Origin of the sequence: Rossellomorea sp. NPDC077527, assembly GCF_044542955.1 — a bacterium.
In the GTDB taxonomy this organism is placed as follows: domain Bacteria; phylum Bacillota; class Bacilli; order Bacillales; family Bacillaceae_B; genus Rossellomorea; species Rossellomorea aquimaris_E.
Window position 1 is genome coordinate 1 of record NZ_JBITVL010000008.1, and the last position, 91,563, is coordinate 91,563.

The window sequence follows — 91,563 nt, forward strand, 5'->3', positions numbered from 1 at the left end:
AATCAAGGTTAAAACGAAAAAGTCCGGTAGCTTATCGGGTTAACACCGAATTAGCTGCATAGAAAATAAGTGTCCAACTTTATGGGTCCAGTGCATTTTTTGCTGAGGAGGCTCGGCCGAACGTCCGTGGAAAGCGGGACTGTTCCCTTCACCCTCCTGTACTACAACCTAAATAACAGAGCATCGTAAATTTTAGTTTGTATGCGTATAGCAACAATCTTTGCGAAAACAGCCTTATTAAAAGACGAAAAGCTGGTAAAAAGGGAAGCTACCCCTTTTCCAGCTTTTTTATTTTCTTATTTCGCTGTATGTATAAGACAATTCCTTTAGTTTTTTAATGATCTCATCTTCAAAATCACCAGTGAGAGGAATCTGTTCATCGGCAATGTCAGAAAGTCCATCATGGTATCCTATCATGACAGAATGCTTCGCATTGCTGAACATACTCATATCATTTGCATCATTGCCGAATGCTATATAGTTCTCTGCCTTGACTCCAAATGTCGAGAGCGCACTCCATTTATGTATATTGGCTGGACTGATATCCACTACATTTTCATTCCCATGGATGTTCAGAACAATATCCATTTGTTCCAATTGTTTTGTTAGATCTTGAAAATGAGTGGATGTTAACAACAGAATCTTCACGATTGAATTCAACGATGCAACTGGCAGGGATTGGGCCAGATTCGCTGGGTCCAGAAAATCAAGGATGGGATGATTGTTTGGACCAGTGTAAGCATAATCCCATTCACTATCGATTAAATAAGTGGCTTCATATCGATGGATTAATTCAAGTATCTTCCCAAGGTCCTCATCCTGAAAGGAAGTTGAGTGCACGATTTCTCCTTCATGATAAAGAAGAGATCCATTCCCTCCGATTAATGGAAAAGAATGCAATCTCACATCCAGGACGGGAAGCATATCCCTGATCGGTCTGGCTGATGCAAAATATAGTTCGTGTCCACATGACTTCAATTCGAGCAAGCATTGGACAATTCTTTCTGATACTGGCTCCCCCTTAAAGCAAATCGTTCCATCTAAGTCGAATACAAATTTCATATGTACCATCCTTTCTTCATATTACGGAATCTTATTTTATACATTTGATTCACATTATCTAAATATCAAATCACTCGACACAGGCTTTATTCCAATCTCCCTTGCCCATACAGATAATTGGCCCATATGATGGATCTCGTGTGTCACAATATGCTGAAGTACCTTTTTGTATGTAAAAGTGTATGAGTTACCTGACTTGGATGTCATCGTGAATTCCTTTTTTTCATAGGCAGGTGTCCATAATGAGAGAATGTTTTCTGTCTGTTGACGAGTCTCTCTGGAAAATCCAATGACTTCATCAAGTGTCGAAATGCTGTGAAGATCCTTTCTTATAACAGGTGTCCCCTGCAGCTGGTTCATCCAAATTTGTTCACAATCCGCTACATGAAAGAGGTTCTTTAAAATGCTCCCCATCCCTCCTGTACGCTCTTTCAATAACTCTTCAGGATCAATGTCCCTGCACCATTCAAACCAATCATCCCTTACTTGCCAATTGTAAGTAAAAATTTCCAACATATTTACACGTCCTTTTATCTAGTAATTTGAAACCGTCATACAGTGAATAATCCAGTTTCTCTACGTATACGCCATCCAAAAAGAAATCCCCCAACTCAAAACAAAAAACAGCAGACTGGCAACGAAATAGGGACTCTTATTAGAAGAACTCACAGATTCATATTCATATTTAAACTGATTATTGGTTATGAACTTAGCGGCTGTTGAAGCCTGATTAATTCCTGCGCGCTTAGAGATATTGGTGAACCATCCCAGTGCGAAGAAACAGAGACTTAATATGAACGCAGTATCCATCAGACCCCATCCTCCCATAGAGCTGGCCATTATCGTAGCAGCCGCCATTAGCGTAAATAGGATGAAGACAATTGTAATGGAGAGGAATTTTGCAGGAATAACTCTTTCTAACATTCTGCTGAATTGGTCAATGAAGAAAGCAATTCCAGTTCCTATGATAAGGATGATAATAGTTAGTAAAATGTTGAAGTAGTAATACATGTGGGTTTACCTCCGTTCATCATTAAATTTAGAGGGTAAGGTAAAATAAGATACCATCAATTATTCCGAGACATAAAAGGGATATTAATATCGGTTTTCTTCCCCCTCCTCTTTTAAAATGAAAATATACTAACCCAAAATAAATGAATCCCACTGTGATGAGGCATAGAAAGAATTCTCCTACCATGTTCCTATCTACATGGATGACTTGAACCCATTCAAAATCCTCGTTGAGATCCAGCGGGACTGTGAAGAACATGACTCCCCATCCAACGAAAATAAAAATTCCTATTAGTCGAAAGAAAGAATACATACTCATCTGCTTCTTAGGTGGATGCTCTTTACTCCTCTCAAGTTCATTACTGATTTTCTCCACTCGTAATTCCATAAAAAAACCTTTCTGCCTACACTTCCCTACTAATACGAAAGAACAAACAGAAAGGTTTCAAATTATTCTAAATTTATCAATTTTTGGCATTTTCGTTCCCTAAATACTTTCCTAAATATATGCCGCTAGCCGCTGCCTGAGATAAGGAATGTGTTTCTCCAGAGCAATCCCCTATCAAGTACAGATTCGACACTTCTGTCTCAAAGTTCTCTTTTGTCGGCAATTTAGGCTCATAGAATTTCGCGTCCAAACCGTATAAAAGCGTATCAGGGTGTACCCTCTCACCGATGAGATCTTCCACACAAGCAAGAAACTCCTCAAGTGCCATCCCGTACAATTCCGGAACCTCCTCCCTTACACTCCCGCATTCCCCATTGAGGGACGGACCTACACTATTTTCTTGAAGTGATGTTGTCTTTCTATTGAATTGAAAATCTTCCAGCCTTTGAACAACAATCCGCTCTCGTCCTTGATTGATGCCTCCGATGATGTTTACTGCATAGTCCATCGCCTGATCATGTGAAGGAAAATAGCTTGGAACAAATAAGCTGAAATTTAGATTTGCGCTCGGTGTATCTTCTTCACGGGCATTTTGTCCATCCGGCATCACTACACCATGCTGGTGTTTACGAATGATCCTCCCACGGGGATTCATGCAATAGGTGGTAGCACTGAACGTTTCTCTTTCAATCTTCAGCTTCGTTTCAAACGTATCCTGCAGGATCGAATGAAGCTGATTGCCTTTCATTTCTACGCGAATGCCTAAATCCAAACGAGTTTCACCGGGATGCAGCCCCAAAGACTCAGTTTGTTTTTTCAACCAGGCGCTACCGCTCATTCCAGTTCCAATCACTACTTTTCCAGTGGTAAACTTCTCATTATCTGATTGAATGTGAAAGCCGTCTTCATGTTTTGAGATGGTATCAATGGTGGTTTCAAAACTGAAAGAGACCTGCTTCTTAAGGACCTCATACATTTTTTGAAAAACTTCATTCGCCAAACGTGTCCCCAAATGACGAACCTCTGTTGATAGCATCTTTAATCCCACCTTCGCAGCCCTGTCTGAAAGGATCTCATTCCTGGTACTGTAGGAAGGGATGACATTACCGCCAAACTCGCAAAGGATTTCGTCCACTTCTCTCATCAATTCAAGGGTGGACTGCTTTCCGATCTTCCTGCCAAGCTCTCCACCGAAGTCATTCGTATAATTGAATTTCCCCTCTGATTTCCCAAGACCGGCAAAACCGATATATTTGCAGCACTGCCCTTTGCATGTACACTCTTTACCTTGATCCAATCCACACACACGCTCACTCAGTTCTTTCCCTATATCAACCATGTGAATGGATACATGCTCATTTTGTTTCATCAACGTATACGCAAGGAACACACTGCTCACACCTGCGCCTATGATGGTTATGTCGTAATGCTTCGGTTGCATCGTCTGCCCCTCCTCTTAGCTGTAATCGTGCCTGTGCCACTTCTTCAGTACAGCATCAATATGATCCATTGATTTGCTTCCTTCAGCTTTCCATTTAAGTCGGAAATAACTTGTTTTATAGAATTGTTCGATTGTCATTTTCTTTCTAAAGAAAGGGATGGAATAACCTTCTTCCTCATATAGCCTGTTCACTGTACTGGACAATCCAGTGAGCCATAAATATAGATCTTCTTCAGCCATTCCCTTATCAAGAAGGGATTCTATGGCATAAAATAATCGTCCTTCCTCTTCATCTATATAAGTAACATCCTTGAATAAACAGGTTTCTATTACGCGTAGACTTCTTTTGTAAAACTCCTTAGGAAAGGCAGGATGTTTGATCACTTCCACTAAATAATCCGCTCCGTGTGCAATGCTGTGCGCCCAACCTTTCCCTTCTACATATCCGCGAGTGTCTGCTTCCCTCTCTAAATAGTCGAAACACGCCTCAAATGCTGAAGTGACCTTTTCAACGGGCATAAAGGATGTTGTCCGGTCCTTATCAAGAAGCAACGCCAGGACCAATGATGAGAATGCCCTTGTGAAAACCGAGTCATCTTCCTTCATTCCAATCCCGCAAAACAAATGGTGTTCGTCCATACACGTATCAAACAGAAATAGCATTTGTTCAGGTGACAGGTGATTTCCTTCCATCATTCTGTAAAAGCTTGTATAAATCAATTTATCCCTTAGTTCCCCGTCGGTGGATCCAATATTGTGGATCATTTCTTTCAATAATGCATCCAAATTCAATTCTTTTATGTATTCTGGCTGTGTAAAATCAATACCCGTTAATGATTCTTTCAATTGTGCTTCCGTTATCATATTTCAATTCTCCCCGCTATAAGTCTATTTTTATCGTACCATAAAATAATATGATAGGTCCGTCCCTCTATTTATCTTTTAAGCTACGATGTAAGTAGGGGATAGAGGCGAGAGTCGAGATGGCCCCGGCAAGCGTGATAGTCTGGTTTGTTCCTATGGCTTCTGCTGACACGCCTGCCAAAAAGGCTGCAAGTGGCATAAAGATCCACGTCATGAGACGGCAAGTTGCCTGAACCCTTCCCAACAAGTGATCTGGTGTCAACGTTTGCCGGATAGTAAGGATGCACGGACTCATCATTGATGCACAAAACGTGCCGACCGCATTCATGAAGACAAGCCACAAAAAGGATTCCATCAATCCGAAACAGAGAATCGAAAGCCCTCCGACTACAGATGCAGTAAATAAAATACTGCGATAAGAAAAATGCTTACGAAAGAGGCTAGAAGAAACTGCTCCGAGAATGGCTCCTGCACCACCCATTGATAATAACCATCCTATCTTGACCGTGTTTAGATGGATGGAATCTTTCAGGTGAAACACTAGTAATGTAAGAAACAAAGTCGTTCCAAAAACGGATGTTACCATAGCCAGATTGGTATAAAAAATGGGTTTGGTCTTAACGACAAATTCAAATCCCTCTCGGATTCCACCCCATATGGATGTACCGGTTGAGACTCTTTCCTTCTCTTTCATGCGAAGACTCGCAACTGCAAAGAAAGAAACCAGGAAACTGACACTGTTGATCAGTAAGGCATACCCTGGATTATAGAAGGAAAGAATCAATCCGCCCAAACCAGGTGCTAAAAAAACCGCCAAATTGAATATCCCTGAATTCAGTGAATTGACAGCCTGAAGATCTTCTTTTCTAACCAGGACCGGAATCGAGGCAAATTGTGATGTATTGTAGAGTTGGCTCAGTAATCCAATCCCGAATACCACTGGATACACCATCCAGATCTCCAGAGCACCTACTATAAATAAAACCCCGATCGCGCCAACAAGTATACATCGTCCCAAATCACATGCCAGGAGCAGGTGTTTTCGGTTAAATCGATCAGACAAGATTCCGGCAAATGGCTGCAGTAGAATTGGCAACCGTTCAAGAGCTGCCACTACCCCCATACTCACTGGTGAACCAGTGATCGATAATACCATCAAAGGAATTGCGATTAAATAAATTTGATCTCCGAAAAAGGATATCAGATTCCCGCCCATAAACCTGAAAACAGAATAGTTTTTCTTTAAGGGCGGGAAGCCATCCTGTTGATTGTGCCTGACTGCAGGCTCTCCCATCTCCGTTCCCCCTACTATTTCGTTAAATAGTGCATCAATTCATTCGATAATGATTGAACAGCATTCTCTTTCAAATGATACTTTCCTTCGTGGGTATCAACGAGCCTTGCAGACCTGAGGATTTTCAAATGGTGATGGACCGTGGATTTCCCCATATTCAGTTCATTGGTGATTTCTTGCAAGGTTCGCTCCGACCTTTTCAACAATTTCACCATCCGAAGGCGCGCCTCATCTCCTAAAGCTTTATGTTTTTGAACGAGGAAATAATTTGGCATATCCTGCTCATCCGGATAGATACTCTCATTGGCTACCGGGTAATAAAACACCTTTACGCCTTCAATATCCCCTTCCACATTCCAAGGTCGATAAATCGCCTGGGGGATGAGGAGTACTGTATGGACAGCCGGTTCAGCTAAATAGGTGATACCGCCAGTTGCCCATTCCACTAAAGCCTCAGAATTGAGCTTTTCACTCATCTCTTTCTTAGACTGTCTATCCCTTGTCAATATGGCAGCTAGTGTCTCTTGTTCAGGTAAAATCACCTCTTCATACCAACGGGTCATTACACTCATTAAATGCTTCTTGAGGTTGTTCACATTTGTAGTGCAAATGAATTCAATATAGCCTGGATAATACGGGTTATCTTCCGTCTGTTCTTTCAATCTGTCCCGTGATGCCATATCCCCTTTTGAAGCGAGCATTCGAAATTCCTGAAATTTTAGCCCTATGTAGGGAATACAAAGGAAAATGATTTCTTCCTCTTCCAAAGCATCCACATATGTGATGAACTCATGCAGGGTTTGAAATTCTTTTTGATGCAATAACAGAAGAAGGGATTTCCATGTATTATTCTTTTCTACATAATCCAAATCCTGAATCAGGGAACGGGATAGGGACTTTTTTAACTTGTCCCATGATGCTTTGGGTCTTTCTAACGTATCAATGAGCCTGGTATTGGTGATGGCAGCAATCCCTAGTGCACATTCCCATAGCAAGGAAGCTTCTATTTTCACGTCGTATGTTTCTCTTTTCCGACTGGTCATATGGAGCACATCCACATTGAAACACCTCTCATCCAAAAATTTCTTTCTATGTACATTCTATAATTACTGAATATATAATTCAATATAATTCGAATTGTATTTCCATTTCATTTAAATACGGTGTTCATCATACGTTTTTTGAAGATTCGGTAGTAAACTGGGATATTTTCTTGCTTCTATAGGAAAATAGCCTAAGTAGATGCCTATTGAAACGAGGAACTAGTTAGTTGATCACCGTAATTGCGTCATTTTTTCTCTTGATTGCGTCATTACTTATTTTATTGCGTCATAATTCCTGGAATTGCGTCAAAACCTATGTGAATAGCGTCTTTTTACAAATAAAGGAAAATTCACATTAAAAAAGCACATGAATCTCCTTGAGAGTTTCATGTGCTCCATAAAAATCTTTTACGATTTTACTTTATCTTTCTTAATCTGCTTACTTCTCAACTGACCGCAGGCAGCATCGATATCCGTACCCTGCTCTACGCGCACTCCACAGTTAATCCCGTGTTCGAGTAAAGTACCGTAAAATTCTACGATCGCTTCTTTTGTACTTCGTTGATATTGGTTATGTTCGTCAACCGGATTATAAGGAATCAGGTTCACGTATGAAAGGTGACGCTTATTTTTCAGCAATTTTGCCAGCTGTAGGGCTTCTTCTTTATGATCGTTCACATCACTTAATAGAATATACTCAAATGTGATCCGGCGATTGGTCTTTTCTAGATAATAATCGATGGCCGGCATGAGTTTTTCCAACGGATACGCACGATTGATTTTCATGATTCTTGTACGCAATTCATTGTTAGGTGCATGAAGTGAGACAGCCAGGTTGATTTGAATATTTTCATCGGCAAATTTATAAATTTTATCTGCCAGTCCGCTAGTGGAAACGGTAATATGACGCGCACCGATGGAAAGACCTTTCTGGTCATTCACTACACGGAAGAAGTCCATCATATTATCATAGTTATCGAATGGCTCACCGATTCCCATCACCACGATATGGCTGACACGTTCTCCGTTACCTGCTTCATCGAGGTGGTGCTGCACGTTCATGATCTGTTCAACAATTTCTCCGCTTGATAAATCTCGATTCTTCTTCAACAGTCCACTTGCACAGAATGTACAACCAATATTACATCCTACCTGTGTCGTGACACACACACTCAAGCCATAGTTGAATCGCATCAATACGGTTTCAATCAGGTTTCCATCGTCAAGCTTGAATAAGAATTTGATCGTACCATCCTTTGATTCCTGCTTGATTTCCTGAGTGAGCGTGTGAAGATAGAAGTTCTCCTCCAGAAGCTGAACGCAGTCTGAATTCAGGTTCTTCATATCCGCAAAGTTTGTCACTCTTTTTTTATATAACCAGTCCCACACTTGAGATGCGCGGAATTTTTTTTGTCCGTTTTCAACGAGCCAAGACGTCAGTTGATCTAATGTTAATCCATATATGGATTTCTTTTCCATTTAAAACCCTCATTTCAAAACTCTACAATTTTCTACTTATCTATACTACTTAAAGTATAGGAATGTTTCAAGGGATTTATAAGTGTTGTGAAGAATTGGAATTCCGTAATAAGGTAACCTTGAATTCATGTTAAAGGTTGATTCTCTCGATGAAATCTTCCAGTTTTTCTTTGTCTTTCAGCTTTTCATTGCATTCATCACTGTCCTGACAAATATAATTTCCCTTTTTCACATAGGTTCCATGAGCAGATTTTTTAGATTCAGACATATAGAACCCGATGCTTCCGAAAGAATGACAGATCGTGCATATCCCTTTCTTACTGCTATTTTTAAACGTACCTTTAAACCCTTTCAGTTTCCCATTGCTTTCTGCTACAATGTATTTTCTCTCTTGAGCATGATCATTCCATCCTAAGTAGGAGACACTCTTTACGTCAACTTGATTCCAGTCTGGTGTCTTCAGTTTTTTCACCTTGGGGAATAGTTTTTTGACCGACGCGTCACTAAGGGTTTGAAACGGGATTACGTACGCTTTTAACCCCATCAGATAATCCTCGGCTTGGTCCTGATCCCTGATTTCAATGATGTGTTCAAGAACCCGCTGTTGTGAAGGGGACAATTCCCCGAACAAATTCAGCACTTTGTCCTTCGCCAGACCTTTCAATGCTTGTAATACACCAAGGTCATTCACGGCTCTATACCCATTGATCAACACCTGTGTTTGATACGTAATAAAATTATATTGATCATTCCGAATAAATGGTTCCATCATAATCGCTCCTAAAACATTTGTCATTATGTTGAGTACCTTTTAATGCTGGCAACAAAGATACACTTATACTATAAACTTTGAATGAAACGTTGGATATGTATCGTTTCATTTCTAATTAATTTATCCATAACAAAAAGCACTGAAATATTCAGCGCTTCTGATATACGATTTTTTTGATTGTTTCAATGGAAAGATAATATTCTTCAGCTAATTCAGGAATGGTCGTTCCATTCGAAAAAGCAGCTTTGATAGCCTTATTTCGTTGATCGATCACCCTTCTACTGCCGGAAAGGCTTCCCCATTTTTGGTGCTTCTCTTTTTCTTTTGGGATATAAAGGGTTTCTCCTTGAACGTATTTCTGTATCTCGCTCAACAACGATTGAGGTAACACACTTTCAGCTTTTACATATTTCATTTCGGTCAGCTCCTTATTTTCTCATGTATACAGTCAATAAGGTGCAAAGCCGACTTACTAGAAATGACTTTTTCGGGCGATTATATGAGATTCCGCCCCATGCAAAGTATCGCCATTCTAATATCAGGCTTTGCATGAGACGCACGGGACTCTGGTAAGAAGCTTTTCATTACCATGTCACCACCTCCTTTGAATCGTTTTCTTCTATTATAATTTAGATTTCTTTACTTCACAGTATATTTCAACCTATCCCTTTAAATACAGTTAATATGGTATAATCTTCTAAATATCAAAAAGGAGATGTTTTCCATGTTTTCATTCACCGTTGATCAAGATATATCTATCGAATTATTTCAACAGCAACATAAAGAGGAGCTTTACGAACTGATTGATTCCAACCGGGAACATCTTCGCCAGTGGCTTCTATGGGTCGATAAACGTCAATCTCCAAAGGATTTGGAACCCATCATTCCTATCTGGATAAGGAATTATGCAGATAACAACGGATTCGATGCAGGGATACGTTATAGAGGTGACCTAGTCGGCATGATCGGGCTTCATTACATTGATTGGAAAACAAAAAGCACTAGTATCGGATACCTCCTTTCCGAAGACGCACAGGGCAAAGGGATCATCACTCGTGCCGTTTCCTCCCTATTAAACTATCTATTTGAGGAGATGGAACTAAACAGGGTAGAAATACAGTGTGCTGTCAACAATAGTAAAAGCATCGGAATCCCGGAACGACTGGGATTCACTAAAGAAGGAATCACCCGTGATGGTCAATGGCTGTATGATCATTACGAAGACATTGTAACCTACAGTCTATTGAAAAAAGACTGGATGGGTTAGTCCGTTGGGTGATATGTCACAGCCAGCTTAGGGTGTCGAAGCTGGCTATTTTTTAGCGATTAGGACTGCGAATCTCTTCTACATACTCCATTACCACTTCGCCAATCCTGTTCATCACTTTTTCCAGTGAGGTCCATTGAACAGTAGGATCCTTGGATTGAAGTAGACCGATTACTACGATACGCCTGCTATCTACCTCTATGAAGCCCACGTCATTGCATACTCCTTCTAACCCACCCGTCATATGGTACCATTGATCGTTAAATCGGAAACCGTCGGGATCATCCTGGTCTTTCATCCCCTGTAATACACTTTCTATATCATCCGGATTTAACCTCTCATGAAATAACGGTTCCATCATTTTATATATTCCTGACGGAGTGCCGATATTGCTCACAATATCACGATTGTGGGATGAAACCTTACAATCAATATCCAGCTCCTGTAATAATTCATTCAGGTGCTGATCAGGAAGTTTTTGAAGCAGGTTTGAATATGCCGTATTGCTGTGTTCACGAATAGCAAAATAGACATCTTCCTTAACTTCAGAACAATCATGCCCCGAAACAAGTATGGCCGTTATCCATTTTGCGATGCTTGCAAGCGGGAACCATTCATCCTCGTTGATTGTAACGGAAAAATCCGTCCCCATGTCATGCATATAAAAACCGAATGTCATATCAGGTGGAATCAGGTTGATGATATTCCAGCGAAATGCCCCAAACTCTTCACGTCTCAAACAATACCCCCTCCAACGCCTTCACATATCGATCTGCAGACATTTGAACTCTTTCATGGGCATTTTCCTTCACAACCCGATGGAAGGCATTGTATAGACGGGCAAAAGTCAATTTACCTACCACCTCAGCCATCTCTTTTACTTTCATCGCAGGAAGGGGGATGAGATTTGGGTAGCTGTACATGAAGCTGACCCACTCCGTATCAGCCACAACCTGGATGATATCCCCTGTCAATAGGATTCCATTGTTGTTGAAACCTTCTTTCCATTCGAGGACCGCTCCGCCCTTGAAATGCCCGCCAAGACGGTGAATGGTAATTCCATTATGTAATTCCAGGGACTCTCCCGACCAATAAACAATCCTTTCACTTTCCCTCATTACCCATTTCCGGTCATCCTCATGGATATATATGGGCACATCGAAAACCTCCGCCCACTCTACCTGTGTGGAATAATAATGGGGATGTGATAATGCAATGGCATCCAAGCCACCAAATCTCGTAATCTCACTGATCGTCTCTTCATCCAGATAGGAGATGCAGTCCCACAGAAGGTTGAATCCTTCTTGCTGAACGAGATATGCTGTCTGACCAATCGCGAATTCAGGCATTGTTTTCACACTATATAAGCCTGACTCCTCAAGGATGATCTTATTTCTGAACGACTCCCCCTTCATATTCTCCAAAGTGGTCCAGCTTTGACCGGCTGGGCTTACATATTGTCTTTCTTCCTCACAAATCTTGCAATGCTCGGGGACCTCCATTGATTCTTCATATTGAACTCCACATGTTTCACATAAGTAATGTTGCATACTAAAACCTCCTTTAAATGGTAAAAATAATAACATTATCATTCTATCGAACTATTGATAATTTGCAAAATTTTCCTTATCATACCACTTTATTGTATCTATACTTCCTTCCTATTTCTCAGCAATTTTCCCGTATACACAGGTGTCCGTTAAACGTTTTCCGTCAACGGAGAGGTCTTCATTTCGAAGAATTCCCTCCAATTTATATCCAAGCCTTTCAGGAATCGCCCTGCTTTTATGATTCGTGGATTCACATCGTATTTCCACCCTTTTTCCACCCAGCTCAGTCAAAGCAAATTCTGTTAATTCGCGGACCGCTTCTACCATATACCCATAGCCGCTCATCCTGGTGTCGATCCAATATCCGATTTCCAACTTCGGGACACTCCAGTCGATATTATGAAACCCGGTTGAACCGACAAACTCATCGGTATTTTTCAAAAATACCAGGTATCTCAGACTTTCTCTTGTTAGAAATTTCGCATGTGCTTGACGGGTGTTTGACTCCGTCTCTTCCACTTCAGGATTACTTAGGGCAAAACCGAGCCACTGCTGTAATTCAGATAAGGAAGCTTTAATCGCAGCATTCACCTTAATGCCATCTCCGGGCCGGGGCATCCTTAATGTTAATCTTTCAGTTTCAATCACCATTGGTATATCCAATAATACTGGGTTCATTTCTAAACACTCCTCTAAATCAAAAGTAAAAAACCCCCGCCCTCAAGAAATGAATCTTGAGGACGAGAGTCTCGTGGTACCACCTCAGTTTACCGGCATGTCACCATACCGACCTTAACGGATACAGAATATCCGGACTCTGTAACGGGAGTTCCCGATGTTTTCACTGCGTGGGGCAGCTTTGAACATAGCTCCGAGCCTTTCGTCATTACTACCATGATGGCCCTTTTCCAGCGACAGGGCTCTCTGTTCATCACTTAAATACCAATGACCTTCTCATCAATACCAAATTGGAAATATTTTAAATTATTGAAATTATAAGGGAATAAACTTCATCCTGTCAATACTATCTTTAGAATCTTTTATTCTCTATGATCAAGTGGATTTTCTCGAAGTAACAATCAGAAAGGATGGTCGTCTTTCTTCATTTTTCAGACTAGGAATCTTAGTCAAACCTTCCGGAGTAGGCATGGGTTCAAGCACCCTTTCCAACATAAAGCCATTTTGGATCAGCCCATTAATCAACGTTGGTATCGTGCGGTGATATTTAATGACACCGTCCACGTACCAATGCTGCTCCCGTTTCCCTTCAAGACGGTAATGATCAAGTGCCCAGTGAAGCCGTTCTCCATCAGCATCCCTCCACCAGTTATTCATGTCTTTACGGGCGGTCACGATTGGGTGTTCAATCGAATAAATAAATATCCCGTCTCTCTTTAAAACGGTGTGAAGCTTCCGAACGAGTGAATCGTAGTCTTTTATATAATGAAGGGAAAGTGAACTAACGATAACATCAAATGCCTCTCCATCCCAATTCATCTCTTCAATTGGACAGCAGATATATTGTATCTTTCCGTTTGGATTGACCTTCTGTGCGCGATTGATCATCTTGCTGGAAATATCCACTCCAATAACCGATGAAGCACCCATTTCAATACAATATCTCGATAATTCGCCTGTACCGCATCCGAGATCCATTACTCGTTTCCCCATAAGGTCCGGCAGCTCTTCTTTCATGGCCGGCTGTTCAAGAAAGTCGTTATAAGTTATTCCCGATTCTCGCAAATTCATATACCCTTCGAAAAATACGGGATCGTCATAAATATTTTGTTTCATTTGTCTCCCTCTTTCTGCACTAATCGTTTCTTACATGTTCGGAACCTTATTAAGAAAATGAGAAAAACTCTTTCGGCTCAACTCTTTTCTTCATCTTGTCCACATCAAAGACATAAGCAGGTTCTGTACCCATAATTTCCATTCTCCCATTCTTCACTTGTAAGCCTGTCTCTTCATTAAGGGCTATGACCGGCTTAGAATATGTATCGATGAATCGGTGAATCAGATCGTCATTATAAGTATCATAATGGCACCATATAGAATAATCCCCCAAGTAAGATAATCCGCTCCTGTCCCTTAATTGAACATCATTATTGTCCATATGCTCACACGTGGCAAGATGGCTTCCCATCACTATGGCCCCGGCACTTCCCCCATAGATCAGCCCACCTTCATCTATGAAAGTGGTCAATTGAGAACTGAATCCAGATTGTAAGATATCGTGCATCAAACTGAACGTGTTCCCACCACCTATATAAACAGCTCCGAACTTCATAAGATCCTTGGAAGTCTTCCCCCTCAAGTCCGTCCACATCGTAATATCGGTTATTCCAAATGGATCCATTACACTATATATCCACTTATAACAATCCTCGTATGAAATATGTGCTGTATTCATCGCTATAGGAACATATAATAATGGCTTTCCACTGCCCAACTCACCCGCAAACACCCTGTCAATCTCATATGTCTGCTCCTTATCCCCACCGCCCGAAAGATACAAAGTACTCAATTCATCTCCCCCTTTACTGGAGGGACGGACCTCCAATATTTGATCCCTAATAATGTTAATTATAGCAATAAATAGGGTTCAGTCGAATATTTGATGTGAAATTGGAGGTCCGTCCCTCTCTCATTATCACAAATTTCTTAATTTTGGAAAATGCCGTGTTATCATGAAAATTTTCCAGATTTGACCTTATTAACAGGCGGTTTTGACCTGAAAATAGTCCCGGATTTTCTCAATACCGCCTTTGACTATCCTGTGATATTCTTAATTTGTTTGAATTATTAGAAAAAAGAGGAGGAATTGGAATGAAAAAGAAAAAGATCTTGAGTATGGGGCTATCGGTGGGAATACTTTCCGGAATGATGGCGACAAGCAGTCTTGCTGCACCTGCTGGCAATGCACATTTCCAAATGAATAAGAAAGCGGGTACACCTGAATTTGTATCGGGTCTCTTATCCGCTCCTTCTGGAAAAGATGCTGAGTCCATTGTCCTTTCTTTTGTAAATCAGAACAAATCTACATTCAAACTTGCTAATCAAAAAGCAGACGAGCAGTTCAAGGTGATTTCTGAAGAAAAGGACAGCCTTGGAAACACAGTCGTCCGCATTCAGCAAACGTATCAAGGTATTCCTGTCTGGGGTTCCACACAATCAGCAGTCGTGAAGGAAAATGGCGTTCTCCAGGCGTTTTCCGGCTCAGTGGTGGCAGAACTGGATGAAAAAATGTCATCCTCAAAAAAGAAAATAAGTGCGAAGAAAGCCACAAAGCTTGCTAAGGCTGATCTGGGCATCAATCCAAAATTACAAAAAGATATAAAGCCGGAACTAGTCGTATATACAGATGGAGATCAGACTGCATTCGCTTATTTTATAAACATAAATTACTTGGAACCATCTCCTGGTAACTGGAATTACTTTATAGACGCGGGGACAGGGGAGATCCTGAATAAATACAATGACATGCATGAAGTCAGCGGAACGAATCAAGTTGGGACCGGTAAAGGTGTATTGGGAGAAACAAAACCACTAAACACGACTCTTTCTAGCGGTAAGTACTATTTACAGGATAATACAAGGGGAAGTGGTATATTTACATACAACATGAATAACCGTACATTCTTCCCGCAATTTTTCTTACCTGGGACCTTATGGTCAGATAGTGATAACGTGTTGAATGCTTCATACGACGCTCCAGCCGTGGACGCACATTATTTCGCAGGAGTCACGTATGATTATTATAAAGATCATTTCAATCGAAATTCCTATGACAATCAAGGTGCTAAGTTAGTCTCCTCCGTTCATTACAGCAGCGGGTATAACAACGCATTCTGGAACGGTTCACAGATGGTATATGGTGACGGTGATGGCACTACATTCGCCCCTCTATCAGGCGGTATAGACGTCGTTGCACACGAACTCACCCATGCGGTTACAGACTCTTCTTCTGACCTTGTTTATCAGAATGAATCAGGTGCTTTGAATGAAGCCATATCTGATATTTTTGGAACGTTGGTCGAGTATGAGAATGGATCTAATCCTGACTTTGAAATTGGTGAAGATATATACACGCCGGGCACTTCCGGAGATGCCCTTCGTTCTATGAGCAATCCCGCGAAATATGGGGATCCCGACCATTATTCTAAACGATATACGGGAACGGCTGACAACGGCGGGGTTCATACAAATAGCGGAATCATCAACAAGCAAGCCTACTTATTAAGTGAAGGTGGTACGCATTATGGTGTAACAGTCCCAGGAATCGGACGTGATAAGCTAGGAGATATTTACTACCGCATGAATACTGTTTACCTTACAGCCTCTTCCACATTCAGCCAGGCAAGAGCAGCAGCAGTTCAATCAGCTACAGATTTATATGGAAGCACGTCAGCTGAAGTCAATGCTGTGAAACTTTCCTTCAACGCTGTCGGAATCAATTAATACAGAACCATGAGCAGAGATATTTTCTCTGCTCATGTGTTATTTACATTGATGATGTCACATTATCACAAAAAATAAGAAAAGTCCTTGATCCACAGATCAAGGACTTTTCGTTCGTTCTTAGTGATTTGCCGCTTTATCTAAACCACCTGGCTTATTGTGAACAGCCAGATTATTAATTAACTTATTACTTTCCGTGTTCAATCCGGTCAAATTGACTTTTACACCATTTTGATGGTACTTGATTACGACTTTATCAATTGCTCCAACTGCAGAATCATCCCACAGGTGAGCGTGAGTCAGATCGAGAGTCACTTCGCTGATATCTTCATTGAAATCAAAGCTGTCTACAAACTCAGTGACAGAAGCAAAGAATAACTGTCCCGACACTCTGTATACCTTCTTGTGAGTTTCTCCCGAAGCCATAGACGTGATTTTGACCTTCGAAATTTTAGAAGCGAAGAATACCGCACTTAGAATAATACCTACCAGTACACCTTTAGATAAGTCATGGGTCATTAATACAGTCCCCACCGTTGCAAACATCACAAGTGAATCAGTGAAAGGTGTTTTATGCAGGTTCCTTAGAGATGACCAATCAAACGTACCGATTGATACCATAAACATTACACCAACCAGTGCAGCCATCGGGATTTGAACAAGGAAATCGTTTAATACTAGAATCAAAATCATTAAGAATACTCCGGCTACAAGGGCTGAAAGTCTGCCTCTGCCTCCCGATTTCACGTTGATGACGGATTGTCCGATCATTGCACAACCTGCCATTCCTCCAAAGAAACCGGAAACGATATTGGCCATACCCTGGCCTCTCGCCTCTTTGTTCTTGTCACTTGATGTATCTGTCATATCATCTACGATCGAAGCTGTCAGAAGTGACTCTACCAATCCAACCACCGCAATCGATAGGGAATATGGAAAGATAATCTGCAATGTTTCGAATGTAAAAGGAATATCCGGAATCAAAAATATAGGAAGTGTCTGTGTTAACTCACCCATATCTCCGACTGTACGGACACCACTTCCAGTCAACACCGCAAACACCGTCACAGCAATGATCGCTACTAACGCAGATGGAACTGCCTTAGTGAAACGAGGCAAAATGTAGATGATGGCAAGTGCCCCTGCTACCATGGCGTACATCATCCATGACTCTCCAACAAAATGAGGTAATTGCGCCGAGAAAATCAGAATAGCTAATGCATTCACGAATCCAACCATAACAGAGCGTGGCACAAACTTCATTAGACGTCCTAACTTCAGGACCCCCATGATAATTTGGATCACCCCTGTTAAGATGGTTGCTGCCAGTAAGTATTGTAACCCGTGATCAGCCACAAGCGTCGTCATTAAAAGGGCCGTTGCACCTGTTGCAGCGGAAATCATACCTGGTCGACCACCTACGAATGCTATAACCACTGCAATACAGAAGGAAGCATAAAGCCCAATCATCGGATCGACTCCGGCAATAATGGAAAATGCAATCGCCTCAGGAATCAATGCCATGGCCACTACGATCCCTGACAGTACATCCCCTTTCACATTTCCAAACCATTCATATTTTACTTTTTCACTCAAAATCATCATGCACCTCTTCCTATTAAATTGTGACTTTCAACTCTCATGAAAGTCGGGGCCGTTTGACACAAGGCACATTATATAATGGATGAATACATTTGTGAAATCTCAATGAAAGCGCAATCAATTATTTTTACCTCTTATTTACTTCCGTTTTCACCCTCATTCTACTCACCTTCAATAACTTGTAAAAAAAACATAGATTTCTTTAAAGGATTATGAAAAATTTAATAGAACTACATAGTAAACACTTTCATGGGATGGAGGACAAATTATGTTCAGGAAGATACTACTTGCTACAGACGGTTCGGAACATGCCTTACGGGCAGGAGAAAAAGCAATTGCTCTCGCAAATTGCCAGGATGGTTCAAAAATCGATATTGTATATGTGATAGATGGAAAACACTCTAAAGAAGATGTTCTGCATCATTGGGGTATGGATGCGAGCGACAAACGCAGGCAAAAGCTTCAAATGATCGAGCAAAAAGCGAAACATGATGGAATTCAGTATGAAATCATCTTTTTACATGGAGAACCTGGACCCACTATAGTGGAGTACGCGAATAAACATGAATTTGATGCACTTGTCATCGGAAGTCGCGGGTTAAACGCTTTTCAGGAAATGGTTCTTGGAAGTGTAAGCCATAAAGTAGCAAAGCGGGCAAAATGTCCCGTCATGATTGTGAAATAAAGAAAGACTCCCAATATGGAAGTCTTTCCTCAAATCTTAAACAAATAATCAAAGATCTTCGGTACCCTTTCTCTCCATGCCATTTCGTTATGCTCAGCACCTTCAACAATCTCAAACCGACAATCCTGCACGCTGTCTTTGAGTAAGCGATAGACCTTCCTGCTTGAATCGATATAGGTGAGATCATTGATCGATTCGGTATTTTCCTTGGTTCCGATATCCATATAAAAACGCTCCACTGCTGATAAATCGCTGTCTTCTATATACTTCTCAATTTCATCCTGGTTAAACCAGTAGGCAGATGATATCGAAGCCACCCTTTTAAAGATATGTGGATACTTACACGCTGCATAAGTAGAGATCAATCCACCCATGGAGCTTCCGGCCATGCTCGTCTCTCCTGGAATGGTCCGATACTTGCGATCGATCATGGGTTTTAATTCATTCACGATGAACTCGATATAAGCTTTTCCCTCCCCACCGATCGACTTTCGATCAGCTGAAAACACATCCGACATCGCTCTGCTTTCCCATGGCCCATATTCGTCGAGCCTGTTCAATCCCTCATTGCAGTCAATTCCCACCACAATAAGCTCCATCTTTTCTTTTTCTATGTATTCCCCGATTCTCCATGCCATTCCATATCCAGCATCTTCATCACGGTAAAGGTTTTGTCCGTCATGCATATAAAGTACTCTGTAGCTTTTCGGTGCTGCATCATGGTAATCTTCCGGTAGATACACACGGACAGTCCTTTTTCGATTTAAAGGAGTCATGGTTACTTCAAAATGCTCATACATCCGTTAGGCACCTCCATTCCTATTTTATTTCAAGTGTAGCATGAAAAGAGTTGTAAAGGTTTTATTATGTAATAAGATTTTGAACCTGTCCTATTATAAAAGAGGTGCACATCCTTCTACAGGATGTGCACCTTCATTCACTTCTTACCTTATTCAGTCTCACTTCTATTATAGGAGCTCTCGGGTAGAGTATCCCAGAATGATGTATCCGCTTCCTCAATGGAACCATCTGCAATCGCCTTTGCGGTTGCTTCCAAACTGATGACCGCTTGTTTTATAAGATATCCATTGCTCTTTTGTCCAAGAACATAATCTTCTCTATAATGATCGGCCATGCCTCTCATCTCAAAAAGAAGCGTCGCAATCCCATATTCAACCGCAAGGCCATTTCGGCTTATCGTTGGAGCTGAGCCACCGATGTATTTTGACAATGTACCGAATCCGCGGCTTTCTACTGTGTTGTATAAGACTGCCCCCAGCTGCTTTGATTTTTCTACCACTTCAGGATCTACATCTTCATTGGTTGGATATAAAATCGAACCAGATACCAGCTCATCAGTATCCCCAAGAGTGGTTTCTGCACCTTGATGATGAAGGTCGATCATATAATCAGGACGATATTTCTGAAGTACATTTTCATGAAGTGCCTTCGTTTCAGGCTGGTTACGGTCAACATGATCACGATTCAGGTCCACTTCATTCGCATTGTATCTTGTGTGAGTTCCCGCTACATAGTCATCCAGAGAAAAATCCACATCCCCCTCAGCACCATCGACATTCAATCGGGGAGCGACCAGTATATTTACGTTTTCAAGCATCTCTTTCACTTCTTGTGAGTTGGAAGTAAGATGCTTGATGAATTGAAGGGCGCCTTCTGTTGTCAACGCTTCATTCCCGTGCTGCTGTGTTAAATAAAGAACTGTAGGATTTTCATCGTTATTCCCGAATTTCGCGAGGTAAAGATCTCTTCCTTTTACAGATTGACCATATACTTCTAATGAAAGAGCGTCAGACTTCTGATCTAAATGTTGAAGCATTTTCACCATTTCTTCGTAGCTATGAAGACGCTCGTTCTTAATCGTCTCATTCCCATTGTAATCCGGTCCACCTGCCAGAACATTGACACCAGGTGTCGACAAACTGATTCCAGATGCTACCAGAGCACCTGTAAGGGCTCCAATCACTAATTTCTTCTTCATTATGTATTCCTCCTTTATTTCGTCTCTCTAATATACTTAGAGTTGTCATCAATAAAACCCTTTCAAATACAATAAAATGAAACAATAGGACTGAATTACGGAATAATGTGTGGATAGTAGTTCCTATTTCAATTAGAAGTATCCAGCATTTTGCCTGACTATTGAATCGAGACTTTGTATTCAGTTCATTCCCATGAAAAAAAGAAGCCCCTCACCATAGGCTTCTCCTATACTATCTGTTATTCTCCATACACCTTTCCATTTGCATCCACATAAACGGTTTTAATCAATGTCCGATTAAATCTATTTTTGCCTTTTGATCCGTTCAAATCTATCGTTACATTATAGACGCCTTCTCCCAATTTCGGTAATTTGAATGTACCGTTCTGCTTTGGTTTCAACTTCCCTTTTTTTAACATCCCATTTTTATAAAATTCAATCGACATGTCCTGCTGTAGGCTTACCTTGCTATCCTTTTTCTTCAAACTGATTTCATCTTGATTCACATCTACCATTACAGCATCATTCAAGCTGCTTTCAAAGGAAACGTTCAATAGATATTGCTCTTGATTTGAAGAAGTTGATTCAAGTGTCCATTCACCAGCAATCGGAGTTTGAAGTGTCAGAGTGTGGTGATAGGCTCCTTTAAAATAATCACTTCCGTCTTTTTTCACAGTAAAAGAAGAATAGCCTTTCTGCCCTGGGTCTTTCAGGATTATTCGAGAAGAAGGGCTGCTGCTCATCCAGTCAAAGGTGATCGAGGTTGCCCCCTCTTCCACTTGTATTTTTTCTTGAGTTTTCCCCTGATATTCCCCTCCTCTTATAAGCGAGGATGCATCATGATAGGAGGCTGAGTTGCGTTCTGTGGTTTGATTCAAAGTTCCTGAAGATTGGATCGCCGTTTCATTCAAATAATCCTTGAACAAATTAAACGTAGATGAACCTTCCTTGATAGAGTAATGATTCCAATCCCCTACCTTCAATTCAGTAGCATAAGGAAGCCTTGAACTTTTGACCGTAACGGCCCCGTCATTACTTCCATATCCAGAGAGATATAATCCTCCCCAATACAGTGAACCTCCAAAACTCCCCCATTTCGTGCCACCAAACGTATAGATGGGAATTTTACTCACATTTGCATGTTGATCTGTTACATCACGGAAGTAACTCATGTATCCTGTTTGCAATGAGTAAGTGGCATCATTCTTGTTGCCAAGTATGCCTGCCAGCCAACCCGCCCAACTGCTGTAAGCAAGATCTGCCAATTGAGAACCATGATGCGGAGTGGAAAGCGTGATCACCCTTGAAACATACGGAAAAGCACCGAAGTGAACAAGAGCAGACTGGGTATCGATACCACCCTTACTATGAGCGACAATTACCACCTTTTCTCCGTAATAGTTGTATATATCACGTATCTTCTGTGCAAGGAGTGCGCCGTTGTCCCACATATTCTTTGTGGGATATAAATCGATAAAAGCGGTTTCATATCCGTTCTGATAGGCGGTATCGTACATATTATTGTCATCCCACCAAGTGTTAGAAGAGCTGTTTAAACCGTGAACAAAAAGGATCGGTTGCTTTGAAGGAGCTACATAAGAAGGAGTCGTACCAACATACCACTGTCCAGGAACCCCAGAAGGATCTTCTTTCCAAGAACCAGCCTGACTCCATGACGGCAATAATAGGAACAATGCCAAAACAATCATACTAATCTTTTTGATCATACACTCTCTCCTTTTTTCAAATGTCATAAACATGTAAAGTATATCGGCAGGAATAAGAAGATATGACAGGACTTATGTAACACATGAAGAAAGTCCTAACAAAGACAAAGCATCATCATTTTTAAAACGACTATACAAATACGACAGTTTTCGTAAACATTGTTGCTTTCGGATGTAGTGAGTAGTAGTTGCAGTGACCAATTATAGTTAATAGTACTAATTCTCTTTCTACTTTAGAGGAAATAGAGAACTGCGGAGACTCCTACGGAAAACCGGAGCATTCTCTTCACCCTCTTCCACACTAAGAATAACAACAACCATTGCATAAAGAGCGTTTAAAAAATGCTTTTCCCAGATCATTTATTCTTTTAAAAATCGATTTTCACATGCTATAGTTACAGTATAAAAAACCGATATCGGATATCGATATTGAATTTCGATATTAAATAAAGAAGGTGTTTATTGTGGAAGATAAAGTCTTAAGAAAACTATTCCTTGGATTCATTCAAATACATATCCTGCATCACGCTAAACAAGAACCCATTTATGGGAAGTGGATGCTTGAAGAATTGAAAGAACATGGATATAACATCAGCTCTGGTACACTGTATCCCATTCTTCACTCCATGGAAACAGACGGGCTGCTACTAAAAGAAGATAAAAACGTGGACGGGAAAATCAGAAAATATTATTCAGCAACCAATAAAGGAAATGAGGTTTTGGGTGAAGCCCAAAACAAAGCATTTGAGCTTTTTAAAGAAATAAGAGACTGATAAGTAGGTGAATACATATTGAACACATCAAGAAAAATTAAAACACTGATTGAGCTCCTTTTCATATCTACTAGACTGGGATTTACATCCTTTGGAGGACCTGCTGCCCACCTCGGTTATTTTCATGAAGAGTATGTCCGTAAAAGAAAATGGATGGATGAAAAAAGCTACGGGGATCTCGTAGCTCTCTGTCAATTCCTTCCCGGGCCTGCCAGCAGTCAAGTGGGGATTGGCATAGGCATTATGCGTGCCGGTGTGCTTGGCGGAATTGTATCTTTTTTGGGTTTCACCCTTCCGTCTGTAATGGTTTTAATTCTATTTGCCATTCTTCTTCAAGGAGCCGATATGTCCAATGCAGGATGGTTACATGGGTTGAAGCTCGTAGCGGTAGCAGTGGTGGCGCATGCGATTTTAGGTATGGCCAAGAAATTGACTCCAGATTTAAAGCGTAAAGCCATTGCCCTCTTCACTTTGGTGATCATTTTACTTTGGCAGACTGCCCTCTCACAAGTCGGGGTGATCCTTCTATCTGCTCTTATCGGATTCCTACTTTATCGGCATCATGAAGCAGGTGATGAAACAGTGTTAACGTTTCCCGTTTCGAGAAGATTCGCGTTGATTTGTTTATCGATTTTCTTTGGGCTACTGTTTCTACTTCCTATTTTCAGAGAATGGAGCACATGGGAATGGCTCGCTCTCTTTGACAGTTACTATCGATCTGGATCATTGGTATTCGGTGGCGGTCATGTTGTTTTGCCGCTCCTTGAGAGGGAATTTGTTCCGACAGGCTGGTTGACGGAAGAACAATTTCTGGCAGGATATGCTGCAGCCCAAGCGGTCCCTGGCCCGCTCTTCACCTTCGCAGCTTATATTGGAGCAGTGATTAACGGTTGGAAGGGTGGAATCCTTGCGACGATTGCCATTTTCCTCCCTGCTTTTCTACTCATTCTGGGGACATTGCCATTCTGGGATACACTAAGACAAAACCCCAAGATAAAGGGAGCACTAATGGGGGTAAATGCTGCAGTGGTCGGCATTTTGGTTGCGGCTTTTTATCATCCAATATGGACCTCTTCCATTCTGGCACCAGTCGATTTTGCTTTCGGTGCGATTTTATTCAGTATGCTGGTCTTCTGGAAGCTGCCTCCTTGGATTGTCGTCATTACTGGGTCCATTGGTGGCTTCCTGATAGGAATGATTTAAAATATCAAGTATAGACTTCAAACGTTGTGGAAAACTATGAAAAACCAAAACGTTTGGAGTTTTTCTGTATGACAGCCAAAGTGATGCTTTTCATTGCCTTCTTTCTTCCCTGGTTCAGTTTATTCTTCGCTTCTTCAAAGACTATAAAGCGATTTATGCCTGTCACCATTCTCACTTGCTTACTTATGACCATCATCTTTCAAATTGCCTATACATACAAATGGTGGATCATCCATCAATATATCGTTCCCTGGGGGTACATGATAGATGTGAGCTTTGCATACGGAATTTTTGCAGTAGGGACCTTTTGGATATTCCGATTTACATCACATAAATTCATTCTTTATACGACGGTGAACTTCCTTATGGATGCCTTTATGTGCTTTGCAGCTCTGCCGTTGCTGGCTCTACTCGGAATAGCCGAATACGATAAGATTTCTCCTTGGCAATATCTCCTGGTCATTTATGGTCTCTCTTTCATCATTTACGCTTATCAAAAATGGCAGGAAACCATTTTCAAACATGCAGAATAAAGAAAGGAGCCGGGCACTGCCCGGCTCCTTTCTTTAGTGCGACTGAAGAGAATTACCTTTTGATAAAACGATACGCAAGATACGCTATATACAGTGGGGTGGCAATGTAAATGAGGTACGGAAACTCCTCATAGGTCCCTTTATAGATCACATAAAGCAAAGCACCGATAAAGAGGGTCACAATGGTTCCATATTTAGGTAATGGAACTTCCTTCAAGCTCGGAATTCTAATCCTGCTCACCATGAGAAAGCACATCGCCGTAAAAATGACGGTAGTCACGATATTCGGGATCCAGTTACCGAATAAAGTAAGGATGGCCAGAATTCCACCCGCTGCCGTAATGGGTACCCCTACAAAGTAGTGCAGCGACGATTTCGGTGGACTTGTATTGAAGCGTGCAAGGCGGTACGCACCGAACAAAGGGAATAAACCTGCTACGATGAACCCTAATAAACCGAATTGAAAAAAGTATGTATAATAAACAAGAAACGATGGTGCCACACCAAATGTCACAATATCCGCCAAAGAATCTAATTCTTTACCAAGATTACTGTCTGCATTGAGCATTCTTGCAAGTCTTCCATCCATACTATCAAGCATCATGCCTATAATGATCAAGACCGCAGCATTCTTAAACTGTCCACTTGCTGCAAATCCGATGGATAAGAATCCACAATATAAATTCCCCAACGTCACCATATTGGGGATCTTTTTGGTTAGTTTCATTTTCATGTCCTCACTCTGCCAAATATTCTACTATTACTAGAATACCATTTTATTTACACTCATAAAGAAAATCATGAAAAAAATCCAATGAATCCCTTAAAAAAATACAATTTCAATTTACAATCGCCAAAATAAGACATACTATAAACTAGGATGACAAAAAACAGACTTGAATAGAATCAAAAACTCGAATGATTTGGTGATTATAACATGATAAGAAAAAAATTAAGACAATTCAAATGCCTCACTTTAAAACTACTACGTCTTAAAGATAATGCCCATAGTATCGCATTAGGCTTCACGGTCGGTCTATTGATTAACTTTGTTCCTTCCTTTGGGATCGGACCCATTATTTCAACGGCATGTGCAAAGATATTCAAGGGTAATTCTTTCGCAGGACTAGTTGGAGGGGTCTCTCTAATCTGGGCATTCCCTTTTTTCTTTTACCTGAACATTGCTGTGGGTCATCTCTTCTTCCCATTGGATTCAACAAACGATGCCGTTGGAGTGGGATTACAAATCGGGAAAGCCTTCTTTACCGGTATGCTGATCAATATACCCATATTCGGCGTCTTGATCTACATCATCATGAATTCCGCAGTGAGAAAATATAGAGGAACCATGCTTACTTTTGTACAAAGGAAGTGGAATGTGTAAGTTCCTCCCTCATGAGAGATGTTTGGCATGATTGAATACTTTCTATAATATCTTTGTATTTCCATGTCATTTTGATCTCTTACTGTATAAAATAATGAAAAAATCTAAATAAATGGTTTTGCGTACCCCAAATCAAGGTATTATTCACATGTCAGCGGTTATATAAACAGGAGACGGATTCCGAATTGCGTCGTTTTTATGATGAATTGCGTCATTTTTTTAATTATTGCGTCGTTTTCACTCCTAATTGCGTCATAATTCTTTTAATTGCGCATTTTAACATATAATGGTAAAATCACGTTCTCTCCAAGTGAAATCGAACCACACCTAAATGTTTGAAACCAATCCCCCCTCTTCTCCGTATATTCAAGTATAGAAATTCATTCTTCAAATGACCATTTTTTTACTTTTTATCTCGCACTTTGATATAATTAAACTATTACAAGTCGAGAATATAAGAGAAAGAGGAGGATTGAAATGACCGGTACAATCGCTGTAATCATGATTTTTTCTATACCCATTCTCGGCATCATTACAGACCATTTTCAAAAACAATCCAAGCTTAAACAGAAAATGTTAGAAGATGAACTACAGCTTGAAAAATTGAAACATGAAAATTTCGTCATTGAAACTCAAAAAATGAGGCTTGAATTAGAAAAAATGAACCTCGAAGATCCAAAGGAAAAGACACATACATTATAAAAACGCCTTTAATGGCGTTTTTATTTGTATTAGATTCAATTTTGCCATTCTTTCCGGTTGAAGGACATATACGAACTTGAAAATTTTTCTTGACTTTAACGCTTAAAAGCGTTTAAGATATAAAGCATCTTGAACATATATAACAAAGCTACGATGGATTTGCAGTAGTGAACTCCTCCCTGTTACCAGAGAGCCGGTATCGCTGAAAGCCGGCACAAAGGAAGTTTCATGAATTACGTTTCCGGAGCTTCCTGTCCTTCAATAGATCAGGACGGTCATTGACCGTTATCAATTTGAGTGGTAAGTTGTCATAAACTTACAATGAGGGTGGTACCGCGAATTCAATCGTCCCTGCTGATTTGTTTCAGCAGGGACTTTTTGTATGTTCATACTTTCGTGCACAAAAGCGTTTAAGTACTAAAACACCATACTAAGGAGAATGTTTTATGAAACAATCGATTCCAAATCATTTACGTCAATTTGTAGCAAAGCAGTATTATGATGCCTATACACCCATTGATCATGCAGTTTGGCGGTATGTCATGCGACAGAACCATCATTTTCTGGAAGGAACCGCTCATGAAGCCTTTACTGAAGGATTAAAATCTTCCGGAATCAACATCGAGGAAATCCCCAGAGTTAGTGACATGAACAAACATCTGTCTGAAATCGGCTGGGGAGCTGCGATAGTTGATGGTTTAATTCCTGGTACTGCATTCTTTGATTTCCAGTCCCATGGTATTCTACCGATTGCCACAGATATCCGACAAAAATCTAATATTGAATATACACCTGCTCCCGATATCCTTCATGAAGCGGCCGGTCACGCCCCCATACTATTTGACGAAACGTACTCAAAGTTTGTTAAACTTATTGGAAATATCGGCGCCAATGCATTTGCTACTGAAGAGGAGCATGAAGTATTCGAAGCAACCAGAAGACTATCCATTGTGATGGAAAAACCGAATTCGACCGAAGAAGAAATCCTGAGGGCAAAAAAGATCTTAGCAGAAAAGCAGGAAACGGTATCCGGGCTCTCGGAAGCTGAGCAGGTATCGCGAATCTTCTGGTGGACCGTCGAATTTGGATTGATCGGAGAATTTCATCAACCAAAGATTTTCGGTGCCGGACTGCTTTCGTCGGTTGGTGAGAGCAAGCACAGTTTATCCAATGAGGTGAATAAGCGGCCATTCTCTATACATGATGCTATTCAAACAAGCTATGATGTCACATCCATGCAAACTCAATTATTTGTATGCGAAAGCTTTGACCAATTGATTGATGAGGTAGAAAAATTTGGTGAAACAATGGCATTCCGAAAAGGAGGTACAAATTCAATCGAGAAAGCGATTCACTCCAATCAAGTGGCTCATATTGAATACAATTCCGGCCTACAGATTACAGGGGTCTTTAAAGAAATAATCAAAGACGCTGATGGTGAGGCAATCTATGTAAAGACGACAGGGCCGACTGCTCTATCCGTGCAAAATGAGCAACTGAGTCATCATGGAACGGAACGTCATGCCGATGGATTCGGTGCCCCAATCGGTTACCTTCAAGATGGGACCTGTTTAGAAAGTAAAACAGAAGCTGAATTGAAGAAGATGGGCATAGAATTGAATAAGATGATGCAAATCACCTTTGAAAGCGGCATAGAAGTTTCGGGACATGTAACGGACATTGTCTTTCACCATCAACACCCCATCCTCTTGACCATAGATGAATGCCTGGTCACTCATGGAGAACAGATTCTATTCCATCCCACATGGGGAACATATGACTTAGCCGTCGGTTCTGCTATCGTTTCTGCACGCCCCCATGCTGCTGACTTCGATGCTTACTTTGGCAATGTGGTTTCCATTCATGAAGAAATGGACGGTGAATCTGAGCCGCTTACACCTTTGGAAAATCTTTTTGCAGAAGTGCGTGATTTGCGTGAAGTCAATTTCTCTATCGATTTAGTTCACAGCATAGTAGGGAAATTAAAAGAAGATTTTCCTGAAGAATGGCTTCTTAGACTAGAGATAGTCGAACTCTTGGAAATTCATGATCCGGAAGCATGTATAAAGAAAGAACTTCTTAGAGATTTGCTTCATTTAAGTGAACAGGATCGATTTCAGCGCTTGATTGAAAATGGTCTTGATGTGATCTATGACAGGAAAGGTGTCATCGTATGAAGAAGTTGAATGAGGCGACCATTTCCCAAAAGTTGAGGTCCATTGAGAAATGGGAGTTGAAAGATGGTAAATGGATTGAAAGGCGCTATCGGTTCAAAGATTATCTTGAAGGGATCCGTTTTGTTAACAAATTGGCCGAACGATCAGAAGAAGTAAATCATCATCCCTTCATAACGATTCAATACAAGCTGATTATTGTAGAATTGACTTCTTGGCATGAGAAAGGTCTTACAGACGTTGATTTTGACCTGGCTGATGAGTTTGATTGTATCTTTGAAGGTACGGATGGATCAGAAGGCAGTCACTGATGTGACTGCCCTTTTTTTATTCCAGATATTCCTCCGTCAATGTTGGATTAAGGTACCTTGCCATACCGGTCTTCAGGTTTTTCATGCCATGTTTTCTATAGAAAGCTTCATTTCCTGAAGTCGATACCAGTAAGATACAAGATACGTCTTTCAATTGTTCCAACAGATCCCTCATAATTTGACTCGCGATTCCCCTTCGTTGATAATCCTGGTGGACGACTACATCATATATCGTCGCGTTGAAGACCCCATCCGTCAAAGCTCTGCCAACCCCCACAATACGCCCTTCAAAAACAGCAAGGGAAACGATATCACTCCTCAAGAATATTTTGGATATAATTTCATCTGTATGTTTAAGCCACCCTACTGAATGATACACATCTTTTATTTCTTTCATTTTATCCGGTTCAAATTGGTTCAGAATCTTAACGCTCACCGTTCAAACACTCCTACTTCTTCTATAGATGGTATTCCATTTTAAGAAATTCATGGCTACCACCATTGGTCTTTTGAATGAATGTTCCAAGAGCGGTAAAACCTGACTTCTTATACACTTTGATCGCACGTTGATTGAACGTGGCCACAGATAGACTGAAAGCACTTGGAGAATATTTGCTTCGCGCGAATTCCAATCCGGCTTCCGTGAATTCTTGTCCTTTGCCTTTTCCAGTCATACCAGGCTTCATTCCCAATCCGATTTCAATCGTTCCATCATTCAAGTCATTGAATGAAAAGAAACCAATCAGCTTCCCTTCATTGAGAACCGAAAAAGTCGCATTTCCACGTCTCCCTTCATCCAGAAATTCTGCTAAATCTTCTTCATCTGCCGATATATCATAAAAAGCATATTCTCCTTCATACTTCCATGTATTTGCTATACATTCTGCCTGTTCCTGAGTCATCATTTGAAAAGTAAAACTCATATGCGTCTCCTTTTAATAGAAAAAAGTCAAGGAATTGTCCTATTATGGAAACTCCTGTTTCAACTGCCGTCATCCGCTTACAATTTAGTCTCACCATGATTAATCAAAGTGCCCCATTTCTGTCCGGAGCATATTTTCTCCATAATTCCCACCTGATTAAAGTTAAAGATATGCACCGGGAGCTTATAATCCCTTGCTAATAGGAGCGCTGACTGATCCATGACTTTAATATTGTTCTTAACCACGTCATCATAATTTAGATTATGGTACATCTTTGCCTCTTTATCCTGTTTAGGGTCGGAAGTGAATACACCATCCACTCCTTGTTTCGCTACCAGAATGGCATCACTATTTGTTTCGATCGCTCGTTGGACACTCGGATAATCCGTCGTGACGAAAGGCTGGCCATTTCCCCCTCCGAAAATGACAATGTATCCTTTATCCAAATGATGGACAGCTCTTAAACGGATATAAGGTTCAGCCACTGCCGAGACAGGGATGGACGTCATGACCCTTACTTCTCTTTCCGTTTTACTTTTGAGCACTCCTCTCAGCATCAAGCTGTTTACGATCGTTCCAAGTGTACCGATACTATCCGCTTCCACACGATCAATTCCCCAATTATCAGCTAAATTACCCCTGAATATATTTCCTCCTCCAACTACCAATGACACTTCAATTCCCATGTTTACAATGGACAGGATTTCGTTGGCAATATGCTCAAGCTCTGCTGTACCAAAATTATTCCCTTCTTTATCTGCCAAAGCTCCCCCGCTCAACTTTATTAGAACTCTTTTGTAACTCAAATGGCTTCCCCCCTTGACATAAAAAAAGCTAAAAAGTAAAATGATTTACTTTTTAGCTCTTAAATAGGAAGAAGAAATGGTATGGTCATTTAGATAAAAAGTGCTCATTTCTCCTCCCCCTTTCATTGTATTCAGAATTTTCCTTCTGTTAGTGTATTAAATATACAGGAATTGGTCAAGAGAATTTTTCCACAATTAACCTCATTTCAACAAGGCACCAATCAATCACCTACTTATATCAACTCGTCTTTAAGTTTCATGATCACTTCTTTCATTGTAACTACCCCAAGGTTACCTTCCTTCCTTTTTCGGAGAGACACCGATTGCTGCTGAAGTTCTTTATCCCCTATCACCATCATATATGGAACTTTCTGCATCTCTGCCTCTCTGATCTTCAATCCGACTTTCTCAGCTCGATCGTCTAACTCCACCCTTAAACCTTCATTTTCCAACTGAAACTTTACTTCTTCGGCAAAGGCGTTATGAGCTTCAGAAATAGGAAGGATCTTCACCTGATGAGGAGCTAACCAAAGAGGGAAGTCACCTCCAAAATGTTCTATGATGATAGCAAGGAAACGCTCAATGGAACCATAAATAGCACGATGGATCATAATCGGCATCTGGGCTTGATTGTCTTCACCGATATATTGACACTGAAATTTTTCAGGCATTTGAAAATCGAGTTGAACCGTCCCACACTGCCAGCTTCTTCCGAGAATATCAAGAATATGAAAGTCGATTTTCGGTCCGTAGAAGGCTCCGTCTCCTTCGTTGATATGATAATCAACTTCTCTATCCTTCAATACTCCTTCTAGATCATCTTCTGCTTGATTCCAAAGGTCTACAGATCCCATAAAGTCTTCCGGGCGAGTAGAAAGCTCGACTTTGTAGTCAAAACCGAATTTCCCATAGAAACGATCAATGAGATCGAGGACTTTATGAAGTTCTTCACGAATCTGATCTTCCCTGACAAATAAATGGGCATCATCTTGAGTGAAGGAACGGACCCTCAATAATCCGCTCAATGATCCGGAAAGCTCATGGCGGTGAACCAACCCGAGCTCTCCAAAGCGGAGGGGTAATTCACGATAACTTCTTTTCTTACTTTTATAAATGAGTACGGCACCTGGACAACTCATAGGCTTGATGGCATATTTCTGATCGTCCACTTCTGAGAAGTACATGTTTTCATGGTAATGATCCCAATGACCCGACTTCTCCCAAAGCTCTTGTTTCATCATGATCGGTGTCCGGATTTCCTGGTAGCCTGCCTTTCTGTGTTCCCTCTTCCAGAAATCCTCCAGTTCATTCCGTAACAGCATGCCTTTCGGTAAATAAAAGGGCATCCCCGGGGCCTCTTCCATGGAAATGAACAATTCAAGCTCCTGACCCAATTTTCGATGATTTCTCTTTTCAACTTCTGATTGGATAGACATCATTTTATTTCCTCCTTAAGATTTTTTTATATAAAAAACCGCATTCATCCCTAACCAAGGGACGAATGCGGTCGTGGTACCACCCTAATTCCGAAGTGCTCAACAACATGAACACTTCGCTCAAGTAAGATAACGGTTTTCCCGATTATGGATACTTTGATTTCCCCATAATAGCTCCGAGGTGGTAAATCAATTCCCTTTCTTCAGGGCTTGCAGCCTCATGACCCTGTTCTCTGGTAAGAAGGTAAAAATGATTTGTGTCCTCTTCTTAGCGATTTGCTTATTCAAAAATAAAAAACCGCACTCATCCCTAACCAAGGGACGAGTGCGGTCGTGGTTCCACCCTAATTTCAAAGAGTATAAAGAAACTCTTCGCTTAAGTAAGATAACGGTTTTCCCGATCATGGATACTGCACCTTCTCCATGATAGCTCCAAGGCGGTAAAACATCCATTTCTCTTCAAGGCTCTCAGCCGGTGACCCTGATCTCTGATTAAGAGAAGATTGAATGAATCATGTCCTCTTCTTTGCTTTCATATAGTATATTCCAATTCGTATAAAAGTGTTATTGAAATTATATGGGAGTATTTACTAACTGTCAAGCGTCATTTTATACAAAAATAACCAAGATCATACCGACAAGTACCAGCCCACAATACCATTCACAAATCAATGTATATCTTTCTTCTTGAACCTTCCTCCCCTTACCTCTGCAATATCCGCAATGGCGAGAAAGGCGGATGGATCATGTTCTGCCACAATGTCTTTCAACTTTGCCTCTTCCAGACGGGTGATAACACAGAATATCACTTTTTTATCATCTCCTGAAAAGGCTCCTTCCCCCCTTAAATAGGTAACCCCTCTACCTAACCGGTGCAGGAGGGCATCTCCGATTTCTTCATAATTTTCACTAATGATCCAGACGGATTTTGATTCATCCAGCCCTTTTATCGTAATATCTATGATTTTAAAGGCCACATAATAGGCAAGTAATGAATACATGGCTCTATCCCAGCTGAACACAAAGCCTGCACTTGCTAATATGAAAAGATTTACAAACATGATGATTTCACCGACTGAGAAGGGAAGCCTTTTACTGGATAAGATTGCGAGGATTTCTGTCCCGTCAAGTGAACCTCCATAACGGATGACCATACCTACTCCTATCCCGAGGACAATGCCTCCGAATAAGGATGCCAGTAGAATATCTTGAGTGAAAGCTGCGACTGGGTGCAGAAAAGTAGTAGACACAGATAATATGACAATGCCATAAAGGGTAGAGAATGCGAAGGTTTTTCCGATTTGTTTATAACCGATGAAGAAAAAAGGGATATTTAAGATGAAGATAAAAAGTCCGAGCTTTACGCCGGTTATGTGCGAGAGCATGATGGAGACACCGACGATCCCTCCATCAATGACTTGGTTGGGGACGAGGAAAATCTCTAGGCCGACAGCCATAATCACAGCACCTGCCGTAATCAGTATGGCCCGCTTCACCACTTCTTTCAGGGGAATCTTCTTATGCATGATCTTTACCTGCTGTGGTTCATGTATGATCTGACCTTCCATCTTCATTCCTCCTCGTATAAGATATTCTCACGATACAGGCGCTGAAATCCGATAAACCTAAAGACCACCATTACTCACCGAATATGTACCTTCTCCTGATCCATCCCACCAAAAGGGCTTGTATAATCTATATATTCTATTCGCCCAGCTAAAATACCTTCAAATCATGAGGGACGGACCTTGAAATGAAGGAACTCAGACAAGGCAAAAGAAAAAGAAAAACGCTTGAAACATGCTTTAACACTACTTTTTCTGTAAATGCGCAAGAGAAATAACTGTTCTATTTGGAGGTCCGTCCCTCATAAGATAGTAAGATTTGACTAATACGGGAAAATGAAGTATTTTTATTATTTGTATGTTCATGTTTGTATGAGCTCTGGGGAGGTTTTTTATCCCTTAGTTTAGTAGTTTTTTTGGAGGCTTTGCTTTTGATTACATTAATCAAATCACTATTGGTCAATATTACGATTTTATTTTCCTTTGCTTATAATGCCAATGTATTGTTTCCTTTTAAAGAGAAACAGGAATCCGCGTTTAAACACAAAATCACATACGGGCTGGTTGCATCATTCGGCGCATTATTATGTATGCTGTACCCGATTGAAACTCTTGGGGAAACCCACTTTGATTTACGGATGATCGCGATATTGATTGTGACCATTTATGCAGGCTTCCTTTCTGGTTCCATCGTTCTTTGCTGCGTGATCTTTTTCCGGTATCTGATCGGAGGTCCCTATGTTGCCGTAGGCATTGCTGTATCAGTGCTTCCGTTTATAATCGGTATTCTCTTTCGAAAGATGCTATTGAAGACACAGTACAAATTATTGGTAAGTACCGTCATTTTTATCATTCACGCACTTTTTTACATCGCCATCATTAAAGCATTCATTCCAATTCTGCACTTGCCATTTTATTTTACGTACTTTACGGTGTTCTATTTTACATTTCTAGCTTTGGTATACATCATCGAACATTTAGTCCGCACCAATAAACAAATAGAAGAAATGGTATATCTGGACAAGTTGAATATGGTCGGACAAATGGCGGCTTCCATCGCACATGAGATCCGCAATCCCCTTGCAACTGTAAGAGGATTCATACAACATCTAAGTGAGGACTCACAGGACGCTAGATTGAAGAAGTACTCACCACTTATCCTGAATGAATTGGATCGAACGAACAAAATCATTACCGACTACCTGAACGTAGCAAAACCGAGCGGATTTCAATTGTCCAATCTCAACCTTGAAAACGTCATAGGTGATTGCGTGGACCTATTAAGTCCCTTCGCAGCCTATTCCAACACAACCATTCTCTTTGACGGGACAGGCTCCCATCATATTAAAGGGGATGAGGACCATTTGAAACAAGCCATTATGAACGTCATAAAGAACGGAATAGAATCCATTGAAGGTCAAGGCGAAATGTCGATTTGTCTAAAAGAAGACCCATTCTCTAAATCTATCATCATCACGATCTCGGACAACGGAAAAGGGATGACCGGAGAGGAATTAAAGAAAATCGGCTTACCCTTTTATACGACGAAAACAAAAGGAACCGGACTCGGTAGTATGGTGACCAATAAGCTCGTTCGCGAAATGGGGGGAATGATTGAATACGAAAGTGAATTGAACAAAGGAACCGTCGTTCGGATCAAACTTCCTCTTATAACAAATCAATAACACCATTAAAGAGCTTAGTCATTCTAAGCTCTTTTCTTATGAGGATTCCATCACCCTTCCCTCTCTAACTGTGATACACTTATTCTATCAGGATTTTCCAATACATACTTTTTGGAAGGAAGGAATGTAATCATGAATAAAAGACGCACCTTTCTTTTTTTTATTGTTGTCGTCATAACACTCAGTATTATCTCGATACTCAACAAACCAACTGAAAATGATTATGAAAAGTGGCTAAAAAAGGAGTATGGGATTGACTGTAAAGAAGACTGTTCCATTATCGAAATGACAAGTATCAATGGGGATATAACGGAAAGAATCAAGTATGCTGACGTAAAGGGGACCAATTCTTCCGGTCTATTCACCCTCCGCATCAATCGACAATACCAAAGTCTTAATGACCCTGAGAACATGATGAATATTGATGTCATCGGGTTCAATGGAAGGTTCTATACACTGACTTCAAGGAATGAACCGAAATGAGTTTACATAACTATATTATGATTCACTTAATAACCCCTAGCTTAACTCAAAGCCGGGGGTTATACATCCTTTTACTCTAAAAATCTCAATAAATCTCCATACACAATATCATCTGACTGCCTTAATTCCTCCCTTACCTTTTCCTTGTATGGCTCGCAACGTGAGTCACTGACTGGTTTTTCACCTATATTGCTGTAGCAAGCATTGTCTTGAAAAATATACTTCTCCGTAATGAAATCCCCATCCCGAAAGATAACAGGATGATTTCCATCTCTAGTAAACAGACTGTGCCCAAATGAAAGGGTGTCCTTCGATTCGATGCCCAATAAATGTAGGATGGTCGCGCGGATATCGATCTCCCCTCCAATGGTTTCAATCGTTTTCGCTTTTTCACCAGGTACATGAATGATAAGGGGTACCTGTTGGAGCTTGGCATGATTTACAGGAGTATCCTCTTGACCCAGAAGTTCAAACACTCCCTGTTCATATTTTTCAGAAATCCCGTAATGATCCCCATAAAGGACGACTACTGTATTCTGATACATTCCATTTGATTTTAGTTTCTCAAATAACGCCTTAATGGCTTCATCTTCATATCTCACCGTTGTAACATAACGATTTACAACATCTTCACTGGTAGAAGCCTCTTCAATGAACTGATCATGTTCTTCCAATAGGAATGGAAAGTGATTCGTCAATGTAATCAGACGTGTATAGAATGGCTGTGGAATTTCCTCTAGATAGGTAAATGTCTGATCAAAAAATGGAATGTCCTTAATCCCGTAATTCACCGAATTTTCTTCGGTCACGGTGTAATCCCTCTTGGAAAAATAGCGATCATACCCAAGCGACTCATACATGGATTCACGGTTCCAGAATGTACGGTCATTACCGTGAAATACAGCTGCATAATAATCTTTCTGTGCTTTCAGGAGATGAGGAAGACTTCTGTATGTATTGTCAGGTTTCCTCACAAATGCTGATCCGCTTGATAAAGGGTATAATCCCGTGTCGATCATAAACTCTGCATCCGATGTTTTTCCCTGTGCGGTCTGATCATAAATATTCGTAAAGTAAAAACTATCCTTTATCAATTCATTCAGGAACGGTGTAATTTCTTCTCCATTGATTTTTTGATTGATTGCAAAATTCTGTGTAGATTCCATACTGACTAAAATCAAGTTTTTCCCTTCAGCAACCCCAAATAAGTCCGACGGTTCTTGTTTGGACGACTTTGTATACCTTAAGGACGCCTCTGTGTCTGATTTGCCTGCAAGCAGGTGCGAGATCGGGTTCGTAGCTGCAATCGCGATATCGTATAAATGATAATTGAATGGTCCGATTGATTTAACCAGTTGCTCCCTGTCGTAGGACTCTGCAAATAAATAAGGAGATCTCACCAAACCAATCACAAGTGTACTCATTAGTAAAGTCACACTTAATCCTATGTAGCTGAACTTCCATTTCCGTGATAACACGGTGGCTCCCCTTGGTTTTCCCTTTAGTATCCATCCAGCCAAGAGGATATCTACCAATAACAGAATATCCCAGGGGCTCATCAGTTCAAATGTGCTTGGCCCGATCCCTCCCACGTTTTTAAACTGAAAAAGAATAGGGACCGTTACGAAATCTGAATAAAACCGAAAGTAAAGAAGGTCACCGTATAGGAGACAGGTTACAATCCCCATCAGAATGATAACCAGGATCGGTTTCAATTTCCTAAAGAAGAAAAAGCTGAATCCAATCAATATCAATAACGATCCAACCGGATTAAATAGAATAAGTAAGATGTCAAGAAATGATTCCACGTGCAGGTTGAACCCTAAGAGCGATACCAAAACGGTTTTGACCCATAGGGACAGAATCGCGAACCCTGCCAATTGTTCGTTGCTAAATGCCAAAAGAAATTTTTTCACTTCACTCATTGGATTACCTTTGGATCCCTCATGCTTTGAAATTCTCTTGTGAGAACAGACATTGCGTTCAATACCTTCCATTCATTTTGCGATCCCATGAGTGCCACTTGAACCCAATTCCTGTTAATCAAGTATTTACTTTCGTAGCTTAATAAGATGCCAGCCCCTTTGCAGACATCTCCAAATTGTCTACTACATAGTTCCCTGTTTAGAGCGAGTGTAATCACCCAGGGAGCATACGATTCACCCTCAAGCAGATGTAAACCTTCTTGTTTTAATAAGCGCCTTACTTTTTGGGAAATTATAAGATTTTTTTCATAGTCGACCACCTGTAAGGCTTCTTTTAACGCACCCAGAAGGTTGGATGAATGAGTAAACGGGACGCTTCCACCGTTTGTAGCATACATTTCCACATCCAGATATCTTGGGATGGAATCACTTGGATTGATTTTATCACGATGAAATATCAGAGCCAGACCGGGATAAGACCCCAGTGCCTTTCCGCTTACAGAGCTTGCGAGATAAACATTTTTTAAATCAATCGGAATCGCACCTACCGAACTGCAGGCATCCACACAAAGCTCTACATCGTATTTTTGACATAGCGAAAGAAGCTTCCCGATATTGTATAAGTACCCCGTTGATGTCTCACAATGAACAGTCCAAAGCCATTTTATACCTGGATCACATTGGAGTACGGTCTCAATTTCATCCAATGTAATCCGGTCATTCCATTCCTTTTCAATGGTATGAAAAGATAAATCGAATCGATTTCCATGATCCATCAACCTATAACCAAATTCTCCATTTGCAAGAATGAGCCCCCTTCCGGATAGCTTTGTCAGTTGAGCAGCTACCATATCATTGGCAAGAGTACCGGTTCCCACTGCCACCTGAACATGATTCGCACTTGTCATTTTCCTTAAGTTCTTTCGCACCTCTTCCATTTCTTGAAGAAATAAACTGCTCCTATGTGAAATAGCTTCCTTTTTAAAAGCATCTTCCACCCTTTTATGACGGGGAACGGGTCCAGGAAGAAATACATGAGGAAGGGTTTCTTCAGACTTTCGTACCATCAAGCGCCGAAACGCCTTGGTAGAATTCTCAAAACTTTCACGAGTCAGATACATGGGCTGAAATCTCGCAGCATCTTTACCGACGAGTTCTGCAAACGGACGAAAGCCCATACGCTTATATAGTTTAAGCTGCCGAACAGTACCTGAGATCAAGGCCATGGTATATCCCTTTTCTAAACAATGTGATAGAAGCACCTTACATAATTGATAGAATACCCTCGTACTCCTATATGCTTCCTTAACAGATAAAAGCCTGATTTCACACAGTACGGAATGTGGGGGCAAATACTCATCCAAGTTGCCCAACTTTTGATCCAACGAAAAAGGTCTGTCAGATCTTACGGCAATCATTCCCACAACTTCATCTCCAGCCTTTGCGATGACATAAGTATTTTCATCGTGAAACCGATCCTTAAGCATGCGACTATCATTTATTTCATGCTGAGGGATTTCCTCTACGAACGTTTGATAATTTAAAGAGTATATTTGTTGATATTCATCCGGATCTCTTGCAATCTTATATTGCAATATTTGACTATTCATACTTGTACCTCCTATGTTTGAACTGAATGGTGAAATGATCGGTTATGGGATAACAGAATAATCACAAATAAAATTCCCAAGCCAGCAGATTTAATGAATGAATCCTCAATCATAATGGCTGTTATGGGAATGGAAGCCATTGAAAGAAAACCGGCTAATGTGTACTTCCTGATTACGATGTAAACACCACCCATCATGATGGCAAAGACAACGATACTTAACGGACAAAGAAATAAAGCAGAAGCCAAATAGGCGACAATCCCCTTACCGCCATGAAATCCGAGTTGGAAGGGAAATAGATGTCCTATCACTACCATTAAAGAGCTTAGGATTAAATAGCCTTCTCCCTTGGTCAGGACAGATGTGATGAATAATGAGAGAATCACTTTTCCTGCATCAATGAAAATCGTCAACAAGAATCCTTTCTTGCCTGCCATCCGTCCTGCATTCGTAGCCCCTACATTCCCGCTTCCGACCTTCCGGATATCCTTTCCAGTGAGAGATTTTACAATATAATAAGCTCCTGTTATACTTCCCAGAGCGTAAGAAAGCATCATGATTAGACTTATTGTCAAACTGTGACTCATGTTACCTGCTCCCTGCTATTCTTATATGTTAATAGACGGTAGAACCATGTAAAAAGTTTCATATATTTACCTTTTCTTCTTTCCTTCTCTTCTTAACGATGATAAAAGGGGCATATAAAATAATAAAAAGAAAAAAACTGACCCCTTCCAAGGAAATCAGATACCAAGGATATTCTCCCAAATAATCAATGGGACTTGCATTATAAGGTTTATGCATGAGAAACATATAATTCGCTCCAACCATTTTGTTGACTAAATAAGCGAATAAGGCAAACCCATTTAATGCAAAAAATGCCCTGATCAAGGAACCGAATGTCAGTCTGAACCCTTCGATCCACACCATGTACAAACAAGCTACTACAATCGTTAAATGGGCAAGAAAGAATTGAAAATACCGGAAGTGAGGAAATCCGAAAAAAAGCTCCGGTGTGATGATGGCTATAAACGCACCTGACATACTGACAAAGAAACCGATTTCAAAGATCCGATAGCTTCTGGTCAACAACATGATGATACAAAGATACAATGATAATGAACATAGTTGAAATGGCAGGTTGACGGCTACATCCCAATGATCATTGATGATATACCACACTTGAAAAGACGCCTCACTCAATACAAGTAAAACAACCAGGGTCCATTTGAATAATCTTTTCATATTCCCTTGAATACGATGTCTTCCTACATATAACCCCACCATGCAGCCAACCGAAACGAGAATGGCTGCCAAATGAGAAACAGAAAACAACTCAAAAGGATACTCGTCATACCTGAAATTCAATACATCCCAAAACAAACCCACAATCCCCCCAAACCGACTCCATCTATACTATATTCTACCAATACCCCCTCATTTCCTTTATAGGGACGGACCTCAATTTCCTCATCCACTTTCTTTATTTAGAGCCCTTTTCCATCATTTCTGCAGGGACGGACCTCTTCATTTATCTATATTATTCTCGACATTCCATTGCCCCCACACTTGACTCTTTCACAAATAAAAAATCCCACTTCATCATTGAAATGGGATTTTCAAGCTATTGAACCTTTCGCAGCGGAAGATTCTGATTGTTATAAATGAAATCGAGGGCAAGCCGGTTAAACTCAGATGGCTTTTCTACATTGCAAACGTGTCCGCAATCCTCTAGAAATACTTTCACAGCAGAAGGATCCCCTTTTGTGTCTTCATCAAGTGAATCAACAAAAAGATGATCTTCTTTTCCTGATATATACAGCTTCGGGATATGTGCTGCCCTTTCCTGTACGCAGATGTAAGTTGCTTTAATATAGGGTGTAAGTCGATACCACGCCAGAAAATCCTGTCGTTTCATTCTCTTCGCTTCCCGAATAAACAACTTTCTTGAAATACTATGATTGCTTTTTGGCATCATGACATATGCGAATAACTTATATAACCACATGAATGGAATCAGTTTTTTGACCGCATGACCAATATGCAACAGGGTGTTTGAGAATAACGTAAAACGCGTGATGCATCCTCCCAAAACCGCTGATTTCACACGCTCGGGTGCTTGTTGCATTAAATGGTGAATGACCACTGAACCGAGGGATATCCCAATAAAATGGGCCCGCTCAATCTTGATCTCATCCAGCACTTCCACGACTTCACGTACAATTAAATCAATCGTAAAAGGTTCATCATACGATTCCACTCCTGGCGATTTGCCATGACCAGGCAAGTGAATCGTCACTACATTGTAGTACTTTTTAAAGGTTTCCAATTGCTTGCAAAAAATCTTTGACGTCCCTCCAATTCCATGAAGGAAAACCACATACTCTTTGCCGACTCCCTGATGTACGGTGTATTCTAGCATCTATTTCTCCTTAAAAACAGCACAACCTACCAAAAGTGTGGAATGGATCACGCGGTTGAACCAGACGGATCATCAATAAGATCATCGGTTTGGATCTACCTGACATGAAGCACTCTACTCTCTTGAAGCCTTACCTTAATGTATCTTTATTCTATCTTACCTTAAGGTTCTTTGTCATATAGATTCTGAAGAAATTCCGAACTTTTTGTGTTATCAGATTGTAATTTCACCATTATTTTTATTCGTTTCGTCCCTTACATGTAGTCAAATATCTACCTTAAAGTATAAAACGTTGATAAAACCATTGAACATTTATACCTGACAAAATGTTTGCATCTACTCTTTATACTATCCATGTTAAGCATGGTAAGGATTCCTACTAAACATATAAATACGATTTTTGAATACATATTACTCCCCCATATCTTTATTCACATATGCTGCCTCGATCTTCCTGTTGCGGAGGCTGCTCCATCCAACCTCTTTCCACTAAGAGTTTGAGGCCATCAGATCCATATTTCATAATTTCCGTCACAAACAGTGTGTAATGAACAGCCAGGTCCTTTCTTGTTGACATCGTTATAGCATGACAAAGCGTCGTCAGACCGACTGAGTTCGAAGAAGATATAAAAAACAACATCAACTTCTCTGAAAACGGTGGCTTTGTAGAGGCAGTGATCTCCATGGAAACTGGATACGTCGGAAATGCATCGTCTTTCACAAGTACATGATTAAACGTCGTAATCTGCTTTTCACTCAGTTTTTTCCCTTTCCTTAAATAATCCTTTACTTCTTTGTCTTTAGACGTTTGTATGAATCCTTTCAATAAAATGATGCCTATGCAATTCCGCTCAATCACAAAGAATAATTCACTCAGTTCGAGGGCGTTCAGTGGCCTCTTATCCCCTAACCAGCTTTCCATCAAGGAGGGCTGATGAGAAATATACTGTATGGATTGAGGGTAATTCATTTTAGGTGGCCGGTCATAAATTCCTTTTTCCAACATCAATTGCAAGGATTGTTTATACAATGTTAGAGCTTTCGTCAGGCACTGTTCGAAAAGGTCATACACATCTGAACGGGCAACAGCCCCCACAATTGTCGTGTAGTGACTACTTGTGACCTGACCCCCTCTATAGACAAAGCTCAGAGCAAATAAATCCGAGTAAAGAGGTGGTGCCTTTGTATCTACATCCTTTTCTGTGAAGCCATTCGGAATCGGAAAGCCTTCAGAAATATAAAGGTTTCTGATTTTATTCATCGTTTCAATATTCGTCATCAAACTTTCCTCAACAACGGATTTGATCCTTTCGTCTTTCAGGTATGTAAGAAAATGTGTGTAAAAGCAATTAAGCGCCGAGCACTTAATATAAGTCGTCCATAATGCGGAGATTTCTGCAGTAGTCAATTTGATGTCTTGGTCCTCCATCTTACGACTCCTTTTCTTTTTACTATAGTGTTTTCCTAATGTTGTAAATTATTCTCCATTCATTGGTCATGTATCTATAGTCTCAGCTGTCATATTCCATTAATCCAATGTTCACACAAGCTTTTCAAACATGATGATTTTCTTTCAAATTCATATTATATCCTTATTTTGAGTTTACTTCAGAAGGGAGAATGTAAAATGAATACACTAGTAAAGAAAGTTTGTTTATCTGCGGCAATGATTGGGCTAGGCGCCTCTTCCGTTCAGCCTGCACTTGCGGAAACTGGTCATCCAGCAATGAATGACAACCAAATCTTGAACATTGCGCACAGAGGAGGATCTGGATATGCTCCAGAGCATACTCTTCCATCTTATGAACTGGGAGACGAAATGGGAGGGGACTACATAGAGCTTGATCTGCAGATGACAAAAGACGGTGAATTGATTGCCATGCATGATGAAACGCTTGATCGAACAACTGATGGAACTGGACTGGTAAAAGATTATACACTGGCAGAAATCAAGGGTTTGGATGCTGGTTCATGGTTTAATGATATGCACCCTGATATGGCCAAGCCTGAATACAATGGCTTGAAGGTTCAAACGCTTGAAGAAATCATCCAACACTTTGGAAAAGACAAGCACTACTACATTGAAACAAAATCTCCTGAAGTATATCCAGGTATGGAGAAAAAATTACTTCAAATTCTGAATGAGTACAATCTGATAAGGAAAAATGGACCTTCAAGTAAAGTGATCATACAGTCCTTTAGTGAAGAAAGTCTTCAAAAAGTACATGATATGAACGAAGATATCCCACTTGTTCAATTAATTGATTATAAGACGGATGCCACTATTACGGAAGATGAGCTTGACCACTACGAGGAATATGCAGTTGGTCTTGGAATGAGCTATAAAAAGATCGATGAAGAATATGTAGAGAAAGTACGAGATCATGACCTTTTGGTCCACCCTTACACCGTCTTGGAAAAAGAAGATATGAAAAAATTGATCGAGTGGGGCGTGACAGGAATGTTCACCAACTACCCTGATCGTTTAGAAGAAGTATTAAAAGAAATGAAGAAGAAGTGATCATGTGGAAATAGAAAGAGCTGCCCCGGTCGGCAGCTCTTTTTATGATCCCTTCTTATATTCATATTTGACGAATAACGGTAGGAAAATTGAAATGACAAACGCCATTAACACAATCAGGAAAAAAGTTACCGGTTTTGACAATCCTTGTTCAGGAGCAATCAATAAACCGAATACAACTGCAGGCACTAAAATGAGAAAGGAAACAATAAATTTGGAAACTGAACTAATTGTATGCCTTTTTCCACAATGACTACATTCTATTGGTGAATAAGATTTCCATATGGAAAACAAAAGCTCTTTCCATCTAAATTGATTCTTACATCCATTACACTTCTGCAAAGCACTTCCCCCTATATAGCACAACTTTTTTATTTTATTTTATCATTTTTCTACTGCTAGTTATAGCCGATATTCGAGGTCCGTCCCACTTTCTTTCATGAAAAAATATAATCCATGCAGGATTTTTCCCATTTCATTCGAATATTGTACTATAACACTAATTCTCAAGGAGTAACTGAATTGATACAATCATTTAAATTAGACGTTCAAACATTTGGTCAAAAAATGCCCGTTTATTTTTTTCAAGTTGATGATGTTCTAATAGATACCGGGCCATATAGTATGAAAAATGAAGTTCGTTCGATTGTGAAAGATCTACCTATCAAAAGGGTCATTCATACTCATCACCATGAGGACCACACGGGCAATAGTGCTTGGATTGAAAGATTTTATTCCATTCCTCAATGGATTCATCCCTTGGGAGTAAACGCATGCAAACAGAGGACCAAGCTTCCATTCTACCGAGCCTTGTTCTGGCACAATCGTGCACCATTTCATCCTAGAGCTCTTCAGGAAGATGTGTTCGTGACCGAGCATCATTCATTCCAAATTGTCCATACTCCTGGCCATGCCGAGGATCACATTGTTCTTATTGATGAAGAGAAGGGGATTTGCTTCTCAGGGGATTTATATTTATTTCATTCGCCCACTTCCAATTTCTCATTTGAATCCGTTCCCGAATTGATCCGCTCCATTAATAAGACACTGTCATACTCTTTTCAAGAAGTCTATTGCTCTCATCAAGGTCATTTGAAGCATGGTAGAAAGTTATTAGAGAAGAAAAGAGATTACCTTCTTAATCTTCAAGATAACGTAAAGAAGGCTCATCTCGAAGGAAAATCAACCAAAGAAATACGCAAACACCTTTTGCCCAAAAACAAACTCTTTCAATACATCTCACTGTTTGAAAACTCGCCCACACACACCGTCAAATCGATCATTAAAGAAATATCCTAAATAAAAGGTCCGTCCCTCATCAAAGAGGGACGGACCTTTTATTCAATAGTTTCCCAGTCTTGGAATCCTGCCTTTGATATCGAAGTTGTTGATGAAATCAAGAGTCCTTGTCCCGATATACTGACAAACAATGGCATATATAATAAGGCTGAAATCGACGACGATACCTGTTAGGAGCAATACACTTCCATTAATAAAGAATAGAGTCCTCCCAGGAGAATACCCTTTCAGTTTTGATATAATGAGTGCTAAAATGTCCATTCCACCTGAAGAAGCTCCCATCCTGAAGAGAATCCCGACCCCGATACCAAAAAGGATGCTTCCAATGAAGAGATCCACGTACACAAATGAAACAGTGCCCGCTACAACTTGATCTGAGATATCTACAACCACTGATGAAACGGATACACAATACATGGTCCAAAGGGCATTTTCCTTACCCAGCCATTTCGCAGCTGCCCCCAATAAACATACATTCATCACCCAAAGGGTAACGGCAAAAGGAATATGCAGCAGGTAATGAAACAGAACACTCACACTTGCTGCTCCACCCGAAGGAATGAGGTGTGGAAACAAAAATACAGCCATAGCCAAACCTTGTATACTTGCGCCTAATGCTAACATTACAGCTTTTATCAAAATCCTCATATCACTGCTCCCGATTCTGTAAATAAACTCTATCTCATAGTCTAGTAGCTATTCATAGATTCTGCAACATCCATTTCGCCCGTGATCCTCTAGTTTTCCTTAAGTCCGATCCTTCTTATTTGCCATCCTCTTTTCATGCTCGATTAACCATTTCTTTCGGGTAACACCGCCTGCATAACCCGCAAGATCACCATTTGCTCTGATCACTCTGTGACAGGGTATGATGATGGCGAGCTGGTTACATCCATTTGCCCTGGCAACTGCACGAACGGCCGATGGATGATCAATGCTTTCCGCCATGTCGGTATAAGATCTTGTTTCTCCAATTGGAATTTTTTTTAGTTCGTGCCAAACACTCTGTTGAAATGGCGAGCCAATCATAGTGATAGTAGTGTGAAACTCTGACAAATTGCCATTGAAATAGTCGGTCAGTTCCTTTTCGATTGAACGAAGAGGTTCAGAGGACCCAGGTATGATTGCTGCCTTTGTTTTCTCCCTTAACCTTTCCACCTCACGCTCAAGCCCCCGTCTGTCTACAAACTCTAATAAATACAATGACTTGTCATCTGAAATAGCGATCATCGGTCCCAGTTTTGTATCGATCCAAGCCGCTTTTAACACGGTACTGTGCTGTGAAGATGATGGGGGTGCCCCCATGATCCTCGAAAAAGCATCTCTAAACCCGCTGCCTGACTCATAACCTGATGCATGCTGGGCATCGATGACCTGCAATCCCGACCTGATTTCCTTCATGGCCAACCCCATTCTGCGTGCTCTTGCATATTCAACAAATGTCATACCGAATCTTTTCTTAAATTGTCGCCTTGCAGTGGACGCATCTATAGCTAGCTCCTCCAGATCCTTATTCTTCCATCGTTTCTCAGGGTCACCTTCTACCGCATCCACTAGCATCTTTACCACTTCTGAGACACTATTCGGATGAGATAAAGGTTTACACCTCTTACATGGGCGAAAGGACGCCAGAAGTGCTTGCTCTGCCGTCTCGAAGAATTCGCAGTTCTCGAATTTCGGCTTTCTGGCGGGACATGCCGGCCGGCAAAAGACACCCGTTGTTTTTACTCCAACATAGAATATCCCCTCATAATCCGTTCTTTTTTCTAACAAAGCCTGATAGTATTCCTTTTGTAAATCCAGCGATATCATCCACAATCCCTCCACGTCCTATTCTTTCTTTCATTATAATACAAAGCCAAAACAACGCCGCCGAAAATCAGGCATCAATATTTCATGAGGGAGGACCTCTGAAAAATCTCTCTAAAAAGCAGGAATTTCACTTATCAATAGATAATGTATAACGAATACAAAGAAAGGAAGGAGTTTTCCACATGTATCTTTCCATCGATCAATGGAAGAAAGCAAAAGATTACATTCAACAGCATGCAAGACCACTTGAACAGAAGTTATTCAGCTATTACTTCGAGGAGGGAAGGAAAGAGGAAGTCATAAATGAATTATCCCTCTATCAAAATGAGGATGGAGGATTCGGTCGATCCATCGAACCTGACTTTCGCCTGGACAGTTCCTCCCCACTCGCAACCACTATTGGATTACAGAACGCAAAGAATATAGGACTAGCTTCCGACCATCCCATCGTCCAAAAGGCACTCGAATACCTCCATCACACATATGATGAAGAAATCCAAGGATGGAATGCTGTATCAGAGAGGGTCAATTCCGTGCCACATGCTCCTTGGTGGCACTTTGACCCTAAAAAGGGCCATTGCGGCGTACAAACCACCTGGGCAAATCCCAATGCTGAAATTGTAGGTTACTTTCATCGGTACTCTCCTCAGCATTCCCGACTTTCGGAATGGACGGATAAAGCCCTCCATGAGCTTAAACAATTGCCCCATCCTATAGACATGCATGATTTTCTCTGTTATGCGCGAATGTTGCAAGAGGTTCATGGAGAGACGAAATCGACCTTGTACACCATTCTCATAAGCCATGTCAGGGATACAGTATGTACAGATCCTTCAAAGTGGAATGAGTACGTGGCCAAACCACTTCAGGTAGCGAATGAGCCTGCCTCTCCATTTTTTGAAGCTCTTAAAGAGGAGGTACACATTCAATTGAATCAGGAGGCAATAAATCAGTATCCACAAGGGTATTGGCAGCCCAATTGGTCCTGGTTCGGACAATTTGAGAATACTTGGCCCATTGCTGAAACGGAGTGGCGGGGGATTCTGACCCTGGAAATGTTACGAGTATTTAAGGCGTATGATGGGATAGGTCTTAAATAGAAGGTGCATATTATTGGGCCATAAATAAACACCAGAGACAAATGTCTCCGGTGTTCTTTCCATTATTGAAAGTTATTGACAAACCAACTCTTCGCTTCTTCTACTTCTTCCCTGCGAAGCTCATGTCCGCCATCTGTCCAAAACTCCGTAACAGGAGAATGAGCATCCTTTAGATTTTTTACAAGTTCCCTGGTTTCTTCTGTAGGGATAAGAGGATCTCGTTTCCCTGCTCCTATAAATACGTGAACCCTATTCAAATCAGGGAGATCCACTCCACGCCTTGGTACCATGGCATGAAATAACATGGCTCCTTTTAACGATCCAGGAATGTGATATATCAGGCTTGCTGCGATATTGGCACCATTGGAATACCCCAAGGCTACTACATTATCCCGATCAAAACCGTAAGTTTCAGCACTTGAATCAATAAATTCATTTAATTCCCCTGTACGGAAAACCAAATCTTCCTCATCGAAGACTCCTTCTCGTAAGCGTGCAAAAAACCGTGCCATCCCATTTTCATCCACGTTCCCTTTCACACTTAAAACCGAAGCTTCCGGTGCAATCATCCCGGCAAGGGGGAGTAAATCGCGTTCATCCCCTCCTGTTCCATGAAGTAATAAGAGTGTAGGCGAATTTTTGTTTCCCTGTTTGAAAATATGTTTCACATTATCTCCCTCCTTTCTCTTTCGTATCCAAAGGCTTTAACTTCGCTTCAATGGATTCTCTTTGGGCTTCAAAATATGGAGGGAGAGATAAATTCTCGCCTAATGTATCGAAATCCTCATCCGTTTCGAATCCAGGACCATCTGTTGCAAGTTCAAAGAGAATTCCATTCGGTTCACGGAAGTAGAGGGAACGGAAATAGTATCGCTCAACAAAACCTGAGTTCGGCAAGCGATTTTCATTGAGCCACTCGACCCACTTATGAAGTTCCTGTTCGTCTTCTACACGGAACGCAACATGGTGGACACTTCCTCTACCAGGCCTTTCCCGGGGGATGTCGCTTCTTTCTTGGAGATACACCTCTCCTCCGGTTCCTCCTTCACCTGTTTCAAATACACGTATATCAGGCTGCCCTTCTATGTCGGAAGGAAACTTTCTCGTTTCTCTAAAGCCCAAAACCTTCGTCAGGACCACTGCTGTGTCATCCCCGCGGGCAACGGTCAACGTGATGGGACCTAAACCGACCACCCCGTGTTCTACAGGAACAGGACTCTTATCCCACGGTTTCCCACCTGCAACCCCTTCATTCAATTCATCTGAAACAAGCATGAGCCGCTGACCTTCGAAATCACGAAATCTTAAGCTTGCACGCCCTGTATGATGGGAAATATCTTCATGATCGATACCCAACTCTTCAAAACGTCGTTTCCAGTAAAACAGAGATTCATCGGTGTTCACTCTCAGTGCGGTTAATGAGATACTGTTCGTACCCTCATAGGTGTTCCCTGCATGTGGAATCTCAAAGAATGTCAGGTCCGTTCCCGGGTTCCCTCTCTCATCTGCATAGAATAGGTGATAAACCGACGTATCGTCCTGATTGATGGATTTCTTCACTAATCGAAGTCCGAGTGTCTCGGTATAAAATTCAAAGTTTTTCTTGGCATTAGCCGTAATGGCAGAAACGTGATGCTGCCCTTTTAATGGTTTCAATTTCATCTGATCTTCACTCCTTAAGGAATAGTATTTACCTTATAGTTGTATCATACACGATAATTATCTTTAATTCAAGATATTTAATTTCAAGGTATTGACCATACCATTTTCGAGTAGTTGTAATTTTCCTTGCAATCAAACTCGCAAAAAAACATCCATACATATAGATGCTCAATTTTTTCATTTTCCTGAAGTTTAGATGAAACTCTATCCCTATCTCCCCTCATAGTTCGTTCTTAAACACACTCACCGATTATTCTAACCCCATGATCGGCTACATTCCGCCTTTTTCCCACCTCGATGCATTCTCTCTTTGATAATATCTCATTAGAAATCAGAATAATGAGCATTTTCTAAAAACACTACACTATTTTGTAATTACACTCTACAATTCACAATATAAAGTGTATAATGATGGTATATAGTGAGAAAAAGGCAGCAAGGATTGTCTCGATATACTATTTTGATGTATAGGGATCTCCTGATAGATACCAACCTCGAGTCTTCATTTGATATCGTAAAGGTGCTACTGAGTCATACGTCAAAATTGTTGGGAGCTGATTTGAGTATGAAGAACAATCTGACTCGCAAGTGTATTGAAACACTTGCTATCCAAAGTGCCTATCATTTCTGTGTTTCAATCGGAATTAAACCTAGTTTGCTGAATCTATCAATGGTCACAGGATTCTCAGAAGAAAAAATACTGGAAATACTTGAAACAACGTTTAGTAATGAAAGTGTTAAAGCAGAAAATCACTCTCTATAACTTCTGTGTTTCCCCTTTATTACTCTACAAGTCGACTATCCTTCATCCTCTAACCTTAAACTTTAAGTTCTCTCATTATCACCTATCCATTTTTATTTTGACAAAGTCGATCTCTATAAGAATAGATTAGAACTTATCGCCATAAGTGTAAAAGGCAACTCCATTTTTTTGAAGTTGCCTTTTTAATATGAGTATTATAATACATTAAAATATCTTGCTTCCGGATGAGCGAAAACCATCGCTGTTACGGATGCTTCAGGTTCCATCATGCAACCGTCTGTTAGTTGGATCCCTATCTTTTCGGGTTGAATGAGCTTAAACAGCTTCTTTTGATCTTCCAGTTCGGGACAGGCAGGATACCCAAATGAAAAACGCTGCCCTTGATAATGAGTACGGAATCGGTCCTGCATAGTAAAATCAACAGGGTCAGGGAACCCCCATCTGCTTCTCATCATTTCATGCACCCTTTCAGCGAGCCCTTCTGCTGTTTCTAAAGCAAGTGCCTGTAATGCATGACTTTCAAGGAATCTGCCTTCATTCTTCAATTCGTTTGCCCATTGCCTGATTTTCACACCTGCTGTTACAGCAAAGAATCCGACATAATCCATATCTCCGCTATCTACAGGTCGCAGGTAATCGGCTAAACATAAATGTTGATTCCCAACCTGCCTCGGAAAATGAAATCTCTCTATTTCAATAGAAAGGTCTTCCGGATGATAAATCACAACATCATCACCATCTGACTGAGCAGGAAAGAATTGATATCGTGCAGATGCCTGAATCATCCCTTTCTTTTTTGCTTTATGGAACAGGTCATCCGTCATCTCTTTCAGTCCGATGGTTCTCTCGTCCTCTTCTTCCAGTAATCTTGATATTTTCCCTTTAATCCCCAGGTGATGGCCGAGAAGCATTTGCTGATTCACGTAGGGCTGTATTTGATCCAGTGAAAATTCTCTTATGGTATGGGGAATCAGGTCTGATGGGACATGGACCAACACATCTTTAGATACGGCTGATCGTACTTTGACTGCAACCGTTGAAGGAGACTGTGTTGAAGTTTCTTCGTTGAGAGACAGCCTTTTCTTCTTTTCACGGCTCTCTTCTTCCAGCTCAATCCTTGTTTCTTCATGTTGAATTCCATTCATGATACTCAACCCATCCATTGCATCCTTCGCGTAAAGGACCATACCATCGTATTCCCGCCCAATCTTGTTCGTAGTGAATTTCCTTGTAAGCGCCGCTCCACCTACCACAAGAGGTACTGATATATTTGACTGCTTCAAATCCTGGGCCGTAATGACCATTTGTTGGGCTGACTTCACAAGGAGCCCAGACAAGCCTACAATATCAGGCTCTTCTTTCCTGATGACTTCGATCAGTTCCTGCGGTGTGACTTTAATACCTAAATCAATGACTTCATACCCATTATTACTAAGAATGATATCCACCAGGTTTTTACCGATATCATGGACATCTCCCTTTACCGTAGCCAAAATCACTTTCCCTTTCGAAGAAGAACTTTCCGTTTGTTCCATATGTGGTTCCAAATGAGCAACGGAAGCCTTCATCACTTCAGCACTCTGCAAGACTTCTGCAACTATCAGCTGATTATCATTGAAGAGTTTCCCGACTTCACTCATCCCGGCCATAAGCGGACCATTGATGATATCAAGGGGAGCATCATATTGCTGAAGGGCAAGGTTCAAGTCATCAATCAACCCTTCTTTTGTCCCTTCTACAACATAATGTGCCAATCTCTCTTCCAACGTCATTGTATTGACAGGGACCTTGACTTCTTTCTTTTTCCCTCTATAAAATGCTGTGAAGTCAGCCAATACCTCATCAGTCGTCTCAAATAGCAGTTTCTCAGCCATTTTCACTTCTTCTTCGGGTATCGAGGCAAATCGCTCCAATTTTTCCGTATTGACAATGGCATAATCAAGTCCTGCTTTCGTGCAATGGTAAAGGTACACAGCATTCAGGACTTCTCTTCCGACAGGCGGCAGGCCAAATGAAACATTGCTTACCCCTAAGATATGAGGACATTCCGGCAGGATTTCTTTGATCTGTCTTATTCCCTCGACAGTTGCCCTTGCTGATCCGATGTATTGCTGATCCCCTGTCCCAACGGGGAATACAAGAGGATCAAAGATGATATCTTCTGAAGCGATGCCGTATTTCTCTGTTAATAATGTATGGGAACGAAGGGCAATTTCCACCTTACGATCTGTTGTTACTCCCATTCCTTTCTCATCGATCGTTCCGACTACAACCGCGGCTCCGTATTCCTTCATCAACTTGGTTACTTTCTCAAACCGCTCTTCACCGTCTTCAAGATTGATCGAGTTGATGATCACCTTTCCTTGAGAATATTTCAATGCAGCCTCAAGTACTTTCTCATCGGTTGAGTCTATAACAAGGGGAACTTTTACTTTTTTCACGACCTCCTGGATAAATACATTCATATCCTCCACTTCTTCACGATCGGGGTCCGCGAGGCAGATATCGATCACCTGGGCACCATTTTTCACCTGCGCCCTCGCAATTTCTGACGCTTCTTCTATCTTATTTTCAGCAATCAACCGTTTAAATTTACGAGAGCCGATGACATTCGTCCGTTCTCCGACGAGGATCGGTCTTCTATCTTCATCCTCATAGATAAAAGGCTCAATTCCCGATACAGCATGAGGATGAGAAGCGATGGGTTTACGAGGTGGAAGTCCCTTCACTGCTTCTGAAAGAGCGCGAATATGATCCGGCGTCGTGCCGCAACATCCTCCAACAAGATTCAACCAGCCTTTCTCTGCAAAGCCCTTCATTTTTACACTGAGTGAATCCGCCGTCTCATTGTAATTCCCTTCTTCATCCGGCAAGCCTGCATTCGGATAACAGCTTATATAGGTAGTAGCCAGACCCGATAAGGAACGAATATGGTCGCGCATAAACTCAGGTCCCGTTGCACAGTTCAAGCCGACTACCAGGGGATTTAAGTGTTCAAGGGATAAATAAAAAGCCTCGATATTCTGTCCTGCAAGAGTCGTGCCCATCGGCTCGATCGTACCAGATAATAAGATAGGGATTTCTTTCTCCCTGGATTCAAAGGCTTTACGAATTCCGAGATTTGCAGCTTTCACATTCAATGCATCTTGACTCGTTTCAAGAAGCATTACATCTACTCCTCCATCGAGAAGACCTTCTGCCTGTATCCGGTAGTTATCCACTAACTCATCGAAGCTTATTCCTCCAGTAACGGATAAAGTTTTGGTTGTTGGACCGAGAGAACCGGCCACAAATCTTGGCCACTCCTTTGTAGAAATTTCCTGTACCGCCTTTTTGGCGATTTCGGCTGCAACTTTATTGATTTCATATGCTTTGGCTCCCAGATCATATTCGTCGAGTACGATGGGGGTTGCACCGAATGTATTCGTTTCGATCACATCAGCCCCAGCAGCTAAATATTCCAGATGAATCTGATGGATGACTCCCGGTCTCGTCAATACTAGATTTTCATTACATCCTTCAAGCTCTTCCCCCCCAAAGTCCTCTGGAGATAAGTTTGCCTGCTGCAGCATCGTTCCCATTGCTCCATCGAGAACGATGATCTTTTTCCTAAGCTGTTCTTCAAACAAGGTGATGGTCATAGGGAACCTCTCTTTCTGTATTGGTTTTCTCTTGTATATAGTGGACAAGTTCAATGCTCATATCATAACGTACAAAAGGTGTGATGAGATAAATTCCGTTAAACAGCTCCACTGCAGTATCCAATAAGCCTTTAGCAATTTCCATACCTACCGTCCTAGCAATGACAGGATCAGTTCCTGCTTCCTTCATTCTGCGTCTTGTTTCTTCAGGGACATTGATACCTGGAACTTCATGATGGAGAAATTCTGCATTCCTTGAACTGATTAAAGGCATGATCCCAATAAAGATGGGAACATCGAGATGCTTGGTGGCTTCATGCACTTGTATAAGCTGCTCTTTCCCGAAGATCGGTTGGGAAATAAAATAGTCTGCTCCTGCTTTCTTTTTCCTTTCTAATCTTTTCACAGAAGCGTCCAAGTGACGGAAATTCGGATTAAATGCTGCACCTACTGAGAATTGAGTGCGTTCCCGAAGTGATTTACCTGAAAAGGAAATTCCCTCATTGTTCTGTTTAATGAGTTCAATCAGTTCAAGTGATGACAAATCATATACGGACGCTGCACCTGGAAAATCACCAATCTTCGCAGGATCCCCTGTAATGGCTAATATATTGTGAATCCCTAACGTGTGCAGGCCCATTAAATGGGACTGCAAGCCTATCAGGTTGCGATCCCGGCACGTAATATGGACCAGTGGTGTCAAATCGAGTTGAGACTGGACAAGGCTACCGATCGCATCATTACTGATACGGGGAGATGCTAAAGGGTTGTCAGCAAGAGTCAGCGCATCGATTCCAGCTTCCTTTAATGCCTTGGCTCCTTGAAAGAATCGTTTTGTGTCAAGATGCTTTGGTGGATCAAGTTCGACAATGATCGTTTTCTTCTTTCTTACCTGCTCATGCAGCAAGTTGCCCTTGACGGGAGCTGCAGACAATGGAACGGCTTTTTTCTTTTTCACCACTTTCTCTCTAACTGGCTCACGGCTTTTTAACCTCTCGGCCACTGAACGAATGTGGTCAGGTGTCGTCCCGCAGCAGCCCCCAATGATTCTGGCACCCTGTTGCCGTAGTTCATTACTGATATCCCCAAAGTAATCAGGTTCAGCTGAATAATAAAACCTGCCTTCTTCATAGTTTGGAAGGCTGGCGTTGGGATAGACGGAAAGGAAGGCCCGTTTAGGCAATGGAACTTCTTCCAAGGAGTTGACCATGTGGAATGGTCCCATACGGCAATTGATACCGACAACATCGGCCCCATGCAATTCTAAATGGTGAAGCGCGTCTTTTAATTCCATTCCATTCTGAAGGACTCCCGTCTCATGCAGTGAAACTTGAGCAATGACCGGAATGTCCGCCTCGCGTTTGGCAATGTCGAGCACAGTGGTTAATTCTTCAAAGTCATAATAGGTTTCAAGGAGAATACCGTCTACACCTTCTAATAATAAACAGTACAGCTGTTCCCGGAAGCTCCGTTTGATTTCTTCCAGTGGCACATTTTGTTTAATGGCTCTTATGCCCCCGATGGTCCCTAAAATATACGTCTTGTTTCCAGCTGCTTTTTTTGCAAGTCTCACGGCTGCTGTATTGATTTCCTTAACCGAATCTTCCAAACCGTATCTGGAAAGCTTTTGATAATTGGCTCCGTACGTATTGGTCTGAATGATATCTGCTCCTGCATCAATATACTCTTTATGGACTTTCAATACTTCATTTGGGTGAGAAAGATTCAATTCTTCAAAACATCTGTCCACTCCATATGAATACAATAATGTCCCTATAGCGCCATCTGCGATCAAGATTCTCTCTTTCAGTGCATCAAGGAACGGTTTCACGCCATCCCCTCCTTTATTATAAATTTATGACATTGTTTCGTTTGATCTTATGGATACTGTCTAGACCTTTTTCAAGGTCCTTTATCAATTCTTCTGCGTTTTCAAGTCCTACGGATAACCTCAGTAAGCCATCTGTAATGCCTCTTCTTTCCCGTTCGGCTTTTGGCATGGAAGCATGGGACATTCTCGATGGATAGGAAAGGATTGATTCAACAGCTCCTAAACTTACAGCAAACACCGGAATATTCACATGTTGTATCAGTTGCTTTACTTCCTCCTCTCCTCTCAATCGAAAGGAAAGCACCGCTCCTGGACCCTCTGCCTGACGGACCTGGATTTCACGCCCAGGATGATAGCTCAGACCAGGATAATATACTTCCTCAACTTCTTTCCTGCTTTCTAAGAAGCTCGCAATCTTATAAGCAGATTCTGAGGATTCCTTTAATCGTACGTGCAGGGTTTTCATCCCTCTTAAGAGCAGCCAGCAATCCTGGACTCCGAGGACCGCTCCAAATGAGTTTTGCAGGAAAGCTAGTTTTCCGGCAATCTCCTCGTTTCCCGTTACGGCAAGCCCTGCTAAAACATCACTGTGCCCTGCAAGGAATTTCGTCGCACTGTGTAGGACAACATCTACTCCCAGACTGATTGGTCTTTGCAACAGGGGTGTCATAAATGTATTATCCAGGAACGTCAAGCAGTTATTTGCCTTCGCAAGCTTCACAACCCCTTCAATATCAGTGATGTTTAAAAGTGGATTTGAAGGCGTCTCCATATAAATAACCTTTGTATTGTGCCTAATTGAACAAGCTACTTCGTGCAGGTCCTTCATGTTCACAAAGGAGTATTCGATACCAAACTTTGTAAGGACTTCAGTGATCATCCTGTATGTCCCACCGTATACTTCTTCGGATACGAGGACGTGATCGCCGCTTGATAACAATAAGAAGCTTGTTGAGATTGCCGCCATACCGGATGAAAAGGCAAAGCCTTTTATCCCTCCTTCCAACTCTGCTATCGTTTCTTCAACCGTTTCCCTGGTCGGATTGCCAGAACGGCTGTAATCGTAGGTCCCGTATTGGTCGAAATCCTGTTGATGGAAAGTAGTGGCGTGCTGAATAGGCGTAGAGACCGCTCCTGTTTCTTTATCAAATCCGTGAGAATGAATGAGTGACGTCTGAAGTGAAAATGGTTTTTTACTCATACGCTGGCACCTCTTTCTCCAATTGATGAAAAACATTCTCCAAGTCTGCTATCAGGTCATCGATAAACTCAATTCCTACAGAAAACCTCAGGAGTCTATTGCAGATCCCCAACATCATCCGTTCCTCTTCAGGAATATCTGCATGCGTCTGTGTAGCTGGGTAAGTGATAAAGCTTTCCACGCCTCCTAAACTTTCAGCAAACGTAATCACGTTTAAATGCTTGAGAAAAGGAGCAATCCATTCTTCTTTTTCGATACGGAAGGAAAGCATCCCGCCTCTTCCGGGATAAAGTACGTCTGTTACACCATCATGCTCTTCAAGGTATTCGGCTATTTGTCTTGCATTTTTTTCGTGCTGTGCCATTCTGAGGCTAAGGGTCTTCATCCCTCTTAATAAGAGCCAGCAATCAAAGGGGGCAAGAACCGCTCCGATTGAATTCTGAATGGTATAAATATCTTCCGCCAACTTCTCTGTGTTTACGATCACGGCTCCTGCCAGCACATCATTATGGCCACCAAGGTATTTCGTTGCACTATGAATTACAATGTCTGCTCCCTGAGTAAGTGGCTTTTGAAGTACAGGGGTATAAAATGTATTATCGACTATTAATAGCAACCCGTTTTCTTTTGCTAAACCAGCTACTTCATCAATAGTTGCTTCGTTCATCAATGGATTGGTTGGGGTTTCAAGAAAAATGGCCTTGGTTCTGTTTGAAATATGTCTTTTTATCAATTCATTGTCACTTGTTTCGACAAAGTGAAACTTGATATTATACTGGGCTTCGTACTGTATGAATAAACGATAGCTTCCCCCATAAAGGTCCTTCGAAACAATCAATTCATCCCCGCTTGAGAATAAACCAAGTATCGCCTGGATGGCCGCCATTCCAGAACTGAATGCAAATCCTCTATGTCCATCCTCCAGTTGGGCAAGTGTTTCTTCCAAGGTCTTCCTGGTAGGATTTCCTGTCCTCGTATAATCATAGCCGGTGGATTGACCGATCCCTTTATGTTCAAATGCTGTAGATAAGTGAAGTGGCATGCTGACAGCTCCGGTTCCAGGATCACTCCGGTTGCCTGCCTGGACTAATAAAGTATCAATATGTTTTCTCAACATTCTTCTCTCCTTTTCTTTCCTTGAAAATGAAAAGGGGAAAAACAAAAAAACCTTCTTATTGAAAATAAGAAGGTTTTATACATTCGTTCTCCCTCTTATCGTCCAAGTTGACATCAACTTGCTGGAATTAGCACCATGCCTCTTTGGCTGGTTGCTGAGGTGTCTTCGGGCCAGTCCCTCTACCTCTCTTGATAAGAAACTATATGAATTTGTGGAAAATAACTTTCCCATAACTTATAACAATGACGATGAAATGTCAATAACAATTAAGAATTATCTGAAAAAATAACGCACCCAATCCTATTTCTCAGTGGAGATTCAATGATAAATTCCCATTTTCTTCTTAATTTCCCTCAGGAACGGAATCGTGGTTTCACGGGCCTTTTTCGCGCCTGCATTTAGTATGGTATCCAGCACGTGTGGATTGGCCATCAGTTCTTCATATTTTGAGCGGGGTTTTTCAATAAATGAATTCATGACTTGAAAGAGCTCTTTCTTCGCTTCTCCCCATCCGATCCCTTCTTTGAACCTCACTTTCATCTTCTCAACTTGATCAACTGTTGCAAATTCTTGATAAAGTGAGAATATGACAGATGTTTCGGGATCCTTAGGCTCCTCAGGGAGAGAAGAATCTGTCTTGATCTTATTGATCAGTTTTTGAAGTTTTTTCGGTTCTTCAAACAATGGGATTGTATTGTTATAGCTTTTACTCATCTTGCGTCCATCAAATCCCGGAAGAACGGATGTTTCTTCCTGTATGACATACTCGGGAAGGACAAAGGTCTCCCTGTATATTTTATTAAAGGTTTCAGCTATGTCCCTTGCTATTTCCACATGTTGAATTTGATCCTTCCCAACCGGAACCAGTTCCGTCCGGAATAGGAGAATGTCCGCGGCCATCAATATTGGATAGGTGAACATACCCATATTGACTCCATTGTCTATTTCTCTTCCACCCTTTTGATTATCATCGACCATCGATTTATATGCATGGGCACGGTTCATTAAGCCCTTAGGAGCAAAGCAAGCGAGGATCCAGCTTAATTCGAAGATTTCAGGTACATCAGATTGGCGATAAAAGACCGCTCGATCAGGATCCAAACCTAATGCAAGCCACGTTGCCGCCACTCCATATGAGAGTTCTTTCATTTCAGCTTGATTATGAATTTTCGTTAGACCATGGTAATCCGCAACAAAATAAGCTACGTTGTAGGATTCAATTTCTGCTAATCTCAATGCCGGTTTAATCGCACCAACATAATTTCCTAAATGAATGTGACCTGTTGGTTTAATCCCTGTCAAAACTTGTTTACTCACCACTGATCCCCCCGCTAAAGTTAATAAATGAACACAAAAAGGGCTCCCCATACCCTGTAAAAGGACGGGAAACCCGTGGTGCCACCTTCATTCGCTTACAATGTGTAAACGCACTTATCTGTACCAGAGCTTCCTCCGATACATCGCCTCTTTTACCGGTGAGACACTCCGCCATTACCTACTTTATTTCAGCATGGATGCTCATAAGCCCATTCAACGACGTCAGCATACTGATTCTCACCAACCATCAGTTCTCTAAAATGTTTCGATCGCCTACTCTTCTTCATCATCGCATTACAATATATTTTCCATCATTTTAATACATAGGTAAATAATGGTCAATAGGCTGTAAACATATGTTAGAATTCTTTTGACGAAAAAGGAAGGAACAGCTTGATGCCTTTCTTATTAAAGGGAAGGAATTTCATATCAGCAATAAGATGACTGATATATCCTATGATACACGCTTCGAAGACGCCTTCAATCATCAATGACTCTTCCAGATATTGTGCAATCACCCCATAGAATACGATTCCCAGAATCGAGTGGGTATAACTCCGATGTGGAACAAATGAGGCAATGAAAATATAAGTCCCCAAAAACCATAACCATGTTTCATTCAATTGCCAACCGCAGGCTATTACACCGATTCCTGTAATCATGAGCATCCTTCTCTGAGTAATGAAGCTCGAGAGGACCATCAAACCTGCTCCATACCCGATCCCTAACCATCTTTCATTTCCTATTCCTTCAAGGTAGCTGTATACCATCATTAGAAATCCAATGATCTGAGCGACCGCTCTGATCATTTTAGGTGAAAAAGTAACCTTATTACTGAGCTTTCCGTCGATATCCATGTCAGGCATGAGTCCGGACACCCCGCCTATTGCTACTAGTGTTGTGGTTATCGCTGGACCTGACTCAAATGAGTTGGCCACAATAAATCCTGTTGCTGCTCCAATTGCCATATGTGACGTACCGTTCAATTGTGTCCCCCTACTCTAATAATTGTCTATGTATGTTCCAACTTATAATGATAGCTTTTGTTATGCAAAATGACTATGGGAAGGATGCATTACTTTCTTATACATGTGTTGATATGCGTTCAATGATATCAAGGAGATAGGACCTTTCGTGAGGAACAAAATGCCTGTATTCCGCCTTTTTCTGAATACATTCTCTATCACCTGAAGAATGAACGATGAAGCCCTCTATATCCATCTCTTTTTTCTCATGCGTTACGAGCGCCTTAAAATCTGCAAGGGTTGAACGAAAAATACCTGAAACTTCATCTGGATCCAGCTCAAATTCATCATAAGCTACTTGTTCTGAATAGAGAAAAACATGTGTAAACTCCCTGTCAATCATAGCCTCCTGAACCAGTTCCCCCTTTACGATTCCCAGTGGCTGTAACTCTTCAAACGTAACGGTAATCCCCAGCTCTTCATGAACTTCCCTCACCCCGTCTTCAATCTTCTCATCATACAAAATATGTCCGGCGGCCGTTATATCCAATAAACTTGGAAAATCTTTTTTATCATCACTTCTTAATTGAAAATAGATATAGATCTCCTGACTGTTTTCGACACGATGTGCCAGCCAGCAGTGAAAGGTTTCATGCCAATACCCCATTTCATGTACCTCTGAACGGCTTGCAACTCCAAGCCTGTCTCCAAATTCATTCAATACGGCCAGTTTTTCGCCCTCCATTGAACTCCCCCTTTTTCCACCGAATTCATTTAACTTCTTCCAAATAGTCTCTAATCTCCAACAAATCCCTGATCACTATATCGGCTTCAAGTAACTCTTCTTCCTGGGAAAAATCAAAAGCACAGCCGATCGAAAGGAAGTGATTCACTGCAGCACCCTTAAAATCCGACGCTCTATCCCCTATCACGACACCGTGAGTGAGTTGATGATCCTCTTTCACTTTTTTTATCAAATCGCCTTTATCATCAGACTCAATTTCCTGTATGCTGTAAATAGATGTGACCCATCGATCCAATGAGTAATACTCCACAATCGCATGTAAATAATGAGGATAGCCGTTACTTGCCACAAAGATTGGATATCCCCTTTCTTTCAAATAGGAAAGCAGAGCCTCTGTATGGGGATATAGGGCTCCCTTACCACCCTGGATGTTATGAATCAGTTTATCTTGAAATACTTTATTCACGTTTCCAAGAACGTCATTGGGATGGTCAGGTAAAAGGGTTTCCCACACAACCGAAAGGGGTACCCCCATAATTTCCCGATATGCCTCAATCGGAGTTTCATCCTTCCACTTTCCCTCTTCTCTAAGTATTTCGAAGGTATCATGAAGGGAAGCTTCCAGTATACGATTTGTTTGAAATATCGTCCCATCCATATCAAATATCATTGCAGCTTTCATCTGTATTCTCCTTTATTGCCAATAGCACGATCAGTCTCGTTTCTTTGCTGATTCCGTTTATATCTTCCAATTGGTTGGAATAAATCCAGCTCTTATCATATCAAATTCACACCCATTTTGATGCAACTAATTTATAGAGGATGTCTTCATTTGTACATATTAGCTTTTATTCATAAAAAAAAGACACTTGAGACCCCCTCTCTTGTGTCTTTCGCTTTCAATGTTATCCTGTGGACTTCAAGATGCGTTGGGCAGGTAAAAAAGGACCGTCAACATCATGCCGATTACAGAGAAGATCACAATCGTGACTGCTACCGACCTGTGATACTTTGAAACACGTTTCTTCTTCGATACATTAAAAAACGTAAAGGACATTACCGAAAGAACAAACAAAGCTATAAACAAGAGCTCGCTCATGGACAATCCCTTTCCTCAGTAAAATGTTTATATATCCACTATATGAGAACACTTTACCATATTTTCTTATTCAACAGAAATTTTATCATCCGTGACCCACTACTCAACAGGTTATTAAAAATAATAATAAAGCCATTTTGGAGTTCTTTGCAATGCTTTCTCCCATACTGGTATTTCCTCAAACGCTTTTTCCGTAAGCTTTTCACTATCTTTCATATCCTTCTCGATAAAGGATTCCAACTTCCTGGCAGCCGCTTCATCCCGAATAATACAATTGCTCTCATCATTCAAGTAGAAGCTGCGGGGGTCCCAGTTGGCTGTACCTACGTCTGCCCATGCATGATCAACAACAATGATCTTCCCATGGAAAAAACCTTTCTGATACAAGTAAAGATTCACGCCTTTTTCTAAAAGGTCTTTTTCTATCTGGTAGCTGGGAGGCTTTGTGAACCAGGCATCCGTATCATCAGGTACAAGGATATTCACCTCGACACCTCTCTTCACAGCTCTTTTCAATGCAGTAACAAGATTTTTGTTCGGGATAAAATATGGGGTAGTGATCGTCACGCTCTCTTTTGCTTCATTGATCCAATCGATGGTTTTATTAACAAGAGTTTCACCAGTAGAGAAAATGAAATGAACATTCCCTTCATTGTTTTCTTCTGAAGAATAGTGCAGCTGAATACTTTTTATGCTGCTACCACCGTCCTCTAACCAATCCCTTTTAAACTGCTGATATACTTCACTTCCTGCATTTCCACTCAACCGGATATGGTAATCCCTCCAGTACCCAAACTTTGGATCTTTTCCTAGATACTCATCACCCATATTGAAGCCTCCAATATAAGCTATATCCTCGTCTATAGAGATAAGCCTGCGATGGTTCCGATGGTGAAGGGAATAAAACGCATTCTTCATGGAGATGGACCTGCTTTTCACGATTTCAACTCCACCCTTCTCCATTTTATGGATAGTATCTTTTTCTATATCTGACCCTAAAAAATCGACCGATAGACGCACGTCAACTCCTTTTCTAGCCTTTTCAATCAATAGATCAAAAAACTCATTGGATACCTTATCATCTCGGATGATAAAAAAATGGATCCAGATGTGTCCTTTTGCGTTCTCAATGTCTTTAAAGAGATCTTCATAAAAGCTTTTGCCTGTATTATAAATATCAATCGTAGCGTTGTGTGAAAGGGTCTCTGTCATAGGATGAGTTCTCGTATAGCTTTTCGCACCATGTTTCACATCCCAATGCATCACAAGAAATAATACGGTGAAGAATCCCGCAAAGATCATCATCCATTTCAACCATTTTAGTAACACGTGAACTCCCCCTTCCTAATTTTTGTTAGCTTTTGTTTAAGGGAAAGGACTATACATACACAATGAAAGTTTGAGGTGAAATGAAGAATGAATTCAAAGAAAGCGTCGACATAAATTCGACGCTTTCACCGGATTATTTTATTGATTTTTAATAAGGTATAGATCGTTCGAGCGAAGGCAAAAACTACACCACCGATAAAGGCTCCCAGCGTATTCATGATCCAATCATCAATATCCGTCGCTCTCCCCAAAGGCAGATAATATTGGGCCAGTTCTATACCGAACGATAATAGTCCGCCTAAAAATGTGACCATGATGATCAGTTGTTTTGAATGCCTCATCCACCATGACAGAAAAAAAGAGAAGGGGATAAACAACAATATATTGGCGAGGAGATTCCTGATTGGGACATCCAGATGCTTTCGATAAATTAAATTTATTTTCAGATTGGAGAAAGGATCGAAGTTCACAGCCCCTTCACTCACATGTTCTCCAGTCACTGGAGTCAGGGTAATCAAACAGATGCCCCCGATTGAAATGCACGTAAATAAGATCGGGAGCAGGTTCATCCATCTGCCTTTCCCTTTTCTTTTCTTCCAAAAGGAGACCGCAAAGATAAGGGAAACCGTCACAATGAAAATGATTGGGAGAACCCATCCAAATGCGCTCCATAATTCATTCATAAACAAGAGCCTACTTTCCTATTTGTTACAAAACACTTAGCAGCCATTTTTCATTTTAATTCCTTTTCAATAAAATTACGATGTTTCAATGTTTTTCCCGACCTCTTAAACCTCAGTGCGAACCCATTTACGTTTATCTTCTATACGAATCGTCAATCCTTCTTTATCAAGCTTCTCCAAAAAAGGTATCATATACTTTCTGGATAAGTCCAACACTTCTTTGGCTTCACTTATGTGAAAGGTATCTTTGGTGTGTCTTTTTAATCGTACTACAGCATCGGTAAATACTCGGATTGAATAAGCTTTCCGATCATCCAGTGGGACGATTTTCTTCTCCTGCACGAAAAAATGATAAAAGTCCGAACGCCATTTTTCCGGTATCCCCATCTGTTTGAAATACTCTTCCATGTCTTTCACCTTGGTTCCGTCATTTTCCATCATTGAAAGGAGCTGACTGCATCGTTTCTCCCATTCAATGGGTAATTGAGGAGAAAAACCTTCTAAATGAAGACGTCCACCTTCTTGTTTCCACTTTCCTTTTTCCAATGCATGATCAATCAGTGCACCTGGATATTCTTTTAAATGTTGCTTTAATTCCCCGATATTGAGTCCCTTTAATAACGGGGAATCTTTATGGAACTTCAAGAGGACCGATTCAATCTCATGACGGCACTCGTTCACAATCGTTCTATGAGTGACTGTGGAATCAGAAAGGACGACCCAATCCTGTTCTTGGAGAAATTCTCTCATACTACTTTCTGACAGGGATGCTTCTTTCATTAGAGAATCCCTCTCTGCAGATTTATGTCGGTTCAGAACATTTAATACCCGATCTCTTGGATTCCCATCCATTTCGGATTGAAGAAGGGCTATCGTCTCTTCTCCAAAACGATATTTACCACCCTTTGGCTGAAGAACCCATCCTCCACCGATGGTTTCAACCGGGGAAGGCCTCCTAATGATAAATCGGTCTCCCCTTTTAACCATAATGTATTCATCCAGGCGAATCTGACAAAGGATGCTTCCAGGGTTTGTGTTGACATTTACACTATTTCGATCAAAGAAAACAAGCTTGCCCATAACCTCTGAAGTACCAGCATGAACCATAATGGGCATTCTCTGCTTTATTTGCCTGACATGATTTAATATGTTCAGGCATACATCAATGGTGTCCGTCACATAAAGATGAGGGGTGGCCACAAGTACATTTCCCCGTTTGAGCTCTTTATAGTCCACACCAGAAAGATTGACGGCGGCACGTTGACCAGCATATCCCTTTTCAGCCCTATGATGGTGGACCTGGATTTGTTTAGCTTTTGTATGTATACCCATTGGTAAGATCACCAATTCCTGACCCGTTACCAAACTGCCTTCATAAATAGTTCCCCTTACCACTGTTCCCTGCCCTTTTATTGTAAAGGCCTGATCGACAGGTAATCGAAATTCACCGGAAATATTCCTTGAAGGCAGTCCCCTTATAACAGAAATGATGGTTTCTCTAAGCTCACCCACTCCTTCTCCCGTCAAACTGTCCACCAAAAGAACGGGTGAACCTTCAAAAACGGTTCCTTTCAATTCTTCCATTATCTCTTCAAGTGCCAACTCTCTTATTTCTTCATCAATTTTAGAAATCTTCGACAACACTATAATTCCCTGCTTAACACCCAGTAGAGACAGTATATCGAGATGCTCCTTCGTTTGAGGCATCACACCCTCATCTGCAGCGACAACCAGCACGACCAGATCAATCCCCGCCACACCCGCAATCATTTGTCTAATAAAACGCTCATGACCAGGAACATCAACTACGGAGACTTCAAGATGATCATCCATATAGAAGGGGGCATATCCGGGTTCGATAGAGATACTTCGCTCTTTTTCTTCTTTAAGACGGTCGGTATCAACAGACGTAAGAGCTTTTGTAAGGGTTGTCTTTCCATGATCGATATGTCCAGCCATCCCAATCGTATAATATCTCTTAGCCATCCCCACACCTCTTTTCTATCCTTTCTTTATAAACCTTTTGATCAGAACTCCTGCCATTACCACAAAGCAAGCCCCAAATAGCAATCCTCTCCACACATCACCATCAGAGAAGGATTTCACCACCCATATGAGAATGAAAAGAGTGATGAATACATCAAATATCAGCATTCCTTTTGAATTTCGAATAAGGTTTCACCTTCTATCCTATCAGTTAGTTTGAGATTCTTTCATTTTATCATTTTCCTTCTCAATCGACCCCCCCGGGCGAAACCTTGCCATGCAATATTCCCCGGCTAAGCGCCCGTTTTGAACAATGGAGCCACACTTAAACCCTTCATTCTTGAAACCTAATCTCTCATATAACGTTTTCGCCTTTGTGTTGACATCGATGACGGTCAATTCAATCCGCTCGATTCTTAACCAATTATCCGCCAAGTCAATTGCGTTTTGGATGAGTCCCGTACCGATCCCTCTCCCATGATAATGTTCATCGATAAAGACGAATAAACTTCCAGTATGTGCACGCCTTCCGCTCCCTTGGTTTAACCCGCAAAGACCCACTACTAGGCCATCCACTTCTGCTACAAAGTCATGCTGATTAGGAGATGGGTTCTTTAATCGCTCCTCAAATTTATCTGTTCGTAAACTCGGCAAAGCAATAATATTAGGCAGAACCGCTTTTTGGCGCATGATTTCCACTACTCTTTCAGCATCTTTCACTTCTATTGGACGTATCTTCATCATTATAACAATCCCCCTATCCTTTTTATTATTATAGTCGTTATCATCCTAATATTGGAATGGGGAATCATTTAAAAAAGAGAATCACTTGTTTATAAGTGATTCTCCTGAGCAATTTACTTGGATCCCTCTTTAATTAATGTTTTCATATCTAGAGCAATTTCATCATAAGGAACATCACTATTACCACTATACGTTTTCACCACGGTGCCTTCCTGGTTTACTAGATAAAAGCTGGTGCCATGAATCATCTGATCGGAATTGGGATCGTCCGCTACAATGGACCGGAAGGAGTGTTCTGCTAAGTCTTTTACTTCTTCGAACTTGTAGCCTGTAAGGAGGTCCCATTTACTGGTGTCTGCTTCAAAGTTGGATATGTACTCACGCAATGCGTCCGGTGTGTCTGTTTCAGGATCAACACTGAAGGAAACAATCTTATAATCCTTTACACCTTCTTCTTTAAGCTTTGTCTGTAACTTTGTTAAGTTGTATGTCATTGGAGGGCATACCGTTTCGCAGCTTGTAAATATGAAATCCGCAATCCATACCTGACCTTTTAAATCATTTAAACTGACTTGTTTATCATTCTGGTTCGTATAGGAAAAATCTTTCACTTTATAATTTGTCTCCGCTTGAAAGTCACTATTGCTGCAACCTGCAAGGAGAATCCCGATGATGGTCATCACCACAATGAATGTTTTGGTTTTGGACATCTATTATCTCCTCCGATATTATCTATCTACCACTCTATGTTAGTAAAAAGGAGCTGAAAAAACAATTGCCACAGGCAAGATTCATTGTCTATTTTGTGAATCCTGTCCCTCCATTCCTATCTGATAAGCCCCCAGGCTACCTGCGTATGAGCCCATATCGGGAAATACAGCGGTATAGGAAAGCATATCTTGAAATTGTGTTAGGTCCTCTTTAAAAGCTGTGTTTGCTTCCAATGCGCTCCCAACAAAAACGAAAGTATTCATTTGGTACTGTTTTGCCGCATGTGATGCCAGAAGGATGATGGTTTCCGCTATCATATTCGTCAAGGCTCTCATTAAGTCTGCTTTTTCTAGAGACATCGTTCCTTTACCGAAATTAGATGCGGTCAGATGATCAGGAATGGGGGAATCTCCTTTTTCATAAATGTCACCAACCAGAAGATCGACCTTTTCTCTTTTACCCTTTGTAGATAACGAAACAAGATTGAAATAGTCAGATAATCCCGTCAGGATGGATCCCAGCCCTAAAATAGTACCTCCGCCTAAACCACTGCCAAGCAGCCTCTCACATCCTTTCTCATCAACCCTAAAGAAGGATGTGCCTGTTCCGATATTGATGAGAATATATTGTTTCAGCTCTTGTCTTTCCTTTTTCAGGAGCATCTCGGTCCCTTTATATACCGCCTGAAACTCGTCCACGATATGTGCACGAGGGAACGATTTCCTCCAGTTCTCCGCCTTCCCCCCAGTCAGGTAAAGGAAATGATTCGGGGCGAGGAACTTGAGGCATTTCTGTATTTCAATATGGTCATCACTGTAGAATGTTTTAAAATGGCGTCTTCCTTTTTCTTCATATACGATTTTGGTTAATGTCCCTCCCGCATCGATACCTATGACATTCATTCTTCCCGCTCCTGCATCTTTTTCTTAGAAAACAAATAGTGAAGGGTAAACCCATGAACAACCATGATCGTAAGGAATGCAAGAAAATAATAGAATACACCCATCACCCCGTCAGAAGTATCCTCTGTAATGAGCCACCAGACAGATGCAAAGAGCAAGAAAACGAACTGAACCGCCACTCCTTCTAAGAAGGGTTTTTTATATGTATTAAAGTCAAGAAGTCTTTTCCAGCTCCAACCGATTGCCACTACTGCTGAAATTGCCAATAACAATAAATAAATGCTTATTTTCATAGTGTGCGCCCCCTCCCTTTTTCTTTACTAACTTTATGTTATGCAATATCACTTAAAAATGAAAGATATATTAGAAAAAACATCCATTACTGGTGTTTCCTCCATCTTACTTTCTGATTATCAATACTGCTTTTTATTATAACGATATGCATTAAAATGTATGATTTTCACCTTTACCTTTAGTTGCTCTAATGAATTTTCGGTTAGATAAAACGCGTTTTTCTTTTCCAGCTCATTGAATTCTTTTGGGTGGAGTCTAAACCACTTCTCACCGACATTCAGTAAATCCATCTGCTCCTGAAGGCCTTTGTTGTATACTTTCTCTATTTTATCTTCTAGTGATTGTTGGAGAGTCGATTGTAATTCCTTATATGGAACATCCCTAATCTTCTCTAACAATTCTGCCTCTACCCCAATTTCTACTGTGAATTTCGGAAAACCGAATTCTTCTTTATTATATTTCACCTTAGGCTTTGATGCAGATAATTTAAAGGTTGACAGAAGTTCGTCCCCTTTATAGAGAGGGTAATTATATGCGTTTTTCTTATTTAGTAACCAATCTACAATCATTGAATCTTTCTCTGAGATTTTCCCTTTTAAAGTAGCATTTTGAAAAACACTATATCCATCTAAATAGAGGGCAGGAATCTTTTCTTTCGCAGTCCAGGAATGGTCATCAATTCGAACGTTCGGAATCAATGCTGTTCCCATCGGTTCATAATAGGTTCTTAAAAAATGCATCAAGCTTGTTGATTCAACATCGTTTTGTATATATTCTGAATGTTCTTCAGTTAGAAGAACAGTATATACGGGTGGGTAATCAAATAATCCTTTGACACTAAAAACCTCTTCCATGTTCATATCTGTCGTAAACAATTCTAAACTTGGCCGTAAAGAACGGTTCCTTCCCACGTCTTCTAATACTTCTTTGAATTTATATTGTATGAGGTTCCTTGACAATACAAGTGTTTCCGTATGACCAAAAAATAATGGAGGTCTTGATAATTTATACAATTTACTCACAGCCATATTTAACGTCTTACCTTTAGCAGATCCTATATATGTTGGGATTGGTTCTGTTGGCCTTGCCCCTTCCTGTTTCGCAACATTGGCAAAATTCAATCCCTGAACATATGCTGTATACTCATCCTTCTCTTCATCATAATCTAATCCAATCGAGACAATATAGGTTAAATCCTGTATGTTTTTTGATCCAGTACAACCAGTCAAAACCATGACAAACAGTATGATGGTTATCTTACTCATCTTTTTGTTCATGCTGGGTTTGTCCTTTCCTTGTTTTATCATTAGGGTTAGTCGTATTGGTGCGTTGATTGTAGAATTGGATTGGTAATCTGAATAGAGATCGCATCGTTTCTTTAAAGCTCATAACACCCATATTCGAGTATGGTATGCCGAAAGAAGTTATGGTAGCCATATACACCTGGACTAATATGAATATCATGATAACTCCAAACAGCCCAAAAAATGTGCTTACAAGTAATACGACGAACCTTACAATGGTCGTGGCATTTTTTAAAGATTGATTGACGAGAGTGAAGGAAGAAATATAGGTTATGGCACCGATGACAAGCATCGTTGGAGATGTCAATCCTGCACGAATTGCTGCATCTCCTACGATAAGTCCCCCCAGGACAGAGACGGTTTGACCAATAGCCCGTGGAAGGCGAATACCTGCTTCATTGAAGAATTCGAATAAGAATAAAACGATGAACATTTCAACAGGAGCAGATAGAGGCAAACCAAATCTGGAAACTGAAATAGTAGCAACGAGGAGAAAAGGAATTTGTTCAATATTGTACGATGAGAGAGCGACCCATAAACCGGGTAAGAACGCTGAAATTAATAGCCCGGTCAACCTGATGATCCGTTCCAGGGTAACATACACATAATTAATGCTTGCGTCTTCTGGAGATTTCGTTTGTAATAATAAATTGACCGGAGCTATTGAAACAGTAGGAAATCCATCGACAATCAGAGCAAACCTCCCTTGAGTTAATGAGTCGACGATGAAATCTGGTCTTCCCGTATAATCAAAGCTAGTAAAGACCGAATATGGGTTATCATCTAATAGGGACTCCACTTGATGATTTCCCGTTACCACATCAATATCAATTTTTTCCAATCTGGCATATAGTTCTGTTAAAATTGATTGGTCTATGACATCATCCAGATACATAATGGCAATATCTGTATTGGCTCTTGAGCCTATTTTATATTTCTCCACACAGAGAGAAGGAGTAAACAGCCGCCTTCTAACGAGTGAAATATTCGTATTTAAATCTTCAACAAAACCATCTTTTGGTCCACGTATGGATGTTTCCAGGGAAGACTCTTCTGGCCCGCGTTTTGGAAGATCGCCAGCATGAATCGATAATATTTTATCGTCTATAAAAAAAAGAACATAACCTAAAAATAATGAAGAGGAAATTTTGTCCATAGGAGACTCTGTGATTTCGTCCGTTTGGAATGCACTTAAGAATCTGTTGACATAGGATTCTTCTGGAGCATTTTCAAGTTTAGAAAGGATATACTGATCCAGATAGTGCCGATCCACCATGCTATCAAAGTAAACGAGTGTCACTTCCTTATCCTTAAAAAGATGTGGTTTTATAACTAAATCTTGACTACGTGAAAAAAGCTTTTTTAATTCGGATAAGGTATCCACTCTTTCTTCCGGACATTTTTTTTCTTTTGAGAGCTTCATCATAGTGAACATCCTTTACTTAATGAATCGAAGAATGATGGCAGATATAATAATTTGTCCCGAGAAAAGCAATACGGATAACGGGAAAAAAATGTCATATAAAAATTTATAAAAATTGTAGGTTTCTACCTCAATTAATATCATTCCAAATAAAAGAATGAATAAAGGGATTAAAACTTTTAACGAAATTCTATATTGTCCGTTACTTTTTGTGAAAAATGCGGCTAAAAAGAACATAAATAGGCTAATTCTGATAAGCGCACCACATAACCATTGATAAAGGGCAAAGAAGTCTAAATGGGTAATGAATTCCCCGATGGCAAGGATCCTCCATTGTTCATAAGCTGGGTACCTTAAATAAGCAGCCTCTACATGTCCGAATTCCATAATGGAGGCCGTTAATGGGCCAAAAATAAGTCCCATAAAGATCAACCCTAAAACAATTAAATGATGAAATTTGATTTTACCTTCACTATATGGCTGGATCAAAATAATTAAATATAATTCTAATAATCCACTTAAAACATATATCATGCCTTTCATGACTGGTTCATATCCATGGCTTAGAATCGGCAAAAGGAGGCTGGGATCTTTCATATTTGTATTCGTAATGGCAATGAAAAATCCGAAAATCATCACTAGGGGTAATAAAAGGCCGCTCGCTATCGCCATGTGTTTGATACCTGCCCAACTAATACAAAAGCAGATAATAAAAATAGTTCCTTTCACTAAAAATGAAGGTACATCTGCTAAGAAATACGCACTTAACCATAGTATTAAGTCATTGAAAGTGATATATGCACTTGATATTAAAAATAAACAAAGTGGAAGTGCAAATAACAATACAAGCCATCTGGGCCATTTTTTATTTAATAAGTGGAAGAACCCTTCTTTAGGAGAGTTTTTTACTATGTAATAAATTAATAGCGTCATGATTAAAAGGATTGGATAAGAAACGAGAATGCTTATCCAGCCATCCCTTCCTGCAGCATTCAAAATGCTAGGAATAAGCATGACATGATTTAATAAACCTGTTGAAAGAATCAGTAAAAATACAAGTAGTCTAGGAATTAGGATTGGACGTAAGCTCTTCATTTGACTTCCCCACAATATAACGAGTTTTACTTCTATTTATGTCCTAGTACAATGATTACCATCCCTATATTCTCTGAAATAAAAAAAGATCAAGGATAATCTCCTTGATCTCTTCATCATTTATTCTATGCTAAAAAATGAAATTCCGTTCGACTTCCGCTTTGAGAGGATATGACCTCAAGTCGTGCGTCTATTCTTTCTTTCAGCTCTGGTACATGTGATATCAAACCTACCAGTCTTCCGCTGTTCTGAATGTCCATCAATGCTTCAATTGCATGATCCAATGATTCGGGATCGAGAGTACCAAATCCTTCGTCTATAAACATCGTTTCTAAGGATACTCCACCTGCGTATTGCTGTACCACATCTGCGAGCCCCAGAGCTAATGCAAGGGATGCTTTGAAACTTTCCCCGCCTGATAACGTTTTGACATGTCTCTCCTGACCTGTGTATTGGTCAAATACAAGAAGCTCCAAACCACTCTGCACATTGCCTTTGCTTCGATCAGTCTTCCGAATCAACTGATATCTGCCTGAAGTCATTTTAATTAAACGTTCATTGGCCACCTGTAGTATATCCTCCAGGAAGGATGCCAGCACATAACGTTCAAATGTAATGCGATTGGCATTCTGACCACGTGCTATTTCAGCTAAATGTCCAACCACCTGATAACGTGATTCTAAATGTTTTATCCCTTCGTTTATGGCTGTGACTCTGGAGAGAATGAGCTTATTTTCCTTTTTATTGGTCCTGACCCTGTTAAGATCGTCATTTACGACCTTCAGTTCCTGTGTAACCTGATCTATGTTTTCTTCGATACCTTTTATTTCAGGCATTTGTTTATCTTTCAATCGTTGATCAATATCCAATAGTCGATCAGATACTGAGCGAAGGTCTTCTCCGAATTTCTTCACCTTTTCCTGAAGTTCCATGATCTCCGTTTCAGACTTTTTTGCTTCTAGAAAGGCTTTATAATGGGGAAAACCTTGTTCCGTGAGAAGCGCTAGGAATGCTTCCCGCTCTGTTTTCATCTCGGATTGTACTTTTTCAATTTGGCTTTCTTTCTCCTTGACTTGAGCTTTCTTTACACTGTCTAGGTTTGTCAGCTCATAATACTGCGTTTGAGCACGTTCAAATGATGCCTTTAATTCTTTTAGTCGTTTCTTCTCTTGATTTAACACTTGAAGAAAATGCGTTTTTGTTCTGAGATCATCAGGAATGGATTCCTTCACCTTTTCGAGCGTCGTATTCTTCGTGTGATAAAAAGTATTGAGTTCTTGAAGAATTTCCTGATTCTTCTCTTTAGAGCCTTCAAGTTCTTCTTGTTTTTCTCTTCCCCTTCTTAATTCTTCTCGTATAGCTTTTACCTTTTCCACTTCTTCTTGCTTTTCAGTAATGGCTTTTTTTAAGGTATCGATTTCTTTTGTCATTTTGACAATGCTATCATCGATTTCATCCTGAACCAAGTCCATATCCTTTTCACTTATCTTCTTGAAGAGATCATCAATCTGCTCCTGAATACTTTCCATTTTCGTTTCTTCTTGGGCAATGACTAAGCTCAGCTCTTTCTCTTCACGTTCCAGTTCGTTCTGCTTTGCTTTTGCCACTTTCAGGTCTTCTTCTGAAGGTAAAGAATCCACTTCAACGGCCGGACTCGGATGATGCTCTGAACCACATACGGGACACGGAGCTTCATCTGATAAACCTCTTGCAAGTAAAGCTGCTTGTGCTGAATTCCATTTCTCTTCTAAAAAGGCAAGAGTTTCAGATGCATCCTTGATATGATCTTGAAGTTGCCTGTATTGCTCTCTTTTATTTTTATATTGGATTTGGACATTCCTTAACCTACCATCCATCTTTTTCATTTCATTTATTTCGTCCAAGAGGAGAAGCTTTTCCTGTAAGGTTTTTTCCAATTGAAATAAATCTGCATGAGCTTTTTCCCCATCTTCAATGCGCTTCTCCCGTGTTTTTATGCCTTCCTGTAAAAACGCAATTTGTTCGGATTGTTTCGTGACCATTTCCTGATGCTTTTCATATCTTTCTTTTACCTCAATGGTTTCTTTCATTAACGCATCTAACGAGTCAATGTCTTTTTCCATGTTTTCAAGGCGAGTGACCTGCTTAGAAGCTTCATCCCTAAGATTCTCCTTTTTGGCTTCTTCTGTTAAAGTTTCCTTGGCAGCCACAAGCCTTTCAGAAATATCATGGTTTTCCTCACTTAATGTAACAAATTGACTCTTCAATTCTTTCAGGTTTCGATTAAGCTTATGACAATACTCGTCTTGTTGAACCAAACGGGCAGCACGCTGAGCCAATAAAATGTCATGATCGATAGATTCCATTTCAGGCTTTAATGCTAACAGGGCTTCTTTCTGATTCCTTAGTTTATCTTGAAGGCCGTATTGCTCAACAAGGCCCTTGGCTTCTGCCAAATCCTTTTGAAGAACATCTCTTTTATTCTGAACCCTTTCATATTGTTGATGGAGTTCTTTTTCATAGCCCTCCATCCTTTCAATTTGCGGGGGTAGAAGTTGAAGGATTTGATGATCATTCAACGGATTTTCTAATAATAGAGATTGAAGTTCTTCATTTTCATCAAAATGGATTCTGAGCAATTCCCTTGTCCGTTCTTCAATTGAGGTTTCGACTGCTTTCTTTAAATCATCTGCTTCAATCTTCAATTTTTCCTGGATTGTCTTGTATAGTTCTGTATGAAACAAACGCTGCAAGATGAGCTCTTTATCTCTACTATCCGATGTAAGAAGCTTCCGGAATTCCCCTTGTGGAATCATAAGGATCTGTCTGAATTGGTTAGCATCCAGCTGAATCAACTCTTTGACCTTCTCGTCCACCTCTCGCACATTGGCAGCAAGAATCTGTTCTTTCCCGTCATGATCGAATACATAAAGTTCGGACCGAGCATTAATGGTAGTGAATCCATCACCTCTTGACTTCTTTTTATCCTGTTGGGGCGAGCGCCAAATACGGTACGTTTTCCCCCGTAAACTGAATAGAAGTTCGACTTCTGTCAGATCATCGTTTTGAGCAAATTGACTTCTTAGTTCAGTCGGACTGCGGTCCTCTCCACTTGCTTTCCCGTAAATGGCATAAGAGAGTCCATCGAAGATTGTTGTTTTACCAGAACCTGTTTTCCCTGATATAACAAACATGGTGCGGTTACCAAGGGCGCGAAAGTCAATGATTTCCCTCCCCGCATAAGGCCCAAACGCCTGCATCATTAATTGAAGAGGCTTCATACCTGATCGACCTCCCTTTTAGCTGTTTCAATCACACTTTGCACGACTTCTTCCTTTTCATGGGTGAATTCACCCGTCGTCATATCTTTATAAAATTCTTTAAACAAGTCCAGTTCAGACTTCCTTTTATCATCTAACACTTGGAACGTGTTTTTCTTTTTGACATCTGTCAGTTCCCTTTTTCTCTCTAAATGAAGGACATTGGGATAGACTTGTCGCAGTTGATTGATAGGATCGATCAACGTACCTTCGTCATGTAGCGTAATCTTTAGATAATCATCGACATTTTGAGACTGATAAAAAGTCGGGTCGAGAAGCTCTTCCATTAGCCCCTGCAACTCTCTCATATCCTGTTTAGGTTGAAGCACTTTTTCCCGTAATTGGAAGCTTCCGTCTTCCTCCATTTCTACTATGGTGACCGATTTCCTCTGAGAAGCTTCAGAGAACGAATACTTCATTAGGGAACCTGAATACCTTATCGTTTCATGTTTAATGGCATCGGGACTGTGAAGATGCCCGAGGGCAGTGTAATGAAAAGGACGGAACACGTCAGCACCCACGCATCCGGAACCTCCCACAGATAGTGTTCGTTCCGAATCAGTGGTCTTCCCCCCCAGTACGAATGCGTGACCAACAAACACATGAGGCTCATCGGCATTCATCTGTTCTTCTATTCTTTTAACGATAGCTTCCATTGCTGTATGATGACTATTGATCGAGTCTTCTTCCAGAACCTGTCTGACTGTACCCGGTTCAGCATAAGGAACACAGTGGAAGTTTACCCCTTTAATATTGACGGGCGTAAAGTCTGATGTTATCTTCCCCTTTAAGTAAAAATGACTATGTTTATACCACGAGGATCCAAATGACAGTCTCTCTGCACTATCATGGTTGCCGGATACAGCGATGATCGGTGTATCAAGCTCTACATTAATACGGAATAATACCTCATCCAATAATTCTACTGCTGCAGTAGGAGGTACAGATCGATCATAAAGATCGCCTGCAATGACGACTGCATCAGGTTGTTCGTCTTTTATTAATTCTATGAAACTCTCCAGTATGTATCGTTGATCTTCTGTCATATATATGCCATGCACCAATTTACCCAGGTGCCAGTCTGCGGTATGAATGAATTTCACTTCACAAGACTCCTCTCCGTACATTCTATTTTCATCTAAAGTATATCAAATTCATATGGTACCCGTGTAATGAAAGATTCTGCTCTTTTTCATGTACATAATGCAAGAAAGAGACCGAACAACGCCGGCCTCTCTTCCATTATTTCTTGAGCTCTTGAGGCAGGGTCTGGATCGACGTGATGACGGCATCAAGCTTTGTCTCGATTCGATAAAGAAGATACATCGTGACGACGATCGGGAAACCTACTTCTGAAACGATTGAAATAATCGACTCCATGCTCTCCCTCCTTTCATCCTTTATATAGAACATTGCACGGAGAATGGATACTTATACGAAAGAAAAAAGCGAATCCATAACATACTGGAATCGCTTTTTTATCTATTAATTATACTAGATGTGTTTATAAGAAAATTATTCGTGACCTGGTATTAACCGTTAAGATCGCTGATTAGGCTTGAGCTAACAAGACCTGCTTCATCAAGGATTTCTTTGATTTGATTTTCTGCGTCGTTTAATTTTTCATCTGCAGCTGTCAAATCTGCTTCTCCTTCTTTAGCAAGTGCATCAGCTTTCATATTATAGGATTCTGCCAAAGTGGATTGGAATGATTCCATCGCTTCTTTTTGATCTCCTAAACTTTCAGGGATTTCCATACCTTCAACGGCTTCAGCAGATGCTTTCGCAGATGCAGCCGCAGATGTTTTCAATTCAGCCAATTCCTCTCCTGTAGGAGGCTCTTCCCCTGCCATGGCTTCTTCATATCCATTTAAATCAATATCTGCACCGTTAACAGTCGTAGTTAGGTTCAGATAGAAATCCATTAAGTCCCCTGCCATGTCTTTGTTCTCGTCCGCACTTGCCGCTTCCTCTTTATTCTCTTTGTCAGAACCTGAATCGGAACAACCAGCGAGCGCTAATGATAAACCAAGACCTAATAACCATACTTTTTTCATACTTGTTTCCCCTCTCTGTCTCTATCAATATGTTCAAGTATCGAAAGTAAACATCCCCATCAGGAAATCGCTTACTTCATCTATAATTAGCCGGCAAAAAGTATCTTATCACGGAGTTATTCAAATGGTAAAGAAATATTTGCAGATTTCTCCAAAGTTTAAATCTTGTAAATATTACAAATTAACAGTCTCTATTTCCTTCTTGTATGAATGCCTCTCTGAAAATCATTTGAACAAGTCGTGATCCCGTGGTATAACATATATATGATTCATTCTCGGGGCTGATTGTTGAGCTGGTGCTTGCCGGAGTCTTCAAAATTTCAGGGAGGCGCGTGCCGTCTCCGCTGGGTTCGATTCCCAGGCAGTCCCGCCAATTGACAAAAAACATTCACTTGCATACAAAAAGGACTCTTGTGACACACAAGGGTCCTTTCTTATTGATTTTGCAAAGCTTCCCGTCTTCTTCTCTCTGTTGCCTGTACACTGTCAAACAAAATGTGGAAGGCAGTCCCTTCCCCTTGTTCGCTTTGTACCCGGATATCAGCTCCATGATCGCGAAGAATTCTCAAACATATCGTGAGGCCTAGTCCAGTTCCTTTTGTTTTGGTCGTAAAGAAAGGCTCTCCTAGTTTATCGAGGACTTCTTTCTTCATCCCCACGCCTTCATCCTTAAACGTCAATTGAACTTTATTATGAGAGTTGATTTCAGCGTGAAGGGTAATCGTTCCTCCATGAGGCATGGCTTCTATTGCATTTTTAATTAAATTGATAAAAACCTGCTTTAACTGATTTTCATCACCTCTGATATACAGCTCTCTTTCATGGAAATACGTTTGAATTTCTATATTGTATAAAATGGCATTGGTATTCAGTAATTTCGACACATGATCCAACGTCTCAATGATATTGATTCTTTTATACGTGACGGATTGTGGCTTTGCAAGAATCAATAATTCACTTAGAACCACCTCGATTCGCTTGATTTCCGAAAAGACAATTCCTAAGTATTCATTCGTTTTCTCATCTGCATCATCTCTTAACAACTGCAGAAAACCATTGATTGAAGTCAGTGGGTTACGAACCTCGTGAGCGATCCCAGCAGCCAATTGTCCTGCAACTGAGAGTTTTTGAGACTCGATAGCCAGTGTTTCGTTCATTTCCATTAATTCTTCTTCATTATGTACTCTTTCGGTAATATCCGAAATGGTCCCCACTGTACCAAGAAGCTCTCCATTTTCACTATAGTTCAGTTTGATATTGACTTCACCCCAACGGAACTGACCGTCCCTCTTCTGGTAAGAAAAGTCCATCTTGGTTTTCGCTTGTTTCAAGCTGATACTTTGCCTTATGAGCCTGAGAATTTCATGTCGTTCATAGAGGGAGATGAAATGGAGTGCATTTTTATGTAAGCTTTCTTTAATGGTGTATCCCGTAAAGTCTTCCCAGGATTGATTGAGGAATTGAAACTCTCCTTTGGCATTTGTATGAAAGACCACTTCATCGATACTCTGAAGCACATGATTCATTTCGTCATTGAGAAGTGTCACCCTCTCCTCGTTCTTTTTTAAAGCAGCTAACGTTTCATGACTGAGGTCAAAATTCTTCCCCATAAAGTAGCTGATAAAAAGTATCAATACAGTAAAGACGATATCCACCTTTACATCCACCGGATAGTGGAGAACAAAGTAATAAATAAAATCCCACGTCAGTACTAATAAAAGTCCAGTGAGCATTGATACGATCCTGCCTCTATACTTCATGCTACGAGCCTCCTATCCGTAGAAACTTTTAGAATAGAATCGAAATAGAAAGAATTTTCACGATAATTGTTATTTATTAGTATATCATTTCTAATTAAGAACAGTATAGACCTCTTTTGAAAAATCAATGATATTCTTGTCACATGCTCTGTCCTTGTCTATAATTGAAAACGATACATTTGCTATTATACTGAGGTGAAAACATGCTAGAAGGTTGGTTCTTATATTTCATCCTTTTTTGGGTTGTTTTTTTAGTGGCTTCCTTTGCCATCGGAGGATTCTTCATGTTTCGGAAGTTCTTAAAGAGGTTCCCGAAAGAGGATGGTAAGTCTGATTTGGATTGGGAAGAGCATTATGTGAACGAGACCATCCATCTTTGGGGTGAAGATGAAAAGAAGATGCTTAATGAACTGGTTACACCCGTGCCTGAATTATTCAGGGATGTGGCCAAACAAAAAATTGCAGGGAAAATTGGTGAGTTGGCTCTTAAGGAAAGGGCAGAATCCATTACTCAAGAATTGGTCATCAGAGGTTATATAATGGCCACCCCCAAACGGGATCATAAGTTTCTAAGAAAAAAACTCAATGAAATGCAGATAGAAACCACACCATATGAACATTTATTCTAATCAGAGGCAGGGATTAAAATGGGATCAATACTTGTCATACCGATCGTGTTATATTTAATCTTTATTGTTGGTGCAGCTTTTCTGTTTGGAAAATGGAAGAAGTCCCAAAAAAGGTAAACGTTAATCGTTTACCTTTTTTATTATCCAGTTTACTATTCTCATCAATCAATGGGATCTTCAGCTTTACCGAACCGGATGACGTCAAGTATAGCCTGGCCATCACTCGGTTTCCCATCTCCGTTCCTGAAAGGGAACAATGAAAAGAAGATAAAGTAAACCGAGAAATACACAAACTGATAGAAAAAGATATGAACGGGTAAAACCCCTTCATATATCAAAAAGTTGATCAATAAGATCGCAATCAAGTTGAATAAACTGCCAGACATATAAATAAGTACGTGAACCCATACCTTGTTATATGTTAATTCTTTATACTGGCACCACCCTTCCATGAAATACATCCTCTTCACTTCCAATGGGCCAATGTTCAAAAGGTGCTTACCGGTACCAATGGAAAATTTAATCTTCGCTCCGAATATCCGGGCAACAAGGATATGACCCGCCTCGTGTAGAATGGTGACCAGAGGCAATGTTAGAAAGAATGCCAGGAAAAACGTCCATATATCAGCAATCGTAAACAATCGATATCCCACCAATACGTTTGTGAATGTCTTCTCTTTCTCTTTGCCCAATAACATCAACCAGTAAGCTTATTTTTCAGTATTGTAATAAAATCGTAATCGCGCTAAGATTTCTTCACAAAAAAAAAGCAGGTTGCCCCCTGCTTTTTTTACAATGTATCAAATTGAATTCGTCGTGAGATCTTGATTTTCCTGATGCAGCTTTTTATATTGAAAGTACATGGTAATCCTCCATGGTACGATCATTCCAAATGCAAGTAACCAGAACATTCCGCTCAGTTCTCCATAATCAATGGAAGCACTAAGAATCGATTTTGCCACAATTCGAATTAGCAACAAGCCGATTAAAATAAAGGCAAACGCTTTTGACCTTTTTAAATAAATATCGTTTTCACGAATTTCGAATTTCGACGTCTTAATTAACAACAGAGAGAATACCATCCCAACTGTGATGGCTTCTAATAATTCACTCATACTGACCCGGAATACAGGAAATAAGAACATCAAGGCACCAGTGCTCATAAAGAGTGGTGGTAAAATGATTTTCTTGCCGCTTACCGGTTTCTTCTGAGCCTTCATCCTAATAAAAATCACCATAAATCCCATGCAAATCGCTACAATGGATGAAGCAATCATCATAAAGCATCATCATCCTTTATTATCTACTTTCATACCTTCCCCTATTATAGCCCAAATGAAGAAAAAACGAAAACACAAAAAAAGAGAGAATGAATGGAAGGTTCAATCTCTCTTTCAACCTATGATCCTAGCACTCTTTTAATGGCTTCGTCCACACGTACGTCATCAAAAGGTTTAACGATGAAATCCTTGGCTCCCGCTTCTATCGCTTCCACTACTACCTTTTGCTGCCCCATCGCTGAACACATAATCACCTTTGCATGAGGGAACTCCGCTAGAATATTCTTTACCGCTTCTATTCCATTCATATCCGGCATGGTGATATCCATCGTCACCAGGTCAGGCTGAAGCTCACGATACTTCTCCACGGCAATAAGTCCATTTTCAGCTTCCCCAACGACTTCATGTCCGCTGGATGAAAGCATGTTTCCAAGAGTCAGTCTCATAAATTTAGCATCATCCACTACAAGTATCGTTGCCACAGATGTTTCCTCCTCGTATGCACTATCGATGTCTATCGCATTCTTTTACCTAAATCATCCATTTAAACTATACCATAAAACGTAATGTTAATTCAATTTATTCTGACGTTCAGTGTACCTTTAATGTCCTATCAAAAACCTTGAAAACCACCGAATACAGATGTGAAGTACGCAAGAATAACGGTCATCCAATCAAAGAATAGCATGATTCCAACAGCAATCATGACATATCCTCCGACTTTCACAATCTTTCCACTGTTCTTTCTGATCCATTTCATTCTTCCGATGAAGAATGAAAGAATGAAGAAAGGGATGGCAAACCCCAATACATAGGCTGTCATATACAGGACTCCTGAACCCGGATTGGTTGCCGCAAGCGCCAGTACCGAAGCGAGGATCGGGCCGGTACAGGGGGTCCATCCGGCAGCAAATGCCATCCCGATGAGGATAGAACCGACAAATCCTGCTGGCCTATTCTTAAATTCATATCTTCGGTCCTTCATCAGGGTCTCAGGAGTAAAGACTCCAATGACCACCAAACCGAATATTACGATAAAGATTGCTCCAAGCTGACGAATGAGGTCTTTATAGTTCAAAAAGAAGTTTCCAATCAAGGAAGCCCCAAATCCAATGGCTATAAAAATGGCAGAGAAACCGATCAAGAAAAATAAGGTATGTAATAAACTTCTTCTCTGTAGCATGGCATTGTCCGTTTTCAATTCATTGACGCTCATCCCCGTAATATATGAAAGAAAAGCGGGGTATAAGGGAAGGCAGCATGGGGATATGAAGCTGAGAAATCCGGCCCCAAAGGCCAGGAAAATATTAATATCAGACATTTCTACATCTCCTACAATTCAGTATATATCTATTCTATCAAACAATTCTCGAAACTATGAGGAATGATTGTGTGAAAGATTTGTGTCCATTTCATTACAACCTCTTCATTCTCTTTCATTTGTATTAAAGTCTCTTTTCTTTTTTTGAAAACCACCATTTTTGCTTTGAAAAAAAAGGCTACTTTCGTTATACTAATAAAAAGTTACAGTTATTACTAGTTTTGTATTCCACTTGTCAGGACATACAAAAGAAAGGAAACAGCCGTGTCTAAAAAAGAGCTTCTCGAACGAATTGAAAAAAAGCGCGCTCAATTAATTGATATTGTTGCTGAAAATGGACTTACATCTCCTCAAGCAATTCAATTTAGTCAGGAACTTGATCGTCTGTTGAATAGCTACAACTCTCAATACATAAAAAAATGTTATACACCACAAATGAGCTAAATCTAATCATATATGCAAATATATTATTTCCATATAATGCAATAATTATAAAAAGGGAGACCCCACACCTGCCGGGTCTCCTTTTTATTGGATCAAATTCATTTATGATCCTGCTATAGCATCTTCCATCCCCTGCACTAAACCATTTTGCAGCAGATACATTTTATAATAGATCCCTTTTTGCAGCAATAACTCCTGATGGCTTCCCCGCTCCACAATCTCCCCTTGGTGCAGGACAAGGATGAGGTCCGCATCCTGGATCGTCGATAGCCTGTGGGCAATGGCAATGGTTGTTCTCCCTTTTCTCATCTTGGTTAAGGCATCTTGAATCGCTTCTTCGGTTTCTGTATCAATATTTGCCGTTGCTTCGTCCAAAACGAGAATCTTTGGTTTTGCGGCAATGGTTCGTGCAAAGGCAATCAATTGCCTTTGTCCACTTGAGAGTGTTGAACCCCTTTCCACCACAGGGTGAGAAAATCCTTCAGGAAGTTTATCGATAAACGTATTTGCCTGTACAAATGCTGCAGCTTCTTCAACCTCTTGATTAGACATACTTACTTGATGGAGCTTGATATTATCCCGGATATTTCCGAAGAAGAGGAAGGGATCCTGCAGGACCAACCCCATTTTCTGACGTAGTTCTTTCTTCGGATAAGATTTGATACTTCGTCCATCTATTAAAATACTCCCGTGGTCAAATTCATAAAATCTCATAAGTAGATTAATGATGGAGCTTTTACCGCTTCCTGTATGTCCAACAAGAGCAATCGTTTCTCCCTGCTTTGCTGTGAATGATATATTCTTTAAAACATCCGTTTTTCCATCATATGAGAAGGAAACATCTGCAAATGTAATTTCCCCTTTCTCTATCGTTTCACTCTCTTTTTCATGAATGATTTGATCGGGGGAAAGCTCTTCTTCATCCAGAAGCTTAAAGACACGAGAAGAAGCAATGATGGCCTGTTGAAACATTGATAACCTCATCATTATTTGATTGACCGGTTCGAAAAAGCGGTCGAGATAATTCACAAAGGCATAAAGTATACCTATTTCAATTGGTTGATTGAATGAGGTGAGACCAAAATAACTCAGAACTACTATTAAGGCAGCAACATAAACCAAGTCAATAGCAGGCCTCAATAATAACCCATCGACCTTTATATTCCTCATTCCTGCCAAGTAGTGCTTTTCATTAATTTCACCGAACTCTTCCCTAAATCGTTTTTCCTGCCTGAACACTTGGATGATGGACATTCCTTGAAGGGACTCACTGAGCTTTGCATTAAGCTCACTCAATCTCTCACGCATTTCCTGATAGAAGATGGAACTATACGTACGATACATTTTCATGATCATAAAGAGAAAAGGTAAGATGAAGAGACAAAAAAACGCTAAACGGGGATTCAATGCAAACATCGCAATGAATATTCCTGTTAAAAGGAAAGCTCCCTGGATGAAAGAAACCAAAACACTCACAAACATATCCTTGATGGCTTCTGTATCATTCGTTACACGGGAGACAATGCTGCCAGCTGGCGTGCGATCAAAATACTTCATTCCAAGGCTCTGAACCTTTCGAAAGACCTCGACCCTCAATTGCTGGATGATTCTAAGGGCGATTTCCTGAAATTTCAATAATTGAAAATACGAAATCCATACATTTCCTATTTGAATCAATAAATATGCAGCAGCCAAACCTGTGAGTGGGCCATAAGGAAATACCCTGGGAGTTAAATAATTATCGATGAACACCTTTATGATAATGGGACCGAAAATATCTCCGACCGTTGTCAGAAACAATAGTGAAAATGCGTACAACATCGTCTTTTTATGGGGCTTTGTATATTTCATGAGGCGAAAAAAAATCATCCGCTGCTCTTTTGGTGTCAATGTCTGATTTTGATCCATTTCCTACCCTCCATGCTCCACGAGGTCTTCTAACTGTTGGCGGAGGTACATTTCTCTATACCTACCTTTTTCCTGCATTAATTCACTGTGAGTACCTCTCTCGATGATTTTCCCGTCATCCAGGACAATGATCAGATCTGCATGTTGAATGGCGCTTAATCGATGAGAAGCGATCATCGTCGTCTTTCCGGCACGATTTTGCTTCAATGCCTCCAGGATTGATTCTTCTGTTTTGGCATCCACCGCCGACAGGGAATCATCCAGGATCAATACTTCAGGATCCATCAAAAGAGCCCTTGCGATCGAAACTCTCTGCTTCTGTCCACCCGAAAGAGATACTCCCCTTTCCCCCACCACTGTGTCATATCCTTTAGATAACCGGATAATATCCTCATGAATATGCGCTTCTGCCGCTGCCGATTCAACTTCCTCCATGGTTGAGAGAGGATTCGAAAAGGAAATGTTTTCTTTAATCGTTGCCGAAAATAGAAAGTGATCCTGTGGTACGTATCCTATACTTTCACGCAACCGCATTAATGTATAATGTTGAATGGCATTACCTCCGAATGTCACACTCCCCTTGTAACCTTCAAACTCCCTCAGAAGGAGTTTGAAAAGCGTGGTTTTTCCTGCGCCGGTTTTCCCTACAATGCCGATGGTTTGGCCTTTTTTGAAGGCAAAATGAATATCCTTCAATGCATGCACCTCTTCACCAGGAAATGAAAAGGACTCAATATGATACTCAATATCTCCTGTAGGAGATTGGTCGACGGCTTCTGGGGTATTCTGAATATCCACCTGTTCTTCCAGGAGATTCTTAACGCGATCATATGAGGCACGGCCTCTTTCTACAATATTAAATAACCAACCGAATGCGAGCATTGGCCAAATCAGGAGCCCGAGGTAAGTGGTGAACGAAATCAATTCGCCTATTGTCATCTCGCCATTTACAACAAACTTTGCCCCGAATAGAATGGAAAGGAAGAAGGAGATTCCGACAATGATGGAGATGGTCGGATCAAATAAGGAATCCACCCTTGCAACGGAAATATTTTTCTGGACCACCTCTTCTGATTGAACCCTGAATGCTTCGATATCTTCGTTTTCCTGCCCAAAGGTCTTAATGACCTTAATCCCTGTTACACTTTCCTGGGTTTTATCATTTAATGATGAAAAGGCTTCTTGCGCATCATGAAACCTTTTATGCAGGAGTGTTCCATAATAACTGGTCAAAATCGCCATAAACGGCATCGGGATGAGTGCGATAAGGGTTAGTTTCCAGCTAATCGTCAAAGCCATGGCGATAACGACAAAGGATCCCGTTGATAATGAATCCACAAGGGTCAAGACCCCCACTCCCGCTGTTTGTTGAATAGCCTGTAGATCATTTGTTGCGTGAGCCATCAGATCCCCAACACGCCTCTTCTGATAGAAGGCTGGGGACATTTTGGTGAAATGGTGATATAATTCATTCCTCAATATGCGGGAAAGCTTGGTGGCAGATCCGAATATCATGATCCTCCATATAAAACGAAGACCATACATGGACAATGCGGTAACGATCAAAACCAGAACCCATTTCAACATGTCCTCTGACGTAAGCGTTTGCCCCTTTATGCGATCGACTACTATCCCAACAATTCTTGGTGGAATCAATTGAAGGAATGCGACCATCAACAGGAGAATGATTCCTATGACATATGATTTTTTCTCCTGTAGAAAAAACCATTTCAAATCTAAGAAAACTCTCATTCTATACCCCCTGAATCATGATGAAATCGACTCTTTATTTTACCAAATTTCAGAAAAATGAGATATGTTTTTTTCTTTTGATCCTGTTTTATTTTTTCAATTTAAAAATGCTCTTTTAACATGGTTGTTGGTTGATTTCCGCTCCAATCAACTGTCCAAGCATATATTGTTTCAATATAACCGTGTAAGTATCAAAATTACTTACAATAAATTCATTTTTTGACTGCAGTGATCGATTATTTCTAATATACTAATGTACTTTGTCTTTAATCTTATCAATCATATCAACAATTGCTTCTTTAGAGGGTGATGAGAATTGTTTAGACTCCTACGGAAAACGGCCCTAAACTCTCCAGCGCATACTTAATATCCGGGAAGCTGAAAAAATACAATGCATCTTGCGAAGACCTATTGTTGAGATTGTTACACCAAATAAAAAAGAGCATCTCTTCAAATGATAAGAGATGCTCAGTAGAATTGAATGATTGTTAATGTATTTCTACAAATGGTTCCTGGTCTACTTCTTTAACGATGGTCGCTTTCAGACCCTTAGGCGTTTTCACATAAAGATAAACCGGTGTGTGAGGAAAATAATCGACGATTTCTGGACCGATCGCCTGTGCAAAGCCGACTAATTCGGTTTCTTTCACCATTCCAGTATGTACATCGATGACCAGTTTATTTAACGTGTCTTTTCTATACAAACCTTTCCCGACGAATTCAATATCCTGATGAGAAAAGAATTTTGACACATAATCTTCTAAATCCCGGATACGATTATATAGATCGCGGTCCTTTTCTTCCCCTTCATCACTAGGGAAATAAAAATATTTGTCGGATATATCATCCCACTTTTTAATTCTAGTATCATTCTCATCCAAATAAGTAGTAGTAATATAGTTACCTGAGACTACACTGTTTAATGGCTGAAGCTTATAAATCGAAATCATGATGGGTACATTTTTCAATTCCTTAATCGCCCTTACACGACTGGCAACCGTGGCAGCCATTTTCTTTCCATATTCCTCCATCTTTTTCTCATTTATTTTCGCTTCATCAAAATGCATGAGTTTCTTATCATCTTCGACCCGAATGTAATCGACAGAATTCATTGCAAGGCCAAGAGATATCCCTTTGATGTTGCCTTCAGAGTCGACATAATTCTGTTCATGAATATAGGCAAGGTACATCGGGTTTTTCTTTTCCGTCTCCATTTGCTGTTCCCATGTCATATCATCTGTAATCTTCAATGCAGGGTTGAGTCCCAATTTATTGGATTTAGACTCCCTCCCTAACCATGAACTTAACTTCTTTAAGTATTGCCCCTCTTGATAGACATATTTTTCAGGTGAATAATGATCAGTGGATAATGACATAAGACCTGTCTCAATTTCATCCATATCACTGCGATTATTGATGGTCATTGTAATGAGGCCGCGATTAACCGCTTTTTTTTCTTCATTCACTTTATAATTTAAATATTCACGTGCATCACCTGCAGCACTATTTTGAACTTCCAATGTTTCTTCATCTATCACTTCTTGAGGCTTATTGTTGCATCCGGCAACAAGAGTCAATAGAGAAAGTGATACAATCAACCATTTTTTCATATAGCTCCCTCCGGACTATATTTTATCATACATTTAAATTTAATCAGTCCCATAACCTTTAAGTTTTTATGAATTTTAAAAAATAATTCCATTATCCTAAGATAATTGAAAAAGTGGTGTCTTCATGTCTTTACATCAGCATACCCCATCAATAGAAAAAGCACTCATGACCTGAGTGCTTCCATCTATTACTTCATGTTCTTATTCATTGCATTCATCATTTGATTAATTTTCTTCTGTGATGGTTTTTGACCCATCTGCATCATCATCATGCGCAACATTTGCTCGTTGATTGGTGGATTTTTCTTAAGGTAGCTCATCATATATTTACGAGCAATGAAAAATCCTAGTGCAACTCCAGCAAGTAATGCCAGAACTCCTACTAGAATAAGTAATCCAGTCGTTCCCATACTCTTACTTCCTCCTTCATGTTGTCCTTTTAAAAGTGTACTAAACCAAGAAACATTATACAATATCTTGGTCAAAATTTCATATTAATATATAAACTTTCTTTGTTTTATCGGTTTTAACCAGCCAAAACGTTCATTTTTCAGGTCCATTGCCAATAGCTGCCCCATATTTCTTCGTAAAATTTCAAAAAAGAGATATTCTGATTCATCGTGGCCCCAGGCATTTAGAATCATCGACTTTTCATTCAACACGAGCGTAGCCCCTGATCCATTTCTTTCTATCGTCGCCACGGAGTCCACCCAAGTTGCCCCTTCTACCTTTGTCATTTCGTTCTGAAGGATTCTTTGTGTAGGAAGGTAAGGTATCGGTTTTGTAATGTAATCCACTTGTTTAGAGACGATAGTGTGAAGGTCACCTGTACTCGATTCCCAATCAGAAAACAACTGATAGAACATTCTTTCACGACCATAATAGTGCTGAACAAACAATTCTTCAATCCAATAGATTTGATAATTTCGCACCTTTTCTCCCTCCTACCTTTCTTTCATTTAGTATAAATCAACTAGAAGGGAGTCATTGTCATAAATTGTTGAAAATCTGCACTAGTTTTGTCGAACAAATTTTGAGAATGTATTTTCATCTCTTAAAGCTTAGTAAGGTATTTACCCTTTACCCGAATTCTTCCAATTGTACTCTTATTTATTCACAAATCCTTTCAGAATGCTTTATCAAATGGCTGTTTTCCCAAAGATTGTTGCTATTCGCATACAAACTAAGATTTACGATGCTCTGTCATTAAAGTTGTGGTTCAGGAGGGTGAAGGGAACAGTCCCACTTTCCACGGACGTTCGGCCGAGCCTCCTCAGCAAAAACTGCACTGGACCCATAAAGTTGGACACTTATTTTCTATGCAGCTAATTCGGTGTTAACCCGATAAGCTACCGGACTTTTTCGTTTTAACCTTGATT

General features: G+C 40.6%; 87 protein-coding genes, 1 tRNA gene, 1 riboswitch and 4 other annotated features. Of the genes, 19 read left to right on the top strand and 69 right to left on the bottom strand.

Annotated features, from left to right (window positions below; all coding sequences use genetic code 11):
- Positions 1-288: 288 nt before the first annotated feature.
- The 10 genes from ACIGG7_RS20915 to ACIGG7_RS20960 form a co-directional block, all read right to left on the bottom strand.
- Positions 289-1,062 (bottom strand): HAD-IIB family hydrolase, encoded by a 774-nt coding sequence (locus tag ACIGG7_RS20915; protein WP_397550932.1) that lies wholly within the window; start codon positions 1,060-1,062, stop codon positions 289-291.
- Positions 1,063-1,116: 54 nt separating this feature from the next.
- Positions 1,117-1,578: a DinB family protein gene (locus tag ACIGG7_RS20920; protein WP_397550933.1), complete on the bottom strand. Its 462-nt coding sequence runs from the start codon at positions 1,576-1,578 to the stop codon at positions 1,117-1,119.
- Positions 1,579-1,638: 60 nt separating this feature from the next.
- Positions 1,639-2,073: a hypothetical protein gene (locus ACIGG7_RS20925; protein ID WP_397550934.1), complete on the bottom strand. Its 435-nt coding sequence runs from the start codon at positions 2,071-2,073 to the stop codon at positions 1,639-1,641.
- A 464-nt stretch (positions 2,074-2,537) separates the two neighbouring features.
- Positions 2,538-3,902: an NAD(FAD)-utilizing dehydrogenase gene (locus ACIGG7_RS20930; RefSeq protein WP_397550935.1), complete on the bottom strand. Its 1,365-nt coding sequence runs from the start codon at positions 3,900-3,902 to the stop codon at positions 2,538-2,540.
- Positions 3,903-3,917: 15 nt separating this feature from the next.
- Entirely contained in the window at positions 3,918-4,766 is an 849-nt protein-coding gene (locus tag ACIGG7_RS20935; RefSeq protein ID WP_397550936.1) for a DUF2785 domain-containing protein, read from the bottom strand.
- 67 nt (positions 4,767-4,833) lie between these two features.
- A complete protein-coding gene (locus ACIGG7_RS20940) occupies positions 4,834-6,060 on the bottom strand; it encodes an MFS transporter (protein ID WP_397550937.1) in 1,227 nt (408 codons plus the stop codon).
- A 14-nt stretch (positions 6,061-6,074) separates the two neighbouring features.
- Positions 6,075-7,118 (bottom strand): ArsR/SmtB family transcription factor, encoded by a 1,044-nt coding sequence (locus ACIGG7_RS20945; protein ID WP_397550938.1) that lies wholly within the window; start codon positions 7,116-7,118, stop codon positions 6,075-6,077.
- Positions 7,119-7,511: 393 nt separating this feature from the next.
- A complete protein-coding gene (gene rlmN / locus ACIGG7_RS20950) occupies positions 7,512-8,582 on the bottom strand; it encodes a dual-specificity RNA methyltransferase RlmN (RefSeq protein ID WP_224940934.1) in 1,071 nt (356 codons plus the stop codon).
- 130 nt (positions 8,583-8,712) lie between these two features.
- On the bottom strand, positions 8,713-9,354 hold the full coding sequence (locus ACIGG7_RS20955; RefSeq protein ID WP_397550939.1) for a FusB/FusC family EF-G-binding protein: 642 nt from the start codon (positions 9,352-9,354) through the stop codon (positions 8,713-8,715).
- A 148-nt stretch (positions 9,355-9,502) separates the two neighbouring features.
- Positions 9,503-9,769, bottom strand: coding sequence for a CD3324 family protein (locus ACIGG7_RS20960; RefSeq protein ID WP_224940936.1), 267 nt, complete (start codon positions 9,767-9,769; stop codon positions 9,503-9,505).
- Between the two features lie 309 nt (positions 9,770-10,078).
- Here ACIGG7_RS20960 and ACIGG7_RS20965 point away from each other — a divergent pair, with 309 nt between their 5' ends.
- The gene (locus tag ACIGG7_RS20965) at positions 10,079-10,621 is read left to right on the top strand and encodes a GNAT family N-acetyltransferase (RefSeq protein WP_397550940.1); all 543 of its coding nucleotides are present in this window, start codon (positions 10,079-10,081) and stop codon (positions 10,619-10,621) included.
- Positions 10,622-10,673: 52 nt separating this feature from the next.
- Here ACIGG7_RS20965 and ACIGG7_RS20970 read toward each other — a convergent pair whose 3' ends face one another.
- From ACIGG7_RS20970 to ACIGG7_RS20995, 6 genes are all read right to left on the bottom strand, one after another.
- Positions 10,674-11,360, bottom strand: a complete 687-nt coding sequence (locus tag ACIGG7_RS20970) for a serine hydrolase (RefSeq protein ID WP_397550941.1) — start codon at positions 11,358-11,360, stop codon at positions 10,674-10,676.
- On the bottom strand, positions 11,350-12,171 hold the full coding sequence (locus ACIGG7_RS20975; RefSeq protein WP_397550942.1) for an MBL fold metallo-hydrolase: 822 nt from the start codon (positions 12,169-12,171) through the stop codon (positions 11,350-11,352). Before ACIGG7_RS20975 ends, ACIGG7_RS20970 begins: the two co-directional genes overlap by 11 nt.
- Before the next feature lie 111 nt (positions 12,172-12,282).
- Positions 12,283-12,849, bottom strand: coding sequence for a GNAT family N-acetyltransferase (locus ACIGG7_RS20980; protein WP_397550943.1), 567 nt, complete (start codon positions 12,847-12,849; stop codon positions 12,283-12,285).
- An 89-nt stretch (positions 12,850-12,938) separates the two neighbouring features.
- Positions 12,939-13,067, bottom strand: a complete 129-nt coding sequence (locus tag ACIGG7_RS20985; protein WP_263628070.1) for a hypothetical protein — start codon at positions 13,065-13,067, stop codon at positions 12,939-12,941.
- Between the two features lie 157 nt (positions 13,068-13,224).
- Positions 13,225-13,965: a class I SAM-dependent methyltransferase gene (locus tag ACIGG7_RS20990; RefSeq protein ID WP_397550944.1), complete on the bottom strand. Its 741-nt coding sequence runs from the start codon at positions 13,963-13,965 to the stop codon at positions 13,225-13,227.
- Between the two features lie 49 nt (positions 13,966-14,014).
- Positions 14,015-14,698 carry a Type 1 glutamine amidotransferase-like domain-containing protein gene (locus tag ACIGG7_RS20995; protein ID WP_397550945.1) on the bottom strand — a complete coding sequence of 228 codons (684 nt, stop codon included), beginning with the start codon at positions 14,696-14,698 and terminating at the stop codon, positions 14,015-14,017.
- A gap of 302 nt (positions 14,699-15,000) precedes the next feature.
- On the opposite strand from ACIGG7_RS20995, the gene ACIGG7_RS21000 reads away from it, so the two are divergent.
- Positions 15,001-16,632, top strand: coding sequence for a M4 family metallopeptidase (locus ACIGG7_RS21000; RefSeq protein WP_397550946.1), 1,632 nt, complete (start codon positions 15,001-15,003; stop codon positions 16,630-16,632).
- A gap of 120 nt (positions 16,633-16,752) precedes the next feature.
- Here ACIGG7_RS21000 and ACIGG7_RS21005 read toward each other — a convergent pair whose 3' ends face one another.
- The gene (locus ACIGG7_RS21005) at positions 16,753-18,237 is read right to left on the bottom strand and encodes a SulP family inorganic anion transporter (RefSeq protein WP_224940944.1); all 1,485 of its coding nucleotides are present in this window, start codon (positions 18,235-18,237) and stop codon (positions 16,753-16,755) included.
- Positions 18,238-18,502: 265 nt separating this feature from the next.
- On the opposite strand from ACIGG7_RS21005, the gene ACIGG7_RS21010 reads away from it, so the two are divergent.
- A complete protein-coding gene (locus ACIGG7_RS21010) occupies positions 18,503-18,919 on the top strand; it encodes a universal stress protein (RefSeq protein WP_397550947.1) in 417 nt (138 codons plus the stop codon).
- A 29-nt stretch (positions 18,920-18,948) separates the two neighbouring features.
- Here ACIGG7_RS21010 and ACIGG7_RS21015 read toward each other — a convergent pair whose 3' ends face one another.
- The 3 genes from ACIGG7_RS21015 to ACIGG7_RS21025 form a co-directional block, all read right to left on the bottom strand.
- Positions 18,949-19,719: an alpha/beta hydrolase gene (locus tag ACIGG7_RS21015; RefSeq protein ID WP_397550948.1), complete on the bottom strand. Its 771-nt coding sequence runs from the start codon at positions 19,717-19,719 to the stop codon at positions 18,949-18,951.
- 149 nt (positions 19,720-19,868) lie between these two features.
- The gene (locus tag ACIGG7_RS21020) at positions 19,869-20,918 is read right to left on the bottom strand and encodes a M14 family metallopeptidase (RefSeq protein WP_397550949.1); all 1,050 of its coding nucleotides are present in this window, start codon (positions 20,916-20,918) and stop codon (positions 19,869-19,871) included.
- 239 nt (positions 20,919-21,157) lie between these two features.
- The gene (locus tag ACIGG7_RS21025; RefSeq protein ID WP_397550950.1) at positions 21,158-22,645 is read right to left on the bottom strand and encodes an esterase/lipase family protein; all 1,488 of its coding nucleotides are present in this window, start codon (positions 22,643-22,645) and stop codon (positions 21,158-21,160) included.
- A 464-nt stretch (positions 22,646-23,109) separates the two neighbouring features.
- On the opposite strand from ACIGG7_RS21025, the gene ACIGG7_RS21030 reads away from it, so the two are divergent.
- The 3 genes from ACIGG7_RS21030 (at position 23,110) to ACIGG7_RS21040 (ending at position 25,154) form a co-directional block, all read left to right on the top strand.
- Positions 23,110-23,418 carry a PadR family transcriptional regulator gene (locus ACIGG7_RS21030; RefSeq protein ID WP_397550951.1) on the top strand — a complete coding sequence of 103 codons (309 nt, stop codon included), beginning with the start codon at positions 23,110-23,112 and terminating at the stop codon, positions 23,416-23,418.
- Between the two features lie 18 nt (positions 23,419-23,436).
- Entirely contained in the window at positions 23,437-24,621 is a 1,185-nt protein-coding gene (locus tag ACIGG7_RS21035) for a chromate transporter (protein ID WP_397550952.1), read from the top strand.
- 68 nt (positions 24,622-24,689) lie between these two features.
- Positions 24,690-25,154: a hypothetical protein gene (locus tag ACIGG7_RS21040; RefSeq protein WP_224940950.1), complete on the top strand. Its 465-nt coding sequence runs from the start codon at positions 24,690-24,692 to the stop codon at positions 25,152-25,154.
- A gap of 52 nt (positions 25,155-25,206) precedes the next feature.
- Here ACIGG7_RS21040 and pssA read toward each other — a convergent pair whose 3' ends face one another.
- A complete protein-coding gene (gene pssA / locus ACIGG7_RS21045) occupies positions 25,207-25,881 on the bottom strand; it encodes a CDP-diacylglycerol--serine O-phosphatidyltransferase (protein ID WP_224940951.1) in 675 nt (224 codons plus the stop codon).
- 210 nt (positions 25,882-26,091) lie between these two features.
- Between pssA and ACIGG7_RS21050 the strand changes: the two genes are divergently transcribed.
- The 4 genes from ACIGG7_RS21050 to ACIGG7_RS21065 all read left to right on the top strand — a co-directional run bounded on the left by ACIGG7_RS21050 (position 26,092) and on the right by ACIGG7_RS21065 (position 29,725).
- A complete protein-coding gene (locus ACIGG7_RS21050; protein WP_224940952.1) occupies positions 26,092-26,538 on the top strand; it encodes a DUF2062 domain-containing protein in 447 nt (148 codons plus the stop codon).
- A 477-nt stretch (positions 26,539-27,015) separates the two neighbouring features.
- Positions 27,016-27,240: a hypothetical protein gene (locus ACIGG7_RS21055; protein WP_224940953.1), complete on the top strand. Its 225-nt coding sequence runs from the start codon at positions 27,016-27,018 to the stop codon at positions 27,238-27,240.
- A gap of 141 nt (positions 27,241-27,381) precedes the next feature.
- Positions 27,382-27,596: a binding site (T-box leader), on the top strand.
- A 90-nt stretch (positions 27,597-27,686) separates the two neighbouring features.
- Positions 27,687-29,417: an aromatic amino acid hydroxylase gene (locus ACIGG7_RS21060; protein WP_397550953.1), complete on the top strand. Its 1,731-nt coding sequence runs from the start codon at positions 27,687-27,689 to the stop codon at positions 29,415-29,417.
- Complete coding sequence (locus tag ACIGG7_RS21065; protein ID WP_397550954.1) at positions 29,414-29,725, top strand: 4a-hydroxytetrahydrobiopterin dehydratase; 312 nt, start codon at positions 29,414-29,416, stop codon at positions 29,723-29,725. Before ACIGG7_RS21060 ends, ACIGG7_RS21065 begins: the two co-directional genes overlap by 4 nt.
- A 16-nt stretch (positions 29,726-29,741) precedes the next feature.
- On the opposite strand, the gene ACIGG7_RS21070 is transcribed toward ACIGG7_RS21065, so the two are convergent.
- The 5 genes from ACIGG7_RS21070 to ACIGG7_RS21090 all read right to left on the bottom strand — a co-directional run bounded on the left by ACIGG7_RS21070 (position 29,742) and on the right by ACIGG7_RS21090 (position 34,416).
- Positions 29,742-30,161, bottom strand: a complete 420-nt coding sequence (locus ACIGG7_RS21070; RefSeq protein ID WP_397550955.1) for a GNAT family N-acetyltransferase — start codon at positions 30,159-30,161, stop codon at positions 29,742-29,744.
- 22 nt (positions 30,162-30,183) lie between these two features.
- Positions 30,184-30,648 (bottom strand): GNAT family N-acetyltransferase, encoded by a 465-nt coding sequence (locus ACIGG7_RS21075; protein WP_397550956.1) that lies wholly within the window; start codon positions 30,646-30,648, stop codon positions 30,184-30,186.
- Between the two features lie 77 nt (positions 30,649-30,725).
- Complete coding sequence (gene pyrH, locus ACIGG7_RS21080) at positions 30,726-31,454, bottom strand: UMP kinase (RefSeq protein WP_397550957.1); 729 nt, start codon at positions 31,452-31,454, stop codon at positions 30,726-30,728.
- A gap of 233 nt (positions 31,455-31,687) precedes the next feature.
- Entirely contained in the window at positions 31,688-32,893 is a 1,206-nt protein-coding gene (thrS, locus tag ACIGG7_RS21085; RefSeq protein WP_397550958.1) for a threonine--tRNA ligase, read from the bottom strand.
- A gap of 51 nt (positions 32,894-32,944) precedes the next feature.
- Positions 32,945-33,169, bottom strand: a binding site (T-box leader).
- 35 nt (positions 33,170-33,204) lie between these two features.
- Positions 33,205-33,426 (bottom strand) — a binding site (T-box leader).
- Between the two features lie 132 nt (positions 33,427-33,558).
- The gene (locus ACIGG7_RS21090) at positions 33,559-34,416 is read right to left on the bottom strand and encodes a YitT family protein (protein WP_397550983.1); all 858 of its coding nucleotides are present in this window, start codon (positions 34,414-34,416) and stop codon (positions 33,559-33,561) included.
- Positions 34,417-34,886: 470 nt separating this feature from the next.
- Between ACIGG7_RS21090 and ACIGG7_RS21095 the strand changes: the two genes are divergently transcribed.
- Positions 34,887-36,140, top strand: coding sequence for an ATP-binding protein (locus ACIGG7_RS21095; RefSeq protein ID WP_397550959.1), 1,254 nt, complete (start codon positions 34,887-34,889; stop codon positions 36,138-36,140).
- 132 nt (positions 36,141-36,272) lie between these two features.
- Positions 36,273-36,623, top strand: coding sequence for a hypothetical protein (locus ACIGG7_RS21100; RefSeq protein WP_397550960.1), 351 nt, complete (start codon positions 36,273-36,275; stop codon positions 36,621-36,623).
- A 71-nt stretch (positions 36,624-36,694) separates the two neighbouring features.
- Here ACIGG7_RS21100 and ACIGG7_RS21105 read toward each other — a convergent pair whose 3' ends face one another.
- The 6 genes from ACIGG7_RS21105 to ACIGG7_RS21130 form a co-directional block, all read right to left on the bottom strand.
- The gene (locus tag ACIGG7_RS21105; RefSeq protein WP_397550961.1) at positions 36,695-38,548 is read right to left on the bottom strand and encodes an LTA synthase family protein; all 1,854 of its coding nucleotides are present in this window, start codon (positions 38,546-38,548) and stop codon (positions 36,695-36,697) included.
- A complete protein-coding gene (locus ACIGG7_RS21110; protein WP_397550962.1) occupies positions 38,545-40,158 on the bottom strand; it encodes an aminotransferase class V-fold PLP-dependent enzyme in 1,614 nt (537 codons plus the stop codon). The genes ACIGG7_RS21105 and ACIGG7_RS21110 overlap by 4 nt, the downstream gene beginning before the upstream one ends.
- Before the next feature lie 11 nt (positions 40,159-40,169).
- On the bottom strand, positions 40,170-40,745 hold the full coding sequence (locus ACIGG7_RS21115) for a glycerol-3-phosphate acyltransferase (protein WP_397550963.1): 576 nt from the start codon (positions 40,743-40,745) through the stop codon (positions 40,170-40,172).
- Between the two features lie 58 nt (positions 40,746-40,803).
- On the bottom strand, positions 40,804-41,541 hold the full coding sequence (locus tag ACIGG7_RS21120; RefSeq protein ID WP_397550964.1) for a YwaF family protein: 738 nt from the start codon (positions 41,539-41,541) through the stop codon (positions 40,804-40,806).
- A gap of 241 nt (positions 41,542-41,782) precedes the next feature.
- Positions 41,783-42,580: an alpha/beta fold hydrolase gene (locus ACIGG7_RS21125; protein ID WP_397550965.1), complete on the bottom strand. Its 798-nt coding sequence runs from the start codon at positions 42,578-42,580 to the stop codon at positions 41,783-41,785.
- A gap of 427 nt (positions 42,581-43,007) precedes the next feature.
- On the bottom strand, positions 43,008-44,009 hold the full coding sequence (locus ACIGG7_RS21130) for a DUF3231 family protein (RefSeq protein ID WP_224940968.1): 1,002 nt from the start codon (positions 44,007-44,009) through the stop codon (positions 43,008-43,010).
- A 198-nt stretch (positions 44,010-44,207) separates the two neighbouring features.
- Here ACIGG7_RS21130 and ACIGG7_RS21135 point away from each other — a divergent pair, with 198 nt between their 5' ends.
- A complete protein-coding gene (locus tag ACIGG7_RS21135; protein WP_397550966.1) occupies positions 44,208-45,101 on the top strand; it encodes a glycerophosphodiester phosphodiesterase in 894 nt (297 codons plus the stop codon).
- 42 nt (positions 45,102-45,143) lie between these two features.
- Here ACIGG7_RS21135 and ACIGG7_RS21140 read toward each other — a convergent pair whose 3' ends face one another.
- Positions 45,144-45,467: a TIGR04104 family putative zinc finger protein gene (locus tag ACIGG7_RS21140; protein WP_397550967.1), complete on the bottom strand. Its 324-nt coding sequence runs from the start codon at positions 45,465-45,467 to the stop codon at positions 45,144-45,146.
- 156 nt (positions 45,468-45,623) lie between these two features.
- Here ACIGG7_RS21140 and ACIGG7_RS21145 point away from each other — a divergent pair, with 156 nt between their 5' ends.
- Positions 45,624-46,400, top strand: coding sequence for an MBL fold metallo-hydrolase (locus ACIGG7_RS21145; protein WP_224940970.1), 777 nt, complete (start codon positions 45,624-45,626; stop codon positions 46,398-46,400).
- Positions 46,401-46,442: 42 nt separating this feature from the next.
- Here ACIGG7_RS21145 and ACIGG7_RS21150 read toward each other — a convergent pair whose 3' ends face one another.
- Positions 46,443-47,048: a YitT family protein gene (locus tag ACIGG7_RS21150; RefSeq protein ID WP_397550968.1), complete on the bottom strand. Its 606-nt coding sequence runs from the start codon at positions 47,046-47,048 to the stop codon at positions 46,443-46,445.
- A gap of 99 nt (positions 47,049-47,147) precedes the next feature.
- Entirely contained in the window at positions 47,148-48,212 is a 1,065-nt protein-coding gene (locus ACIGG7_RS21155) for a bifunctional transcriptional activator/DNA repair enzyme AdaA (RefSeq protein ID WP_397550969.1), read from the bottom strand.
- 182 nt (positions 48,213-48,394) lie between these two features.
- On the opposite strand from ACIGG7_RS21155, the gene ACIGG7_RS21160 reads away from it, so the two are divergent.
- The gene (locus tag ACIGG7_RS21160; protein ID WP_397550970.1) at positions 48,395-49,312 is read left to right on the top strand and encodes a hypothetical protein; all 918 of its coding nucleotides are present in this window, start codon (positions 48,395-48,397) and stop codon (positions 49,310-49,312) included.
- A gap of 62 nt (positions 49,313-49,374) precedes the next feature.
- On the opposite strand, the gene ACIGG7_RS21165 is transcribed toward ACIGG7_RS21160, so the two are convergent.
- Entirely contained in the window at positions 49,375-49,980 is a 606-nt protein-coding gene (locus ACIGG7_RS21165) for an alpha/beta hydrolase (protein WP_397550971.1), read from the bottom strand.
- 1 nt (position 49,981) lies between these two features.
- Positions 49,982-50,974, bottom strand: coding sequence for a ring-cleaving dioxygenase (locus ACIGG7_RS21170; RefSeq protein ID WP_224940975.1), 993 nt, complete (start codon positions 50,972-50,974; stop codon positions 49,982-49,984).
- A gap of 421 nt (positions 50,975-51,395) precedes the next feature.
- Between ACIGG7_RS21170 and ACIGG7_RS21175 the strand changes: the two genes are divergently transcribed.
- A complete protein-coding gene (locus ACIGG7_RS21175; RefSeq protein ID WP_397550972.1) occupies positions 51,396-51,737 on the top strand; it encodes a hypothetical protein in 342 nt (113 codons plus the stop codon).
- Between the two features lie 194 nt (positions 51,738-51,931).
- Here ACIGG7_RS21175 and metH read toward each other — a convergent pair whose 3' ends face one another.
- The 22 genes from metH to ACIGG7_RS21285 all read right to left on the bottom strand — a co-directional run bounded on the left by metH (position 51,932) and on the right by ACIGG7_RS21285 (position 79,480).
- Complete coding sequence (gene metH, locus ACIGG7_RS21180) at positions 51,932-55,378, bottom strand: methionine synthase (RefSeq protein ID WP_397550973.1); 3,447 nt, start codon at positions 55,376-55,378, stop codon at positions 51,932-51,934.
- Positions 55,359-57,209 (bottom strand): bifunctional homocysteine S-methyltransferase/methylenetetrahydrofolate reductase, encoded by a 1,851-nt coding sequence (locus tag ACIGG7_RS21185; protein WP_397550974.1) that lies wholly within the window; start codon positions 57,207-57,209, stop codon positions 55,359-55,361. The genes metH and ACIGG7_RS21185 overlap by 20 nt, the downstream gene beginning before the upstream one ends.
- Before the next feature lie 16 nt (positions 57,210-57,225).
- Positions 57,226-58,410, bottom strand: coding sequence for a cystathionine beta-lyase (gene metC, locus ACIGG7_RS21190; RefSeq protein ID WP_397550975.1), 1,185 nt, complete (start codon positions 58,408-58,410; stop codon positions 57,226-57,228).
- On the bottom strand, positions 58,403-59,527 hold the full coding sequence (locus tag ACIGG7_RS21195) for a methionine biosynthesis PLP-dependent protein (protein ID WP_224940979.1): 1,125 nt from the start codon (positions 59,525-59,527) through the stop codon (positions 58,403-58,405). The genes metC and ACIGG7_RS21195 overlap by 8 nt, the downstream gene beginning before the upstream one ends.
- 92 nt (positions 59,528-59,619) lie before the next feature.
- Positions 59,620-59,725: riboswitch (SAM riboswitch) on the bottom strand.
- A 120-nt stretch (positions 59,726-59,845) separates the two neighbouring features.
- A complete protein-coding gene (locus ACIGG7_RS21200) occupies positions 59,846-60,844 on the bottom strand; it encodes a tryptophan--tRNA ligase (RefSeq protein ID WP_397550976.1) in 999 nt (332 codons plus the stop codon).
- Between the two features lie 57 nt (positions 60,845-60,901).
- Positions 60,902-61,143, bottom strand: a binding site (T-box leader).
- A 60-nt stretch (positions 61,144-61,203) separates the two neighbouring features.
- Entirely contained in the window at positions 61,204-61,830 is a 627-nt protein-coding gene (locus ACIGG7_RS21205) for a metal-dependent hydrolase (protein WP_397550977.1), read from the bottom strand.
- Positions 61,831-61,927: 97 nt separating this feature from the next.
- Positions 61,928-62,554: an NUDIX hydrolase gene (locus ACIGG7_RS21210; protein ID WP_397550978.1), complete on the bottom strand. Its 627-nt coding sequence runs from the start codon at positions 62,552-62,554 to the stop codon at positions 61,928-61,930.
- A 25-nt stretch (positions 62,555-62,579) separates the two neighbouring features.
- Positions 62,580-63,236: an HAD family hydrolase gene (locus ACIGG7_RS21215; RefSeq protein WP_397550979.1), complete on the bottom strand. Its 657-nt coding sequence runs from the start codon at positions 63,234-63,236 to the stop codon at positions 62,580-62,582.
- Between the two features lie 531 nt (positions 63,237-63,767).
- A complete protein-coding gene (gene cls, locus ACIGG7_RS21220; RefSeq protein WP_224940985.1) occupies positions 63,768-64,982 on the bottom strand; it encodes a cardiolipin synthase in 1,215 nt (404 codons plus the stop codon).
- 125 nt (positions 64,983-65,107) lie between these two features.
- Positions 65,108-65,665 (bottom strand): VanZ family protein, encoded by a 558-nt coding sequence (locus tag ACIGG7_RS21225; RefSeq protein ID WP_224940986.1) that lies wholly within the window; start codon positions 65,663-65,665, stop codon positions 65,108-65,110.
- Between the two features lie 105 nt (positions 65,666-65,770).
- A complete protein-coding gene (selB, locus tag ACIGG7_RS21230; RefSeq protein WP_397550980.1) occupies positions 65,771-67,651 on the bottom strand; it encodes a selenocysteine-specific translation elongation factor in 1,881 nt (626 codons plus the stop codon).
- 207 nt (positions 67,652-67,858) lie between these two features.
- Positions 67,859-68,395 (bottom strand): GNAT family N-acetyltransferase, encoded by a 537-nt coding sequence (locus ACIGG7_RS21235; RefSeq protein WP_224940988.1) that lies wholly within the window; start codon positions 68,393-68,395, stop codon positions 67,859-67,861.
- 113 nt (positions 68,396-68,508) lie between these two features.
- Positions 68,509-69,105 carry an SCO family protein gene (locus ACIGG7_RS21240; RefSeq protein WP_224940989.1) on the bottom strand — a complete coding sequence of 199 codons (597 nt, stop codon included), beginning with the start codon at positions 69,103-69,105 and terminating at the stop codon, positions 68,509-68,511.
- 81 nt (positions 69,106-69,186) lie between these two features.
- Positions 69,187-70,008 carry a type II pantothenate kinase gene (coaW, locus tag ACIGG7_RS21245; protein ID WP_224940990.1) on the bottom strand — a complete coding sequence of 274 codons (822 nt, stop codon included), beginning with the start codon at positions 70,006-70,008 and terminating at the stop codon, positions 69,187-69,189.
- Entirely contained in the window at positions 70,005-70,301 is a 297-nt protein-coding gene (locus ACIGG7_RS21250; RefSeq protein WP_224940991.1) for a hypothetical protein, read from the bottom strand. Before ACIGG7_RS21250 ends, coaW begins: the two co-directional genes overlap by 4 nt.
- Before the next feature lie 120 nt (positions 70,302-70,421).
- Positions 70,422-71,579 carry a Ger(x)C family spore germination protein gene (locus ACIGG7_RS21255; RefSeq protein ID WP_224940992.1) on the bottom strand — a complete coding sequence of 386 codons (1,158 nt, stop codon included), beginning with the start codon at positions 71,577-71,579 and terminating at the stop codon, positions 70,422-70,424.
- Positions 71,560-73,032 (bottom strand): spore germination protein, encoded by a 1,473-nt coding sequence (locus tag ACIGG7_RS21260; protein ID WP_397550981.1) that lies wholly within the window; start codon positions 73,030-73,032, stop codon positions 71,560-71,562. Before ACIGG7_RS21260 ends, ACIGG7_RS21255 begins: the two co-directional genes overlap by 20 nt.
- Before the next feature lie 12 nt (positions 73,033-73,044).
- Complete coding sequence (locus ACIGG7_RS21265; protein ID WP_224940994.1) at positions 73,045-74,124, bottom strand: endospore germination permease; 1,080 nt, start codon at positions 74,122-74,124, stop codon at positions 73,045-73,047.
- A 125-nt stretch (positions 74,125-74,249) separates the two neighbouring features.
- Positions 74,250-77,384, bottom strand: a complete 3,135-nt coding sequence (locus ACIGG7_RS21270) for an AAA family ATPase (RefSeq protein ID WP_224940995.1) — start codon at positions 77,382-77,384, stop codon at positions 74,250-74,252.
- Positions 77,381-78,526: an exonuclease SbcCD subunit D gene (locus tag ACIGG7_RS21275; RefSeq protein ID WP_224940996.1), complete on the bottom strand. Its 1,146-nt coding sequence runs from the start codon at positions 78,524-78,526 to the stop codon at positions 77,381-77,383. The genes ACIGG7_RS21270 and ACIGG7_RS21275 overlap by 4 nt, the downstream gene beginning before the upstream one ends.
- A gap of 139 nt (positions 78,527-78,665) precedes the next feature.
- Positions 78,666-78,803, bottom strand: a complete 138-nt coding sequence (locus ACIGG7_RS21280; RefSeq protein ID WP_224940997.1) for a YvrJ family protein — start codon at positions 78,801-78,803, stop codon at positions 78,666-78,668.
- A gap of 152 nt (positions 78,804-78,955) precedes the next feature.
- On the bottom strand, positions 78,956-79,480 hold the full coding sequence (locus tag ACIGG7_RS21285) for a hypothetical protein (protein WP_224940998.1): 525 nt from the start codon (positions 79,478-79,480) through the stop codon (positions 78,956-78,958).
- A 277-nt stretch (positions 79,481-79,757) separates the two neighbouring features.
- Here ACIGG7_RS21285 and ACIGG7_RS21290 point away from each other — a divergent pair.
- Positions 79,758-79,853: transfer RNA gene (locus ACIGG7_RS21290), tRNA-Sec, on the top strand.
- A gap of 61 nt (positions 79,854-79,914) precedes the next feature.
- Here the strand turns inward: ACIGG7_RS21290 and ACIGG7_RS21295 are convergent.
- On the bottom strand, positions 79,915-81,240 hold the full coding sequence (locus tag ACIGG7_RS21295) for an ATP-binding protein (RefSeq protein WP_224940999.1): 1,326 nt from the start codon (positions 81,238-81,240) through the stop codon (positions 79,915-79,917).
- 203 nt (positions 81,241-81,443) lie between these two features.
- Here ACIGG7_RS21295 and ACIGG7_RS21300 point away from each other — a divergent pair, with 203 nt between their 5' ends.
- Complete coding sequence (locus ACIGG7_RS21300; RefSeq protein ID WP_224941000.1) at positions 81,444-81,869, top strand: DUF2621 domain-containing protein; 426 nt, start codon at positions 81,444-81,446, stop codon at positions 81,867-81,869.
- Positions 81,870-82,030: 161 nt separating this feature from the next.
- Here the strand turns inward: ACIGG7_RS21300 and ACIGG7_RS21305 are convergent, their stop codons facing one another.
- From ACIGG7_RS21305 to ACIGG7_RS21320, 4 genes are all read right to left on the bottom strand, one after another.
- Complete coding sequence (locus tag ACIGG7_RS21305; RefSeq protein ID WP_318246408.1) at positions 82,031-82,561, bottom strand: site-2 protease family protein; 531 nt, start codon at positions 82,559-82,561, stop codon at positions 82,031-82,033.
- 108 nt (positions 82,562-82,669) lie between these two features.
- A complete protein-coding gene (locus ACIGG7_RS21310) occupies positions 82,670-83,149 on the bottom strand; it encodes a CcdC family protein (RefSeq protein WP_224941001.1) in 480 nt (159 codons plus the stop codon).
- A gap of 119 nt (positions 83,150-83,268) precedes the next feature.
- A complete protein-coding gene (locus ACIGG7_RS21315; protein ID WP_224941002.1) occupies positions 83,269-83,631 on the bottom strand; it encodes a response regulator in 363 nt (120 codons plus the stop codon).
- Between the two features lie 131 nt (positions 83,632-83,762).
- The gene (locus ACIGG7_RS21320; RefSeq protein ID WP_224941003.1) at positions 83,763-84,470 is read right to left on the bottom strand and encodes a cytochrome c biogenesis CcdA family protein; all 708 of its coding nucleotides are present in this window, start codon (positions 84,468-84,470) and stop codon (positions 83,763-83,765) included.
- A gap of 264 nt (positions 84,471-84,734) precedes the next feature.
- Here ACIGG7_RS21320 and ACIGG7_RS21325 point away from each other — a divergent pair, with 264 nt between their 5' ends.
- Positions 84,735-84,914 (top strand): aspartyl-phosphate phosphatase Spo0E family protein, encoded by a 180-nt coding sequence (locus ACIGG7_RS21325; protein WP_061811297.1) that lies wholly within the window; start codon positions 84,735-84,737, stop codon positions 84,912-84,914.
- Between the two features lie 102 nt (positions 84,915-85,016).
- Here ACIGG7_RS21325 and ACIGG7_RS21330 read toward each other — a convergent pair whose 3' ends face one another.
- The 5 genes from ACIGG7_RS21330 to sirA all read right to left on the bottom strand — a co-directional run bounded on the left by ACIGG7_RS21330 (position 85,017) and on the right by sirA (position 91,116).
- Entirely contained in the window at positions 85,017-86,822 is a 1,806-nt protein-coding gene (locus tag ACIGG7_RS21330) for an ABC transporter ATP-binding protein (protein WP_397550982.1), read from the bottom strand.
- A gap of 3 nt (positions 86,823-86,825) precedes the next feature.
- Complete coding sequence (locus tag ACIGG7_RS21335) at positions 86,826-88,574, bottom strand: ABC transporter transmembrane domain-containing protein (RefSeq protein WP_224941005.1); 1,749 nt, start codon at positions 88,572-88,574, stop codon at positions 86,826-86,828.
- Between the two features lie 488 nt (positions 88,575-89,062).
- Positions 89,063-90,184 carry a CamS family sex pheromone protein gene (locus ACIGG7_RS21340; RefSeq protein WP_224941006.1) on the bottom strand — a complete coding sequence of 374 codons (1,122 nt, stop codon included), beginning with the start codon at positions 90,182-90,184 and terminating at the stop codon, positions 89,063-89,065.
- 188 nt (positions 90,185-90,372) lie between these two features.
- Complete coding sequence (locus tag ACIGG7_RS21345) at positions 90,373-90,594, bottom strand: YneF family protein (RefSeq protein WP_034759902.1); 222 nt, start codon at positions 90,592-90,594, stop codon at positions 90,373-90,375.
- Positions 90,595-90,678: 84 nt separating this feature from the next.
- Entirely contained in the window at positions 90,679-91,116 is a 438-nt protein-coding gene (gene sirA, locus ACIGG7_RS21350; RefSeq protein WP_224941007.1) for a sporulation inhibitor of replication protein SirA, read from the bottom strand.
- Between the last annotated feature and the right edge of the window lie 447 nt (positions 91,117-91,563).

Excerpts from the sequence above, each read along its gene's own strand:
- ACIGG7_RS20915 (WP_397550932.1), bottom strand. The coding sequence starts at position 1,062 with ATGAAATTTGTATTCGACTTAGATGGAACGATTTGCTTTAAGGGGGAG.
- ACIGG7_RS20920 (WP_397550933.1), bottom strand. The coding sequence starts at position 1,578 with ATGTTGGAAATTTTTACTTACAATTGGCAAGTAAGGGATGATTGGTTT.
- ACIGG7_RS20925 (WP_397550934.1), bottom strand. The coding sequence starts at position 2,073 with ATGTATTACTACTTCAACATTTTACTAACTATTATCATCCTTATCATA.
- ACIGG7_RS20930 (WP_397550935.1), bottom strand. The coding sequence starts at position 3,902 with ATGCAACCGAAGCATTACGACATAACCATCATAGGCGCAGGTGTGAGC.
- ACIGG7_RS20935 (WP_397550936.1), bottom strand. The coding sequence starts at position 4,766 with ATGATAACGGAAGCACAATTGAAAGAATCATTAACGGGTATTGATTTT.
- ACIGG7_RS20940 (WP_397550937.1), bottom strand. The coding sequence starts at position 6,060 with ATGGGAGAGCCTGCAGTCAGGCACAATCAACAGGATGGCTTCCCGCCC.
- rlmN (WP_224940934.1), bottom strand. The coding sequence starts at position 8,582 with ATGGAAAAGAAATCCATATATGGATTAACATTAGATCAACTGACGTCT.
- ACIGG7_RS20955 (WP_397550939.1), bottom strand. The coding sequence starts at position 9,354 with ATGATGGAACCATTTATTCGGAATGATCAATATAATTTTATTACGTAT.
- ACIGG7_RS20960 (WP_224940936.1), bottom strand. The coding sequence starts at position 9,769 with ATGAAATATGTAAAAGCTGAAAGTGTGTTACCTCAATCGTTGTTGAGC.
- ACIGG7_RS20965 (WP_397550940.1), top strand. The coding sequence starts at position 10,079 with ATGTTTTCATTCACCGTTGATCAAGATATATCTATCGAATTATTTCAA.
- ACIGG7_RS20975 (WP_397550942.1), bottom strand. The coding sequence starts at position 12,171 with ATGCAACATTACTTATGTGAAACATGTGGAGTTCAATATGAAGAATCA.
- ACIGG7_RS20980 (WP_397550943.1), bottom strand. The coding sequence starts at position 12,849 with ATGAACCCAGTATTATTGGATATACCAATGGTGATTGAAACTGAAAGA.
- ACIGG7_RS20985 (WP_263628070.1), bottom strand. The coding sequence starts at position 13,067 with ATGGTAGTAATGACGAAAGGCTCGGAGCTATGTTCAAAGCTGCCCCAC.
- ACIGG7_RS20990 (WP_397550944.1), bottom strand. The coding sequence starts at position 13,965 with ATGAAACAAAATATTTATGACGATCCCGTATTTTTCGAAGGGTATATG.
- ACIGG7_RS21000 (WP_397550946.1), top strand. The coding sequence starts at position 15,001 with ATGAAAAAGAAAAAGATCTTGAGTATGGGGCTATCGGTGGGAATACTT.
- ACIGG7_RS21005 (WP_224940944.1), bottom strand. The coding sequence starts at position 18,237 with ATGATGATTTTGAGTGAAAAAGTAAAATATGAATGGTTTGGAAATGTG.
- ACIGG7_RS21010 (WP_397550947.1), top strand. The coding sequence starts at position 18,503 with ATGTTCAGGAAGATACTACTTGCTACAGACGGTTCGGAACATGCCTTA.
- ACIGG7_RS21015 (WP_397550948.1), bottom strand. The coding sequence starts at position 19,719 with ATGTATGAGCATTTTGAAGTAACCATGACTCCTTTAAATCGAAAAAGG.
- ACIGG7_RS21020 (WP_397550949.1), bottom strand. The coding sequence starts at position 20,918 with ATGAAGAAGAAATTAGTGATTGGAGCCCTTACAGGTGCTCTGGTAGCA.
- ACIGG7_RS21025 (WP_397550950.1), bottom strand. The coding sequence starts at position 22,645 with ATGATCAAAAAGATTAGTATGATTGTTTTGGCATTGTTCCTATTATTG.
- ACIGG7_RS21040 (WP_224940950.1), top strand. The coding sequence starts at position 24,690 with ATGACAGCCAAAGTGATGCTTTTCATTGCCTTCTTTCTTCCCTGGTTC.
- pssA (WP_224940951.1), bottom strand. The coding sequence starts at position 25,881 with ATGAAACTAACCAAAAAGATCCCCAATATGGTGACGTTGGGGAATTTA.
- ACIGG7_RS21050 (WP_224940952.1), top strand. The coding sequence starts at position 26,092 with ATGATAAGAAAAAAATTAAGACAATTCAAATGCCTCACTTTAAAACTA.
- ACIGG7_RS21055 (WP_224940953.1), top strand. The coding sequence starts at position 27,016 with ATGACCGGTACAATCGCTGTAATCATGATTTTTTCTATACCCATTCTC.
- ACIGG7_RS21060 (WP_397550953.1), top strand. The coding sequence starts at position 27,687 with ATGAAACAATCGATTCCAAATCATTTACGTCAATTTGTAGCAAAGCAG.
- ACIGG7_RS21065 (WP_397550954.1), top strand. The coding sequence starts at position 29,414 with ATGAAGAAGTTGAATGAGGCGACCATTTCCCAAAAGTTGAGGTCCATT.
- ACIGG7_RS21075 (WP_397550956.1), bottom strand. The coding sequence starts at position 30,648 with ATGAGTTTTACTTTTCAAATGATGACTCAGGAACAGGCAGAATGTATA.
- thrS (WP_397550958.1), bottom strand. The coding sequence starts at position 32,893 with ATGATGTCTATCCAATCAGAAGTTGAAAAGAGAAATCATCGAAAATTG.
- ACIGG7_RS21090 (WP_397550983.1), bottom strand. The coding sequence starts at position 34,416 with ATGCATAAGAAGATTCCCCTGAAAGAAGTGGTGAAGCGGGCCATACTG.
- ACIGG7_RS21100 (WP_397550960.1), top strand. The coding sequence starts at position 36,273 with ATGAATAAAAGACGCACCTTTCTTTTTTTTATTGTTGTCGTCATAACA.
- ACIGG7_RS21105 (WP_397550961.1), bottom strand. The coding sequence starts at position 38,548 with ATGAGTGAAGTGAAAAAATTTCTTTTGGCATTTAGCAACGAACAATTG.
- ACIGG7_RS21110 (WP_397550962.1), bottom strand. The coding sequence starts at position 40,158 with ATGAATAGTCAAATATTGCAATATAAGATTGCAAGAGATCCGGATGAA.
- ACIGG7_RS21115 (WP_397550963.1), bottom strand. The coding sequence starts at position 40,745 with ATGAGTCACAGTTTGACAATAAGTCTAATCATGATGCTTTCTTACGCT.
- ACIGG7_RS21125 (WP_397550965.1), bottom strand. The coding sequence starts at position 42,580 with ATGCTAGAATACACCGTACATCAGGGAGTCGGCAAAGAGTATGTGGTT.
- ACIGG7_RS21130 (WP_224940968.1), bottom strand. The coding sequence starts at position 44,009 with ATGGAGGACCAAGACATCAAATTGACTACTGCAGAAATCTCCGCATTA.
- ACIGG7_RS21135 (WP_397550966.1), top strand. The coding sequence starts at position 44,208 with ATGAATACACTAGTAAAGAAAGTTTGTTTATCTGCGGCAATGATTGGG.
- ACIGG7_RS21150 (WP_397550968.1), bottom strand. The coding sequence starts at position 47,048 with ATGAGGATTTTGATAAAAGCTGTAATGTTAGCATTAGGCGCAAGTATA.
- ACIGG7_RS21155 (WP_397550969.1), bottom strand. The coding sequence starts at position 48,212 with ATGATATCGCTGGATTTACAAAAGGAATACTATCAGGCTTTGTTAGAA.
- ACIGG7_RS21160 (WP_397550970.1), top strand. The coding sequence starts at position 48,395 with ATGTATCTTTCCATCGATCAATGGAAGAAAGCAAAAGATTACATTCAA.
- ACIGG7_RS21170 (WP_224940975.1), bottom strand. The coding sequence starts at position 50,974 with ATGAAATTGAAACCATTAAAAGGGCAGCATCACGTTTCTGCCATTACG.
- metH (WP_397550973.1), bottom strand. The coding sequence starts at position 55,378 with ATGACCATCACCTTGTTTGAAGAACAGCTTAGGAAAAAGATCATCGTT.
- metC (WP_397550975.1), bottom strand. The coding sequence starts at position 58,410 with ATGAGTAAAAAACCATTTTCACTTCAGACGTCACTCATTCATTCTCAC.
- ACIGG7_RS21195 (WP_224940979.1), bottom strand. The coding sequence starts at position 59,527 with ATGTTGAGAAAACATATTGATACTTTATTAGTCCAGGCAGGCAACCGG.
- ACIGG7_RS21210 (WP_397550978.1), bottom strand. The coding sequence starts at position 62,554 with ATGGAGGGCGAAAAACTGGCCGTATTGAATGAATTTGGAGACAGGCTT.
- ACIGG7_RS21215 (WP_397550979.1), bottom strand. The coding sequence starts at position 63,236 with ATGAAAGCTGCAATGATATTTGATATGGATGGGACGATATTTCAAACA.
- ACIGG7_RS21225 (WP_224940986.1), bottom strand. The coding sequence starts at position 65,665 with ATGAATGAATTATGGAGCGCATTTGGATGGGTTCTCCCAATCATTTTC.
- selB (WP_397550980.1), bottom strand. The coding sequence starts at position 67,651 with ATGGCTAAGAGATATTATACGATTGGGATGGCTGGACATATCGATCAT.
- ACIGG7_RS21235 (WP_224940988.1), bottom strand. The coding sequence starts at position 68,395 with ATGATGAAGATACGTCCAATAGAAGTGAAAGATGCTGAAAGAGTAGTG.
- ACIGG7_RS21240 (WP_224940989.1), bottom strand. The coding sequence starts at position 69,105 with ATGTCCAAAACCAAAACATTCATTGTGGTGATGACCATCATCGGGATT.
- coaW (WP_224940990.1), bottom strand. The coding sequence starts at position 70,008 with ATGAATGTCATAGGTATCGATGCGGGAGGGACATTAACCAAAATCGTA.
- ACIGG7_RS21250 (WP_224940991.1), bottom strand. The coding sequence starts at position 70,301 with ATGAAAATAAGCATTTATTTATTGTTATTGGCAATTTCAGCAGTAGTG.
- ACIGG7_RS21255 (WP_224940992.1), bottom strand. The coding sequence starts at position 71,579 with ATGAACAAAAAGATGAGTAAGATAACCATCATACTGTTTGTCATGGTT.
- ACIGG7_RS21260 (WP_397550981.1), bottom strand. The coding sequence starts at position 73,032 with ATGATGAAGCTCTCAAAAGAAAAAAAATGTCCGGAAGAAAGAGTGGAT.
- ACIGG7_RS21265 (WP_224940994.1), bottom strand. The coding sequence starts at position 74,124 with ATGAAGAGCTTACGTCCAATCCTAATTCCTAGACTACTTGTATTTTTA.
- ACIGG7_RS21270 (WP_224940995.1), bottom strand. The coding sequence starts at position 77,384 with ATGAAGCCTCTTCAATTAATGATGCAGGCGTTTGGGCCTTATGCGGGG.
- ACIGG7_RS21280 (WP_224940997.1), bottom strand. The coding sequence starts at position 78,803 with ATGGAGTCGATTATTTCAATCGTTTCAGAAGTAGGTTTCCCGATCGTC.
- ACIGG7_RS21285 (WP_224940998.1), bottom strand. The coding sequence starts at position 79,480 with ATGAAAAAAGTATGGTTATTAGGTCTTGGTTTATCATTAGCGCTCGCT.
- ACIGG7_RS21295 (WP_224940999.1), bottom strand. The coding sequence starts at position 81,240 with ATGAAGTATAGAGGCAGGATCGTATCAATGCTCACTGGACTTTTATTA.
- ACIGG7_RS21300 (WP_224941000.1), top strand. The coding sequence starts at position 81,444 with ATGCTAGAAGGTTGGTTCTTATATTTCATCCTTTTTTGGGTTGTTTTT.
- ACIGG7_RS21310 (WP_224941001.1), bottom strand. The coding sequence starts at position 83,149 with ATGATGATTGCTTCATCCATTGTAGCGATTTGCATGGGATTTATGGTG.
- ACIGG7_RS21320 (WP_224941003.1), bottom strand. The coding sequence starts at position 84,470 with ATGTCTGATATTAATATTTTCCTGGCCTTTGGGGCCGGATTTCTCAGC.
- ACIGG7_RS21330 (WP_397550982.1), bottom strand. The coding sequence starts at position 86,822 with ATGGATCAAAATCAGACATTGACACCAAAAGAGCAGCGGATGATTTTT.
- ACIGG7_RS21335 (WP_224941005.1), bottom strand. The coding sequence starts at position 88,574 with ATGAGAGTTTTCTTAGATTTGAAATGGTTTTTTCTACAGGAGAAAAAA.
- ACIGG7_RS21340 (WP_224941006.1), bottom strand. The coding sequence starts at position 90,184 with ATGAAAAAATGGTTGATTGTATCACTTTCTCTATTGACTCTTGTTGCC.
- ACIGG7_RS21345 (WP_034759902.1), bottom strand. The coding sequence starts at position 90,594 with ATGGGAACGACTGGATTACTTATTCTAGTAGGAGTTCTGGCATTACTT.